The following is a 115343-nucleotide window of genomic DNA, read 5'->3' as shown; positions in this document are numbered from 1 at the left end:
TGATAAGCTCAAGAAAAAAGAGAAGCTGATGCGTCTGCGTGAGCATGAGAAGCTCGAAAACGTGCTCGGCGGCATTCGCGACATGCCTGACACACCGGGTGCGCTCTTTATTGTCGACGTGAAGCGCGAAGACATTGCGGTCAAGGAAGCCGTTAAACTCGGTATCCCGATCATTGCGATGGTCGATACCAACGGCGAGCCGTCAGACATCGACTATCCGATTCCCGCGAACGACGACGCATTGAGCTCGATTGAGCTCATTACGTCCACCATCACACAGGCCATTCAGGAAGGCCTCGACGAGCGCGAGATGAAGAAAAAAGCGAAATCCAAATAGAACGCTTCCTGATGCACCACGGGCCGAGTCGCTTTCAAACGATTCGGCCCGTTCTGCATCCCCGACCATCTGTACACAAGACGACTGATTTCCCCGACTCTATGAGTATCTCTGCACAAGACGTAAAAGAGCTTCGCGATGCCACAGGTGTTGGCATGATGGACTGCAAAAAAGCCCTGGAAGAGGCCGACGGCGACTTCGACAAGGCCGTGGAGTTGCTTCGCAAGAAAGGACAGAAAGTGGCTGCTAAGCGGGCCGACCGCGAAGCAGAAGAAGGCCTGGTTGTAACCTCGATTTCCGAGGATGCAAGCATAGGCGCTATCATTGAAGTTAACTGCGAAACGGACTTTGTGGCTCGGAACGACGATTTTCAGTCGTTTGCCGACCGCGTTGCCAACGTGGTGCTCGACGAACAGCCCGGCGATCTTGAGTCGCTGCACGCCCTCAATTACAATGGTGAGCGAACCGTGAAAGAAGAACTGGTCCGCCTTACCGGACGGATCGGTGAGAAGCTTGCTATCCGTCGCTTTGATGTACTTGAGACTGAAGAAGGCGACGTGGTATCGTACATCCACCCCGGATCGAAACTGGGCGTGCTTGTTGTGCTTACTGGAGAAGATGAGCAAGCACAGCTCGACGTGGCCATGCAGATTGCAGCGCTCAACCCGGTAGCCGTTTCGCGCGATGAGGTGCCCGAATCGGTACAAGAAAAAGAAAAAGAGATTGCTCGCGATGCTGCTATCAGTGAGGGCAAGCCCGAGCATATCATCGACAATATCGTGGAAGGGAAGCTGAACCGCTACTTCCAGGATAACGTGCTGCTTGAGCAGGACTTTGTGAAAGACGCTTCGACCTCGGTACAAGAAATGCTCGACGAGGCCGGCGTTGAGATCAAAACGTTCGTACGGTACGCACTGGGAAACTAACGCCCGATGCAGGCTCCGCAGAATCCGAACGGGGCGCCTGCTGTTGGTTGCGCGAGCCACTGCGTCATGCCTTTCTCTCAACCCCTGAAAACTTTCCGGTTTCCACTATGCCTACCGGCTCTTCGTACACGCGTGTCTTGCTTAAGCTGAGCGGTGAGGCGCTGCTTGGCACCGAGCGCGACTTCGGGATCGATGAAACGGTGATCCGCAACTACGCACAGGAGATAAAGAGCGCGGTGGAACTGGGCGCTGAAATTGCGATCGTTATCGGCGGAGGAAATATCTTTCGGGGCGTGCAGAACGCCATGAAGGGCATGACGCGGGCCCATGCCGACTATATGGGTATGCTGGCCACGATGATTAACGGCATGGCGCTCCAGGATGCGCTGGAGCAGGCCGGGCTACAGACCCGGCTGCAGTCCAGTATTAAGATGGAAGAGATAGCCGAGCCGTTTATTCGGCGCCGGGCCATCCGCCATCTCGAAAAGGGACGCGTCGTGATCTTTGGGGCGGGCACAGGCAATCCCTACTTCACGACCGATACAGCGGCTGCGCTGCGCGGACTGGAGATCGACGCCGAGATGATTCTGAAGGGAACGCGCGTAAACGGTGTGTTTACTGCAGACCCTGAAAAAAATGACGATGCCAAACGGTTTGTGCGTATCCATGGCGATGAGATGATCCGCCGTAGCCTCCAGGTAATGGATATGACAGCGCTCACGCTGTGCCGCGAGTCCTCAATGCCCCTGCACATATTCGACATGGGAATGGCCGGCAATCTGAACCGCGTGCTCCAGGGTGAAAACGTCGGGACACAGGTGCACTGGAACGAGGAAGCCGAAGCGCCTTACGTAGCAGAGGAGGCGTAGCACGCGTACATGCGCTGCTGCCTCCCACACAAACAGTTTTTCCATAACGGGTTGATTTAGTTATGTCTGACGATCCCATCCAAGATAAGCTGGACAGTGCTGACGACCAGATGCAGGAAACGGTCAAGTACCTGCGCAGTGAACTGAATACAATTCGGGCCGGACGGGCTACCCCTGCGATGCTCGAAGGGGTGAAAGTCGACTACTACGGTAGCCAAACGCCGCTCAACCAGGTCGCCAGCGTAAGTGCGCCCCAGGCCGACCTGCTCGTTGTTCAGCCGTTTGATCGCAATGCGATCGACGACATTGAGCGAGGCATTATGATGGCGAACTTGGGATTGAACCCCTCGAACGACGGCTCAAACATCCGGATTCCAGTCCCTCCGCTTTCTGAGGAACGCCGTCGCGAACTGGCTACGACTGCGCGTGAGCGTGCAGAAGAAGCCAAGATTTCTATCCGGAATATTCGCCGCGAAACGAAGGATGCGATTCAGCGCACCGTAAAAAAAGAGAATCTCTCTGAGGATGTCCGCTATGGCGCTGAGGAAGAGCTTCAAGAGATCACGGACAACTACGTCGGACGCATCGACACGCTCACGGAACGGAAAGCAGATGAAATCATGGAAGTGTAAGTAACATGAGCGGATGCATGTGCTTATTACAGACACTGTAATGGTTCTGTGGCAACGCAATATAGCCAGGCAAAGTCGCCGCTGCGCACAACAAGTTAGGCCACAAGCTATAGCTATCAGAATTTGTGGCTACCAGCTACAGCTAAAAAAAGCGCCTTGTGTCGCGATGGCTGCGAGTCGCGCCACTGCGAGATACGTAACGTAACATGATTACACGGAGGGGTGCCCGAGCGGTCGAAGGGGCTCGCCTGGAAAGCGAGTGTACCGTTTACGCGGTACCGGGGGTTCGAATCCCTCCCTCTCCGCATCCATCACGACAAGAGCATAGACAGCCGGGCTGCTGCACATAAGCAGTCCGGCTTTTGCGTACCGTGAACAATCCCCGGCTATGCACGGGCCATTTTCTCCTCCACACAGATGGTTTCAGGGCGCTTATGATTCATAGCATGACCGGCTTTGGCCGTGGACAAGCCAGTGGGCCTGACGCAGCAGTTACCGTAGAAGTGCGCTCTGTAAACAAGCGCCACCTTGACGTATCGGTGCGGGGGCCACGCGGGCTCAGCGAACACGAGCTGGCCATCAAGGAGGCTATCAAAGGACAATTTGACCGAGGGCAGTTCCGGGTCTCAGTCGACGTACGCGGTCAATCGTCGTCCATTCTGCCCGTTGGTCCCGAGAAAGCCCGGTCCATTGCCGAAGCGCTACGTGCGCTGCGTGAGGCCGCAGACATTCAGGCACCCGTTACGCTTGACCATGTGCTCGACGTTGCACACCGCTTCCTTGACGATCCGAAAGAATCTGCAGCACCGACAATCTCTGACGAGGTCTGGGCCGATGTGCAGGCGGCGCTTCAGGATGCGCTCGGCCGTCTCGGGGCTATGCGTGCCGATGAAGGAGCTGCTCTCCATGAAGACATGACCAAGCGTCTTGATGCGCTTGCATCGTTGTTAGAAACAGTTGAGGAGCGCGCACCGGTACGGGTCGACGAAGCGCAGTCGCTTCTGCGGGCACGGCTGAGCGACCTCATGAACGACGATCGCCTCGATCGGGATCGCCTCGCTACCGAAATAGCTGTGCTGGCGGACAAACTCGACGTGCATGAGGAGTGCGTGCGCCTGCAGTCACACATCCGGCAGTTTCGAGAGGCACTTAACGACGACGAACCAGCCGGGCGGCGGCTCAAGTTCATCATGCAGGAGATGCTGCGTGAGGTGAACACCATCGGTGCAAAAGCCAATGACGCCACGATCTCGGAGCATGCCGTTCAGATGAAAGAGATCATCGAACAGCTACGCGAACAGATTCGCAACGTAGAGTAGCTTCCGCATCCCTCGAACGTTAATACCGTCTTACCCTGTATGCCGAAACGTGCCATTATCGTGCTCACCGCCCCGAGCGGAGCCGGAAAAACGACGATCGCACACCGCGTACTCCGAGCACACGACACATTACGCTTTTCGGTGTCGGCCACCACGCGCGAAGCCCGTCCGAACGAGACAGACGGCGAAGACTACCACTTCATGTCAGCTACTGCGTTTCAGGATCAGATCGAAGCCGGAAAGCTGCTGGAGTATGAAGAAGTCTACCCCGGTCAGTTCTACGGTACGTTGAAGAAAGAAGTCGACCGCTCCTCGCCCGACGCTCCTGTGCTGCTTGATGTCGACGTGCGCGGCGCGGCGAACGTCAAAGAGATCTATGGGGATGAAGCGCTCGTCATTTTCATCGCGCCCCCATCGTTCGAAATCCTTACGCAGCGCCTTACCGGACGGGGTACCGAAGACAACGCCGCCGTGCAGAGCCGCCTGCAGCGGGCGCGCATGGAGATGACACGCTCCGATGACTTCGATGCAATTGTTGTAAACGATGACCTCGATACAGCAGTCAAAGAAACTTTAACGCATATCAATCGGTTTCTTTCAAGCTAAAGCACAGGGCGCGTGCACAACAGCTGTGTTGCGGCTGCTTAGCGCTTGAAACCCTGTGGTCTCTGTGTACTGTCTCTTTTGGTTCTCACGACCCCTATGGCTATCGAAACTGTCGACATCGACGAACTGGCTTCGCGCACCGGTAACATCTACGAAGCGGTGGCAATCATGGCAAAACGAGCCCGCCAGATTTCGTCGGACCAGCGGGCAGAGCTCGACGAGAAACTGCAATACTTCGAAGGGTTCGGACCCGAGATGGAGGACGCACGCATGCAGGAAGAGCAGGAAGAGATCTCCGTTGAGTACGAGCTCAAGCCCGAGCCGACTGAGATGGCAATCGATGACTTCCTGAGCGATAAGCTCTACTTCCGTAAGCCGGAGTAACAACACTCACCTGTCTCCCTTTCGCGTTTACGCACGGCCAACTCGCGCTATGTCTTCTCTCACTCAACTCGACGGACGGCACATTGTCCTGGGAGTGACGGGCAGCATTGCAGCGTATAAGGCCGCCCCGCTGGTGCGCCTGTACAAAAAAGCGGGTGCAGAGGTGCGCGTGCTCATGACGAAGAGCGCGGAGCAGTTCATTCCAGCGCTTACGCTGGGCACGCTCTCTGACCATACCGTGCATGCGGAGATCTTTCCGGAGCACGATCCCGACAGCTGGACGGCTCACGTTTCGCTTGGGCTCTGGGCCGATCTCTTCGTGATTGCCCCGGCTACAGCACAAACCGTTGCTAAGCTGGCGCATGGCTTCAGCGATAACATGCTCACCGCCACCGCACTGTCGGCACGGTGCCCCATTCTTGTGTGTCCGGCTATGGATCTGGATATGTACCAGCATCCGGCTACGCAAGCCAATTTTGAGCGCCTCCGTTCGTTTGGATACGATGTGATGCCAGCCGATTACGGGGCGTTGGCCAGCGGACTGGAAGGGCAGGGCCGTTTGCCTGAACCTGAAGCTATTGCGGCACGCACGGCGGCCCGCATCAGTGAGATCGACGCTGATACGTCAGCGCAAAGTGCCCTGAGTCAGAAAGAGGGCGACGATACACCGTCTGGAACGACGAGACCGTTCTACGGAAAGCATGTGCTGGTAACGGCAGGGCCCACCGAAGAGCCAATCGACCCGGTGCGCATGCTTACGAATCCGTCAACCGGAACCATGGGGTTTGCCCTCGCTGAAGCGGTCGCTGCGCAAGGAGCCACCGTCACCCTCGTAAGCGGCCCCACCCATCTCGATACCCCCCTCGGCGTAACCCGTGTTGATGTGCGCACGGCTGCAGCGATGAACGAAGCCGTGCAGGCGCGCCGCGACACGGCTGACGTGGTATTCATGGCTGCCGCGGTTGCCGACTACACGCCTGCGTATCCGTCGGATAGCAAGAAGAAAAAGACGGAAGGGACGCAGACGCTTACGTTGAAGCGCACGCCCGACATCCTTAAGACACTGGGCGAGCACAAGCGCGATGGCCAAGTGCTTGTGGGGTTTGCGCTTGAAACGGACGACGCGCGTGCTAACGCACACGACAAGCGCACCCGAAAAAATCTTGATTGGATCGTGCTGAATAAAGCCACCGACCCGGGTAGCGGATTCGGCACGGGAACCAACGCCTGTACGCTATTCGGTCCCAACGGATACGAATCGCAGATTGCCACAGCCCCGAAGCGCGATGTTGCTGTATCCATTGTCGCGCAGGTTGCTCGTCACACTCCTGCGTTTCAACCTGCTCCTACGCCATGACCCCCGATGCTCTTCAGACGTTGCGTGAGGCCCTGCGGCACGAACGCAGGCTCTTCGGCCGCTTCGTCCCTCTCCCCGATGCACCCGATGCTGCTATGCCCAACTACGACCTGTTCGGAAACGCTGTCGACCCGGCCGAAGACCCCTCGCGTCCGCCCACCGAACGCATTACCGCACTGATTCCCGACACGCCACCGTACGACGAGCTGGCCGGGCTCGATACGCTCAGCGAGGTCGAAACCTTCGCCGCCAACCACGTACTCATCGAACTCGATGAGACGCGCGAAAATCCTGTCTTTGGGGTGGGCGACCCCGAGGCTGACCTTGTTGTTATCGGCGAAGCCCCCGGGCGCGACGAAGACAAAGAAGGGGAGCCGTTTGTTGGACGGTCTGGACAGCTCCTCGATAAGATTCTGGAAGCCATCAACTTTTCGCGGCAAGACATTTACATCACAAACATCCTGAAGAGCCGTCCGCCCCGCAATCGCGACCCGGAGGCGGAGGAGGTGGAGGCGCATATCCCCATTCTGTATAAACAGATCGCCCTCATCCAGCCCAAAATTATGCTGTGTGTCGGAAAGGTTGCCGCTAACACGCTGCTCGACCGTCGCTCCTCGCTGTCGTCGCTGCGTGGAGACGAGCACGATTTCTACGGGATTCCTGTGATGGCTACGTATCACCCGGCTGCACTGCTACGCAATCCAAACTGGAAGCGCCCGACCTGGGAAGACGTGCAGCTGCTTCGGACACGCTACGACGAACTCACGTCGTAAGCAACCGGCATCTGCAGCGCCTCGCTTCATGGCAGGTGTGGCAGGCCTAAATGTACAAGTGTGAACTTACACGCTTGGCTTCTCGTTTGGCCATTGCTCGTTTCTGTTCTTGCGGATGCGGTATGCTCCGCCCTAACGCGGCATGCATGCCGCGCATAGCCTACGTTGCATCAGCCTATGGCCCCCTCCTCCGACAACCCACGCTTCAACATCGACCCCGACGATTCGGGACAGCCCTCATATCCCCTTGACAAGATGCGTGGTCGCAACCGGTCGCGCAGCCGCTCTCAGGCCGATGAGGTGCATAAAAAGTCCGGACGCGTACCTCCACAAGCTACCGATGTCGAAAAGTCGGTGCTCGGCGCTATGATGCTTGAGCGGGAGGCCATTCCCAAAGCCATCCAGGTGATCTCAGCCGATGCGTTCTACAGCGGTAAGCACGAGAAAATCTACCAGGCCATTGAGAGCCTGTTTGAGCGCGGAAACCCGGTTGATCTGGTAACGCTTACGAACGAGCTTAAGCGCAACGGAAAGCTTGAAGAGGTAGGGGGAAGCTACTACCTCTCGGAGCTCACCACGGAGGTGGCCTCGGCAGCCAACGTGGAGTACCACGCTCGCATCATCGCGGAGAAGTCGCTTCTGCGTAAGATGATCGAGACGATGACGACCGTCGTAGGCGAGGCCTATGAGCCCGGCGCCGATGCCTTTGAGTTGCTCGACGAAGCGGAGAGCAAAATTTTCCAGATCTCAGATAACCAGCTACGCAAGGCCGCCTCGCCGATTAACGAGGTCGTGAAAGATACACTGGAGCAACTGGAGTCCATCCACGGGCAGGAAGGAGGGATTACGGGCGTGCCCAGCGGCTTCCGCAAGCTCGATGACCTGACCAGTGGCTGGCAGCCGTCGGATCTGATTATTATCGCGGCGAGGCCCTCCATGGGGAAAACGGCGTTCTCGCTGGCGTGCGGACTCAACGCAGCGACGCATCCGGAGCGACCGGCCAGTGTGGCGATTTTCTCGCTGGAGATGGGGGCGAAGCAGTTGGCACAGCGGCTGCTTACCTCTGAGGCCCGCGTAGATGCACAACGCGCCCGTACCGGACGCATGAAAGACGAGGACTGGCAAAACCTGGCGCGCGCTGCCGGCAAGCTCTCCGATGCCAGCCTCTTTATTGACGATACACCCGGACTCAGCGTGCTTGAGCTACGGGCCAAGTGCCGCCGGCTGAAGGCAGAGCACGATCTTGACATGGTCATCGTCGACTATCTGCAGCTGATGCAGGCGTCTGCCTCCAAGCGAACCCAGAACCGGGAGCAAGAGATTGCTCACATCTCGCGTTCGCTGAAGGGGCTGGCTAAAGAGCTCGATGTGCCTGTGCTGGCGCTCTCGCAGCTTAACCGTGGCGTAGAAACCCGCGGCGGCGACAAGCGCCCCCAGTTGTCTGACTTGAGAGAATCGGGGAGTATTGAGCAAGACGCTGACGTCGTTGCCTTCATCTACCGGGCAGAGCGCTACGGCATCACCGTCGACGATCAGGGCAATTCCACTGAGGGACTTGCCGAGATCATCATCGGAAAGCAGCGTAACGGTCCGATTGGTACGGTTGAACTGGCGTTTGTAGATCGCTACGCCCGATTCGAGAACCTCACCACCCGTTACAGTGATGACGATGGCTTCAGCGATGGTGGGGGTGATAGCCTGCCGCCATTCGACGGAGGCGGCGGAGCTGCTATTCCAGAGCCCCCTCCCGGCAGCGACGATGCTCCTTTCTAATCCCCCTATGGATGCAGATTACAGCACGGGTGTGTTCGTTGTAGTACTACGTGCTTGCAGGATCCGCATCCGCATGCTGCACGGCAAGTAAATACTTCTCGGCAAAGTAGTTCGGGTGGGCAGCGGCGTCATGTAGCAGCGCGTGCAGCGAAATTTGTTGGATGCGGACGCAGTTGTCGTGGCGCTGAAGAGCAGCAATTTCATCCGATAGATCGCCGCCCTTCAAGGTGATGAGCCCCGGCGGCCAGTCAGCGTCGCCCGGTTCAGACGACAGGTCAGCCACCGCGTGCGTGTGCCACTGCCACAGATCAACCAACGGAGCAGTAGCACGCGAGACCGAGTAGTGTGCGGTATCCGGCCAGTTTTCGGCGCGTCCGGCCCACGCAAACAGATTGTCGAGGCCCAGCCTGCGGGCCATGCTGCGCACCGCTCGCATCTTCTTGCCGACCGAATCGGCCGCGATCACCTCGGTTTCAGGGTAGGCAATCGCCAGCGGAATGGCTGGGAGGCCGCCGCCACTGCCCCAGTCTACAATGCGCGCTCCCGCCGGAAAGCTGCGCACTCGAAGCGAGAGCGCATGCACGATATGCCGCTCGGTGATGGCATCGATTGTGTCGGGCGAGATGAGGTTTAGCGTCTCGTTGTAGCGGCGCAGCAGGTCTTCGTACGTCTCAAGCTGCGCGCGCTGGTCGCCGGTCAGGTTGTGGTATGGGTCGAATGCGTCCGTGGTGGGCATGACGTTATGCGAGGGTGGGGGCATGGGTCATGAACGAAAGGAAAGTAAACAGGAGGAGCACATGGCCTACGATCCACAACGACACAATCGCCAGTCCATGCGGTTGCCCGATTACGATTATGGGCAACCCGGGGCGTATTTCGTGACGATATGCACAAACCGTCACAAACGCCTTTTTGGTTATGTGGATGACCATGCGATGCATGTAAACCAAAACGGACGTGTTGTACGCGAGGAATGGCATCGAACGGCCGATATTCGCGATAACGTGTCGTTGGATGCATTTGTCGTGATGCCCAACCACATGCATGGTATTGTTCAAATCACATTCCGTAGGGGCACGGCGCGCCGTGCCCCTACTACCACGCATGATGATCGTCAATTCGGAAAACCTGTGCCGGGTTCGCTACTTACCATCATCCGTGCATTCAAATCGGCTGTGACCCGGCGCATTAATCGGATCCACAACACACCGGGGGCTACCGTATGGCAACGCGGATATTACGACCATGTGGTACGCAACGAACACGACTTGGAACGCATCCGCCGGTATATTCGCGAGAACCCGGCGCGCTGGCATGAGGATCGGTACTATCGTTAAGACGCCTCCACCGTCACATCCTCGGGCACGCCGTCGCCGGAGGGCAGGCTGCGGTCTTTGGGCAGCGGCTCGATGCCTTGCTGCTTGAGCAGCACCATGAGCACCGAGATGTCGGAGGCGCGCACGCCGCTCACGCGCGAGGCCTGGCCCAGGTTGTCGGGCTCGACCTTGCTGAGCTTCTCGCGCGCCTCAATCGAAATCGTATCGAGCGCGTGGTAGTCGAAATCATCCGGGATGGGCCAACGCTCCTTCTCCTCCATCTCTTCGACCATCTGCTGCTGCCGGTCGAGGTAGCCCTCGTACTTCAGGTTGATCTCTACAAGACGAGGCGCGCTTAGCATTCCTGGCGCTTCCGTGACAAGCTCGTCCCAAAGCCCCGCATGGCGAATCATAGCCTCCGTATCCACCTGTGGACGCTTACAGATCTGCAAGATCGGACCTGCCTGGTCGATGGGCGTGGTGCCGACCGATTCGAGGTAGTCGTTCACCTGTTCGGGCTGTACGCTGGTGGATTCGAGGGCCAGGCGCGTTTCGCTGATGGCGCGCTCTTTGGCCTGCATGCGCTCGTACCGCTCGTTGGAGGCGAGGCCGAGGCGGTAACCGAGTTCAGTGAGCCGCAAATCCGCATTGTCTTGCCGCAGTAGGATGCGATGCTCGGCGCGCGAGGTAAACATGCGGTACGGCTCGTCGGTGCCTTTTGCGACGAGGTCGTCGATGAGCACCCCGATGTACGCCTCCGACCGCTTCAGCACAATCGGGTCGTGTCCGTTCAGTGTATGCACGGCGTTGATGCCCGCCATGAGGCCCTGCGCTGCCGCTTCTTCGTAGCCGGTGGTGCCGTTGATCTGCCCGGCAAAGAAGAGCCCGTCGACGTACTTCGTCTCCAGGCTGTACTGGATCTGGTAGGGCGGGAAGAAGTCGTACTCGATCGCGTAGCCCGGACGCAGCATGTGCGCGTTCTCCATGCCGGGAATGGTGCGCAGTGCCTCGAACTGCACGTCTTCGGGCAGGCTTGTCGAGAAGCCGTTCACGTAGACCTCGTGGGTGTTGTAGCCTTCGGGCTCGATAAATATCTGGTGACTGCTCTTCTCGGCAAAGCGGTCGATTTTGTCTTCGATGGAGGGACAGTAGCGCGGCCCCTTCGCCTCGATGCGTCCGGTGAACATGGGGCTGCGGTCGAAGCCGGTGCGCAAGAGGTCGTGGGTGTTGGGCGTGGTTTCGGTGAGCCAGCAGCTGAGCTGCTCATCGACGGAAGGTAGTGCGTCGGTCATGAACGAGAACGCGGTGGCATCCGGATCGCCGGGCTGCTCCTGCATTACGCTGTAGTCGAGCGAGCGCCCGTCTACGCGGGGTGGGGTGCCGGTTTTGAGGCGTCCGCTCTCGAAGCCAAGCTCATGCAGGCTGCCGGTAATGCCGCGCGAGGCCCGCTCGCCCATGCGTCCGCCCCCAAAGTTGGTTTCGCCTACGTGAATCACGCCGTTGGCAAAGGTCCCGGTCGTCAGCACCACGCGGGGCGCGTAGAACGTCTTACCAAGGCTGGTCGTGACACCCTCAATGCGCGTGCCGTCGTCGGTCGTGGCTAGGTCGACGACCTGGTCGGCGCGCATGTAGAGATTGTCGATGGATTCGAGCTCCTCGCGCACCGCGTCGGCGTAGGCTTCTCGTCCGCACTGCGCCCGTGGCCCCCACACGGCCGGACCCTTGCTGGTGTTGAGCATCCGGAACTGGAGGCCCGCACGATCGGTGACGCGGCCCATGAGTCCGCCCATCGCATCGATCTCGCGGGCAATGTGCCCCTTGCCAATGCCACCGATGGCCGGGTTGCACGACATCTGCCCGATGGTGTCGAGCTTCAGTGTGATGAGCAGCGTGCGTGCGCCCATGTTGGCGGCAGCGGCAGCGGCTTCGGAGCCGGCATGGCCGCCGCCCACGACGATAACATCGTAATTGAAGTAGTCCTGCATAACTGGAGGGTTTGAGCAATCTGCTACAACGAGATAGTAAAAAGAAACGACGGCACCCGGTGGGAAGATTCGAGGAGGCTATCTGCATCGTAAAACGAGCCCGTACTCTCACTATTGCAGCGCCAGACCTTATCGGCTCCGGCTTTGGAATAGCGTGCGCGATGGGTCTCTATTTCAGATGCAGTGCTGGTTAGCGAGAGCACCCTAATACAAGACCTCAGGGCCATTACGTTACTCCACAGCCGGGCATAGCGCCTGCATAGCACAGTGGTGTCGTCGTACCTGAAGAGCTGCCTGTCTACCTGCTATGCCTCATCCGTTTCGCATCGCCATAGCATTTTTCGTAGTGGTCTTCTGGCTTGGGGCTTGTACGTCTACGTCAACCCACACGGGCAGCACCCGCGCTGCGATCTCGAGCTCGTACGATGCTGCCTTTTACGCAGCGCTTGACGTATTCAACACGCACAGCCTTACGCCCGAGGTGGTCGACTATGAATCCGGGCGCATCGTGGCGCGCGGGGCTGCGCGATTCGGTTACGCGCCCTACCGGGTTGTGCAGGCAGAAGCACACCTCGAACCGGCTTTCGGAGACAGGGTGGGACTGCGTCTGTTGTTTACCTTTCAGGGGCAGGCGGCTGAGCGTCCACGTCTCGTGCCGCGTCGGAAGGACCGGTCGCGCGTGCTGGATTACACGGCGGAGGGACTTGACCGCTCACGTCAGGCTTCCTATGCATATGGGTACTATGTGGATGCGATACGGGATCGCGCGCACGAACTGAATTCGTATAATGAGGATAGCCATGGCAGGTGACAGCGCGGGCTGTGGAAGGCGAAACGCCTGAGATCGGTAGAAACCCACTCCCAACGAGAGCGGTTTACGTAACGTATACTCTTTCTATTGCTGCATTCTGCTGTCATGCCCCGCTCGGTCTATCTCGACTACAACGCTACGACGCCCGTTGACGACGCCGTCTTCGCGCGGATGAAGCCCTACTTCACGACCCATTACGGCAATGCCGCAAGCGGGCACTCGCACGGATGGCGCGCTGAAGGCGCTGTCGATGTAGCGCGCGAGCAGGTGGCAGGACTGCTACGGGCTGATCCAGAGCGCCTTGTCTTTACCAGTGGAGCAACGGAAGCGCTGAATATGGCGATCAAGGGCATTGCGCAGCGCAGCTCGGTCGATACGCCGCACATTGTGACGGTAGCTACCGAGCACAAGGCCGTGCTCGAATCGTGCCATGCGCTGGAGCAGCAGGGCATCGCGCGCGTCACCTACTGCCCGGTAGACGCGGAAGGCCGCCTCGATCCCGGCACGCTGGCTGACGCCCTCACCGACGACACCGTGCTCGTGGCCGTGATGCACGCAAACAACGAAACGGGCGTGCTGCACCCTGTCGCCGACTGCTATGACATCGTGCGCAGCCACCGCGCGCTGTTCTTGACCGACGCCACGCAGGCCCTGGGCAAACTTCCGGTGGATGTGCAGCACGCCGACTTGCTCGTTGGCTCAGCGCACAAGCTGTACGGCCCCAAAGGCATTGGCGTGCTCTACCGGCGAGCCGGCGTGCAGTGTCTGCGCTTCATCGACGGTGGCGGACAGGAGCGGGGGCTGCGCGGCGGTACGCTAAACGTGCCTGCGGTGGTTGGATTCGGAGCCGCTGCCGAACTTGCATCAGCGCGTCAGCCGGAGGATGCGGAGCGCTGGCACGCGCTGCAGGCGACCTTCGAATCTGCCCTACAAACGCGTTTCCCAGACATCCGTATTAATGGGGGTAAAGCGGAGCGGCTGCCGCAGACCACGAACATCACGCTTCCCGGCACCAACGCTGAACGACTGGTACAGGCGCTGCGCACGGTATCATGCGCGACGGGTAGCGCGTGTGCCAGCACCGACCCCAGGCCGAGCCATGTGCTGCGCGCTATGGGCCGCTCACCAGCCGAGGCTCACGCCTCGCTCCGGTTCAGTGCCGGACGCGATACCACGGAAGATGACCTTCTTCACACGGTAGATGCGCTGGAGCAGGCGCTTCCTTTGGCGCGGGCCTCCCAACCTGTCCGTGCATAGATCTGATTCTCTGCTGATTCTCGTTCTCAACCCCCTCTAAGTACGATGGATGAACTGACAGGCAACATCACAAATCGCGTTTCAGAAAGCGAGATCGCTGTCTATAACCTGGCCGACCTGTGGGACGATGCCCCAGTCGCTGAACTGGATATCGAGCCGTTTTTGGTGCAGGGGCTGATGCTTAAAGAAGAGCCTTTTCGTGAGGATGTGAAGGCGTACGATTTTACACAGCACGAGGGCCAGCACGTGGCGATTCATTGCTCCACCGATGCCATTGTGCCCACGTGGGGGTACATGCTGCTGGCCTCGAAACTGGAAGGCATTGCCCGCTCGGTAGCGTTTGGCACCGAAGATGACCTGGTTCGCGACTACTACATCCGTGCGCTGGAGGCAGAAGACTGGAGCCCGTACGCGGATAGGCCGGTCGTCATTAAGGGATGCGGGGGCGATACCGTGCCCGACGTGGCGTACCTGATTGCCACGCAGAAGCTGCAAGGCGTAGCGCGCAAGCTGATGTACGGCGAGCCGTGCTCCTCGGTGCCGCTCTGGCGGCGTTCTCAGCCGAAGAAGAAGTCGGCGGGCGCTGCGAAAGCAGTATCGGCCAACTTGCCCACGCCAGGCAAGTAACGGGAGACCATTCAGCGAGCGACGGGCTATCGTGAGGCTACAGCGGGTCCGCGCGCATCGACGCGTTTCAGAAAGGCACGCAATGCCGCATTGAACGCATCGGGGCGTTCGACAGGGAGCGCATGCCGCGCATCCGCAATAACCATGAGCTGCCCTTCGGGAATGCGTGCCGCGTGGCGCTTTTTGACGGATGCGGGCGTGTAGTCGTTGTCGGCTGCGCAGACCAGCACAGGGCGGCGTATCTGAGACAGGCGCGACTCGACGCCCCATCCCACGAGTCCGTCGATGGAAGCGAGGTAGGCTTGTTGGTCGTTGGCGGCCCATCGTTCGATAAACTGCTTGCGGAGGTCGTTCTGGTGGGGCTTGATGAAGAGATTGTGAGCTAAAATCTGCCCGACGCGTCGCATGCCAAGGACCTGTACGGCCCCGCGGCGGGACCAGTAGAAGGCGTAGTCAGCAGGGGTTTGCAGGTTGACAGCCGGCACGCTGTTCACGACCGTACCACTGCGCAGCAGCTCAGGTGCGTGGGTGAGCAGCTCGTACGTAACCATGCCGCCCATAGAGAGGCCGACCAGGTGCACCGGAGGAAGAGCCAGTTTACGTATCCATACGGCCACGTCGCGCGCCATCTGCGCAATGCTGTAGGGGCCGGCGGGCTTGCTGGTCTGGCCGTGCCCGCGCAGATCGCAGGTTAGCACGCGGTAGTCGGCATTGAATGCTTCGGTCTGTGCGAACCAGTCGCGTCCGCTGGAGCCGAGGCCATGCACAAAAACCAGCGGCGGCGCATCGCGCTCGTTGTCGGTGTAGTGGAGCGCAATGTCATCGACGGCGAGTGTAGGCATGGAAGGGGCGACTCGGATCTGAAAGTGAGCTTGTGCAGCAGATGCTCGGTTGGGAACGGCGGTTTCGCTGCTGGGGAAACCAGGGGGGCTCGCATCAGGGCTGTGCCTGTAGGCGTTTTATCTGCTGTAGCCGTTGTAGATGCGTCTGCGCATAGGCCTGTCGGATACTCGGGCCCGGCTGCGGACCGTCCATCGTATCGAGGATGTCAATGCCTGCGTTGATGAGCGAGTCGGCGCGGGCGTACTGGTTTTGATGGGCTGCTATCATGCCGTAGTGTACGTTGGCGAGTCCACGCTCCAGCGAGGTGTCGGGGTGAATGCGCTGCACCGACCGAAACGCTGCTTCGGCGTTTGGAGCGGCATTGGGCGTAGGCTGCACCATGCGCTGCGCATACGCAAGGTCGAGCCGGGTACGTACAACGAAAGAGTGCTCGGCATGCAGGATATCTTCGAAAATGTGCAGGGCCTCTTCGAACGCATCACGCGCTTCTGTGAAGCGCTCGCGGTACAGGTGAAGCATGCCCTGCTCACGGAGCGTCATGGCGGTGCCGGTCTGGGGCGTATCGTGAATGCGGAGGCGCAGCGTCAGCGCTTCCTTGAAGAGAGCATCGGCATCGGCAAAGGCTCCCTGGTCGCGCACGGCCATGGCCAGGTTGTTCAGGGTGAGAGCGACGGTCTCGTGGTCATCTCCGAAGAGCATGCGGCGCATCTGCAGGGCCTCGCGCAGCAATGGTTCGGCTTTTTGAAAGCGCCCCTGATTCATGTAAAGGGCCCCAAGGCTGTTCAGGCTTACAGCTATCTGTGGGTGAGGCTCGTCGAGCACGTTGCGCTGTCCGTGAAGGGCCTGCTTGTACATTGTTTCGGCGTCGGCATAGGCGCCCTGGTTGTGCAGCGTGATGCCAAGCCGTTTCTGGCTCTGCAGCGTCTGGGGGTGATTGGGGCCGAGCGCAGCGCTCCGTACATCTACATTGTCGCGATGCAGCGCTTCGGCCTGTTCGTACTGGCCTTGCCGCCGCAGCACGTATGCAAGCCGGTGCTGTGCCCGAGTCCGGTCGAGGACATGGGCTTCCCCGTGCTGGCTCCAGATCGAAATAGACGTGCGCAGGGCGGTCTCAGCCTCTTCAAATGCATCGGTCGCAGCGAGCAAGGCGCCCATCTGCTTCAGGCCCTCGCCTCGACTCGGGTGATTCGGGGGCAGATGCTCTTGTTGGAGTGCAAGCGCCCGTTCGATAAGTGGACGCGCCGTGTCGTAAGCCCCTACACGCCGGTAGACGCGCCCAAGGGCAAGGCGCATCTGTGCTTCAACCTCGGGCTGGCCCTGCATGTGTTCAATACGTGAGAGGCCATGGTCGAGCAGGTCTTGCGGGGCGATGGTGCCGCCACGTGCTTCAGCGGGATCGCCCATCTCGATCAGGTCGACCATAAACGCTGTAACGGCTTCTGCGGTCTCGGCATGGCGCTGGGCCGTATCGCGCTCGTTTGACAGGCGATACACATGGAATAGACTTGAAGCCGCGAAGAGAAAAACGCCGACAATCGTTGCCAGCACAGACGCTTTGTTGCGCTCTACGAACTTGCGCGTTCGGTAGCCTATCGTTGAGGGCTTGGCCTGTACTGGCTGGTCGTTGAGGTAACGTTCCAGATCGGCGGCGAGGGCCTGGGCCGAGTGATACCGGCGTTCAGGTTCTTTGCGGAGCGCTTTAAGGACAACTGTATCGAGGTCGCCCGTAAGCTGTTGGCCCGGGCACGAGATGGCCGGTTCGGAGCCGGTCTGAGGGTGCTCACGCGCAGCTGTTGAGGGGGGCGGGGGCGACGTTTCGAGGATGGCCTGCTGCAGCTCAGACGCCGTTCCACGAAAGGGATGGGTACCTGTGAGGATGTGATAAGCGAGTACGCCCAGCTGATAGATGTCGGTAGCGGTGGTTACTGCATCGCCCGTGATCTGTTCGGGCGCTGCATAGCCCGGCGTCATCGGACGTTCGCCGGTGCGCGTTAGTGCGTTAGATGCATCGTGTTGCTCGGGCTGTAACAGCTTAGCGATCCCGAAGTCAAGCAGCTTTACCACGCCTGTCTCGGTCACCAGAATATTTTCCGGTTTCAGGTCGCGATGCACCACCAGGTTCTGGTGTGCGTGCTGCAGCGCGCCACACATCGTGTGTAGCAGCAGCAGGCGCTCATTGAGCGAACACGCGTGCGTGGCGCAGTATGTGGTAAGGGGGACGCCATCCACGTACTCCATCACGAGATAGGGCTGCCCGGTTGCGGTGACGCCGCCATCGAGCAGCTGCGCGATGTTGGGGTGGTTTAGGCGCGCCAGAATTTGCCGCTCTGCCTGAAAGCGCGCAATCCGGTGTTCGGTTTCGAAATGACGGGGGAGCAGCTTAACAGCTACGTGCTGCTCGTAGTGTCCATCGGCACGCTCAGCGCGGTATACCACGCTCATCCCGCCCGTGCCAATGCGTTCAATAAGCCGGTACGGCCCTACCTGAGATCCGTCATACGCATCCAGGTCGACTTCATCTTCGACCAGGGTTACCGAAGCGGCTGCTGCCCCCTGATCCAGAAAGTCCAGAGAGGCCTCGCTGGCCTCCAGCATGCTTTCGACCTCTTCGCGAAGGGTCGGGTCGTCGCAAGCTGTCTCCAGAAAAGCAGTGCGTTCCTGGACAGGCCGCTGCAGCGCCTGGTCCAGCAGCGACATGACTCGTGTCCACTGCTCCGTACACATGAGCGTCTGGATATCTGCGAAAGCGTAGGCCCGTCTTCGACTGCCCTGAGGCTCCTGCTACGATTGTTGCGGTGGCGTTCCAGTGGAAGCCAGCAAGAGACGCGCAGCTACATGGTTACATACAGTGAGACACAGGGATACTGCAAGTATAGGGCTCAAGGGGGCAGCTGTCAACCGTAAAAGAAGCAGGCTTTCATAGCGTTTAGAGGCTATCGTGTGGGGGCTGGAGGTGGGATAACTACGCACGCTGGCTACTTGCTTCGAGCCAGAAATTCCTGAAGGTGCTCCTGAAAGGCATCAGGCCGTTCGATCATAAGCAGGTGCCCGGCATCCTCCACGAGGTGCACGGTGGCATCTGGCAGGGCCTCTTCCGCGCGCTGGGCGATGGCGGCGGTATCCCATTGTGGATTCAGGTACGGATTGGGTATGAGGCGGTCGCCAGTGCCGTAGAGCACAAGCACAGGCATTTGCACGGTGCCAAGGCGGTCGTACACAGGCTCGTCGACCATGCCCGCAACCGAAGCCGAATTGGCACGCGCGTACGCCTCAAAATCATCGCGTTCGGACAGGGCGTTGCGCTGTTCGATGAGCCAGGTGTAGTCGTCGGACCAGCTTGCGAAGTTGGATGCCGTGTTCTGTCGGATGGCCGCATCGTTGGCTCCGGCAATGGCCTCAGGAGTCATCATTTGGCGTAGTCCGGCTGCTTGTTCGTCGGTGAACGTCTCGATGCCTGCCGGAGACACAAGCACGAGGCGTTCGATCGTTTCAGGCGCTTCCAGTGCGAGCGTGAGGCCAACCTGTCCGCCCATGGAGACGCCCACGTACGTGATGGGCGCGAGGCCGAGCGCATCCACAAACCCGCGCACGGTTTCTGCAAAATCTGTCATGCGGCCCGATACGTTGTGCTTACTCGACACCCCGAATCCGGGCAGGTCGAGCGCCAGCACGCGGTGCTCTGCCGAGAGTGGATCGATGTGGTCGCGCCAGAGCGAGAGGTTCGATCCGAGTCCGTGCACCAGCAGCACGGGGTAGCCGTCGCCGCCAGTGTCAATGTATGCCAGCGTGTCGTCTTCAACGACAACCGTTTCGAGCGAGGCATCGGGGTAGTGCGGGAGCGGGTCTATATCCGTTGATTGGGCGGTTACAGGCATGCAAATCAGGGCGCTCAGGGCAAAAACAAGGGAGGCAAGTCGCATCATCAGAGGGAAATAGGTGATGGTGGGGTAGGTGACTTTTCGAGTCAAGAGGCCGTCGCCGAAAACTGTTCGCGCAGCGCGCTCTTCTGGATTTTGCCGCTGTGGCCTTTGGGAAGCGTATCGCAGACCTTGATGTACTGCGGCACTTTGTAGCGCGCCAGGTGCGTCTCACAGTGTGTGCGCAGCGCCTCGGTATCCAACTGCGTACCCGATACGAACGCCACGCCGACCTCGCCCCATGTGTCGTCGGGCACGCCCACGACGGCGGCTTCTGCCACCCCATTGTGCTCATGCAGCACAGCTTCGATTTCGGCGGGATATACGTTCTCGCCTCCGCTAATGTACATCTCTTTCTTACGCCCGACAACGAAAAAGTAGCCTTCGTCGTCCATTTCGACCAGGTCGCCAGTGTGGAACCAGCCATCGGCATCGATGGCGTCGGCAGTGGCGTCTTCGTCCTGCCAGTAGCCGGGCGTCACGACCGGACCGCGCATGAGCAGTTCGCCGGGTGTGTTTGGCGGCACCTCTGCGCCGCCGCCGTCTACGACCTTCGTGTCGATGTAGAAATTGGGGAAGCCGATGGAGCCGATCTTGCGGAGGGCGTCGCGGGCGGGGAGCGAGAAGCAGTTCACGCCGACCTCGGTCATGCCAAAGCCCTGCCGGATGGGCACGCCCTTCTCCTGCCAGGTGCGGATGAGCGGTTCGGGCATGGCCTCGCCACCTACGATGGCGTAGCGCACCGTATCGAGCGTGACCTGGTCGAAGACGGGGCTGTCGGACATCAGTTTGAGCATGGTGGGTACGCCCCAGAGGATCGTGAACTCCCCGGTGTCGCAGTCGCGCAGCAGCGTGTCGGCGTTGAAATCAGGATACAGGTAGGTGGTCGCACCGTGCAACAGGAAGGGTGTAAGCAGCACATTCCAGCCGCCGGTGTGGTAAAACGGGGCGGCGTTGAATGAACGGTCGGCGCTCGTTAGGTCCAGTCGCATTTCGGTGTTTACAGCGTTCCAGAACAGCATGCCATGCGAGATGACCGCCCCCTTCGGGCGTCCGGTGGTGCCGGAGGTGTAGAGAATCATCAGCGGATCATCGAGCGTGGGGCGACCATTTGGAAGACCGGCTTTTTCGGGTGCGTTCTGGATGTGCGTGTCCACCGCCTGAAGGGAAAGGAGGTGGGCATCGGTGTCGAGCGTCTGCGCCGTATCGGAATAGTCGTCGGCTACAAACAACACCGAGGGTGCGCTATCGTCAACGAGGTGCTGCAGCTCTGAGGCTGTAAGTCGGTAGTTGAGCGGGACCAGGATGAATCCGGCTTTCTGAGCAGCGACGAATAGCTGTACGTGTTCGACGCTGTTTTCAGCGAGGATGCCAATCCGGTCGCCTGGTTTGAGGTCGTATTCGGCCCGGAGTTGATGCGCCAGCTTTTCGCCCTGCTCGTGCAGGTCGGCATAGGTGTAGACGCGTCCAGTGGGAGCCCACACGAGCGCAGGGGCGTTGGGCGTGTAGCGCGCGTGGCGTTCCGTCCAGTCGGTGCGAATCATGGGTAGACAGGTTTGGCTGTTCGTTGGAGGCGTTTGTTGGGGCATATCGGCGATGTGCCCGTACGGGGCGTTATGCATCGGCGTCAGCTTCGGTCGCAGGCGCTTCTGTTGTATCGGGCAGAGCGGGCTGGCCCCAGATCCAGTAGCCTACGAGGGCGACGGCGGTGCTGGACAGCAAGGCAAAGGTAGCGGGGACTGCCGGGTTGTTTGCGTACATGGTGATCTCGCCGTAGTAGACCCCGAAGTGGACGACCAGCGCGGTGATGGCTGATACGAGCACTACGGTTTTCGGCATGCCCCGGGCAAAGATGCCGAACAGGATGGGCACGAAGGTCGCCGAGAAAAGGGCGTAGACCCCGTTTTGCCCTAAGATGGCGACGGAAAGTTCGGGATTGGTGATCTGGCCATAGGAGATGAAGGCAATCACCGGTGCGAGAGCCAGCAGGAAGTAGCGGCTGTAGCGTACGCCGCGCTCTTCGATTTCCTCTTTCGTGAGCTTGCCCGAGCGGCTTGCCAGTACGCGGTAGACGTCGTTCGAGAAAATGGTGGAGAGCGCGACGAGCAGCCCCTCCATGGTCGAGAACCCGGCGGCCACGAGTCCGATGAGAATGATCGACCGTACAAACGGCCCAAAGACCTCGACAATGTACGTGGGCACCACGTCGTCGGGCATCATGGTGCCGGCTTCGGGCATGAGGATACGCGCGTAGAGGCCGATCAGGATCACAGCAAAGAACAGAATCAGCACGATGATGCCGGTGGCGAGGTACTTGTTCACATCGCGGGCATTCTTCAGGTAGAGCGCCTTCGACATCACGTGCGGCTGATTCACGATAGCGATTCCGATCAGGAAGTTGCAGAACACGACCTCAAAGTAGTCGCGGAAGAGCAGGCTTTCCGGATTGGTCGGCTGGGCGAGCAACGGATCAACCTCTGCGAGACGTCCGAAGAAGCCGCTGATACCGTCGATAAAGTAGGGGGCGCCAGACCCGATCAGCAGAATGGCAACCACGATCATGATGATGGCCTGTGCCGAGTTGGTGAGCGTGTGCGCGCTGGCTCCGCCCGACATGATGTAGATGAGCGGGAAGATGATGACGAATGCCATGGCAAGGAATACGTCCACGCCGAGTACGTTGGCAAGCACCCGCGAGAGGCCTACGGTGATGAGCACCAGGAACGCGATCTGTAGGAGGCTGGCGACGGCAAAGAAGAGCGTGAGGCGCTGATCTTTGAAGCGGTCGCCAATCCACTGTGGCACGGTGAGCGCCGTAACCTCATCGCCCACGGTGCGAAACGCCTTCGAGAAGACGATAAGCCCCAGAAATACCCCGAGCGGCATTGCCACCGCGTAGCCCAGCACGCCCGACACCCCGTACAAGTAGATAAGTCCCGGATTGATGATAAACGTGGCGGCGCTGGTCAGATTCGCAGCGAGCGACATCCCCACGAAAACGGGGCTTACGGTGCGGCTTCCGACAGAAAACGAGGCAAACCCGCTCATCTTCTTGATACCGACGAACGCAGCGATGCTTACGAGCACCAGATACACGATAAAGAAGATCCACGCGAAGCCGGTTTCGCCGAATGCGGAGATGTCCATGGTAAAGGCAGTCGGTCAATGCATAGTAATGAAGGCAGTAGAGACGCATCACCGATGCATCTCTACTGTTAGCATGTCAACCGTAGTTGAACTATTTGCTATGGGGTTCGCGGTTACGTGGCACAAGATCCCGGATCCTCGGATCGACGACCGAGGCAGCCGGGGGCCGGGACGACTGATTGTCGGATGTTGGTTTCAGCAAGGCATGATAAAGGGAGACCCCGCCGGTAGGCGCAATACTACAGTACGGCCAACCCATCACCCCCACTCCAACGCCATCCCCGCAATGGAGGCGCCGCCGCCCGAGGCGATTAGAAAGACGAGATCGCCTTCCGAGAGCAGGTCCTTCGCGTCGGCATCGGCCAGGGCCATGGCGATGCAGGCATTACCCGTGTAGCCGAAGCGATCCATCACATTATGTGCTTTCTCCGCGGGTAGCCCCAGCCGGTCGAGCGTTTCCTGGATGCTGGCGATATTGATCTGCGTAAAGAAGTAACGGTCGACATCAGCAGGTGTCACATCGAGATCGTTGGCAAGCATGCGCACCAGGGCCGTCCACTGGTTGGGGTTGAACCCGTCGGGGAATTTCTTGCGGAACTCCAGCTTTTGCACGCGCCCATTCGGTTCGGTGACGGGCCGGTCGCTTCCGCCGGTGTAAATGCCCATATAGCCGTGGTACTCGCCCTTTGTGTCGAGGCGTGCCGTGCGAATCCCCCCAGATCCTTCGCGGCGCTCCAGCACGGCTGCCCCGGCACCGTCGGCAAAGAGGGAGGCAGTGTTTTTCTGGTCGTAGTCAATAAACCGGCTCATTAGGTAGGCGCCAATAACGAGCACGCGCTGGTATTGCGCGTCGGACTCCATGAACTTGCGTGCCGTGTCGAGCGCCGTCACGAAGCCTGCACAGGCCGTGTTTACGTCGAACGTGGCGGCATTGCGCGCGTCGAGCTTATCTTGCACCACAGCCGACGTAGCGGGCGAGAGGAAGTCCGGCGTGTCGGTCGAGAGCACAATCAGGTCGATATCCGAGGCAGCGCATCCGGCCTGTTCGAGGGCTTGCTTTGCCGCCTGCACAGCGAGGTCGGAGGTCGACTGATCATCGGTAGCGTACCGGCGCTCCTTAATGTTGCGGTGGGTACGCAGGAAGCCATCGACGTCTTCCCCGTAGAGGTCGTTAAAGTACTGATTTGAAACGACATGGTCAGGGGCATAGAGTCCCGTTCCGATGATGTGTGCAGCGTGTGGCATGAGGGTGCGTGCGAGTTCAGAGTGATACGACCAGAATAAAGAAACAGGTACAGAGGGATGCGGAGCGTATGCCGCCTACATGACCAGTCCGCCATCCACGCTGAGCACCGCGCCGGTGATGAAGGACGCGTCGTCGGAGGCAAGGAAGGTGTACGCATTGGCAATGTCTTCCGCAGTCCCCAGGCGTCCGAGTGGGGTCTTCTCCTTGAGGCTGTTGAGCACCTTGTCGGGCACCGTGTCGACCATGGGCGTTTCGATGAAGCCCGGTGCCACGGCATTGACGGTGATGCCATCGCGGCCAAACTCACGGGCCCAGGTGCGGGTCATGCCAATCACGCCCGACTTGCTGGCCACGTAGTTCGTCTGCCCGAAATTGCCGTACAGCCCCACAATCGACGCCGCATTGAGCACGCGCGCATGCTCGCTGGCCGACAGGTGCGGATAGGCTGCCTGTGTGCAATGGAAGACGCCCTCCAGGTTGACCTCGATCACCGACCGAAAGTCATCCGGATCCATCTTTTTGAGGGTCGCATCGCGGGTGATACCGGCATTGTTTACGAGGATGTCGAGCGTGCCGAACGCTTCAACGGTCGATTCCATCATCGCATCGACGGAGGATCGGTCGGCGACGTTGCATTCCACAAACAGCGCCGTGCCGTCCGCTTCGGTGATGGCATCGACTGTATCGGCGCCCGCGTCGGCATTCACATCGGCCACAATAACTTGGGCGCCCTCACGGGCAAAGCGAAGCGCGGTGGCGCGTCCAATGCCCTGGCTTCCGCCAGTTACGATAGCGGTGCGCCCAGATAAACGATTGGATTGAGACATATTGATGGTATTGGATTCGAGAAGACACATTGTTATGACGTAGTGGGGACACGGCGCTCCGTGTCCCCACAAGACAGGTTACCAAGCGGCCTAAGAACCTGTCTTGATTTCTTAATTTGGGCTCCGAGCGGCGGCGCTGGACTGGGGCCGAAGGTCATGCCCCTGGTGCAAATTGCCCCCGATGTCGGCCCGTAGCCCCGGCTACGAACCGCCATCGGGGTCCAATTTTCGCCTCAGCGGCGCTCGCTCTCGCCTGCAAACCAAAACCCAAACAGGCTCTAAAACCGGAGTCCGTTAAACCGATAGGTTGCGCCGACCCAGATGAGGCGGTCGCGCACCGGACTGCCCAGCACGTCGATGCCTTCATTGTCGAACAGGTTTGACACACTGAGCTGCAGGTTAACGCCGGCTTGCGGAATGCTGTAGTTAACGCTCAAGTCAGCAACGAAGCGAGAGGGGACCTCGCCGTCGTCAAACATGAGTTCGCTATTCCAGTAGCCGGCCCGGAAGACGTATGAAGACTGCCAGCGTCCACTCAGCGTGATGGAATAGTTGTCGAGCCCAACGTTACGCATGGTAGCGGAGCCTTTCAGCTTGAGGTCGGGCACGTTGAGGTCGAGGGTAGACCCGGCGTCGCCCGAATCGAAGTCGGCGAGGTCGATCCATGTTACGTTCCCCGACAGGCTAAGCTGCTCGCTGGCCATATAGTCGAGCCCCAGTTCGACACCGCGTACGGTAGCTTCTCCGAAGTTAAAGTACGTAGAGAGCGTGCCATCGAGACCTGTGCCTCCCGCGATGGTATTTCCGTCTGCATCCGTTGCAATTGTGCCTGAGGGGGTACCCGTTAGGATGCCCAGCGGATCTGCAACGTTTGAGAGGGGGCTAATGAAGTCATTGTACCAGGAGTTGTAGGCGACGGCATCCACAAAGAGCCGATTGCCCAGCACGCCTTTGTATCCGATCTCGATCGAGTTCACCTCCTCAGGCGAGAGCGGATCAACCGTACCTACAGCGTCTCCGGTTGCCTGGTCGCGAATCGTGTATCCATTGATGTTGCCCTGAAAGATGGGGGCACCAAGGACAGAGATCAACAGATTGCTTTCGAGAACGGTTGGGCTTTTGAAGGCCCGGTTATAGCCGATGCGTACGTTGTTGTCGGGCGCTACAGTGTACACGAGTGCGGCTTTCGGACTGAACTGCGTGCCGTAGTTGCTATGGTCGTCGAGGCGGGCCGCTGCGTTCAGGCGCAGGCGCTCATCCATCATGTAGTAGTCGAACTGTGCATATCCGCCGACTTCGGTTGCACTGATGTCTTGGCCCTCACCGTCGGCCAGGAAAGTGCCTTCAGAATCCGGGTTGTACTGGCGTAGCTGAAAGCCCGTTGCAAATTCCAGGTTGCCGACACTGTTGGAGTACTGCAGCTCGCTGTCGAGCAGCTCTCCTTTATCAGTAAAGCGGTTATCCTCACGCAGTGCAGGCAGGTCGACGTCAGAGATGCTGTTAATGCCGTTATCGGGATCAGCAAGGAGACCTGCAGCGGCAGCTGCTACACCATTGATCTGGTATGTATTGCCTGCGTCGTTAGCTGTGCGTGTGAACTGCGCGTACCAATTGCTGCTGCTGAGCTGCAGGTTCTGGTAGTTGACCTGCCAGCCGTCAATGCGGTTGCGTCCGTTGTTCGTAAGTCCCAGATTGTCGTTCTCGGAGAACCCGAAACTACCTTCGAGCATCCAGTCGCCTGCGAACTGGTAGTAGAGGCTTGCCTCTGTGCTGATTGATTCGACATCATAATTGTCGAGCAGGTCAGCTTCGAAGAGCCCGCTATAGTAGTGTGGTTGCACTTCGCCGGCAGCTACATCAGGAGCCGGGCGCCGCTCCGGGCGGAAGTCGCTGGCCGTCAGGTACTGTCCGGTTACCTTCCAGCCAAAGCGATTGCTAAAGATACCTGCCGCACGCAGGTTCACGTCGAACAAGTCGTTGTTACCACCTCGCATGTCGAGTGCAATTCCCGATTCATCCCACGGGTTTTTGGTAATGACATTGACCACGCCGGTGTGCGCGTTGGGGCCGTAGAGCGCAGAAGCGGGACCTACGATGACTTCAATGCTCCGTACATCAAGCTGCGAGGTGGGCAGGAAGTTACCCTGTGGAAGACCTGTACCAGGCAGTTGGGCCACGCGGCCGTCGGTCATCGACAGCATACGGGTGTTGAAGTGATTGTTGAATCCGCGCGCAGAAATACCCTGCCCGTTGATGCCGACATCGACAAAGTCAATTCCTTTAAGGTTCGAGAGCGCTGAAAGGAACGTGCCGCCACCCGCTTGCTGAAGCTGGTCGGCTGAGATAGCCTGAATGTTAACGGGGGAGTCGAGCACCTTTTCGGCACGCCGCGAGCCTGTTACGACGACCTCATCGCCCAGAAAGGTACGTGGCTGCAGGGCGAAATTGCGTGTTGTAGCTGCGCCTGACTCGATCTCTACCTCGAAGGTGGCTGTGTCGTAGCCTACGAACGATACGCGTACGGCATAGGCCCCTTCGGGAATGCCTTCGATGCGGTATGTGCCGGTGGCTCCTGTGCTGGCTCCATACGAGGTGCCTTCAAGTACTACGTTTGCGCCGGGCAGCGCATCTTCGGTTTCGGCATCAATCACCTCGCCTGCCAGGGTACCCTGGGCATGCGTTGTTGTTAGCCCTGTGAGGCCACCGAAGAGGAGAGCAATCCCTAACACGGTCCATAACTGTTTCATATCAGTCACCATATCTCTGAGCATTCACGTAACGGAAGGTCGTTTATATCTATACCTTTTCTATCGTTTGGAATATTCCAAACGTTTAAGTTGAGAGTAGGAAGCGCTTCCGAAAATGTCAAGACCTGTTTAAAGAATTTGTAGAGCGTCTGGTCAAGAAGGCCGGTGACGAGCCATATGTAAGCTTTGCACATGCAGTTCAGGAGACGCACCAGCCTCTAATTGTTAATTTTTAATTTATAAACGTTGTTGTAGGGCTGCCACGCAGATGTTAAGCGATAATGGACAACCGCGTAAGCGCTTTCAAGAATCTTAGTAGATATTGAAGGGTTTATCAAAACGGCGCAATCTTGTGTAAGCATCAAGCTAAACCACAGATGCGCCATTAGACTGCTCGCCTGTACGTCCCATATGCAGAGTAGAGTTTGGCAAGAGCGTGCGAGCACGCTTTCGTCTATGCCGAGTTAGTTGTCCTGCAACGGTTCTTCGCGCCCTTCTCCTGAGACTCAACTTTTCACTATGAACCGACTGATATCTTTTGCAGCAGTACTCGTGCTTGCCATGCTGTTCACCGTCCCGGTAGCTACAGCGCAGATCCAGGAGCGCGTGAGCGACCTTACCGGGGTGCAGCGTGTCGTAAGCGACGACCTGCGTGACGTGTCTGTGCAGAACTATGAAGGCGACGACATGGCATACAAGGTTGAGTATGCTTACGACCCCAACACAGACTCTGCCACCTGGCAGCTCGTATTCTACGGGTTCTCTGCGCGTCCGACAGACATGTCAGCTGCCGACCGCGTGCTCGTCTGGATTGATGGCCAGCGCGTGCAGTCGCAAGATGCAGAGAGCCGGATGCGCCGCATGGATGATACGGTCCTTGAAATGCAGAATGCAACGTTCAGTCCATCTATATTTGAGCGCATCGCGCAAGCTGAAACGGTTGAACTGACCATCGGCTCTGCCGAGTTTGCACTTTCCTACAACCAGCGTACTGACATGCGTGCCGCGCTACAATCAGCGCGACAGATGGAGCAGCAAGCGGCTGAGCAGCGCCGGGCCAATAATAATGGAAGTTAAGCAGCACCTGTCGAGGTTTTTGGTACCTGGAAGTACGCTTCTTTGCGCCTCACAAGCCTCACAAGCCTCACAAGCACACAACAAGACACACAGCAAGAAACGCCCTCAGAGCCTGTTTGGGTTTTGGTTTGCAGGCGAGAGCGAGCGCCGCTGAAGCGAAAATTGGACCCCGATGGAGATTCGTAGCCGGGGCTACGGGTCGACATCGGGGGCAATTTGCACCAGGGGCATGACCTTCGGCCCCAGTCCAGCGCCGCCGCTCGGAGCCCAAATTAAGAAATCAAAACAGGTTCTCAGAGGTGATTTTCTGAGGGCGTTTCGTATTTGCACACGCACGATAGGAAGACGTGCAGTGTATGTCATGTGGAGAGAGGCAGCGCGGAAGCAGCCTTGCCTTATACAGTAGAATACTGTTCGCGCACTCGCTGCAGCCCCTCCTGAGATCCGATAATAACAAGGGTATCTCCTTCATGTACGGGAGTGTCCCCACCGGGAGTTGTCATTTCGCCTTCGTGGTAGACGTACGAGACAAGACACCCTTCAGGAAGCTCCAGCTCTTTCACGATAGTGTTGTGCGGCGCTTCGATCTCCACTACGAGTTCGTTGCGGAAGAGCAGCTGGCGGAGTGTTTCTTCATCACCGGCTTCGCGCCACGCCTCGACAAATCCTTCTTCCTCTGACTTATCGGCCATGGCTGCCATAATGCGCAAGTGTTGACGTGGACGGTCGTCGGGGCCGACCATAAAGAAGACGGCATACACCGGATTCTCGGCATTGGGCGTGTTCAGTCCATGAGGTGCATGGCCCATCACAAGTTTGAAGTCGTCAACCGAACTGAGGCGCATATGAGGAAGCGAAATGCCCTGATCATCGGGCGTCCAGCTTATATCGGTACGTTCTTCGAAGGCCTTACGCAAGACATCCTCGCCAACAGACTCTTGCAGTTCGTCCATATGCGTAAAGGCCTCGTCGAGAAAGTCATCCCAGGTGTCTGATGGATCGAGCTGTAAGATGTGCGCATCCCATACGATCTCGTTGTAAGGGTCGTCGGAGCGGAGCCCCTTTTCTTTCATGATCTGGCGTAGATCCTGATCGAGCTGCTTGGCAGGTCCACCCAGGCGTTTCAGGATAGTACGAAACGCACCCGAACGCGACACGCGATCGCTGGCGTAATAGATGTACCAAACGATACCGAGAATAGCCAGTCCACCCGAAAAGAGCACAGATAGCAAGCCCATCTCCGGAATAATAATCAGCACGCCCCCGATGCCGACCAGCTGAATCCAGGGGTAGAAGGGAGAGCGGAAGTCGGGGTCGTACGATTCAAGCCGGCTCTCACGCATCACGATAACAGCCAGGTTGATAAACCCAAGCACAATGAGCTGAAATGCACTTGCGAGTTTTGCAACAGCCTCGGTATCGAACCCAACGATGAAAAAGATCATCAACGCAGATGTGAGCAAGATGGCAGGCACGGGCGTTCCGTGTTTACCAATCTGCGTGAACCGGTCGGGCATAAGGCGGTCGCGCGCCATCGCGAGAAAGTCGCGCGATGCAGAGAGCAGCCCTGCATTCCCCGTAGAAGCAAATGCAGCCACCGCGGCCACCACAACGAGTCCGGTACCCAGCGCGCCGGGCATCCAGTCGAGAAAAACGGCGCCTGCTGAAGCGATCGGTGTGAGATCGGCATAGAGCGTGTCGGCTTCGAGCACGGCCACGAGCACGTACACCCCCAGTACGTACACCAGGGTGGTTACGCCAAGCGCCAGGAGCATGCCCAGCGGAATGTTGCGTTCCGGCTGCTTTACCTCCTCAGAGACGCTCGCGATCTTAGTAAGACCGGCATACGAAACGTAGACCAGTCCAATTGTGCCCAGGAGCGATTCGAATCCGAACGGCATAAAGGGCGTGAACTTTTCGCCTGTCGTTTCGGTGATGCCCAGGCGCTGCACTTCAAGGAGCCCAAACGTTGTAAAACCAACGAGCACGACAAGCAGCACAGCTACGAGAAACACCTGAAGCGAGCTGGTCTCTTTGGCGCCGAATATGTTAAGCAGTGTAAACAAGACCACCAGTCCCACTGCTGTAGGCACCATCGGCAAGTCGATGAAGAGCGTAAGGTAAGCGCCCATCCCGATTAGGGCGAAAGAGCTTTTCAGCGTGAGAGCTAGCCAGGTACCGAGTCCTCCAATCGTGCCAACAATAGGTCCCATGCTGCGATCGAGGATATAATACGTACCCCCAGCCTTTGGCATCGCAGTTGACAGTTCGGCCTGGCTTAGTAGCGCCGGAAGTACGAGCACCGAAGCTAAAAAGTAGGCAAGCACTACCGAGGGTCCTGCCTCGGCAGCGGCGATGCCTGGCAGCAGGAAAAACCCGGAGCTAATCATAGCTCCAGCACTAATCGCAAACACATCTTTAAGGCCCAGTGTCTTTGCGAGCTTCTCGTTGCTGGAAGAAGAGGCCATAAATACAGATGTTTAGAAAAATGTATACGGCATAAAGTAGACACGGTACCCAAGCAAAACGGTGCACCGAGTCCGCCACTTGAGACGAGCATTGGACCCGGCTCAGGAGGCATTAGACTGAATACGTCGGTTCATTACGAGCGGAGGCTGGGCATATTCCCCTTTCAGGTGAAAGGGTAGTAAACTACGAGGAAGAGAAGTGCGAACCTGTCGTAAATCGTGAGCAGCCAGCAGGCCAATGCACCGGCCCTTACGCAGTAAGCAAAGCGGCGCAGATAAGCAGATAAGTAACAGACCGCAGAACGCAAAAAGTCCAAAAGCAGGAACACACTGCTTGCTTTTTATATACATACGAATAAACACTCAGTGTGTATATTCGGGTGTACCCTATGATTCGTCTGAACGATGTAGCTCACCGGTACGATGAGAAAACCGTCGTCGCGCTGCCAGACCTGCAGGTTGCTCAGGGCGAGCATCAGCTTGTGCTCGGGCTTTCAGGAAGCGGAAAATCGACGTTGCTGCACATCGTAGCAGGTGTGCTTACACCAACCGCAGGAACGGTTGTGGTTTCCGGTCGCGATATGCACACGTTGCAGGGGGCCGCACTTGACCGATTCAGAGGGCAACACATCGGCATCGTATTCCAGCAGCTTCACCTGTTGGATACGCTCACGATCGTTCAAAATCTGCTGATGGCGCCCTACATGGCCGGACTTCCACAGGATCGGCGTCGTGCGCTCGCCCTGTTAGAGCAAGTCGACCTGGTAGAAAAAGCAGATGCATACCCGCATACCCTGAGTGCCGGACAGAAGCAGCGTGCGGCCATTGCACGGGCCGTCATGAACAACCCGGATGTGCTCTTGGCCGACGAGCCGACCGCCAGTTTGGATGACGAGCGTGCCGGACAGGTGCTCGACCTGCTCCAATCTCAGGCGAAGGCTCACAACGCAACCTTACTTATCGCTACGCACGATGCACGCGTGAAGGAGCGTTTTTCCAGCACATACACATTGAGCGCTTCTCTGGCGACTCCGTAACCGAATAGTCCGTATGAACGCTTTCTCGCTCAGTCTGTCGTACTGGAAGCGCCGCCCGCTCTCCACGGCACTCAACGTACTGCTGCTGGCGCTGGGCATCGCATCCATCGTCGTGCTTGTGCTCTTTGGCGATCAGGTGCAGAAAAATCTTGAGCGCGATGCACAGGGCATTGATGCAGTCGTCGGTGCTACAGGAAGTCCGCTGCAACTGGTGCTTTCATCGGTCTACCATCTCGATGCACCCACTGGCAATATCTCGATAGCCTCGGCCCGTTCAATACAATCGCACCCGGCCGTGGCATCGACCATCCCGCTGGCTCTGGGCGACAGCTATCGGGGCTATCGCATCGTGGGCACAGAGCGTGCCTATGCGGAACTGTACAACGCTACGCTCGCCTCCGGTGGCTGGTGGGACGCCACCTACACCGTAACGGTAGGACACCGCGTTGCGCAGCGCGAGGGGCTTGCGGTGGGAGATACCATATTCAGTACGCATGGCATAGGGGATGCGACCGCACATGCCCATGACGATGCTCCGCTCACGGTATCGGGTATCATAGCGCCCACTGGAACGGTTATCGACCGGCTCGTGCTTACCAGCGTCGAGACCGTGTGGGCCGTGCACGACGATCATGGTCATGGAGGCGATGGAGATGAGCACAGCAGGCACGGAGCAGGCCATGACCACGAGGCCTCCGATGACCACAGCCATAGCCAGAACGGCCATGATCACGAGCGCAGTGCCGGGCATCGTGCTGATCAGGATGCATCCCCATCGGGCGCGGCCGAAAGACCGCTGCAGGCAGCACCTCCGCCGGGTGTGCAGTCCGATGTATTTGACCTCGATCGTGAGTATACCGCTCTGCTCGTGCAGTATCGTTCCCCTATAGCGGCTGCTACATTCCCACGGTTTGTAAACAACCAAACCGACCTTCAGGCTGCCGCGCCTGCCTTTGAAACGGCACGTCTTACGAACCTGCTTGGCATCGGACTCGATATGCTACGGGCGTTTGGGATCTTGCTCATCGTTGTAGCTGCTCTCAGTATATTCATTGCGCTCTATAACGCCATGAAAGAGCGCCGATACGATCTGGCCGTGCTGCGTACACTGGGCGCCTCGCGTGGCACACTGGTTCAGTTTGTCTTGTTCGAAGGGATGCTCTTTGCCGGAGCCGGACTCCTGGTAGGACTGGGACTCGGACATGCAGCAACAGACGTGCTGGCGTCTACTATTCAACAAGCCAATCAGGTAGGCATAACGGGCTGGCTCTGGGTGTCGGAAGAATGGGGACTTGTAGCCCTCGCACTGGGAGTCGGGCTCGTTACGGCGCTTATACCAGCATACCAGGCCTATCAGACTGATATTGCCGACACGCTGGCTCGCGCCTGAACAACATCCGGTACCGTCATTCCTCTATGAACCGCGTTAACTGCTATGATACCTATGAAGCTATACAGCACAATACTGACTCTCTTCGTGCTCGGGGGAGTACTTGCCGTTCCTCCACAGGTAGCGGCACAGCAGGTTATCTCGTGGGAGACGCTGGCGGAAGTTGACTACGAACAGGTTGAACGCCAGTGGATTCTAAACTTTTCTGATGACGTCAAAGCACTCGATGGCGACGCCGTACGCATCGAAGGGTTCATCATGCCTATCGAAGTGGGCGGCGGGCAGCGAACATTTCTGTTGACGCGCAATCCTTCACAGGGCTGCTTCTTCTGCGACAACGAAGGCCCCGAGTCAATGATTGAGGTACGTGCTGAGCACGATACAGACTTCACCTACGACGCAGTAGCTGTGCAGGGAACGATGCACGTCCTGCAGAACGACGAGATGGGGCTCTACTACCGCATTACAGAAGCGCACGTCCAGAAGTAGCATGCTTCCCTACATTGTGCAGCCTACCAGATTATAGCCTGCCACCGTCCCTTGCGAGACCGGTCTGCTCCCGGTCTGCTGCGTAAAGAAGGTTCTTGCAGAAGGGTTCATGCGCCTGGGTCAACGCGGTACACATATCGTGTGTATGAGTGGGCCGTGACTTAGCACGAGATATGTAACGACAAAACACAGAGCAGCATGACACGATGGATCCCCATACTCTTACTGGCCAGTACAGCGTGGCTGCTATCGGCCTGTGGAGATGCTGAGCCCACCTCGTCGCAGACTAACACGCCTCAGTACATGGTTACGCTGCCCGCCTTCGAGTTCATCGTGCAGCCTGTGGTTGAGGGGCGTGCAACCACAACAGCAATCCTTTCGTCCGGAGATTCACCGCACACCTTCGACCCGCGTCCGTCTACGGTGCGAGCAGCCGGGCAGAGCAGCGCGCTCCTGTATGGAGCTGCCGATCTCGACGAGTGGGCCGCGCAGTTGGGTGCGCCGCGTCATGTTGCTCTTATCGATCTGCTCCCTGAAAGCTACCGGCGTACCTTTCCGGTCGACCCGATCCACATGGATGAGCGCACGGCAGTCGGAGATACGCACGACCACCGCCCGGGCGATCTCGACCCGCACTTCTGGCTCGATCCGCTCGCGGTAGAGGCGCTGTTGCCCGCGCTCACCGATACGCTCTGTTCCGTAGATGCAGGAGGATGCGACACATATCGTGCTAACGCATCCATTTTCGCCGACTCGTTGCAGGCGCTCCATCAAGAGATCGACTCGCTGCTTGCGCCAGTGCGTAGCCGGGCGTTTCTCACATCTCAACCGTTCCTGCACTACTTTGCTACGCGCTACAACCTGGAGCTTGCAGCAGTGGTAGAGCGTAGCCCGGCGCACGAGCCATCGGCGCGCCGCATTCATGCGCTTATCGAGCATGCTCGCGATGTGGAGGCACATGCTATGATTACGCAGCTTCAGCTTCCGGCCACGTCATCGCGTTCGGTGATTGAGGGCGCACGTCTTAAAACAGCCGGACTCGACCCCGTCGGGGGGGGCGATGAACGCCTGACCTATGCAGCCCTCATGCGATACAACGCCTACACGCTTCGCGATGTGCTCGCAGAATAGGAAGCCCTGATGTTTTTTGGCGTAGGCATGCTTTGAAGAAAAAGTACTGCTGCAGAAGATCGTTTACGAGCGTAGCGAAGCGTTGGCATCCTCCCGAAACTGCAAGTCAGCCAGGCGTTGGTAGAGGCCGGGTGTGTTCCGTAGTTCGTCGTGGGTGCCGTCTTGCACCAGGCGGCCCTCGTCGAGCACGAGAATGCGGTCGGCATTCTGCACCGTAGCCAGGCGGTGGGCAATGATGAACGTGGTGCGACCCTCCATAAGCCGCTCCAGGGCATCTTGCACTTCCGCCTCCGATTCGGCATCAAGCGCGGAGGTGGCTTCGTCGAGCAGAAGGATGCGAGCGTCGCGCAGAAGCGCGCGTGCAATGGCAACGCGTTGCCGCTGTCCGCCGCTAAGCTTTACGCCGCGTTCGCCGACCTCGGCATCGTATCCGCCCTCAAGATCGGTAATGAACCCGTGGGCGTTGGCGGCGCGGGCGGCATCCTCGATAGCGGCATCGGAGGCGCTGAGCGCGCCGTAACGGATGTTTTCGCGAATGGTCGCGTTAAAGAGATGGACGTCTTGCGATACCAGTGCAAGCTGCTCGCGCAGGCTGCTGCGCGTCACGGAGCGAATGTCGGCCGCATCCACCCGAATACAGCCCGATTGTGGATCGTAGAAGCGCGGAATGAGGCTCATAAGCGTAGTTTTACCGGCCCCGCTGGGCCCCACAAGCGCTACGGTCTGCCCGGCAGGCACCGTGAACGAGAGGTCGTGCAGCACCGGTGTGCCCGGGTCATACGCAAAGGTTACGGATTCGAACGAGACGCGCCCTTCAATCGGAGGCAGAGCGGGAAGAGACGGGTCATCGGCGTCGGTTGCGGGCTCATCGAGCAGTTGGAAGATGCGCTCGGAGGCGCCTGCTGCGCTATTGAGCGTGCTGTAGAGGCGGGAGAGCCCACCTACGCTGCGGGCGATGTTGAAGGCGTAGAAGATGAACGCGACCAGATCACCGGTGGTGAGGCGTCCGGCCAGTACCTCGGTACCGCCGTACCAGAAGATTGCAACCAGTGCGCCAAAAAAGAGAAAGCTGACGCTTGCAGAGAAGAGCGCAGAGGCCCACACCTTGCGGTGGGCCGTGTTGAAGAGCTGCTCGACGGCTGTATGGTAGCGCTCGGTTTCGTAGCTGCTGCGCGCAAAGCTCTTTACGGTGCGCATTCCGGCGATAGACTCCTCGGCGATCGCGGTGGTGTCGGCCAGTTCGTCTTGAATCGTGCGAGCCAGACGGCGAATCCAGCGCCCAAAGGCAATAGCCGCGGCGGTTACGACAGGAACGACCACAAAGATAATAAGGCTGAGGCGCCAGTTAAGAATAACCATGAGCGCCACCGAGCCTACCAGCGAAAGCACCTGGGTGAAAGACTCCGAGAGCGCCTGTGTTACGGCGTCGCGCACCGAGCTCACATCGTTGGTGAGGCGCGAGGTGAGGTCGCCAGTGCGGCGGTTCGCAAAAAACTGAAGGTCTTGCCGATGCAGGTGTGCGTAGAGCCGCTTGCGAAGATCCGTAACAACGCGCTCGCCCGTCCACTCCAGCCCGTATGATCCCAGAAAGCTGAAGAGCGCCTGCAGTACAAAGAGAACCACCAGACCCAGCGTGAGCCGGTCGAGCAGGGCGCGGTCGGCGGTTTCGAAGACCGCGTTTAGCAGCTCGCGCAGTCCGAGGGGAACGACCAGCGCAACCAGCGCTCCGAGCGAGGTTGCAACGATCGCGGCGACCAGACGCCAGCGGTACGGCGCTGCGATGCTCAGGATACGTCTTAAGGTTGCCCATAGCTTGGCAGGCAACGCAGTGGTATCGGACGAAGGAGGTTCAGGTGGAGAAGCCTGAGACGAGGAAGACATGTGTGCAGAAATCAGGACGTAGGCAACAGACAGCAGGTAGCAAGCATATGTAACAAATGCGAATCAGGGGTTGAGCGCGAGGATGAGCATGGCAGCAGTAAGCCGTCCGAAGACATGAACAAGCAAACCGGAGTAGGAGCGCACCTTTGAGGCTTGTTGAATACCTGTCTTCTCATTGATCCAGTTGAACAAGGATTCGATCGGCTGACGCAAGCGGTTTATGGCCTTCGAAAAGAGTTTGTCCGCCGCTGCGAGCTGCTTCTGGCCTTTTTTCTTCTTGACCGGAGTGACCAGCGTGAGGTCCTGATCGTTCGCTACCTGTTTTTTGAGGGACTCGTCGCAATAGGCCTTATCACCGCAGAGGGTGCCCCCCTTAATCACGGGCAGCACACGACGAAGCGCCCGCAGATCATGTTCACGGGCTGAGGTCACGCCAATGTGGCAAGGCAATGGGAGGGTGCCTTTTCTCCGCTTTGCGACAACGTGGAGCTTCACGCCGTAGTAGAAAAGGTCCTTGGGCGAACAGTAGCCGGTGTCTGGAATGTGACCGGAGGCCACTTTCGCCTTCGATGCACGCGGGCCTTGCGCCATGATGATTGGCATCGAGTCAACAACGCGAAACAGGTTTTCCCGTACCTCTATCGGTGCATTCTCTATCGGTGCATTCTCTATCGGTGCATTCTCTATCGGTGCATTCTCTATTGGATTGCTCATTGACTCAATGCGTGTTAGTGCGTTCTCGATAAGCACGGGAAACACCGCCTCCAGCCGGTTGAGCCGCCGATTATAGCTTTGATAGGACGGTAGGTCGGGGAACCAATCTGCAAAGTGCTGCTGGGCGTACCGGTGTATTTCGCTGATGGTTGTTCGCTTATTGACAAGGCCAAACAGGTAAATGGTCAGTACTTCTTCGTCAGTAAAAACCGGCTTGTCGTTGTTACTCTGTCGTTGCGTAGCACCTGCAAGGCGGCCTCGGTAGTGATGGCAAACGAACAGATAGATCCAAATGAGCGTATGCTGAATGTCCATGTCGCCAAGGGCTACTTGTATGGGAAGGTGTTGGTCCATCTCCCTTCAAGCCGTCTGCGGCGACATGGTTTTTTCTACCCCTGATTGGCATAACAACATGCCAGGTTGTCGTATTCAAAAAAACCTGGATAGATGCACTGTGCAGCCATTCAAAAGTAACGTTGCTTTTGCCGCGCGACTTTATTGCATTTCGTGCTTAACATGCAACCAGAAACGTAGCTTGCGATTTTGCTTCAACTGGTACTATTCTTTCTTATGTATGATATATGCACTGTCCGATTGGTGTCCGGTAGTACGCTGCGCAACAGTGTGTTGGCATAGCAGCATGTGGCCATTCTTATCGGCGGTGCACGCCCCCTTCTTATGAACGACGAATCTACCGACATATCACGAGCGGCACAAGAGGACACCGCCGGGCGCCCCGATGCCCCTGAGCGTCTCAATGCGCTGCAGCGGTACTACATTCTGGATACACCGCCCGAAGAAGCATTTGATCATATCACCGATCTGGCCGCGCACGTGCTCGACATGCCAATGGCGGTTGTCAACTTTATTGATGCGGAACGGCAGTGGTTTAAGTCGTGCGTGGGAATCGAAGACATTCGGGAAACGCCGCTTGATCAGGCGCTCTGCAATATCACGATCCGAACGCCTGGACTGCTTGTCGTTGGGGATACGCTCGAAGATAAGCGCTTTATCGGGAATCCGTTCGTGGCAGGCCCGCCGCATCTGCGCTTCTACATGGGCATGCCGCTTACGTCTCCCGACGGCTACCGGGTAGGTACGCTCTGCGTAATGGACACGGAGCCGCGTACGGTGTCGGAGCAAGACCGTGCTACAATGCGGAAGCTGGCAGGGGTAGTCATGGATGAACTCGAGATGCGTGCGACCGAGAGCCAGCGCGCATACAGAGAGCTTCAGAACCGGGAAAAGCGGCTACGCGACCTCGCTAACAGTGTGCCGGGTGTCGTCTTCCGTGTGCGCGCAATACCTGCAAGCGGTGCTCCGCGTACAAAGATGGAGATTCGGGGAGAGTTTATCAGCGGATATGCGCAGCAGCTTCTCGGGTATCCGGTAGAGGAGCATGATCCGGCCGACGCATTCAGATGGTTTATAAAGCGGGTGCCTGCCGCACACCGACAGGACTTCCGCGACTCGATTGCCGAGGCGGTCGATGCTGGGGCGCGGTGGGAGCACGAAATCCCCTTCGTCCGGCCCGATGGCACGAGAATTTGGATTCGAGCAGCCTCAACGCCCGATCCGAATGCGACCCGATCAGGTGAATTAGTTTACAATGGGGTGCTGCTCGATAACACGATCCAGAAAAGGGCGGAGGCGCAGCTTCGTCGGGCTAAAGACGAGGCCGAAGAGATGAGCCGCCTGAAGTCGTCGTTCCTGACCAACATGGGGCACGAGGTGCGCACACCGCTATCCTCAATTATCGGATTTGCCGAGGTGCTCAACGATATGGATCTGAAGGGCCCTGCGCGCCGGTTCAGCCGGCTTATGCATCGTTCCAGCAAGCGGCTCCTCGACACGCTCGACGCTGTGCTCTATCTGTCGCAGCTTGAGGCGGGTTCGGTAGAGATGCAGCCTGCACCGCTAAGCGCGTCCGCCACGCTGTACGACGTGGCTTCATCGTTTCAGGCACGGGCCAAAGAGAAAGACCTATCGTTCGAGGTCGACCTGCCTGATTCAACTGCCGAATCGGTATTCGACCGGGATGCGTTTGAGCGTGTGCTCTCCTGCGTTATTGACAACGCCGTCAAGTTCACCTCTGAAGCAGGACAGGTGTCGGTACGCATGCAGGCCGAGCCGGAGACGATCGTCGTCACAGTCGCTGACACCGGCGTAGGCATCGACGCCGCATTTTTTCCGCATCTGTTTACTGCATTCAAGCAGTCCTCTACAGGGAATCGGCGCGCTTACGAGGGCAGCGGACTGGGGCTTACGATTGCCCAGCAGCTCTTAAAGCTGATGCAGGGGAGTATGGTTGTGCGCACTACGCCTGGAGAAGGCACCACGTTTACAGTGCGGGTGCCGCGCTACGTTGAAAAAACAGGTTCTGCCGGTCAAGACCCGTTTCTATTATAAGTATCTGTAAGCATCGGTAGACTTAGCGCAGCACGCGTTACCGATGCCGCTCCTTCCAGTCGAGGTACAGCGCGCGGCTGCACATGAACGATGTCTTGGCGGTGGCTTTGGTGAACCAGTAGTTTACACCTGCGCCCACGGCGGCCCCCGCCAGCGGAATGAGTTGGCCCAGCTTGCGGCGGATGAGCGCCTTCGCAATCTCGCGCGGTACGTGGCGATTCTGCTCGTGGAACGACCCGGTGCGGCGCCCGCTGTACGGGTGGTCGTGCACCAGGGCGGCGGCAGCTACGCTGGACTCACGAAGCGCATCGCCACGGGCGGCGCGGCTGCCCGAGGCTGCTGCGGTAAAGATGGCCAGCACGAGCGGACGGTACGCAGCGTCCTCCATGGGGAAGCCGTAACACGCGCTGATCGTCTGAATCACGCGGAAGTTGATCGTAAATAGTAGCGGAATGTCGGCGACGAGCAGCGCGGCGCCGCCGAGCCCGGTACCGCCGCCCTCCAGCGCGGCAATGAGTGCATTCTGTTGCATGCGTGTCTGAGCGAGCTCGTCGAGGACTTCCAGCGGCTCGTGGCGCAGATCTTCTACGGCGTCGATGTCGAGTCCTTGTTTGTGCGCATCCGAGCGCACGGTGTCGAGTATGCCGGTGCGTGCCGACATGTCGCTGAGCTGCGAGAGGGCTTCGGAGGTGACGTCTTCGGCGCGGTCGAGCATCTCGCCCGATACGGTGCGCTCTACCATCCAGTCAACAGGCTGCATAGCCCAGTTGATGAGCTGCGAGACGGGCGAGCCCATGCTCTGCGCCCAGGTATCAATATCGCGGCGGGCAGCACGTTCGTCGGCGGTAAGACGCATAGACACAAGGCAGGTTGGCTATGGGGATGCGAAAGGTAAGCGCAACGTCGCCTACTGTACGCATCCCCCAAACGCAAAGTTACGACGCGCAGCTATGCCACCGGCGCGGCAGGCGATTCGGCTTCTTTGGGGGCATGCTCCGAATCCAGAATGAGGCGAGCGTGGCGCTTGTACGTGAAGTAGTTGTAGATCCAGTCCATGAACACGCTGGCGCGGTTGCGGAAGCCGACCAGCTTGGCGATGTGGATGACGACCCACATGAGCCAGGCAATGATGCCCTTGAACTTGAGTCCGCCCGCGAGTTCGGCCACGGCAGCGTTACGCCCAATAGTCGCCATCTGTCCGTAGTCGCTGTACGAGAAGGCGGTTCGGCTGCGGCCCTGCACATCTTCGCGGATCTGCTTGGCGGCGTGCTCGCCCGACTGAATGGCAACCTGCGCGAGCTGTGGCAGCCAGTCGCTGTTTGCGTCGCGCTCCATAGCGGCCATGTCGCCCACCACGAACACATTGTCGTGGGTAGGCAGCGCCAGCGTATCGGAGACGACGACCTGTCCGGTGCGCGTTTGCTCGGCTCCGAGCAGGTCAGCCAATGGACTGGCCTGCACGCCGGCGGCCCAGATCAGGGTGTGCGTGGGGATGTGCGAGCCATCGGCCAGGGTGACGGTGTCGGCGCCGACCTGTTCGACGGTGGTGCCGGTCCGCACATCTACGCCGCGGTTTTCAAGGGTGCGGCGCGTGTAGTCTTGCAGCGAGTCGTCGTACCCCTGCAGCAGGGCGTCTTGCATCTCCAGAAGGATGACGCGGGCGTGTTCGCGGACGTCGAAGTCGGGATAGTCGCGATCGAGCGTGTCGAAAAGCTCCACAAGCGCGCCCGACATTTCGACGCCGGTGGGTCCGCCGCCTACGAGTACGAAGTTGAGCATCCCGTCGGGAATAGTGTCGGGGGATTCGAGGCGCAGGCGGTCGTAGCGCTCAAACTGACGCAGCGTGTGGTGGCGCAGGCTGACGGCATCGGTCACGTTCTTCAGCGGGAAAGCGTGCTCCTGGGCACCTGCTACGCCAAAGTAGTTGACCTCGGCCCCGCCCGCCACGATCAGGTAGTCGTAGGTGATGAAGCCGTTATCGAGCTCAATGCGCTGGCCCTGTGTGTCGATGTCGGTGACGGTACCCATCCGGAAGCGGATGTTGTCGTCGTTGCGGAAGATGTCGCGCACGTTGTGGGCAATGTCATCCGGCTCCAGCCCCGCCATAGCCACCTCGTAGAGGAGCGGCTGAAACTTGTGATAGTTGTTGCGATCCACAATTGTGACCTCAACAGGCGAGCGGCGCAGCGCCTTTGCGGCCTCCAGCCCACCAAATCCCGCGCCGATGATAACAACATGGGGCGGCGCACCGCCGGGCGAGGCCTCGGGCAGCGAGCCGTTACGAGATGAACGAGTGGACGGCGATCCGGCAGAGGACGCTCCGTTGGCAGGCATATTCATAACGGAAGAAGGTATCATATTACATGCAAAGGCGCACGTGTTGGGGCTTAACGCCTGCACGGCTGGAATGTGCGTGGTCTGGATGCGCTACCAGGGGAAATGAGTAGCGAAGGAACAGCAACGTTACGGCATGGGCGGTTGTGTCTTCAAGGAATCGTAACAATTTACTGTTCATGTCTTCTTGACTCTGTGTCCCCCCCCTCTATAATAGAAATGCACATAATTACTCATTAACACTATAATCGTCATGAAAAAATCTTTTTTGTCATTGCTTATCTTATCATTGACTGTCATTGTTCTGACTGGGTTTTCTAGCGACTACAGCAGTGACGCGTCTTCTGTATACTCTTGCTCTGAGGCAAATGCCGTTACTGCGGCAACGCAAACATCTAGCGACGAATGCACGGTCACTGACACAATCCATGGAAACAGAGCTTTCGGAATGTGCTTTGGCACTGGGGAGTGCCGCACGAGATCGATCACAGGTCCCTGCGATGTTGTCCTTGAAGAGATGTAGAGGACAAGGCAAACAGTGCTTTCTATCTTCACCAACTCAGCCCTTGTCCAATTATGGGCAAGGGCTGAGTTGGTGAATCCAAAAGGGCAAGTATGATAACTTTAAAACCAGTATTAATAGCAATTTTTGTTTTGTGCTGCGGGTCAGTTTACGGCCAATCCAATGGCTCATTGAGCACGTGGGAGCATATTGCGACCTACGATGGGTTCATCGCTCCGGACAAAATCAGACTTTCCGCTTCCGACAATGCCCCCGAGTCGGCTTTGTTGCTCGACCATCAGGCATTGGACCAGATGGTCGCCAAGCTACGGCTCGATGACAAATCCATCGTTGGCCAGGCTATCCGTTCGGGAGAAGGCCCCGGTGAGTTGTCGGGGCGTGGACTGGGAATAAGTCAATTTTCCAATGGAGGGGTACTTATGTGGGATGGAGGCGAGCGCAACGCCCACGTGTATGATGACCAGTTACAATTTGAGGGGCAGGTGCGGGGGATAGAACATACATCACGGGGACGAACGCTACTTGTCAACGACTCTACCATGGCTGTAATCGTGCACACGCCAGGGCCAGCACTTATCAACCTGTATCGTTTACACCGTGAGCCCGGGTCAATACACATCGAGAATGAACCCGTGACCTCTATCCAAACAACCGATGATGCGCTACTTGCGGACAGTGAATTGGAGGAAAACATTATGCTGCGCCAGGGGGCACATCGTCGTGTTGGAGACCAACTCTTTCTTGCCCTCAATTACTCGTCTATTGTGTTGTGCATATCAGAAGACGGCTTAGAGTGGGCCACTGCAGATCCTGTAAACCACAGCTTACCCGTTTATGATTTTCGAGATGATGGGTGGGTGGTGGCTCCTGCCGCCGAAGATTTTCCGCAAGGTGCGTTAGATATAGCAGCAGACGAATCGTATCTGTATGTTCTGTATTCAGGGCAACAAGCCGAGCGCCCTGGCGGACTGTTCTCACGATTTACCACTGGAGACATCGAAGCAGAGGTTGAACGCGTGCGCCACTCAGATCGTCTTTTCGCATTCGAGCGTGATTCTGGAACGTACGTCACCGAGGCCACGCTTCCCCTACGAGCGAAGGCCTTAGACGTAAACAACGGACACATTGGGCTGCTCACAGATGAACGCGATAGCCCAACCATTGAGATCTACCGTAAGCCGGGCCAGTGGAGTATTGAGGAGTAAAGAGCAAGAGAAGGGCAATGTTGATCAATTTTAAGCGCTAACTGCACGTGACAATGTGTTGTGATTTCCAGCGAGATCAATCTCTTCGCATTTTGGCATATACGATCGACGGCGAGCCGTACGGCGATTACGTTTATGATGACATCCAACGTCCCGATGAGTTTTACATTCGGGCCATGGACGTAGACGACGAGGGCATCTATCTCGGCTTAGAGGACGACATCCCGAAGGTGCTCGTGTTTGCGCATCCGGATGGGCAGTAACCCATATTCCGAAATCTGACCTTAAATGATGAGGTAGTGGATAGAAGGTTAGTGATCGCTGCAGACCTCATCCGCAGGTCATCCTGACCCCCGACCGCCGTCGGGGGAAGGATCCCAACGCCGGCCTCGCACGCTTGAAATCGTGCCCCGCACCGGAGCACCGTGCCCCCCGAAGCAGGTGCTCTGTCCGCGTGACCTGAGATGCTTCACTGCGTTCAGCATGACGGATAGCGGCAACATAGGCTCCTTCTGTATGCATCGTATCACTTAGCATCTGACTACTACCAATGATGACAATGCCTAAGCGTCTGAGGACACGTACCGCATCACTGATTGCATTCGTAGGAGAAGCCGGAGCCGTGCTCGTGGCTGGAGGCGTTCTGCTGTGGGTGCTCCAACTCGACGACCCCGAACCGTGGCGCGTAGCCGCGGCTACTGCCGGGTTTGTGGTCTTTGCTATGCTGTTTGCTGTGTCCAAAGTCGCCGGGCGCGCCACAGATCGTAGAACGGAAGCGTAATAAGAGGCGCGTTTGCTCATGCCTCACCCATTCCGCAGCCGCTCATACGTTTTCTCCAGGTTCACGATGGGCTCCGGGTAGTCGGCGCCGATGACGCAGTTGTATTCTTTCTGCTCTTCGTGGGACATGGTGTGCGGCTCGTGGACGTAATGGTCGGGCACGTCCGCCAACTCGGGCAGCCAGTGGCGCACGTAGTCGCCGTCCGAGTCGTAGCGCTTGGCCTGCTTTACGATGTTGAAGTAGCGGTTGCGCGGGTCGTTGCCCACGCCGCTGTTGTAGGCCCAGTTGCCCCAGTTGCTCGTTACGTCATAATCGACCAGCTGTGCCTCGAAGTACGCCGCGCCGCGTCGCCAGTCGATGTTCAGGCTCTTGGCGAGCATGCTGGCCACGTTCTGGCGGCCTCGGTTGGACATGAAGCCGGTCTGGTTCAGTTCGCGCATGTTCGCATCCACAAAGGGAATGCCGGTGGTGCCGCTGGCCCATGCCTCAAACGAGGGCTCATGCTCGGTCCAGTCTACCTGCACATTCATGGGGCCGGATTGGTGGAAGAGGCGGTCGCCGTACTTCCATCCGATAAACGCAAAGAAGTCGCGCCAGATGAGCTCGAAGATCATCCAGTACGTCGACTTGTTGCTGGTGCGCTCGCGCTCGTAGCGCTTTACCTCGTCGAATATGTAGCGGGGGGAGACGCAGCCGTGGGCCAGCCACGCCGAGAACTTCGACGAATAGTCGGCGCCCAGCAGGCCGTTGCGGGTCTTCTTGTAGCGCTTCAGGTGGTCGCCGCGCCAGATGTATTCGTCGACGCGGTCGAGGGCGCGCGTTTCGCCGCCTTTGAACGGAAGCACGCTGCGCTCGTCGGGCACGCCGTCGTGGTCGAAGCCGAGATCGCTGAGCGCGGGAATGCGTCCGGCGTCGAGTCCGTCGGGCAGCGGGGGTACGGAGTCGGGCGTGGGGTACTGCTCGCGGATGGAGCTCTGCTTTTCGAGCTTCTTGCGCGTGGGGGTGAAGACATCCGGCAGCGCCTCGGGATCGGGAAACGGCAGGTCGTCGATGTGATAGAGTGTCTGGCCCCAGAAAAAGGCCATCTCGGCATCGGTTGGCTCCAGCGCTTCAATGACGGCATCCTCCACATCGCGCTCTTCGGTGCCCAACTGCTCGTAGCACGTCACCTCGGCAACATCGTGCTGCTCAACCAACTGGGGAATTACCTCTTCGGGATGGCCCTCACGCACGACCAGGCTGCTACCTCTTGCCTCCAGCGAACTGCGCAAGTCGTGCAGGCTTTCCAGCAGAAAGCGGGCGCGGAACGGACCGGTTTTCGGGAGGTCCCACCATACCGTATCGAAATGGCGCGGATCCACGCAGTAGAGCGGGATGATGGGGCGATCCTCAGAGAGCGCGTAGGAGAGCGGTTCGTGGTCGTGCAGGCGCAGGTCGTTGCGAAACCAGACGAGAAGCGGTTGAGCCATGAGCGTTAGCAGTTAGTCAGTAGAGGATTTGGCCCACGGCACCTCATCGCGGTTCTTATTGCGGCGGCAACGCTCGCTGCAGTACTTCACGTTCTCCCAGTCGTTTTCCCACTTCTTCCGCCACTCGAACGGACGGTTGCATACCGGGCAGATTTTGGTGGGGAGGTTGGAAGATCCGCGGCGTCCCATGAGATGGTGGGCAAAGGTAGTGGTAAGCAATTGTATAATACCTGCACGACGTTCGCCCGATCTGCGTGCCCGAGAGATGCTATATCTTACGAAGCTATCACGATGCTATGATCTTTTGCAGATGAGAAAAGGGAGCGGAGGGTCCGCTATACGGTAGCAGCTAGACGCTGCATGACGCATCTGCCGTTAGCCGGTAGAAGGGAAGCGGGACCGGGAGCCTGTGACCGACGCGGCGATCTGATGGCCCCGTTGGAGTGGTTCATGCTGCTTAGAAGGCACAAGATTGCCACGTCGCTGGCGCTCCTCGCAATGACATACTCGAAGATTCTCATGTGGGCCTACTTAATTTGGGCTCCGAGTGGCTTCAATGAGCTGCGAATTGCTCCCGATATACTGGCGGCAGTCGGGCTTTCGCCCTCGTATCGGCCCGTAGCCTCGGCTACGAATCTCCATCGGGGTCGAATTTTCGCCGCATTGCTGACCGCTCTCGCCTGTAAACCAAAACCCAAACAGGCTCTGGAAGTCTGAGTGGTGGGTGCGGGCTCGCAGGTAACGAAGTAACGAGCCTGTTCTTCACTGTTGTGAGAGCCTGCGCGTGTGAGAGCCTGCGCGAGGTAGACATGCTGCAGGCGATTGCTATCCGTTGTTCTTTTTCCGTCTCTCCTCTTCCTCCATGGCCCGCTCAAACATGCTTTTGCCCCCACTTTCATGGATTACGGTTTCTTCCGGCGCGCTGCTCTTCGATTGCTGAGTGGGTTCGGGTTCTGGGGAGGCGAGGCGAAGCTGGTCAAACGCTTCATCATGGATGTCGTAGAGCATGTCGAGCCAGTTGCGTACGAGCTGTTCGGCTTGCGCAGGATCCATCTCTTCCAGACGAAACTGAATCCCCTCGGTTTTAAACCCCCGATGCCGTACGCCCATGATTGTACCATCGGGCGTGCGGGCAGACACTTCCAACGCAACCGGAAACTCGTTATCAGACAGCACCGGGGCGGGACTGCTCGATACTTCGAGCGGGGTGCCGATGTTGTGAAAGATGGTAAGCTCGTCGTGCTGTACGGTACCGGTCGCATCGCTATCGGCATGTCTCGTAATTGACGCTCCGAAGGCAGCGCCAATGGCGCGATGTCCGAGCCCGACGCCAAGAATAGGCACCACCGAGGCAAACGACTTGATCGCTGGTACGGCGATGCCAGCGTCTTCCGGAGCACCCGCCCCCTCTGAGAAAACAAGTCCGCTGGGGCGCAACTCGCGGATCGCCTCAAGCGTGATATCGGTACTTGCTTCAACTTGAACCGGAGCCCCACCAATGCGAAGCGCATTGGCCAGCACATTAATGGCCGGGTCTTCGTTGTCAATGATCAGAATCATAAGTCGAATGTCGAAGCTTGTTGAAAGAGCGTGTAGATACGAGCCGAGACGTCACATGGTATGAAACAAGCGCGCAAAGCTATCAACAGAGCAATCATCGGTCTCCCGCGTAAAACAGATCCTGCTCTGACCGTAAAGGCACAAAATGCAACGGTATGGTACTTTATACTTCCTATATAAAGACGTGTTTGGACAATACCAAAAAAACATTGACGGCTTTTGATGGGTAGCGCGCTGCGCTTTTCCCGCTATGCTGTGTAATCGTATCCATACACTCCTCAGGGCCTATGAATGCTGCGATTCAGCACCGTCACACTTGGATTGAAACGGATGCTGGAACCGATGCGTCGGTCCGGCTTCATGTGGTGGAGGCCGGTCCTCCCGATGGGCAACCGGTAATTTTGTTGCACGGCTTCCCTGAGTTCTGGTACGGGTGGCACCGGCAGATCCCCGCGCTGGTGCGTGCCGGACGTCGCGTTGTCGTACCTGATCAGCGGGGCTATCACTGGAGCAGTAAGCCCCGGGGTATAGACGCCTACCGTATTCAGCGACTGGCGCGCGACGTGGAGGCGCTCATCGATTATACCGGGCATACGCGTGCAGATGTTGTTGGGCACGACTGGGGGGCGATGGTCGCCTGGGCGCTGGCTGCATCTGCGCCCCACCGGGTGCGCCGCCTTGGCATTTTGAACGTTCCCCACCCACATGTTATGGTGGATACGCTGCGTACGCGCCCGGCTCAGCGCGTGCGTAGCCTCTACGCTGCATTCTTCCAGCTCCCGCACCTGCCCGAGTGGCTACTGGGCCGATGCGAAGGGGCAGGACTCGCGCTCATGATGCGGATGAGCAGCAAGGCAGACACGTTCTCGGAAGCCGACTGGCAGCGCTACCGTGTAGCATGGCGCCAGCCCGGCGCCCTCCGTGGTATGCTCAACTGGTACCGCGCGGCCGCACAGACCAATGCGTTTGCTCAGATTCCTACAGTGCCCATCGAGCCGCCTACGCTGGTGCTCTGGGGGAAGCAAGACGTAGCCCTATGTGCTGAGATGGCAGCTGCTAGCGTGGCTCGATGCACAAACGGCCGCCTCGTGACGTTCCACGATGCAACCCACTGGGTGCAGCACGATATGCCGGAGCAGGTGAACCGCGAACTCATCGCGTTCCTGGGATCCTGACACCAGATCTGCCGGCGGGGCTGGACTTGCCAAGAGCGTTTGCCGGGCTGGTCGACAGTACTACCCCAGCTCGCCTTCTGATGCCAGCTTCTGGAGCGTATCGGTATGCAGCCGGTGCCCACCGTCGAAAGTGTACGAGGTGGATGCTATATCGTGCTCGTGGAGGCGACGTGCAAGCGCCTCACGCTCACTCATCTCGATGTACGGATCATCTGTGCCAAGCACGAGCGAGATGTCGAGTTGGCGAAAAACATCGTCATGGGCTGCAAGATCAACGTCGGGAGGCATGCCGCCCGACCACAGGGTAAGCCGGTCGACCGATGCAGGCGTGTGCGCGGCCCAGCGGCAGGCCGTGGCAGCGCCTTGCGAAAAGCCCAGCACATGGGTGTGCTGCGGACCGCCGTTGCTGCAAAGGGAGGCGTAGAGCCGATTCAGGTAGGCGAGGTAGTCGCGGATTTCGTCAAGGCGCTCAGCGCTGGTCATCCATGAGGCGCCAACAGGGCCCTGCATTCCTTTCGTGTAGAAACGCGAGAGGCCTTCGGGCGCCACCACACAGACCGCATCCTCCTGAATAGCCTGAAACGGCTTGATGAAGTCAGCCGCCCGCTGTCCGTATCCATGAAGCACAACCCAGAGCGTGCGGGCTGCAGCGGGGGTACCGTACTGCACGTAATGCGCCGTGCGAGGCGTGCAGATGGTATGTGAGCTGGGCGTACTCATCGGGAGAAGGGCATCTACTCGCGAGGCGTGGGAGCGGGAGTCTGCAGCGCTACGTCGAGGTGCGAAAGCGCTGCGTCTGAGCTATCGGCTACACATACAAGGTCATCGTGCGGAGTGCGCGAAAAATGCTGCGAGTAGAGCTCCTCGAAAAAGCCGAGCAGCGAATCGTAGAATCCATTGTGATTTACGATGATAACCGGACGCTCGTGATAGGCCAGCTGACGCAGCGTAAGCACTTCAAGAAACTCCTCAAGCGTTCCGAATCCGCCCGGCAGCACCACAAAAGCGTCGGCGCGCAGGTACATGATGCGCTTGCGCTCGCTCATCGTCTCCGTGACGATCAGTTCGTCGGCTGTGTCGCTTGCAACGCCTTCAATAGATTGGAGCTTCTCAGGAATAACGCCCACGACTGAGCTGCCACGATTGCGCACCGTGCGTGCCACCACGCCCATGAGTCCAGACGTGCCGCCCCCGTAGATCAGCGTATGATTCCGTTCAGCGAGTCCGGCACCCAGGGTACGGGCTACCGGGGTAAACCCGCTGTTAATCTGAGAGCTCGACGAGCAGTATACGCAGATGTTGGCCATGGTATGCGGGGGAGACGGCGTAAAGAAAAGAGTGGTAGAGGCAGGCACACGGAGATCAGCGAGCAGACGACCCCGCTATTCGCCGGGTGATGCCCAGGTATTGCGAAGCGGCTCTTCCAGATCCGTCAGGCCGGCACGTCGCCCGATTTCGAGCGCGTGCTCCGGGTCTTCGTCAAGGAGCAGGTGGGCACGTGCCGCAAACAGCGACCCTACGCGGTTGCCGCTGCTGCAATGCATGAGGATGGGGCGGTTACCGGTATCCTCAAGAATGCGACTCAGCGCTTCCGCATTCTCACGAGTCACGTCTTCCTCGCCCGCAACGGGGATGTGCACGTACGTCATGCCAAGCTCCTCAACCAGTGCCTGTTCATCAAAGTCGTCGAACTCCTCATCAGGGCGCAGATTCACAACCGTCTGAAAGCCGAGATCATTTGCGGCACGCAGGTGGGCCTCCGTCGGCTGGCCGCCAATCACAATGTCGTCGAACGGCATGATGCCATCGGGGAGGTCTGAGAGTCCTTCAGGGGGCGACTGGGCCACCTCAGAGGGGGGGAGCGCATCGGTGTCGGAGGGCGCGCCTGATTCGGGGGCAGGCTCTTCGGCTCCGCATCCGGCAAAAAGAAGTGCCAGGGTTACACCCAAGAGGAATACGTAGGAAGGTAACGTACGCATGATGTACGCAGGTTAAGATATAGAACAGAAGTACGCCAACGTCCTATGTTAGCTGAAAGCACAGCGTTCCCTATGCAGGGCCTCGTAAGAGACGCCTACGCAGGGGCCCTGCAGACACGCTTTCCAAAGAAAAGCTTCGAGGTGGAACGGTTAGGGGTACGATGAAAGAGGCATCGCGTGAGCAGCCAGCGACGCACCGTGCTCGGTGCATGCAAAAGCGCCGTTGCGACGCGTAAGCGTGCCGCGCTCACGCATGTATTCGAGTACCGCGTTTGTTTTTCGGGCTGACCACCCGAATCGCTCGTACAGGCGTTCCGAGGCGGCTTCAGGTGTTAGTGGACGGGTCTGTGGGTGGCAGAGGTAGGCTGCCAGCATCTGTTCGGCGAAGCGCGCTGTATTGGTGCGCTGCTGCATCCGTTGGGCAACGAGGCCGCGCTCGGGGGCAAACAGAAGTGCCAGGCCAAATAGCAGACCGGCAACGGTGGCCATAGAGCCCGCAATGGAAGCGTCGAGCCAGGCAGCTGCAGCGTACCCGATAAGTGCATTGGCTACGCCCAGTGCAGCGCTTAGCCCGATCATCACATCGAGCCGATCGGTGAGCAGGTAGGCCGTTGCGGGCGGACCCACCATGAGCGCGACCACGAGAATGGCCCCAACGGCGTCAAACGCACTTACGGCAGTGACTGAGACCATGCCCATCAGCGCGTAGTGCAGTACGCTTGGCATAAAGCCCAGCGCAGCGGCCAGCACCGGGTCGAAGGTCGCCAGCTTCAGTTCTTTGTAGAAGGCAAACAGGAAAGCCGCGTTCAGCAGCAGTACGGTACCCATAACCCAGAGCGCACGGGGCCCCAGATCTGCTCCAAATAGCTCAAGCCGGTTGAACGGAGCAAAAGCCAGTTCGCCAAGAAGCACCGCGTCCAGGTCGAGATGTACGTCGCCAGCGTACCGCGCGATCAGAATAACCCCGATGCTAAAGAGAATCGGAAATACGATCCCGATAGCGGCGTCTTCCCGGACCAGTCCGGTGCGTTCGATACTCTCGACCAGCGCCACCGTCAGCAGACCTGTTAGCGCCGCCCCGACCAACAGCAGCGGCGATCCGAGCGACTCGGTTAAGAAGAAGCCAACGACAATGCCCGGCAAGATCGCGTGGGTAATCGCATCGCTCATCATGGCCATGCGGCGTAGTACCAGAAACGCACCGGGCAGCGCACAGGCTACCGCAGTAACAGCTGCGACCAGTTGCACCTCTACCTGCGGACTCATAGATCTGTTGGGTCTGTAGCTACGTTCTGCGTACGGGCATTTTGGTCAGGGGGATGCGAAGACGTCTCCGCTTGCGAGAATTGGCGTTGCCAGATCCGCCAGAGCACGCCGCGCTGCGGGGCCAGCAGCAGCGACGCGATAACAACAGCACCCATACAGAGCACAATTGTGGGGCCGGTAGGCACGTTGCGCACCGATGCACTGATGAGCGCGCCGGTGACCCCTGTTGCCGCGCCGATGCCCGCAGCAAGAGCGATCATTATACCGAGCCGGTCGGTCCACTGGCGTGCGGCGGCAGCAGGGGCAATGAGCACAGCGCTCATCAGCACTACCCCCACAGTTTGTAGGCCGATTACAATTGCGACAACGAGTAGCGTTGTGAGCAAACCGTTGAGCATGCGCACAGGTAATCCAACGCTTCGCGCAAAGGCGGTGTCGAACGAAAGTAGTTTGAGCTCCTTCCAGAAGAGCAGCATAACGATGAGTGCGGTGCCACCCAGAGCCGCCATCACGTACACATCGTACATCACCAGTGCGGCGGCCTGCCCGAAGAGAAACGCATCCAGTCCAGCCTGAGAGGCGCCGGCGTGGCGCTGTAGATAAGTGAGCAGGACCAGCCCGAGTCCAAAAAACGACGCAAGCATAAGCGCCAGTGCGCTATCATACGGAACGCGCGTATTGCGGGCCGTGCCATCAACAAACAGGGCTGCGCACAGACCGGTGGCTGCTGCGCCAAGCATCAGCACAAGCGGATCCATCCGGCTGGTGAGCAAGAACGCGCCGGCGATACCCGGCAGCGCAGCGTGGGCGACTGCATCCCCAATGAGGCTCTGGCCTCGAAGGACGGCGTAGCTTCCAAGACTGCCCCCCACAATGCCCAACAGTGCTGCGCCGAGTGCAACAGTGCGGAGCGTGTAATCTGAAAAGAGGGCATGCAGCAAGTCCATACCAGACATGGGTATAGGTGAGCGCGAAAGGCGAGACGGCTATGACGAGACGGCTATGCAGGCATGCGACCCGAATATGTCTTCCGGATATTGTCATCCGTAAATACGGTTTCTACCGGACCGTTTGCAATGGCCCGTACATTCAGAAGCAGTACCTGGTCGAAATACTCACGCACGGTGCTCAGGTCATGATGCACGACGAGAACGGTGCGCCCCTGGTCGCGCAGGTGGCGGAGCAGGTCAATGATGGCATGCTCTGTTGTAGCATCCACGCCCTGGAGCGGTTCATCCATAAGGTAGAGGTCGGCTTCTTGCACAAGCGCACGCGCCAGGAACACGCGCTGCTGCTGTCCCCCTGAGAGCTGACTGATCTGGCGATCGGCATAATCGAGCATGCCGACCTGGTCGAGCGCGTTACGGGCTTTTTCCTTCTCAGCGGCGCCCGGACGCCGAAACCACCCAAGCTGGCCATACAGTCCCATCAGAACCACATCGAGCGCGTTTGTCGGGAAGTCCCAGTCTACGCTGCCACGCTGGGGCACATAGCCCACGCGATTGTGGGTGGCGGCATACGCATCCCCTAATACCCGAACGCGCCCCGATGCTACGGGAACGAGGTCGAGCACCGCTTTGAGCAGGGTTGTCTTTCCGGCTCCGTTGGGTCCTACGATGCCGAGAATTGTGCCGCTCGGAACGGTGAGGTCGATGTCCCAGAGCACGGGTTCGTCATGGTACGCCACGGTCAGCCCACGGATGTCAAGAGCCGGTTCAGCATCGGCAGCCATAAGATAAGTCGGGGTTATGGGTAGATGCAGGCAGGAGCAGCGTATGATGCGCATGACACACCAGCATGATGGTACACACGTTAGCGTGTTGCCATGGGCTCGCTGCCTACGACAGACTCTGCACGTTCAGAGAGCCCCGACACGATTGTCTCCATGTTATGGCGCACGGCTCCTTCGTAAGAGCCCGTGGGGGTGCCTGCGTCGCCGAGTGCATCACCGTAGAGGGCATCGCTGATGTTAACGGCAAACCCACGTGCACGAACGGCCTCTTGCACAGCGCGCAGTCCGCGCTCTGAGACAGAGGTTTCAGCAAACAGGGTGGGAATGCGGCGATCGGCCACAAATTGTGCGAGTGCCTGCACATCGGCTGTGCCGGCTTCGCTGGCGGTCGAGATGCCCTGTAGCCCGCGCACGTCGAGGTCGTAAGCGCGCCCCATATAGCGGAACGCATCGTGCGAGGTGATAAGCACGCGCCGTTCTTCTGGAATCTGCGCAATCTGGTCGCGTGCATAGGTGTCGAGTTCATCCAGACGTTCTGCATACTCGGCAGCACGTCGCTGGTACGTGTCTGCGTGGTCGGGGTCGAGATCGGCCAGGCGTTTTCCTACGTGCAGGGCTGCTTTGCGCCAGAGCGAGACATCGAACCACACGTGGGGGTCGTACGAACTGGCGAACTCGGCAGATGGGATGAGCAGGCTATCGGGTACAGCGGCTTCGGCCAGGGCGGTGGTCGCTACGCCTCGCTGACTCATTTCTGGAAAGAGATCGGTCATGCGGCCTTCCAGGTGCAGTCCGTTATATAGCACCCAGTCGGCCTGTGCCATACGCTGGATATCGCCCTCGCTGGCGTTGTACTGGTGGGGGTCGATGCCGGGCCCCATGAGCGTGGTAAGAGCTACCTCATCTCCGCCAATCTCGCGAACCAGGTCGCCAACTACATTTGTGGTAGCCACAACGCGCAGGCGGTCGTCTGCCTCGGTCGCTGAGGAGCAGCCCACGGCGGATATTAGAAGCAGCCCTGTAAGCAACAGGACACCAGATGCAGCAGCATACGTGCGTATCCAATAGGTCATGGCATGGTGACGTGTGTAGAGAAGCGGAGATTCATGCACGATCAGAAATATTTAGCCGCGCCTAAAAGTTCCGAGTCGCAGCAGAGCAGATGAAGAGATGGCTGCTTTGTTGCGCTGTGGTGCAGCTCATGTGCAGCCGCAGTATGATCCGTGCAGAAACTGGTCAGCGTCTCTGCGCAGCGCCGTCTGCGCGGTGGCAAAAAGCCGAAGAGACGTGCGATGCTATGTAATCGATGGTACGGTAATCAGGATCACGAAGCAATGGGTGTTACGAGGCATTGGGTTTCACGAACACCTTGTTGGCTACAGGATGGCCAAGCAGCGTTTCGTTGCCATCGATTTTGATCACCATGAGTCCTTCTACCGGACGGGTTTCAATGACCTTGACGGTTCGTCCGGGTAGCAGTCCACGCTGCTCCAACAGGGAGAGTACCTCAGCATCGTCATCGGCTACGTGGTCGATGGTTACAGCATCCCCTTCGCCTGCGTCGGCGAGGGTACGGGTAGAGAGCACGTCTACGGTACCGTCGCGCGTGGGGATGGGGTGGCCATGCGGGTCGCGTGTCGGATGGCCCAGCATCTCTTCAATGCGATCCTCGAACGTTTCTGAGATATGGTGTTCGAGGCGCTCGGCCTCGTGGTGGATCGTATCCCAGTCGAGCCCCATCACCTCTTTGAAGTAGAGCTCCAGCAGGCGGTGGTGGCGAATCACCTCAAGGGCGATGGCGCGTCCGGGCTCGGTCAGTGTGGCACCGGCATAGGCTTCGTATGATATGAACCCCAGATCGTCGAGCCGGCGCACCATATTGGAGGCGGAGGCAGGAGCCACCTCCATCGCCTCCGCTATTGCCCCCGAGGAGACAGGAGGCCCCCCGGTACCTGTTTCCAGCTTATAGATGGTCTTGAGGTAGTCCTCGATAGAGGGGGTAGGCATGAGATTCAGCAAGCAGTCCGACAAAAGCGGTATGCGAAGAATCATTACGCACCGTACGAACAGAAGTTACGATACCTCTGCCGGGGTATGGCGGGGGAGCGAAGCAGCAGGGCGAGGTTTTTAGGCAGCGTATGAAAACGCTCCGTGCGCTGCGCGCTGTTGGGCAGCATGTCTCATCATCGTTGGGTTCCATCGATGTAGGCAAGCTACAGTTGCTTCAACTGCTTTGCTGGGAGCGGCTCCCGGTCGACGCTCGCCTGCACGGCTTACTTCTCAGATACTACTAATGCAGTGTCACACGTCAATCTTAGAGGGCGTATCCGGTTGATCTACAACCCAAGCCCCCCAACTTTGTCGTTGCGAGCGGCAGCAACGCAATCCCGTGGGTTGCCGTTAGGAAACGGGGCTGCCGTGGTGGAACGCACAAGATTGCCACGTCAGTCGCTTCCGCTTCCTTCTCGCGATGACAATTTCGGACGGTAACATTCAGGGGGGACACACTGGTGCAACGGGTAAAGCGCAGGTAGACGAAGCAGAACCGAGAGCACGACAGCAAGACGACCTGTAGCGTGGGTAATAAGAGAGACTGAACATCATATGAGAAGTTAATATATGCGAAGCCGGGTTCTTTTTCTGAGTGCGAGGGTGTTCTCACCTGGATCGAAAGGCAGCAGTAGCAAATGCTGATTTTATGCGAGAGTGGGGCTTGTCCCTTCGATCAAAAATTGAAATGGGGAGATATCCACCTGTTAAAAATAAAACAGACTTGTACCTTATGCGGCGGGTGGCAGTCCGGTTACATCTTACACGACCGCCCCGTTACAGCCATGAAGAGAGGGCAGACGTCGTGTGAAAGAGCGGCGATTCGGAGATGAACCTTGCCCGAAAGAAAAAGGAAGCGCTTTTTCCGCGTAACATTGCGTGCGAGGCGTTCGTCATAAAGGGCGAAGATAGGATGCGCGCCCTATCGGATGCGCCGCAGTTGCTCCGGAGAGCTGCGTGCGGCGCCACTGAATCTGCCAGGTACGTATAGGCAATTTAGTGGCGGACAGAATACAAATCGATTGTCCGCTAAACAGACATATTTACTTAGTAATGTATAACACACCAAAACCACACGATAAAAAGTTTCTCGTTGGCAACTTCATGAGCAGCTACATGCCGCTCGCCCGTCCTCCAGCGCGAAACCTGGATCGTATTGCACTAACTTCAGGAGAGTTGGCCGGACGCTTGCACAAGCGCACGGCTCGACGGGTATCCCGTGAGAGGGGATACAATCTATTTCGCCTCGTTGGATCGGTCGTTGTGATCACAATAATGGCACTTAGCCTCTATGCGGGCATCACTGCGCCAGATATAGAAGACGAGTCGATGCAAGCAGGAACGCCTGCAGAGATTACGGTACCCTCGGTTGAACGAGGACCGGCTGCATCGACTGCGATTCCTGGACTGTTCCAGTAGGCATATGAGGCGTTCTGTTATCCCTCATGGGTTCGCCTGCAATCGTTTCTTACAACGACAGCAAAAACGGCAGATGTGCTCCGCTACGTTGCGGGGGCATCTGCCGTTTTCTTTGTGGACCTGTAGGTCCTGCAGGAAGAGTAGCAAAGTGAACGTGCACTGCCGACTGAGCGGGCTGTACGTTACGTGCTGGTAGACACATGCTTGTCAGAGCATGCGAGTGCCCTGAAATGGCCCACCAGTCAGCGCCGCGCTTAATTCACCGGGCTCCAGTCCATTCAGGAGGAGCGATTCGATGCCGTCATCGGCGAGCGTACACGCAGTGCGCAGGCGGTGAGCCATGCCGCCGGTTACGTCGGTCCCGTCAGGGGCACGCATTGAACGAGCCATGGTACGGGCCCTCTCGCAAGACAGCGTGCTAATCGTGTTGCCCTGTGCATCATACACGCCGTGGGTATTCCCGCACCAGAGCACGCGGTTGGTGGTGTGCTCGTGCTCACGAAGCGCCGAAATGAGGCTCCGAAAAACAGTTTCAGTCGAGCAGATGGCTATATCCTTGTGCGTATCGAGTGTAATGTCGCCGTATGTGACAGGCAGGGCTCCCATAGAGAGCGCCCGGGCAACAGGGGCTGCATTAAACGAGTTTGGGGTGCCCTTCTCTGATACATAGGCACTCGACGGGGCAAACGTGAATGCCGGGAGCCCGGCCTCGCGGAGGGCCAACACAACGTGGCGGTGCAAATCTGATACTGCATGCTGGATGCGACTGAGCGCTTCTTCAGGCGCAGGATGAGGCCCCTCCGAGTCGAGTCCTGCCTCGTGAGCGGCCACATGCCCAAACGAACCGCTACCGTGTCCGAGCACAAGCCGTCCGCGCCACGCAGGCCAGTGCTGCACTAACTCGCGAGCAAGCCGCGTGAGTACACTGGTGCGCACCGCATAGCGTCCCGTCTTTTCGGTGATGAGGCTTCCTCCCCACTTGACAAAGGTGACAGACGGCATAAGCAGTTAAATATGCGATCAGAAGGGTGGTACTGGAGCAGGTCGCGGCTGGTGTGCATCCTTCAAAGAGCGTAGCGCGCGACGAACGGCTCGTACGGCGACGCAGCGGCGCGTTGACTACAGCGAACGTACCACAGCGAACGCGGTGCTTCACGTAGAAACCATCCGTCTCTGAGGTGCAGATGGCATGCTCTCCTGATGAGCATCAGGTAGAGTCCAACAAGACGTATCTTAAAAGAGCGGTTCGACATCGCTGGTGGGGCCGGGGCCAATACCATCTCGGATGACAAGATGTACAGCGTCGAGCGCGTCGAGGCGTGCTGCTACCTGGGGTTCATCGTCTGCGGGGCAGATGACGTGCACGTTCGCCCCGGCGTCCATCGTCGCGTACGCTGAGAGTCCGTCAGCACGCATATCACGCACGACTTCGAGCACGGCTATGGTTCCGGGCGACCAGTAGTAGATTGGGGGGGTAGATGACATCGTGATAAGGTGCAACTCGATCCCCTCTGTTTCAATGATAGGACCGAGCCGGTCAAAGTCGCGGGCTGCAATGCTTTCGCGACCTGCTTCCATTCGGTCGTCGAGGTGCAACAGGCGCTGCTCGTAAAAGGGACTACTGGGGGCGCGCTGATGCCCTTCACGAGAAGGAACCTTCTTGGGGGTAGTTTCGACGACGGCAATGACGTCGCGCAGGTCCCAGTGGGTGTGCGGCTCAATCTGTTCAGCGGCATGGTTGTCGCCGTGAGGCCACGTTACGTATCCCCCAAACACCGACCGTGCTGCCGATCCGGACCCGCTTCGGCGGGCGAGCACCGAACGTTCTTCTCCGCTGGGATTTGCATCGAGAGCGCGCAGCGTAGCCAGTGTAAGCGCAGCAAACCCCGAAGCCGACGACCCGAGTCCGGCTGCTGCCGGAAAGCTGTTTTGCGTGGCGACTCTAAAGGTGCCAGAGCGCCCGGACCAGGTACGAATCCGATCGAGCTGTGCGCGAACGGGATCGGCAAAAGCGGTGCTGGCGGGCGCGAGCGTACCATCGGGACTCGCTTTGAGAACAGTATCAGGCTCTGTAGCGCCCTTGGTGAACTCTACAGTAGTCCGCGAGGCGCACTTCTGCAGGGTCATCGACAGGGACGGCGCCTGGGGAATAGCCTGATCAATGTCTTTTACCCCCCAGTATTTCACGAAGGCAATGTTAGAGGGGGCTTCAACGGTTGCTTTAGCCATGCACATGTAAGGGATCGATGGAATGTGCGCCCGATACACAGAGGGGCACGTCGAATTCAGAAAAGCTGGACAGGTCGTTCCAGATGTCGGTTTCGGGATCGGGGTGATACGCGATGAGCGACCCGGCACTGGGATCGGTGAGCGCGCCGGCCCCCGATATTTTGGCTGCGCCGCCCCGGGCTTCGATGGCACGGATGTGCGTGCGCACGGCAGGAGGCACGACCCCTATCGCTTCGAGACAGGCCTCGCTCTCGCGAATCGTATCAACAAGATCGGCGGGTGCAACCTCCGAAGCTGAGAGCATATCTCGCAGCGTCCGCGTTGCGGTCTCCATGCGGTTGAGCAAGGCTTCGAACGCGGCCGGGTCGTTTGCGCGCTGTGCCCGCACCGCGTCGACGACCGTACCGGTCGACTCGTTGGGCGAGCCTGTGTGGAAGACGCGCATGTCAGAGAGCACAGGGGCTCGGGCAGCCACCGGATGCCACGTGAGCGTCCCTTCTTCGGATTCGGCCCAAAGCAGTCCTCCTCGCAGAATGGTGGCCGGGTCTACGCCTGAGGGGGTGCCGTGCTGGCGCCGTTCAATGTTCAGTGCCACATCGAAGAGGGCATCGGGGCTCAACGACACATCATGAGCTTTCAGGAAAGCCTGTGCGATGGCGATACCAAGCGCTGCAGAGCTTCCGAACCCGGCCCCAATCGGCTGGTCTGATTTAACCGTGAGCGTAAGCGGATGCGGAGCCGTGTGGGCGCGCCGAGCGGCCTCGCCCAGAGCGATCTTGATCAGATGGGTGGGCTCGTTGCTTCGCAGGCGGGCAAACGTTTCAGCTGTTGGGTTTGCAGCGTACTCCTCCCAGCGGGCTCGTACCGCATCGGTATAGGCCTGGATGGCGGACCACGAGGTCACCTCGCTGTGTCCCCACCCCGAGATGCGCAGTTCCACCCCGCTCTTGGGACGGGGGCGTACCGTTGCATGCATCCACAGGCCCAGCGAGGCGACAAGGGCGGGCCGCTGGTACACGACCGCGTGCTCTCCCATCAAGATTAGCTTTGCAGGAGCGCGTACGGTGGTTGCGTGCATGAGCGCGGCCAGGAAAGAAGACGTGAGCGAGAGCGGATGCGCGGCAGGATACGGTTACGCAGTGTCGGCATGACCGTTGGAGGGCGGCGTGGGCCGCCCCAGTTCGTTATGGGCACTGGCCAGGTGGTGCGAGCTGAGCGCTCCCATCAGAGAGAGCTCGCCAGCAAGGACCGTTGCGCCGAGCAACTCAGCTACCTGCATAGCCGCTGCTCCTGGCTGGTCGGGGTTGAGCGACACCCCCATGAGCGAGAGGGCATCAGACTGCGTCTGCAGGGTGGTACCGCCACCTATGGCGCCAAGGGGCACATCCGGCATGAATATAGAGATATAGACGCCTCCATCGCCACGCGCTTCTATGCAGGTTGTACCGAGAGCCCCTTCCACAACCTGGGCGATGTCTTGTCCGGTAGCAACGAAAAACGCAGCCACCATGTTGGCGTAGTGAGCGTTCATGCCCATAGAGCCCGCAGCAGTGGAGCCCAGCATGTTTTTGCGATACTGCACCTCAACGAGGTCGTCGGCATTGGTCTTGAGGTAGCGTTCCAGCACCTCTTTGTCGAGTTCTACCTCCGCAAAGATTCGCTTTCCGCGCCCCTCCTGCACGTTCACGGCAGAAGGCTTCTTATCCACACAGTAGTTGCCCGAGAGCGACACGAACGACACTCCGGTTTCCGGGACGATCAGGTCTTGGATAACGCGGTTGCATGCCAGGGTGGCCATATTCATGCCCATGGCATCGCCGGTCGCAAAGCGGAACCGCAGAAAGACGGTAGAGCCCATCATGAACGGACGAATGTCTTTCATCTTCAGATAGCGGCTTGTCGCCTCTATCTGAGTACGGATCTCTTCTTCATTCTCTTCAACCCAGGCGACGAACGACTTCGACTCGCGGATGCCTGACGTGCGAAAGACCGGGGCACGTGTCATGCCTACGTCTTCGACACGTACGACGGCACCCCCAGCGGCGCGCAGCGTTGCACAGCCCCGGTTAACGCTGGCGATGAGAGCGCCTTCTGTAGTTGCCAGCGGCACATAGCGGTCGTCGTCAATGTAATCGCCACGTACCGGAACGGGACCCACCGCACCCATGGGCACCTGGGCAACGCCGATCAAGTTCTCGCAATTGCTGTTTGATACGGCTTCCGCGTCAAACGAGTAGTGGGCAAGCCCGCTCGTCGTTGTCCCAGCAGCCTGCTCCAGCGCTTCACGTCGAATGGAGGCCGCCTCGCGTGCAGAGAGGGTTTTGGGAAGCTTGTGAAGTGAAAGCTCACCTGTTGCCAGCGCCTGAACGAGTTCATCGCGCTGTACATCAGCAGGCTTTTCCAGAGGAGTACGCACAGAAGAAGCTGTGCCGTTGGTGGGGCTACCGCTATCCATTGCCCTACAGGTATTTGGATTCAAAGGACTCTCATTACCACGTCTATTCATCAGAGATGTTTACATACCGTCAATAATCAGTGGATCGTACACAAAAGCGAGTGGGGATTAAGTAGCGGCCGACAGATGCGATTACCAGGAGAACGCAGAGGAAGCATACAGGCAGGCAGCAGAAAGATAATGTACCGTACTACAGAAGCATTACTGTACAAGCATTGCTCATAGGTACATGGTAAGTGCATTGTTCAGGAGGGCGCGTGATTTTAGAAGGCGGTCGCGTAACACCCTTGTTATACCTTGTTTGGCGTGTAAACCTTGAGGAGCATGGCTACTCAGCATCGCAGACATCTCTGAAGAGGTTCAAAAGGGGGGCGCAAAAGCGCATGTGTGCTATGCTACCGGTTGGTAGGTTTCGTATTGTAATAGCATAACGCACGTACATGGCATATCCACACAGAGTAGAAGGGGGTAATGGGAAGCTATTGCTACACTTTTGCAGAAGCGTGCTTTCTCGAAGGCAGTAACGAGCACGCATGTATGCGTATGGTGGGCTCATAACGATAGGAGTGCGACAGTCAAGGTGCAAATGGGTAGCGGCGCGGACTTCCACCCGGACGTTCGACTGAGCCGCATGCCGCCGCATGCCTCCGCATGCAAAGCACTGGCAAATAGCGGGTGACAGGTAGATCAGGGTGTGTTTGGTACGGACCGCCACGCGACGCGCCTCGTACCTCAGGATGTTTGTATGGGCACCCGCGCTATTCGGTAACGCCGCAGGTGGCCGGTTCTATCGTTTACATGTTCACTACAGCAATATCCGTGCGTCTGTGGTCCTATAACAACGCGGTCTTAGCAGCGTGTACGCTTGCTTTCTTTGCCACGATGGCAGCGCGCCTCGCAATTAGTCCGGTGGTACCCACGATCAGTTCCGAGTTCGGGGTCTCAAACGGTGCAATCGGGGCAGCACTCACCGGCATGTGGTTAGCCTATGCACTCTCGCAATTTCCGAGTGGGTTATTGGGAGACCGAATTGGGGAACGGGCTGTGATCATAATTGCGATCGTTGGGACGGCCGTGACGAGTGCGCTTCTTGCACTGTCTCCGGGATACGCACTTTTCTTTCTCGGGGCGATCGCACTCGGGATTATGGCAGGATTGCACTACAGCGTTGCCACGTCGCTCCTAACACGTACATTTCGGAAAACCGGGATGGCGATCGGAATCCACTCGGCAGGGGCTCCGCTGGCAGGCATTGTAACCCCTATAGCGGTAGGTAGCATCGGAGCTGTTCTGGGATGGCGATACGCGGTCGCCTTTGGTGCATTCGTTGCCGTGCCTACAGCTATTTTCTTCTATGCATTGGTGCGTCCTACTCCGCCGGCGCGCCCTGATACGGCTATTACTGACCGGCTTAAGATCGGTCCGATCTTTAAGCTATTGGCGCGCCCCCCGATCCTGCTTACTGGATTGCTTGCACTGGTCGGGGCGTTCGTTTGGCAGGCAACCGCTTCGTTCCTCCCTACGTTTCTTGTTGAGTATCACAGCTACTCTGAACCCCAGGCCGGCATCCTCTTCTCAATTTACTTCGTGGTGCAAGGCATCGGACAACCCGGTATCGGACGCCTATCCGATTGGATCGGTCGTTACCCTGCAGCAATTCTGGCTACCCTTGTCGGTGTTGTAAGCTACGCGCTTTTCGTGTGGGCAAGCAGTGCAATATTGCTCACGATGGCTACAATGATGGCCGGTGTTGCCATGAGTTGGGGCGCGGCTCTGTTGCCCAAGTTTATGGACCACCTAAGTGCAGAAGAGCGTGGTGCCGGTTTTGGACTTATCCGGACAAGCTACATGGTGCTGGGGGCTACGGGGAGCGTGGCGACCGGCATGATTGCCGACTTCTTTGGGTGGGGGGCTGCCTTCCTGTTGTTGGCGGTGCTACTTGCCGGGATGTCGGTCGTTATGATACTGGCACTCAGGTACGTACCAAGTATCGGTGTGCGTGCATTTCCTGAATGATCGCGCATGTCTGAAGACACGCATGACTAAAAAAGAGGGCTCAGCTTTTGACCCTGCACAAAATCGAATAATGGAAATTAATCTGGTATCAGAGGTGCCTCATCACTAATTGAGCCAATATCTTACCATTCACATTTTCTTTACTTCGTTGTTGGCCAGCAGGGTTGCCATTCATGCATGCTTTATATTATTGTGATCTCATCCTTTTAGAATCTGTTTTGATATGCCGTTAGAGGCGGCTGAGGGCCAATCGTAGCGACGCGAGCCGGACCATGGCGGCACTCGTCTCGGCCAGGCGCTCGTACTCCTTCGCAAGTCGCCGCCAGCCCCCCAACCAGCCGAGTGTTCGTTCGACAATCCAGCGCTTCGGCTCGACGGAGAAGCCCGGCTCTTCGGAGTCGGATTCGGTGATCTCAAGCCGAAGCCCAAGCGCTTCCTCAAGGTCGTCTTCGAGATCGCCGCGGTAGGCCTTGTCAGCGAAGACCGCTTCAAGACGTTCGCTTCGCTGTTCAGCCCGTTCAATGAGCTTGAAGGCGTGCTGGCTTTCGTGCTCATTGGCGGCGTGAATGCCGACGGCCCACGTCCAGCCCTGCGTGTCCGTGAGTATGTGCCGTTTGCGCCCTTTGACTTTTTTATTGCCGTCAAAGCCGCACAGACCGCCTGAGCGGGTGATCGAAACCGATTGGCAGTCAATAATTACCACGCTGGGCTCGGGTTCGCGCCCGGCTTCTCGCCGTGCGCCTCGCCGGGCTATGCTGAGCAGACGTGCGATTACGCCGCGCTGTTTCCACGTTCGGAAGTAGTAGTACACCGTCTGCCACGGCGCAAATCCACCAGGCAACATTCGCCACTGACATCCCGTTTTGACCACGTAGAAAATCGCATCCAGAATGTCGCGGCGCAGGTCATGTTGGCGGTGGCGCGAGGTATTGAGAACCGCTTTAATGTTGTGCCATTGGGAGTCCGTCAAATCGGAGCTATAGTCTTTGCGCATAGCTTCGGTGTCGCTTTCGGTGAAACGTCTGTTCACCACCGAAAACGAGGCGGACTCCCGTTCGTTTTCACTCGCGACGTGTGAAATCAAAACAGGTTCTTAAGCGTATACCGTTTTGAGTAGTGCGAATGGTATCCTGTTCGTGCAGCTCATGCCGTGATGCCTTGATCGGGGTACATATTGCCTTGACGGTAAAATTTACCTGAGTTGATTGCGTCCGGTTTGAGTCAAGGCAATGTGGTCAAGACGTTGTTGTCTTAACCTGATCACCGCTAAAAGGCTTGCTGCCTACTGTGCAATAAGGTTAAGAGCCTGTTTGATCTCTTAATTTGGGCTGCGAGCGGCTTCAATAGGCTGCAAATTGCCCCCGATATTGGCTCGTAGCCCCGGCTACCAACCTCTGTCGAGGTCCAATTTTCGCCGCATTGCTGCTCGCTCTCGCCTGCAAACTACCCCCAAAAACAGGCTCTAAGTGTGTTGCCTGTCGCCGTGCGTTAGCTGCGGCGAATGCCACAATAGGTATCTGCTCCGCAAAGCACCTTCCCAGCAATAACAATACTACTATGGGTTATTGGAACAATACCTCTTCTCTCCCGGCTGTACCAGTCAGAAGACGTTTCCTGTCGGCGGTCCGACATACGCATTCTCTATTTGCGAGTAGTGCCAACCGTGCTATCCTGTTGGCGATAGCGTGCTTGTTTTTGGTGGCAAGTGCACATGGGCAAGAGCTCAATCACAACGCGCCTGAAAGCGCGCTGAACGAGGGAGTCATTCATATCAAAGTGGATGAGGCGGCCAAGCCGCAGGTTGCGCTCTCTCAGGCTGATGGTGTTGTGCAGATGGGCGTTGCGTCGATCGACCAGCTGAATGCAGCCTACGGGGCCCAGCGAATCGAGCGTATCTTCCGCACTGATCCCCGACACGCAGCGCGCCACGCCAGCTGGGGGCTCGACCGATGGTACCGGGTCTATTTCCGCGAAGGAACGGATATTCGGTCTGCCGTTCGATCGTACCATAGTGATGCAAACGTTGAGCTTTCCGAGTTTTCGCTCCGCAAAGAGCGAACGGCTTCTTTGGTAGAGACAGCAGATCGCGCACAGGCCCTCGGCGAGCGCCTCGTTGCGCCTCCAGAAACGCAAAATGATGAGTTTGTACCCGACGACCCACTATACGGCGACCAGTGGCACTTCAATAATACAGGGCAGACAGGAGGCACGCCCGGGGCCGATATTAGCTTGCCTGCAGCCCATGCCGTGCAAACGGGAAGCTCCGATGTCATCGTTCAGGTAATTGACTCCGGAATAGAGCTTAATCATCCGGATATACAAAATAATCTATGGATCAATCCCTGTGAACAGGAAGATGGCGCTGACACGTGTGGTAACGGGTATGTCGACGATATATATGGTTACAACTTTGCTGATAATACATCGAACCCGGAAATTGTAAATCCGGCGTCCGAGAGCAACTCGCACGGCCTTCACGTTTCGGGCACCATCGCAGCTACTAACAACAATGGCGAAGGCGTTGCCAGCGTCGCAGGCGGCGATGGGAATCCCGGAAGCGGTGTCCGCATCATGACAGGACTTACGTTTGGTAGCAGCGTGAGCGGGTTTGCTGAAGCACTCGTCTACGGGGCTGATAATGGCGCTGTCATATCAAACAACAGCTGGGGATATACAACACCGGGTGTCTTTGAACAGGCCGTGCTCGACGCCATCGACTATTTTATCGCTGAAGCTGGTGGACCTGGAGCGCCGATGAGCGGAGGGCTTGTAGTTGTTGCAGCTGGTAACTCCAATAGTTCAGCCGATTGGTACCCAGGCTTCTATCCGCCGGCTATGGCTGTATCAGCGACCGACCATAACGACGGAAAGTCGTCGTTTTCAAATTTCGGTGACTGGATTGAGATTGCAGGACCCAGTGGCGAAGCCTTCTCGCATCCTGTCATCAGCACGACTCATACGAGCCTTGGAACCGGATACGGAGGAGACGTCTGGGCAGGTACGTCCATGGCCGCGCCGCATGTTGCAGGCGTTGCCGCCCTGATCGCGTCTGAGTTCCCCGGCCAAACCGCACAGCAGGTGCGCACGCGCCTGGTCGGCACGGCCGATGCAACCAATGCCACCCAGCCCATCGGACCGCGCGTCAACGCGTTCCGGGCACTCACTGCCGATGATACACCACCGGCGGCGATCACCGACCTTGTTATCCTCGATCAATCCAACACGATACCCGGAGCGGTCGTCGATTTGCAGTGGACGGCAACGGGCGACGCGGGGAGTGAGGGCACAGCGGCCTCATATGATCTCCGGTTTAGCACCGATGGCCCCATTGAAACAGAAGACGATTTTGCCGCCGCCACTCCAGTCCAGAATCTCCCCACGCCACAAGAAGCAGGGACTGTAGAGACATTCTCGGCAGAGGGGCTTCCGTTTGATGCGGAGGTGTACTTTTCGATCAAAGCAATTGACGTGCTGGGGAGCGCCTCAGATCTGTCCAACTCCCCGAGCGCAACTACGGGCCCTGGACCGGTGATCGGCGTTACGCCCGACAATGTAGAAGCGGTTGTTGACCGCGGCACGACAGAAGAACGCACCCTTACAGTGAGCAACGACGGCGAGGGCGTGCTTGAGTACAGCGTATTTGCTGCTATAGATGGCGGAGACGTTGCCCCAAGAATGGTAGCAGCGCCCTCTGACAGCCGTCCGGCCGTATCCCCAGTCGCACGCGCCGAAGTTGCGCGTCTCAACCAGGGCGCGTCTCTGGGCACAAGATCTCCGGTGCCGTTTTTGGCCAGCGACTTTGTTTACCAGCTCGATAAAGGAACGAGCGAGAATTCAATTGGCATTGAAAGCGGAGGGGACATCATGTGGATGAATGCCTTCCAGGTCCTTGAAGGAGCTGAGACGATCACGTCGATCGCGTCAGCATGGGGAGTTAGTGAAGGCGAAGGCGTCTCCGAAGGCCGTCCGGCCGAATTCCTGATCTACGACGACCCTACAAACAATGGAGACCCCAGCGACGCTGTGCTGCTTGCACGGGTCGATACCGAAACACAACTGCCGCATACCGACGAACTTACAGTAGAAGCTATCACGCCAACGTCAGTGAGCGGCGTCTTCTTCATTGCAGCGCTCTACGAAGGCGGAGCCGAGGACTTCCCGGCCCCTATCGACGAGGCGAATCCGCAAGGAGCATCTTGGGTCGTGGGTAACGTTACGCCGAACACCTTTGACGCTGAAAACCTTACCGCAAACGAGATTCCACCCGCTAATCTAATCGACGTCGGGCTCCCAGGAAACTGGCTACTGCGTGCTGACGGAACAGACAACATTGTGGCGTTCAGTCCAAGTGAGGGGCTGGTAGGATCCGGCGAGAGCGAAGACGTAACAGTTACGATCAACGCAGAAGAGATCCCGCCCGGGCAGTATGAGGGCGTAATTCGTTTTGTGAACAACGACCCGGAAAATAGTCCGCTCGACGTTCCCTACGATATTACAGTAGACGGTGGCCCGCCACAGATTGTAGTTGCTCCTCGACTGCTCGAATACGAACCGCAGATCGTTGGTGCGTCGTCCTCGCTGTCATTTACCGTATTGAACGAAGGGGGCGAGCCGCTTGTCGTGGATAATGTAACGTCCGATTCTGAGGACTTTGCGCCGCTGTCGACAAGTGTCGACTCACTGGGCTTCGGAGAGAGTGCAACCATTGCTGTCGCGTTCTCGCCAACCACGACGGGCGTTCGGGTTGGAACGATTGCTATTGAAAGCAACGCGGCGAACCAGTCTGTTATCGAGATTGCGGTTGTCGGTGAAGGATTGCCGGCCCCCGAGATTGCTGCTGATCCTGAATCGTTCGATGTCACCGTTCCAATTGGGTCTACCGTTGAAGATACATTGCGCATCAGCAACGTAGGAGCCGGAGACCTCGACTTCCAGGTCGAAATTGGTACGGGAACATCCGGGGTTAGCCCGTCTGAAGTGGCGTTTCCTTTTAAAGGAGAGCGTGCTGCATTGGCCGGCGAATCCGTTCAGGTAGAGCGCCCGATTGGGAGCCATACAGGTGATGCCTCGGCGTTTCCCGCTCCCACGCAAGCCAGCGATTTTGTCTACCAGCTCGATGATGGCTCAACAGAGAACGCAGTCGGGGCTGGTGGGGGCGATATCGCCTGGCTGAACGCCTTCCAGGTTGTAAATGGCATCACCGAGATTACAGAGATTGCCTCCGTGTTTGGGTCGACTGGAGCTGAAGAAAGTCTTCCAGAGGGAGTAACCGTCGAGTTCTTACTCTATGACGATCCAACAAACAACGGAGACCCCAGCGACGCGGTCTTACTGCAGCGCGTCGAGGCGACCAGTGAGAACCCGGATACAGACCAGTTTCAGGTAGTCTCGTTCGAGCCGACAACGGTTGAAGGCTCATTCTTTGTAGGGGTAGTGTATCGCGATTACGAAGACGGACAATTCCCTGCCCCACTTGACGAAAGCAGCCCATCCCAGGGAGCGTCGTGGATTGTTGCAGGGGGCGACGTGAACGTGGAAGATCTGTCTGATAATGAGTTGGGACCCGGAGTTATTGATAGCTTCGGAATACCTGGCAACTGGCTCTTACGGGCCGATGGCGTAGCGGGGCAAGTTACGCCACTGCCTCCTGAGGCTGTTACGGTAACGCCTTCTGATGGAAATGTGGCTCCTGGCGAAGAGCAAGAGCTGATCATCACGTTCAGTGGCGAAAACGTGCCGGCCGGAGAGTATGGCGGCAACATACGCATCCTCAATAATGACCCGCTAAACTCGCCCTTTGAGATCCCGGTTAGCCTGCTGGTTGATGCCGGGCCCCCTTCGATTACGCTGACGCCCGACCCGCTCGCCTTTGACGATGTCGTACTGGGAAGTGCGCGTACACTGACGTTTGAAGTCGGTAACGAAGGAGAAGGGAGCAACGATGAGGACGACGAGAACGGAACCGAAAGCGCGAATCCGCTCTTCGTCGAGGCCATTACCTCCGACAGCGCAGACTTTGAGGTTCTTACAACGTCGATCCCCTTCGTCGTTCGTGATGGCGAAACGGTGGAAGTCACGGTGCAGTTTGCGCCGACAGCAATCGGCTCGCGCACCGGCTCGCTGACCATAGAGAGTAACGACCTGGATAGCCCGGCAACGCTTGCTCTTGAAGGCGAAGCGCTTGAGACACCGCAGCTTGAACTGAGCCCGGAGGTTGTATCAAGCACGCAGCAGCCCAACGAGCAGGTCAACGTTCCTCTCACGCTTGCGAACAACGGTATGCCCGGCAGTACGCTGGAGTACAGCTTCCCGGCCTTTGCGGCCCAGGAGCTGCTGAACCGGCCAGGGGTGCAGCGTAACAATACGTCGAGTATTGCACCGAACCGCGACTTCGAGAAAGGACAAGAAGACCCCCATGCAGGCGAAGGACATCCGGTCTTGCTTGGTGCAGGAGGGCCCGACGAATTTGGCTACCTCTGGATTGACAGCAATGAGCCCGGCGGACCCGCCTTTCAGTGGTTTGACATCACGGAGCTCGGCGATGAGATCCAACTGAGCGATGACTTCGGTCCAGCACCATCTGTCGAGGTTGATCTCCCATTCGAGTTCGTCTTCTACGGCGAACTGAAAGAGAGCGTACGTGTCGATAACAACGGGTTCTTGTTCTTCGATGGGCCTGCAGGAAACTACTTCATCAACCAGGAAATCCCCAACCCAGCGCCTCCCAATGGAATTGTAGCGCCGTACTGGGATGACCTCAATCCGAGTGCGGGAGGCACCGTCCACACGTATCACGACAGCGAAAACGACCGCTTCGTCGTACAGTACACGGACGTGCCTGATTTCTTCGGCCTCGGCACTTACACGTTCCAGATTTTTCTGCAGCGTAACGGAGCAATTCGCTTCCAGTATCTTGACATGGGCGTGTTTGCCCTGGCTGGTTTCGGAACGGTTGGCATTGAAAGCCCGGACGGGACCGACGGAGTGCAGATTGCTTTCAATACCGAGTACATTGAAAACAATCTTGCCGTTGAGATTGCACCGCCCAGCTTCATCACTGCTGTTGAGCCGGCTTTTGGATCACTGTTGCAAGGGGAAAGTGAAACGGTTCAGGTCACATTCGACTCTGAAGGACTGGGTCCATTCGTGTACGAGGATGAGATTGGCCTCTCAACCAATGCCCCGCGTACTTCATTTGGATTCGTACCTGCAGTGCTCTCAGTGGTTGGCGAGAACGGTCCGACGATTGCGAATGCACCGGCCGACCAGCAATTTACGCTCGGAGGCAGTGCGCCGTTTGAAATAGATGTGGCTGACGTCTTCGATAATCCGCTCGCGGATGAGGAAGAGCTCACCGTCGAGGTGGAGGTTGCGGACGCGCGTGTGGTAGAGGCCACGCTGAGCGAGACAAACCTGCTCACGGTTACGCCGCTCAGCGCCGGTGCGTCGACGGTCTCTATTACAGCAGCAAACTCAGATGGAGAAGCCCGGGCTACGTTCCTGGCTACAGTCGGTCAGCTCGCTGTAAACGTAGAGCGTGACTTCGGCGGTCAGGCTGCCGATGCAACCAACTATCGCCTCGTTGCCTTGCCAGGCGTTATAAGCTTGCCAATGAATGACGTTGTCGCAGGCGAGGCAGGCCTGGACTGGCAGGCCTTCCGGGACGAGGGCGACGGCTCACTGGTCCAGTTCGATGGATCAGAGACCTTCAACTTTGAGGCAGGACGCGGCTTCTGGCTTACCGGACAGCAGGCGTGGCAGTACGCAGGAGAGCATGCAGCTGTAGAGCTTGATCGCCCCGATCGCCGCGTTGCTATTCCGCTCGAAGAGGGGTGGAATATCATCTCAAACCCCATGAGCGTTGACCTTGACCTGGTCGATGACATCGAAGGGCTCAATGGAACGAATCTACAACCGTTCTGGGCATACAATGGGGCATTCGGCGAGCCGGATAGCACCTTCGCTTCTGCCCTTGGCGGAGAAGCGTACTACTTCCTGAACGACGCCGGCCTGGACGAATTGGTCTTGCAGCCGGCTGAAGATCTGCCCGTACCTCCAGCCGCTACAGCAGCACAGGAGGGTCCAGCTACTGATCCGCTTCTGCGTATCGCGGCCCATCTGTCAGGGTACCCCGACGTGTTCTCTGCCGTGCGTGTGGGCGTGACTGAAGCCAATGCTGTTGCTTCACCGCTTGTCGGGCCGCCCAGTAGCCTTGAAGTGGTAAGTCTTCGCATCAACTCGGATGATGCATCCCTGATGCGTGAACAACGCATGCTTATGGGCGACGGAGAAACGTTCGACCTTGACCTGCGCACTCAGCTTGATGAGGCGGTGACGCTGCATATAAGCGATCTTGACGCGCTGAACGGACAAGCGGCAGCCCTGCTGCATCCCGAAGCAGGTACGACATACGACCTCAGTCTGGAGCAGACGGTCACGATAGAGCCCACAGGCGATATGACCACGCTTCAGGTAGCAATCGGTACGCAAGCCTACGTAGACGGTGAGGTAGCACAGGTGCTGCCTGTTGAAGTTACGATGCTGGCCTATCCCAATCCTGTGCAAGATCAAGCCACTGTACGCTACACGCTCAAGGAAGCTGAAGATGTACGCCTTGAGGTGTACGACATACTTGGTCGACGCGTAGCAACGCTTGCTGAAGGTCAGCAAGAAGCCGGCGTGCATGAGGTGCAGTTCAATGCCAATGGCTTAGCCAGCGGCGTGTACTTCGGACGCCTGCGTGTTGGAGGCCAGACCCTGACGCAGAAAATCACGGTTGTGCGATAGCACACGTTGCTGCCTCGCCCCTGTTGGAAGACGACCCAACGGGGGCGGTAGGCACGCAATATATACCGTATCATCCGTTTCTCATCGCACCGACTCAACGCCTATCGTCATGAACAGTAAACCCGATATGAACCCTTTTATTGCTTCTGAACATAGCCTGAAGGCGTCTCCAACGCAGGCAGCCATGCGGGGTAGCCTGATCACCGGACTGCTTCTGCTGTTCCTGCTTATTGGCAGCACTGGATGCTCAGATTCCCCTGTAGACGGCAATCCCAACCCCGAACCGATTCCAGTGCCAGAGGTGGATGCACCTGCTGCTCCATCGGCTCTTACGGCTGACTCGCGCAACGCTCAGGTCGCTTTGAGCTGGGACGCCGTTGAAGGGGCAGAAGCGTATTTCGTATATCGAGGCACAAGCCCGCTCGACGCCTTGCCCGACTCACCGCTATCTGACCGTGTTTCGGGCCCGTCCTTTACCGACAACGGCGTATCAAATGGCACAACGTACTACTACCGTGTTACAGCCGTTGCAGGAGCAAGCGCAGAAAGCGGCCCCTCCGAAGAAGCTGCCGTTACTCCATTTGCAGCGCCTCCCGGAACGCCTGGTGACTAAGCACAGCGCGCTGTTCCATGGCAAGTTATCCGACGTCACGCAGCCCGCTAAGATTTTTTAGACGCTGCATAAGACATGGCCTTCTGCTTCCGACCGGAGGCAGAAGGCCATGTTTTGTTTAAGCGGTGTAGGTGTGCGAGGAGATTTTTGTATCTGGTAATAGCACCTGCCCCAGGCACTCGCAGCACGTTTTAAGGAACGTAATTTGCCCGGTCAGGATACCACCTGTGTTATATACCAATAGCATTCCCGTCGCCAGGCATGTGGAAGCGTTACCGTTCCGTCCTCCAATTTCTATTCAAAGGACTTGCCATCTATGGGATATGGTACGTCGTATACGATCTCTACCTGCTTCCTGATGGGCGCCTGGATGAGTGGCTCTCGGTCAATGTGGCACACGTAAGTGCTGCAATCATAAGCGGGATTGGATACGAGGCCGTTGCCGACTACCGTTCGGTGCTGATGGCCGGCGTGCCCGGTGTGAAAATTATCAACGGTTGCAACGGACTCACTACGATCGGGCTCTTCATTGGCTTTGTGATCGCGTTTCCGGGCTCATGGAAGCACCGTGCCTGGTTCATCCCAGCAGGTATCCTGGCGATCTACATGGCTAATGTTTTCCGTGTCATCGTTATGCTTGGGCTGCAACTCTACTGGCCTGCAGCGTTCGACCCCATGCACTCATTCGGGATGACAACCTTCTTCTACGTCGTGGTATTTGGGCTGTGGATGGCCTGGGCTCATCTGAATGAGGATAACGCATCGACCCCTGAGCAGCAAGACACCTCTACCCCTTCTGCCCAAGCCCCCGCGCTCTCGTCGTAGGTTCTTATGGACCGTCCTTCTTTCGTCGGAGCCGCGCAGGCTGTTGCTGTGCGGAGCTTGCTGATCGTGCTGCTCTTTGTCGGGTATTGGACTGCCTGGCGTCCTGCACGAACGGTCGTGCTGAACCAAGTGGCTGTTCCCGTGCTCCAATGGAGTGCCGAGCGCGAAAGCGATGTGCAGGCGAGCGCCGGACCGGCACGTCTAACGCTGCCGAGCGGACAGGAACGCGGGCTCCCAGCCCCTGCCGGTGTCCCATTTCTACTGCCAGCCCTCTTCCTTGTCGCAGCCTTTCCCCGAAAGCCCTACTGGTTTCTCTTCTGGGTCGGACACTGCGCGCTGTTTTTTCTGATCGTTGCCTTATGGAGTGGGGCCCTTATGATGTGGCCGGGAGCCGAGGCGGTAGCCGGGTTCATGCAGACATATGGCGTTGACCTTTACAGCATCGGCGTTCCCGTTGCGCTGTGGGTGTGGGAGCGTCGCCGTAGCAGCAGAAAATAGCGATTACGACCGACCTCCATTTGACTTACTTCCTTTGAACCCCGACAGGCTACGCTCCGAAAGCAGGTTCACGTCGTAGGTCCGGATGCGGCCCGACGCTTCGGTAAACCGCTGCTGTGCAGCCTGTATCATGCGATGCATGAGCCTGTCAAACGGCACGCCACTCGGCTCCCACAGATAAAACGAGAACGATCCCGGAATGGTGTTGATCTCGTTGAAGTACACGGCACCCGTGTTGCGATCCATCATAAAGTCGATACGGGCCACCCCGGCACATTCAAATAACTGGAAAATGCGCACCGCCTGCTCCTGTATAGCAGCAGTCCGCCCGCTATCTAACTCCGCAGGTATGATCCGGTCGAGCGACGCCATCCCTTCAGGGCCCCGTGCCTTCGTGCCTGACGAGCCGGCATCGTCTTCACGCATGTACTTGTCCTGGAAGGAGAGCACGTCCTCTTCAGCTGACGGAACGGGCTCCTCCAGCACGCTCGCTTCGGCTTCAGCTGGTGTGCCAAGCACCGAACAGTTGATCTCACGTAGCGCCGTTACAGCCTCCTCTACAATTACCTTACTGTCGTATCGGAATGCGTCCTCAATAGCGGCGTCAAGCTCCGTCCGTGTGTCAGCGCGATCAATACCAATTGAAGAGCCGCAGCGTGCGGGCTTCACGATGAGCGGGAGCCCCAGCGTATCCATGCACCGGTCAAGCTGCTCGTCTTCGTGGTGGGCCCATTCACTTTCGCGGAGCGCCACGAAGTCAACAACCGGGATGTCATGTAGACGACAGAGCTCTTTTGAGAGCACCTTGTCTATTCCAATTGCTGATCCGACCACACCGCTCCCGGTGTACGGCACCCCCATCGCCTCGCACAGGCCCTGAATGCTTCCATCCTCGCCGGGGCCCCCGTGCAGGCCAAGGAGCATAACGTCGATTGTTGCACGCAGTGGCGTATGCCGCATGCGCTCCCAGCGCGACTCGGCAGGTACCTCTACGATGCGCAGGGTGCCATGGCGGTTAGGATGCAGGGCTACGGGAGTGGCTTGGGCGCGCAACCTGTCCAGGTCGCGATAGGTTTCTACGTCGAGCAGCGCGTCTCCGGTATACCAGGTTCCATCTTTCGCGATATAGAGCGGGATAGGGTGATAGCGACTGCGATCGAGAGCCGCTGCAGCCTGAAGAGCCGATATGATCGATACCTCATGCTCGGGGGCAACCCCGCCCAGTACAACACCGACGGTACATGTGGAAGTGCTCACGGCAGAACGTAGCTATTAGGTGGGGGCGTATTGGTGGATGCGAGAAGTCGACGTACAGGTCAGCCCGGTATGTATCAGGTGGGTCGCACGTCAAGTACAATCCAATTGTTCTGGATCCAGTTGTACACAACAACAGCATTTCCTATGTTGCACTGTTCTCGTTCTGCATCCCATAAAACATGACACCGTGCGGCTGGCTGTGCTCTCCGACATTCATGCGAACCTGCAAGCGCTTCAGGCAGCGCTTCGCGTTGCGGAGCAGGCTGAGATCGACGCGATATACTGCTTGGGAGACATCGTGGGGTATAATGCCGACCCGGGCCCTTGTATTGATCTCGTACGCAAACACTGCGACATCGTCGTACAAGGCAATCATGATCGTGCCGTTGCAACAGGCGAAGGGGTCGAAACCCTGCCCCCTAACGCACAGGCAGCAGCCTCGTACCAACGGTCTCTGCTAACAGAGGAGCAGCTTTCGTTTTTGAAAGAGCTGCCTCTGCTTGAGGTTGTCGGTGACTGTACATTGGTGCATGCCTCCCCTGATGCGCCAAGCGCATGGAAACGCCTCTCCGCCTACCGGGATATCCGTGCGCAGTTCGACCATTTTGACACCCCGTTCTGCTTCACCGGGCATACGCACGTTCCGGCGGTTATTGCAAACACACTCGGGGTGTTTGAGGTGCGGGCGGGCCACCGGTACCTGATCAACGTAGGAAGCGTAGGGCAGCCGCGCGACCATACGCCCAAGGGAAGCATTGTGCTGTTCGATACCGAAAAGCCCTACCATCGCTGCCTTCGATTTGCCTACGATGTCGAAGGAGCCGCCGAACGAATCAAGGAAGCAGGACTGCCCGAACGGCTGGCGAAGCGAATCCACCAGGGACAATAGGTCTTTGAAGAGCAAAGACCGCACGCGCCCGCATTCGTAAACAGCCCGGTGAGCAGGGCGCGCAATCCCATTACTGATCTTTTTCTCGCATCGACAGTACACACTACGTATCCCTACTGTGTGTACATAATCAAGCTATGAAACGACTTAATTTTACGCTCGACGAAGAAGCCGTTACGCTGCTAAACGAGCTGGCTGCAACGTACTATGGCGGGAATAAGTCGCGTACGGTGCGGGCCGCTCTTGAGAGCCTGGCCACCCACACCGGCCACGACGGATGGGTGATCTCCGGGTATACGCCGACCCAGCTCGACCATGAGGCCGCGTGCCATACGTGCGGCACAACCTACGACGAAGGCGATATCCTACTGCGCCCGGTGTTTGAACGGGGAGCCAGTCCGCAGGCGCTTACGTCGATCCCGGCAGAGGAGTGGCTCGACTGTCCACAATGTGCAGAAGACCGAACGGTGTAACAGACTACAGACTCCGTGTGCAGGTGCCGTGCTGATCTCCAGGCCAGGCGTTGCACTTGCCCGGCTCGATGTGTATCGTTCACTGTAGTCCGTCTTCCTACGTATCGACTTCCATTCCGGCTGCTATGCCCACCCCCCGTGTCGGATGCGCTGCCTTCCCAACCGATCTCCCGTTTGCACGTCAGGTAGCTACAACCCGCGACTGGCCCTGCATACAGGCTGATGTCACGCGTTTTCCGGACGGCGAGATCGATGTGCAGTGGCCCGCCCCCCTGCCCCAAACGGTCGTACTGGTAACGTCGCTCGTGTCCACCCACGACCAGTCGGTGCATGACCAAATCATGCAGCTCGTATTCGGGCTCCACCAGCTCAAGGAAGCCGGGGTAGCGCGCTGCATTGGGCTGGTACCTTATCTCGGATACACGCGCAGCGACACAAAAGCCGCCCCGACAAATTTGCTTGGGCTCAAAGCAGTTGCCCGGCACCTCACGTACGCGGGGTTAGACGCGCTGCTCACCGTTGATGCGCACACGCCCGCTGCACTTCATAACGCGTTTAGCGGACCGACATGGTCGATGAACCCGGTATCGGTCATGGCCGAACAGGCAGATCGCAAACTACCGGAAGAAGCAAAGGTCGCCGTCTGTGCTCCAGATGCAGGCGCATGGAAGCGCGCCCAGGCATGGGCCCAGGCGCTCGCTACCCCGCAGCGTGGCCCCGTAGAACTGGCACTTGTGCACAAGCAGCGTATCCGTCCTGATACCGTTACCCAGAACGCTTTTATGGGAGACGTAACCGGTCGCACGGTGCTTGTTGTTGATGACATGATCAGCACCGGCGGCACCATGGCCCAGGCCGTGCAAACATGCTACGATGCCGGTGCACAATCTGTGTGGGCCGCTGTCACGCACGGACTTCTGTTAGACAACGCCCCCACACGGCTTCACACGGCCGGTCTTGAGCGGCTATTTATCGCGAACACAATCCCCGCAGATCGAGTGACAGGCACACCGATTCACAGCTGCACGCATGCCGTGGATGTGGCGCCACACTGCGCGCGAGATCTTACGGCGGTCATGACGAGAGAAGCCTTTGCTCGATCCTCGCCGCTATAGCGTCTCGCCGCGGGGTCATTACAGCCGGTCACGGCAAGAGGAAACCGGCGCCTGGTAGTTGCCTCTGTTTAGCGAAAGATCACAGCGCATCCGCATAACAGTGGAACCGGCACCCGCTCTCCTCGTTTTGCGGAAATAGACATACATAACGGGGCTATAGCTCAGTTGGTAGAGCGCTGCAATCGCACTGCAGAGGTCAGCGGTTCGAATCCGCTTAGCTCCACTGCCCCCGACCCTCGCCCGAGCCTCGTGCCCGAGCGGGGGTTTTTATATGACATGCAGGCCTCATGCTGCTACACAGCCAAAACATAGAGCCAAAACACAGGCTAACACACAATAGACAAGATACAGGAGGGAAAGCGGTGCGTGGCCGCTACATCAACGCGCATCACGGGATACGTGAGGCCCGATGCCTGCAGCATAGTCGAACCTCTATCTGTAGGAGATTCGTGTCCGGTGCCGTTGTACGGAGAACAGCCTGTATCACGAATCTCGCAGCGGGCCTTTTTAGGAGTACACCCAGAAAACACGTACAGCCGAGTCCGCATAGAGTGGACTCGGCTGCACGAGAGTGATCCTATCTGTCCGCTATGCGGCAGAACAAGGATGGTTAGAACGTTTCAAGATACCGATCCAACTCCCATCCTGATACCGAAGCAAGGTACTCCGTATACTCTACGGTCTTTGCTTCGATAAACTTCTCGCTTACATGAGAGCCGAGCGCTTCAAGAATGACATCGTCTTCCTTCAGTGCATTCACAGCCTGCCCCAGCGTGCTGGGCAGCGTTTCAATACCGCGCTCAACGCGGTCGGCCTCCGTAAAGTCATAGATGTTTTCGCGTACGGGTCCGGGGGCCTCCAGCTCCCGTTCGATGCCGTCGAGTCCAGCATGTATCATCACGGCGAGCGCCAGGTAAGGGTTGCACGACGGATCGGGCGAACGCAGTTCGATGCGCGAAGCTGCAGGAACGCGCGCAGCAGGTTTGCGGACCAGCGCTGAGCGGTTTACATCGCTCCATGCAATGTAAATAGGCGCTTCGTAGCCCGGCACAAGGCGCTTATACGAGTTCACGGTTGGGTTGCAGATGGCCGTGAGAGCAGGGGCATGCTCCAGAATACCGCCCAGGAACTGGTAGGCCTGCGTGCTCAGGTTGAACTCATCATCGTCGTCATGGAACAGGTTCGTGCCGTCTTTGAAGACCGAGAGGTGCGTGTGCATCCCCGATCCGTTGATGCCAGCAATGGGCTTCGGCATGAACGTAGCGTGCGTGCCATGCAGTCCGGCTACCGCACGCACTACAGCGCGGAACGTCGCGATGTTGTCGGCAGTGGTCAGTGCATCGTCGTACTTAAAGTCGATCTCATGCTGCCCGCGAGCCACCTCGTGGTGGCTGGCTTCGACCTCAAAGCCCATCTCTTGCAGCATGTAGATGATTTCGGCACGGATCTCCTGGGCCATGTCTTTCGGACCCAGGTCAAAGTAGCCGCCTGCGTCGTGTGTCTTTGTTGTAGCGCGCCCTTCCTCGTCTTGCTCAAAGATGAAAAACTCCGGTTCGGGCCCTGCATTGATTTCGAAGCCGTGGGCTCCGGCACGCTCAATAGCGCGATGCAACACAAACCGCGGGTCTCCAGCAAAGGGCTCGCCCGTAGACGTATTCATAACGTCGCAGATAAGCCGTGCTGATACCGTACCATCGGAGCGTCGGCTGCGCCAGGGCAGCAACGCAAACGTACTGGGATCGGGCTCCAGGCGCATGTCCGATTCTTGGATGCGCACAAATCCCTCGATTGAGGAGCCGTCAAAGTAGATCCCTTCGCTGAACGCTTTTTCCGCCTGGCCTGCCGGAATCGATACGTTCTTGACCGTGCCGAGAATGTCCGTGAACTGCAAGCGCAGGAAGTCAACGTTCTCCTCCTCAATACGCGTTAAGATGTCTGCTTTGGTCATCGTGCTTGTGTAGGGTAGTCGTGAGAAAACGAATGGGAAGAGGCAAGATGTTATCCCTCATGTTATGCCTCCTCGGTAGGGGCAAATACTTCGATCGGGCGTGTGGGCACGGTGCGCGTCTCCTTAAAAGTGCTGAGCACGATGCTCGTGGATGTGCCTGACACCCCCGGAAGGGCCTGAATACGTGACAGAAAGCGCTCCAGCGAGGTCGTGTTTTCAGTACGAATCTTAAGCACGTGCGACCCTTCGCCGGTGATAGAGTGCACTTCCAATACCTCGGTCATGGCTGTCGCTTCATCCACAAACTGAGGATAGTGCTCGGAGCCGTCTACCCCGACACGGATGAACGCGGTGATGTCAAACCGAAGACGCTTAGCATCGAGCACCGCATGATACCCCTGAATGATGCCGTGGGCCTCAAGCTTGCGCATCCGCTCGCTCACCGCCGATACCGACAGCCCGACCTCTTCAGAGATTACGTTGCGCTGGATGCGACCATCCTCCTGCAACAGCGCAAGAATCTGCGCATCAATCTCGTCAAGCGTATGGCTCATTTTTGCCCGGTTGCTTAATTATTTTTGGTCACAAGGACATTGTACGCCATTATTTTTGGCTTGTCAAGTATTAACCGAAAAAATATTCTATAAAGGAAATGGTAGCGCTTCCAGTATACTGCAGCCGACTTTCTTGAACAGTGACCTCCGAAAATAACCCTCTCGCACAAGATACCTCTGGCACTGCTGGTTCAGGGTCTGCTCGTTCCTTGACAGCTCAACCCCTTTAGGTTGTGGCGCGACCAGAGCAGATACCAGAACATAGAAAGCCCCCGAGCGAGCCGACACGGACACTCGGGGGCAAAAGTGCGACAAACTGGAAAACAGATTCTGAAAAACAGACGCTGCCCTGTCCGGTCACACGGTAAAGGACGCGGCGAACAACGTGATGACGAAACAGGACCTCGGCAGCCTATCTACTCGGCACAGGCGAGCCCCTGATCTCTGATCGCCTGTATGGAAGCGTCAGCCAGCCCGTCAACGCGCGTTAGATCATCAAGACGAGAGAAGGGGCGCGCATCTGCAATGCCCTGAGCGGTAGCCGGGCCTACGTTTGTAATGCGGACGAGCTCGTCTGGCGCTGCGGCGTTTATGTTGATGCACCGCGCGGCGATGAGCGCATCCACATCGACGGTGGGCTCTACGTCGAAGGTACCGTCAGGACGTGCGCTGATGCGAATGGTGCCGTGGGTGTCGGTGCGATACACCTCGGCCCCCACGCTATCATACAACAGCATCGCCTCGTCGTGCGGATGCCCGTAGCGGTTGTCTCCCCCAATGCCCGCCAGCACGACCTGTGGACGCAGCTGCTCGATGGCTTCACGTACATCGCCGTTGCGGCTGGCGTGGTGACTGGCCTTGTGCACCTGTACATCAGGAAACAGATCAGGGTGGTTGGCAAAAAGCCACGCAAACTGATCATGCTCAGCATCTCCATAAAAGGAAGCCTTGAACGTTCCATACGTCAGGAGCAGCCCCACGCTGTTGTCGTTGAGTCCGAGATCCTCGTCGTTGGGAGGCGGAACGATCTCAAGTTCCACCGGGCCAAACTCGATGGTCTGGCGATCCGGATCCAGCAGTTGCGAGCCAGCCGCCTCAATGGCGTCGAGATAGCGCTCGTAGGTGCGTGTGGTATGGGCTATTCCGCTGTCGATGACGAAGCGCGGCTGGTAGGCCTCGATGACATCGGGCAGCCCGCCGATGTGGTCTTCGTGCGGATGCGAGGCAATGATCATATCGATCTGCCCGATCTCAAGAGCACGAAGCTGACTCAACACATCAGCCCGCCGCGGGCCGCCATCATAGAGAACAGTCTGACCCTCGGGGCTGTGCATCAAGACCGCGTCCCCCTGGCCCACGTCAAGCATAGTGATCTGCAGCGGCGTTGCCGAAGAAGTGGCGTCGCCAGAGGCGGCATCGCCATCGGTTACTTCGGGCTCAGGAGATGCGTCTGCCGTTTCATCGGAGGGCCCCGACGCCTCACAGCCTACCCCGAAGACAAGAAGGGCGACAGCAAGAAGGATAGAAGAGAAAAAAGAGCGAGGCATCATAGCGAGATAGGGCCGTCAGGTTTGGAAGAAGATAGCTTGTTACGACGCGCTTGCAGGGTATCGCGTCGGCTCTCGGTGGCGTCGGTATCGCGCGTGAAGGTGACCGTGCTCGACTGCGCTCCGGCCTCGAGGTCGGCGTGCACTACGTCGCCCTCCGATGCTTCGGAGGGGAGCCAGGCAGTGGGTACGTCGAGCATTGTGCCATCCGGCATTTCAAGCACGGCCCAGTCGCCGTCCTCAATGCGATCAATAATGTAACGGGCAGAAGACATAGCGTGTGTGCTGTTAGCTGGATTTGACGTGAACAATGCTCATGGAAGTAACACAAGCAGAGGTACGGAGGCGGGTATACTCGGTTCACTGCGAGGGCAAGAGCGATGGAAACCGCGGGCGAGAAGGAGGTCGTGCTGCCCGGATGAAATCAACGGCTCACCGGGGCCTCAGACTTGACATTACCGCTTTTTTCAGTACCTTGATTAAATGTGGGGAAAAGTGGGGGACTTTCCCATATAGTCCAATGTAGTCCAAAAGTGCTCGCATCCCTCTGATTTGTGGATACGTTTTAAAAGCAGGACACGTTGCTGCGCCGCGCCTAACGAGCTTCATCTGGATGGTATTTAAGGGACAGGCTGAGCATACCATTGACAGTAAAGGGCGGGTTGCTATTCCAGCAAAGATGCGCAAGGTGCTCGGCGACGCAGCGCAGTCCCCATTCACGATCACGCGAGGATTCGAGCAGTGTGTTGTGCTTTACCCTGCAAAGCGCTGGCAAGCGATTGAAGACGAGATCGCTGCACTCAATATGTACAACCGGGCCACACGCGACTTCGTACGCATCATTATGATGTGGGCCGAAGACGCTTCGCTCGATGCACAGGGCCGCGTGCGGCTGCCGGGCTCGCTTGTTGACTTCAGCAACCTGCAAGACACAGCCCGCATCATTGGCGCATTCGACCACATTGAAATCTGGAATCCTGAACGTTTCCAGTCGTACCTTACCCAGCAGCCCAGCAACTACGAAACGCTGGCAGAACGCGTGATGGGCATGTAGGGCATGGGCCTCTGCCTCCACTACGTTTCGCTGCTATAACGACCGCCTTCTTTTACCATGGCCAACGCGTCTCCGAACGGTTCTGACACCCCCTCTTCAGCCTATGCAACCGCATACCACGCGCCCGTGATGGCGTCCGAAGTATGCGACAGCCTCATTACGGATGCGTCGGGCACCTACGTAGACGCTACAGCCGGTGGCGGCGGACATACCGAAGCCCTGCTCGACGCGCTCGCGCCAGACGGGCAGGTTCTTGCCGTTGACCAAGACCCCGAAGCGCTCGGAGCCGTACAAGACCGGCTTGCAGAGGCAGTGGAAGCAGGGCGCCTGCGTCTGATACGCGGAAACTTTCGCGATCTGCCTGCGCTGCTTCGAGAGGCCGGTATAGACACAGTGAGCGGACTGCTTCTCGACCTGGGCGTATCGTCCCATCAGATTGATGAGCCCGAGCGCGGGTTCAGCTTCCAGGCCGACGGGCCGCTCGACATGCGTATGGATCCGGAGTGTCGGCTTACGGCTTACGCCATCGTGAACGAATGGCCCCATGGCGATTTGGCACGGGTACTGGGGCGCTATGGGGAAGAACGCTACGCAGGGCCCATAGCTCGTGCAATTGTCGAAGCACGCCCGCTCAACACCACGGGGGAACTTGCCGAGGCCATTCGCAACGAGGTGCCGGGGCATGTGGTAACAAAAACGTTGGCACGCGTCTTTCAGGGACTGCGCATTGCAGTGAACGGCGAGCTGGAAGCGCTCGAAGCAGTGCTCGAAACCAGCCCTGACATACTGCCTGCCGGACGGCGTATTGCGGTGCTTAGTTATCATTCGCTGGAAGACCGCCGCGTAAAGCGCTTCCTGCGCGATGGCAACTTTGAGGGTACTGTGCAGCGTGATATCTACGGCACGCGCATTGCACCGTTTGCACCCATCGACGCATCGCCACAGACAGCCTCTACGGCGGAAGTGGAGAAGAACCCGCGTGCACGGAGCGCGCGGCTGCGCATCGCTGAACGGCGTGCCGACGACGCAGCAGGCCCCCCTGTGCCGTAATAACTGCATTGTGCACAAAACCGTACACCACGAACCGATATGGCTTTTTCGCGCCCTCCACGTGCGTCCAGCCCCGCCTCGTCGTCGCGCCGTTCCCCGGCACGCACGTCAGGGACCTCTGGGGCGCACGGCCAGCAGTCTCCGAATGGAAAGTCCTCAGCACGCGTATCCAAGAGTGGATGGAAGCGGCACGGCACGGCATTGCCAAGCTGGACCGACCTTGAGCATACAAATGCGCGCCGCTACGCCCCGCAGTCTGGCGAGGCTTTCCTGGAGCAGGTACCCACGTGGAAGTTTGCTCTTGCCGTCATCATCCTTGCTGCGTCGTTTACCGGGTACGTGTGGCACGTGAACGCGACCCAGCAGCTTCTGGCCGACGTGCAGCAGGCCGAAGCCGAGAATCAGTCGCTGCATATCCAGTACAACTACTTGCAAGGCGAGCGCGCCCGGCAAACGGGGCCGTCCGTTATCTACGAACGGGCCCGTGCGCTCGGGCTTGAAGAGACGGTCGCCTTTGGACCAAGCATTCCCCGGGAGGCACTCTCAGACCGCTAAACCGTTTTTCTCCTTCTTACACTGCAGTTGCCGTGAACGCCCGCGACGCAATCCAATTACGGATGTACATCGTCCTGGTCTTGCTGGGGCTTATTCCGCTGCTTGTGGCTGCTCGTATCGGACTCATTCACCTTATTGAGGGGGATGAGCTGCGTGCCCGGGGCGAGCAGCAAGCACATTCTGAGCAGGTCATTCCAGCCATGCGTGGTGCCATTCTGGATCGGCAGGGCAACGCGCTCGCCATCAACACCGCTACCTACGACATTGCGCTCGACCCGACGGTAGACGGATTCGCCGGAGTGGCCGAACGATTCTACGAGGCGCTGGCCTCAGTGACAGACCGGTCTGCAACATACTACCGCAACCGGGTGCGCTCGCGTACAAGTCCGCAGTACGTTCTGCTGCGTCGCGGGCTCGATGAGTCGCAGCGCAGCGTGATCGAGGAGTGGAGCGTGCCGGGGCTCATCGTGACGCCACGCTTTGCCCGCACATACAACCATGGCACCAGCGCCGCGCACGTTCTGGGGCACACCGGGAGCGATGGTGCAGGACTGGCCGGCTTAGAGCTGCAGTACGACGAGTACCTGACCGGGACGCCGGGGCGACGGGCCGTGCAGCGCGACCGTCGCGGACAGATCAAAGCACTGGTGGGGGGGCGCGAGGTGGCTCCGCAGCAAGGCCAGAGCCTGGTGCTTACCATCGATCGCATGTGGCAGGTAGCACTCGAAGACGAGCTGGCGCGTGGTGTGCGCGAGCAGGGCGCCTCGTGGGGCACCGCCATCGCAATGGATCCGCGCACTGGAGCAATTTTGGCGATGGCAAACGTGCCTACTTACAATCCCAATCGGGCTTCTGCGTTTTCGGATGCGCAGCGCCGCAACCGCGCGATCACGGATCGCTTCGAGCCCGGGTCGACCTTTAAGTTTGTGACGGCGGCAGCGGCGCTGGAGCAAGGCCACGTAACGCTGCAAGACACTATTGATACTGGTGACGGGTGGGCAGTTTACTCCGGCTATACCATGCGCGACATAAGCGCATACGGCGCAATCCCCTTTCGGGAAGTGCTGGCCAAGTCGAGTAACGTAGGCACCGCCGAGGTAGCAAGCCGCATCCAGCCGGGTACGCTCTACCAGTATGCCCGCAACTTTGGATTTAGCCAACCGACCTGGATTGATCTTCCGGGAGAGGTGAGCGGTGTATTGCGGCGCCCTTCAGAGTGGAGCCGAACAACACCTACGTCCATGAGCATTGGCTATGAGGTAGCAGTAACTCCTATTCAGTTACTTTCAGCCTACAGTGCACTGAGCAACGGCGGTGTGCTGGTAAAACCGCACGTGGTTGCCGAGCGGCGTGATTACAGGGGCAACACGCTGTGGAAGGCCGAGTCCGACACCATACGACGGGTCGTAGAACCGGAAACGGCAGCACTGCTTATCGAAGCGCTGCAAGACGTCGTCGAAGAGGGCACTGCTACCGCTGCTCGTATCGAAACCGTTCCCATTGCTGGAAAGACAGGAACTGCCCTTGCTGCGCAGGGCGGACAGTACACCCGAAATCAGACCCGAGCGTCGTTTGTCGGCTCTTTTCCGGCCGATGATCCTGAAGTCGCGCTGCTTGTTCTTATTGGGGCACCACAGCAGGGCATGTATGGCGGAGACGTGGCTGCTCCCATCTTCAATCGAATTATGCGCCGCTGGCTAACGACCCTTCCGGGGACCTCCGCACGCCTGATGCAGGCGGCCACGCTTCCGGAAGACACGACCGCCACGCCTCCCCCCGTACAACCCGCCACGCTTTCGGTTGACGACCCTTCGACGATGCCTGACTTCCGGGGCATCGGTATGCGAACGGCGCTCCACTGGCTGGAGGCGCAGGGGGTAGACGTTACGCTACGCGGTACAGGCGTCGTAGCACGGCAGTCTATCGAGCCCGGAGGGGCGCTCCCCGATGCAGTAACGCTCATTAGCGAGTAACGAATATGGGACTCTCGGAATCCGACATTAGATCGACCGTCCCGCCGTCATCGCGCACCGTGCGTTTTGATGCGCTCCTCGACCGGCTTCGTGCTGCCGAGGTGGTCACCGATGTAGTGCATGGCGAGCAGGTAGACGCAGATGCTACGTGCTCACTGGCGCAGGTGGCCGACGATAGCCGTAAGGTGCGCGAGGGAGCATGCTTTGTAGCGGTCTCCGGAAATGCTGCTGACGGGCACGCTTACATCGAGATGGCCATCAATCATGGCGCCCAGGTTGTAGTCGCTGAGCGGCTGCCCGAGAGCCCCGCCACCCAGTATCCTGAAGTTCGATTTGTGCAGGTGTCTAACGCGCGAATCGCGCTGGGGCATAGCGCTGCGGCCTACTACGAAGACCCTGCGCGCGAGCTGCGTATGATCGGTATCACCGGAACCAACGGCAAGACAACAACAGCATATCTTACGTACAACGGCTTGCAAGATGTTGGAGAAACCCCCGGACTAATCAGCACAGTAGAGGTGCGAACGCGTACGCTTGCTGTGAATGCAGCCCTCACAACGCCGGGCCCGCTCGAACTGCAGCGCACGCTCCGCCGCATGGTCGATGATGGATGCACGGCCTGCGTCATGGAAGTCTCCTCGCACGCACTCGACCAGTATCGCACCACGCCCATCGCATACGACGTAGCGCTCTTTACCAATCTGAGCACCGACCATATCGACTATCACGGCACCTCCGCGGCCTATCAGGCAACGAAGAAGCGCCTCTTCGATGGCCTGCCCGCAGGCGCAACGGCGATCTATAACCGTGACGACGATGCGGGGCCTGCTATGGTGGCCGACACGGCAGCTGCGATCCGGTCGTACGGTACGCACCCAGACGCCGATATTGCGATGCGCCGCGTCGACGCGCAAGCCCGAGGGCTCTCCATGCGGTTGGACGGCCGCGACGCTACCTTTCAGGTAACCGGACGCTTCAACGCGTACAACCTGGCCGCTGCGTATGGTGCACTGCGGGCCTGCGGCGCCGACGCCGATGCGGCGTGCCGTGCGCTCGAATCAGCACCTCCCGTACCCGGGCGCTTCGAACGCCTTGACCTTAAGGCTGGACCTACCGTCATTGTCGATTATGCGCACACCCCGCATGCCCTGGAGTCCATCCTGCAGACGCTTCGGCCTCTCGTGCCAGACACCGGTGCGCTGTGGTGCGTGTTCGGGTGCGGGGGCGACCGCGACACGGGCAAACGCCGCCTTATGGGCGGCATGGCCGAGACGCTGGCCGACCGTGTGATCGTGACAAACGACAACCCGCGCACCGAAGACCCCTACGCTATTCTGAACGATATCCGGCGCGGCATGAGCCGTCCGGCTGATGCCTGGTGGATTCCTGATCGCGCCGCCGCGATCGAAGAAGCCGCGCGCCGCACGTCCCCGTACGACGTAGTACTCATTGCGGGCAAAGGGCACGAAACGTATCAGATTATCGGCGACGAGCGCCACGCCTTCGACGACCGGGTTGTGGCACGACGCCACTTTGAGGCCTATCACACTTCTGGGCAGCCTGATTTATTCGATTAATCCTGTTTCTGGTCTGGCATCCCGCCCCTCTTCACACCGTACCCCACCGACTGTTCTTAGCCACCTTAATGCATGCTCTACGAACTCCTGAGCCTAATTGAGCGCACGCTCGATCCGCCGGGCTTTCAAGTCTTTCAGTTTATTACTGTACGTGCCTCGCTGGCTGCGCTCACAGCGCTCGTGATTGCGCTGTTCGCAGGGCGTCGTATCATTGTTTGGCTTGAGCGACAGCAGCTCGGCGAGCGCGTTCGCACCGGCGATGCCTCGGGCACGGTAGACCACACCCACAAAGCGGGAACGCCCACCATGGGCGGTCTAATTATCTTACTGGCTCTGCTGGGCAGCGTGCTGCTCTGGGGCGATCTGCGACAGCCATATGTATGGCTGGCCCTGGTCGCCACCGCTTGGATGGGTGCCGTAGGATTTGCCGATGACTACATCAAAACGGTGCTTAAACAGAAAGACGGACTGCCCGCACGGTACAAGGTGTTTGGCCAGGTGGGTATCGGCGTAGTCGTTGGCGCTGTGTTGTACTTCACCCCGGCCTTTGCCGAGTACAACAGTCTCACGTACCTCCCCTTCATAAAAGACTATTCGCTCGACTATTACTTCTTCCGCGACTGGGTAACAACGAGCATTGATCTCGGCTGGCTGGTATACATTCCGGTTGTCGTGTTTATCATGAGCGCCGTTTCCAATGCCGTAAACCTTACCGATGGACTTGACGGACTCGCGGCCGGCGTAACGGCGTTTGTGTCGCTCGGGCTCATGGCGCTGGTGTACGTGTCGGGAAACGTCAACCTGGCCACGTTTCTGAACGTGATGCACCTGCCCGGCACCGGCGAGCTTACGGTGTTTTGCGCCGCAATGGCTGCAGCATGCTTCGGGTTCCTGTGGTACAACGGCTATCCAGCTTCGGTATTTATGGGGGATACGGGCGCGCTTGCACTCGGTGCGGCGGTAGGTGCCGTTACGCTTATGGTGCGAAAAGAGCTGCTGCTTCCCCTGCTGGGTATTGTGTACTTTGCGGAAGCGTTATCCGTAATCATCCAGACCGGGTACTTCAAGTATACACGCCGCAAAACCGGCACCGGGAAGCGTGTCTTTCGGATGGCTCCGCTGCATCACCACTACGAAACACAGGGCACGCACGAAGCCAAAATCGTAACCCGATTCTGGATCATCACAGCGCTTACCGTTATCGCTGCCCTGCTTACGCTTCGCATCCGCTAACCGGATTGCCTGTCGGATTGCCTGTAACGTACCCGCGTCTCGTCTCGAACGCGAGGGCCCCAACCCAACAGGCTGCAAAGCCCGGCATCTCCCTATATTTTCAGACCCTGATTAATCGCCTTCCTCCACGTGCTTCGACCTATGGCTCCTTCCTTAATTGTCGGCAATCGCATCACCATTGTGGGAGGCGCTCGTAGCGGGCAAGCTGCTGTGCGTCTTCTGGGGGATGCGGGCGCCCAGCTCTTTCTGACAGAACAGGGGCCTCCCAACGACGCGGTGCTCGACGCCTTGCAGCAGTACGATGCAGCGTACGAGTTTAACGGACACAGCGACCTGGCCCTTGACGCCGACATTATGGTGCTGAGTCCCGGCGTGCCCTCTACTGCTCCACTGGTGCAGCGGGCCAAAGAGTGGGGCATACGGGTGGTGTCAGAGATCGAGATGGCATCTTGGTTCTGCGACGCTCCGATCGTGGCGATAACCGGGACCAATGGCAAAACGACCACGACCGAGCTAACAGGACATGTGCTACGCAGCGCGTTCAGCGATGATACTGAACGACGCGTTATCGTAGCCGGTAACATCGGCATTCCGTTTAGCGACCACGCCGCCGAGGCGCGCGCGAATGACATTGTGGTGCTCGAAGTGTCGAGCTTCCAGCTTGATCACGTAGACGCGTTCCAGCCACGCGTGAGCGTGCTCCTGAACATTACCCCCGACCATCTTGATCGCTACGGGAACGACGTAGACGCCTACGCGGCAAGCAAGGCACGTATCATGGCGCAGCAGAAAGCCGGTGATACGCTCGTATACAACGCTGACGATAAACGCGTAGCTGCTGCTGTAAATCGGGCGCATCCAGACAGCGCCGCAGCGCGCCCGAACGTATATGGATTTAGCCAGCAGGCCCCTCCCCAACAGGGGCTCTACGTGAGCGATGAGCAGCTCTGGCTGCGCCGGGATGGTGCCACAGATACCTCGCTTTTTGAAACAGCACACATTGCACTCCGTGGTCGCCACAACCGCTACAACGCCATGGCTGCGACGCTTGTCGCTATCGCACTCGGCGTGCCTATAGATGCAACGCGACGTGCGCTGCAGTCTTTTGAAGGGGTGCCGCATCGCCTGGAGGCCGTGCGCACGCATCGTGACGTGCTCTACGTGAACGACTCAAAGGCCACCAACGTGGAAGCCGTATGGTATGCCCTGGAAAGTTTTCAGCGTCCGGTCGTACTCATTGCCGGCGGGCGCGACAAAGGAAATGACTATGCGCCCCTCAAACCACTCGTTCGTGTCGGTGTGCGCACTGTAATCGCGCTGGGCGAAAGCGCTGACACCGTCATGCGTGAGCTTGGTCCGCAGGCTGAGGCATGCGTATACGCAACGTCGATGCGTGATGCTGTTAAACAAGCGCAGCGCCTGGCTCAGCCTGGCGACGCTGTGCTGCTTAGCCCAGCCTGTTCCTCGTTCGACATGTACGCGAACTACGAAGAACGCGGCGATGTTTTTCGGCGCCTGGTTCAGGCCTTGTAACGCGCTGTGTTGCGCACCCTGCATAGCAAAGCTACTGCCTGTAAAGTTAGAGTTAGTACGTCAGCCCCAATCCCGCTTTAACGATCCGCTCGCACCGTCGTGAAAAGACTTTTCCGCGTCCTTGCTGCCCGATTCCAGAGTCTGCCGCCGGCCGATAAGTACGTCACCTGGGTGGTGCTTGTGCTGGCTGCGTTTGGGGTGGTCGCTGTGTACAGCTCAATCACGTTCTTTGCCGAAATGCGGTCTGGTGGTAACACCGAGCTCTTTCTGGTTAGGCACCTCACGCGTGTCGTGCTTGCACTGAGCGCCATGTTCGTTGTAAGCATGATCGACTATCGGATCCTGGCACGCTACAGCCGCATCGGGCTGCTGGGCGCTCTTGGGCTACTCTTCACCGTGAAGGTTATGGGGGCGTTCTCAGAAGGGCCTGCACGCTGGCTCACCCTGGGCGGGTTTGGGTTCCAGCCGTCGGACATAGCGCGTGTCGCGCTCGTGCTCTACGTTGGCGTGCTACTGACGCAGAAGCAAGAATACATCAAAAGCTTCAGCCGCTCCTTTCTACCCGTTCTGGTATGGGTGGGGATCACGGTGGTGCTGGTTGGACTCGAAGATCTGTCTACCTCAGCCGTAATGGTCATGGCTGTCGTTGTGATGTGCTTTATTGCACGCGTTAGTACCATGCAGATCGGTGTACTGGCCATGCTGGGGCTGCTTCTGGGGGTAGGGCTGATTCTGGCAGAACCCCACCGGGCAGCGCGTGTCGAGTCCTTCATTGGCACCAACATGTTCGCATCTACCGATGCCGAATACGTGCTCGACCGGCAGGGCGAAGGCTACCAGGCCGATCAGGCCCGCATCGCTTTTGCGATGGGCGGACTTACAGGAGTGGGGCCAGGGAAAAGCGTACAGCGCGATTTTCTGCCGACCCCCTACAACGACTTCATCTTTGCCATCATTGCTGAGGAGTACGGACTGCTCGGCGCCCTGGCCCTGCTGGGCGCATTTTGCTTGCTGCTCTTCCGAGGCTTTCTGCGTATTGCCCGTGACGCGCCTGACCCCCTTGGCGCGTTCCTGGCAACGGGGTTCACCACGCTCATCGCGCTCTACGGATTTATCCATGCTGGCGTGTCGTGCGGCCTCCTTCCCGTTACTGGACTGCCCATGCCGTTTGTATCATACGGGGGCACTTCTATGATCGCCAACGGAATCATGGTAGGTATCTTACTGAACATCTCGCGACAGACGAACGCATCCAAAGAAAACACATGAGTACACGTCCGCCCCACATTCTGCTGGCAGGAGGAGGCACCGGTGGACATGTCTACCCCGCTATCGCGATTGCTGATGCCATCCGGCACGAGCATCCTGATGCCGTGGTCGTGTTTGCCGGTACGCGCCACCGGCTCGAAGCGCGTGCTGTGCCTAAAGCAGGCTATGCCTTGCACCCCATTACCGTAAGCGGATTTCAGCGCGCGTGGACATGGGATAATCTCGCGTTCCCCGTTAAACTTGTGCGCGGCGTGGTGCAGAGCTGGCGGCTCGTCGGGGCCATACAACCCGACGTGGTTGTGGGTACGGGGGGATACGTGGCCGGGCCTGTTGGACTGGCTGCCTGGATGCGTGGTGTACCTCTGGTTATTCAAGAGCAGAACGCGTATGTAGGCGTCACGAATCGCTTGCTAAGCTCGATGGCTGCGTCGATCCACGTGGCCTTTCCGGAAGCGGCCAGGCAGCTGCCTGAGCAACGTACACATCAGAGTGGCAACCCCGTACGCGAGCGGCTGCTCTCGGTCGATGCTTCGGCTGTGCGACGCCAGTATGATCTCGATGCTGCAGCAACGGTCTTGCTTGTAACAGGCGGCTCGCTGGGGAGTGCAGCGCTCAACGAGGCGGTGCGCCAGCATCACCGGGATCTGCTACAGGCGTTTCCAAACTTGCATCTGTGGTGGCAGACAGGGAGCCGCTACTACGAAACGCTCGACCGGCAGGTAGACTCACATCCGCGCTTGCGGCTGATGGAATACATTGACCGTATGGACCACGCCTATGCGGCTGCCGACCTGGCACTCTGCCGCGCCGGAGCCCTTACGTGCAGCGAGCTGCTGGCTACGGGAACGCCCTCGGTCCTGGTTCCGTCGCCCAATGTCGTAGCTGATCATCAGACAAAGAATGCGAAGAGCCTGCGCGACGCCGGGGCCGCGAAAGTGCTTGCCGAATCCGACCTGCACGATCGGCTCTTTGATGCACTCCATGCGCTACTGAGCACCCCGGACACCCGAACCGCGATGGCACGTGCTGCTCGGGCGCAGGCCCAGCCCCATGCAGCCCGCACCATTGCTCAAGACGTGCTTCGCCTTGCATCGTCCCCTTCCACTCATACCTCCGCCTCTTCATGAGTACATCGCGACGACGACAGCCCGCTCTGGGGCGCATTCGAAAAGTCCACATGGTCGGCATTGGCGGCATTGGCATGAGCTCCATTGCCGAGGTGCTCCTGAACCGGGGGTACCGGGTGAGCGGGTCAGACCTGAAAACCAGTGACGTGACCGACCACCTTGCGTCGCTGGGAGCCACTATCTACCAAGGGCACGATGCCACACAGGTGGGCGATGCCGACGTGGTGGTCTACTCGTCGGCAATCAACCCCGATGCGAATCCCGAAACACAGGCCGCCGACGAGCGGCGCATCTCGCTCATCCCGCGCGCCGAGATGCTTGGTGAGCTCATGCGCATGAAGTTTGGCGTGGGCATCGCCGGCACGCATGGCAAAACAACCACAACTTCTATGGTCGGCCTGGTTACTACGGAAGGCGACTTCGACCCGACCATCATCGTGGGCGGAAAGGTCGCGGTGTTCGGGTCGAACGCCGTCGCCGGAGAGGGCGATATTATCGTGATTGAGGCCGATGAGTATGACCGCACGTTCCTCCGCCTCACGCCTTCGCTGGCTGTTATTACGAGCATCGAGGAGGACCACCTCGATATCTACGAAGACCTCGACGACATCAAGCAGGCCTTCGTGCAGTACGCCAACAGCGTGCCCTTCTTTGGCGCTGCGATTGTCTGTCTCGACGACCCAAACGTACAGTCTATTGTAGGCCGCATTGAGCGGCGTGTGCTCACATACGGCACCACGCGGCAAGCGCAGATTCGTGCCGAAAGCGTTGCGTACGACGGACTGGAGACGCGCTTCACGGTGATGCATGGCACTGATGAGCTGGGCACGATTCGCCTGTCGGTGCCCGGGCGTTACAACATCCGCAACGCCCTGGCTGCAGTAGCTGTTGGATACGAACTTGACATCCCGTTTGCGGACATCCGAGACGGGCTCGCACGCTTTTCAGGGGTACAGCGGCGCTTTGAAAAAGTTGGCGAGGCAGCAGGCGTGACGGTCATCGACGATTATGCGCATCATCCTACCGCACTGAAAGGTACGCTGCAAGCGGCCAGTGAGGGCTTTCCCGACCGCCGTCTGGTTGCCGTTTTCCAGCCCCACCTGTACTCGCGCACCCGCGACATGCTCGATGACTTTGCGCGTTCGTTTTTCAACGCCGACCTGCTCGTCATCACCGACGTATATGGAGCCCGCGAAGCACCGATTGACGGCGTGAGTGGCCGGGTGCTGTCCGAGCGGGCTCGTGACTTTGGGCACCAGTCGGTACAGTGGGCGGCGGCGCTCGACGAACTCCCTGGGCGCCTTCTTGAGGTGACACGCTCGGGCGACGTGGTGCTTATGCTCGGTGCGGGAGACATCTGGCGGGCCAGCCGCAAATTTGTGACGGCGCTCGAAGAACGGGCGTCGGAAGAGGCAAACGTTGGAGGGGCAACCCATGAAGAGCAAGAGTCTACCGCAGCTGAAGCCCCCGACGCGTCGTCATGAACCTACCAGACTGGCTACGTATTGAGTCTCGCTCAGGCCCGTCGTTCATCGCCTCGCTGGTTGTGGCAGTGTGCGTATGTGCAGTGATTGTCGTGCTCGGGTGGCGCTGGTACGCCGGCGGCACCGTGCAGTCCATGTCGGTATCAGGAGCCACCGTGCTGACTGCGGATTCAGTGCGGGCGCTGGCCCATCTGCGCAGCGGGATGTCGCTGCGCGAGGTTGACCCCGAACGCACAACGGCTCGTCTAACACGCCACCCCTGGATTGCCGATGCACAGGTTCGCACGCATCCATTTCGTAACCACGTAGCGGTAGCGCTAGACGAGCGCACCCCGGTGGGCCGCTGGGTGGACGCGGAGGGGCGCCCTCAGTTCTATCTGGATGCACACGGATACGCCCTCCCGCTCCGTAACGATAGTGTCTTCGACGTACCCCTGGTGTACGACGACTCCATTTCGTATCATCAGCATGAGCCTGTTGCGCGACCGGAACTACGACAGGCGCTTCGTGCCATTGCCGGATCTGGAACGACCTACGACATAATTTCCGGCATCGAGATAGGGCCCGATCATGCGGTGCAGCTGTACGTTACGCATCCGCAAGGCCATGCGATGACAGTCCGGCTCGGAAAGCAGGGGTACCCAGAAAAACTTCGACGCCTCGAAGCGTTTCATACGCATGTGATCCAGCAGACTGCAGATCCGGTACGCACGATCGACCTTCGCTTTCGGGGGCAAGTGATCACCCGGCCATGACCAGTGAGTCATGGTCAGTAAGAGCACCGAATAACGCAACACATGTACGTTTCTTTCGCACCACGCATTTACACATACCATGGATGGACAGATCGTAGTGGGGGTCGATATTGGCACGACAAAAGTGTGCGCCGTAGTGGCCGCTGAAGACGAGCTTGGCGAGGTCAATATCTTAGGCATGGGCATGGCGGCCTCAGATGGGCTTAATCGTGGCGTCGTAGTCAACATCGACCGTACCGTAAACGCGGTGCGCAAAGCCATCGAGGAGGCCGAGCGAGCGGCAGGCGTGGAGGTGCACCACGTAATTGTGGGAATTGCAGGCGATCACGTACAAAGCTTCCAAAGCCATGGCGTTGTCACTATTCGCTCTGGCGAGATTACCGAGCACGACGTGCAGCGGCTACTCGAAGACACGATGCAGGTAGCGATGCCAGCCGACCGTGAGATCCTCCACGTGATCCCGCAAGAGTTCGTTGTGGACGGGCAAGATGGCGTGGCCGACCCGGTCGGGATGAGCGGCGTGCGCCTGCAGGCGAACGTTCACATCATCACCGGGCTTGTTTCGGCAGCAAAGAACATCTACCGGTGTATTGAAAAAGCTGGATTTGAGGTGGCAGACATCGTGCTCGAACCCCTCGCCTCCTCGTTTGCAGTGCTCCACGAAGACGAGAAAGAAGTTGGGGTAGCACTTATCGACATCGGGGGCGGGACCACCGATATTGCAGTATTTGAAGACAACACCATCCGCCACACGGCTGTAATCGCTGTTGCAGGTAACAAAGTCACCGATGATATTCGCAAAGGCGTGAGCGTAATGCGCGACCAGGCCGAGCAGCTAAAGCGCCAGTTTGGCACTGCGCTCGTCGACTTTGCAGATCCGAGCGAGCAGATTGAGATTCCGGGTATTGCGGGACGTCCCGAGAAGACGATCGGGCGTGATACGCTGGCTCAGGTTATTCAGCCTCGCATGGAAGAGCTGCTGGAAATTGCTGCGATTGAGATTAAGCGGAGCGGCTATGGCCGGCACCTGGGCGTTGGATGCGTGCTTACGGGAGGCGGGTCGCTGATTCCCGGCACGGCCGATCTGGCTGCTGAAGTGCTGGGCATGGAAGCACGCATCGGACGTCCGATGGGACTTGGTGGGGGACTCGTTGAGGAGGTGACCGATCCGAAGTTTTCCACGGGTGTGGGGCTGGTGCTCTACGGGATGCGGCCCGAAATCATCGGAGGCCCTACGCTGAGCGAAGACGTGGAAGCGCGAAGCAGTGCCAATGGTAAGACCGAAGGGCAGACGCTGATGGATCGCTTGGCAGCCCGCATGAAAGCGTGGTTTGACGAGCTCTAAGTAACTTCTCCAAGATTAAAAAACACGTCGCAGGGTCCGATAGCCTGTATTCGCACCGGAGAAGGCGTCGGGGCCCATGCTTGAGAACAGCAAAGGGTGCACGGGACTTTTGACGGACGTAAGCAAACGAGTCACACGTCGCTATTCCCCAAATGTGTAAAGATAGCCCAACAATATATTTTGAATAATTTGTGAACATACCAGCTCGGCATGCATAGACATCGCTCAATAATTTGGAAGCAACCGTTCTTCTCGTTACAATAGGTGTAGCATTTACACCAATTCTTAGTCATGGCTCTAAGAGCCTGTCTAGGTTTTGGCTTGTATGCGAGAGCGAGCAGCCCATTGAAGCCGCCTGCAGCGCCCCGGTCGCAGGGAGGAAATACCCCTGGGATGCTCAAATTAATAAATTAAATAGGCTATTAAAGTGCAGCGTAACACGTTGCGATACTCATTATGGCGTCTGGGCTAAGAAATTGAAGGACCGACGTTTCCTGCGGTATATTTTATCAGCCCCGCGTGTCTTACCGGTGCTTCAATGCTATACCTATCAAAGCGGATGCACAGCATCTACACCAAAAACGACTTATCAATAGCACCATAAGAGCACGTGCTCTGCGCAGCACACAGAGAAGATGTATGGAGATGCGCTGTTGAAAGAAATGATGGAAGAAATGATATTTACGCATTTACATAGGCGTTGAACATATTTCTTGCACTGTCATAGATTAACAACGAGTGTACCGTATGCACGAAACTGCTCATTTCGTGAGGGGCACTTGCGTTTGTATTTGTATCCAACCTGGAGGGACCCATGGATAATGATTTTGGATCACGATTCTCGTTTGACGACGCAGCCAACGAAGAAGCAAAAATCTGTGTAGTCGGTGTTGGAGGGGGCGGAGGGAACGCCATCAACAACATGATTGAGAAAGGCATTCGCGGTGGAGTCGAGTTTATCGCAATCAACACGGACTCACAGGCGCTTGCCGAAAATAAAGCCTCTCACAAGGTACAGGCGGGCCGTACGCTGACCAAAGGGCTCGGTGCTGGTGCGCGCCCTACAATCGGCGCCGAAGCTGTTGAGGAGAATAGCCATGAGATCGAGCAGGCGCTCGAAGGATATGACATGGTGTTCATCACAGCCGGCATGGGAGGCGGTACCGGAACGGGGGGAGCCCCGGTGGTAGCCTCCATCGCTCGAAGTATGGATATACTCACGGTTGCCGTGGTTACAAAGCCATTTGCATGCGAGGGCGGGCGCCGGATGAAAACAGCTGAAGAAGGGATTGAGCTGCTGCGTGAGAACGTCGATACGCTTATCATTATCCCGAATGAGCGCCTCCTCGATATCGTCGATGATAACACAAGCCTGATCGAGTCTTTCGCAAAAGCAGATGAGGTCCTTTACAACGCTACGCGCGGGATCAGTGACCTGATCACCGTACATGGCCTGATCAACCTGGACTTTGCTGACGTAAAGACGACAATGAAGGACGGCGGCACGGCCCTGATGGGATCCGCTATGGCTTCAGGAAGCGATCGTGCAGAGAAGGCTGCCATCAAAGCGATCAGCAGTCCGCTGCTTAACGGCTTAACGGTTGCTGGTGCAAGCAATGTGCTTGTGAACATCACATCCAGCACGTCGCTTGGGCTGCGCGAAACGACGAAGGCAACCAGTGTCATTCAGAACGAAGCCGGCGAAGATGTCGAAGTCATTCTGGGCACTGTGATTGATGACGATATGGGCGAAGATATGCGCATCACTGTCATTGCCACGGGGTTTGGCCAAGACGATAACACAATGGATAACTCTGGGCATGGAAAGAAAAACGCTCAGGAGCAATCTTCGCAGAGTGGTGTGCGTCGCACCGTTCCACTTGATGGCGAAGACTCGTCGTATCGCTACAAAGGGGAAGATAACCTGCGCACTCTCGACACGCCGGCCTACGAGCGCCGCAGTGCACCGGGGAGTGACAGCGACGCGGCGAGCTCCTCTTCTGAGAATAGCCAGCAGAAGAAAAACCAATCGGGCGGACAGCGGGACAGTAGCCCACGTATCCGACGCTTGCGTGCCGACGACGATGCGGACGAACGTAAAGATCGGAGTGAACGCATCCGCAAAGATGACACAGATACCCCCGCATTTCTCCGAAAGATGATGGATTAGGAGGAATTCGATGCCGTCTCCTACCCGATTTCGGGGCCCTCCAGCCCCACCACGACCCCCGTTTGCTGCTGATTAAAGGAGCATCGCAGGGCCCGGCTAACGATTGAGCACCGTTCGCCTGTCGTGGATTGCGTATACGGAGGTAGTATACTTCCGCTTGCGCACAGATAAAACGCCACGCTTCCAACTATGTGGGAGCGTGGCGTTTCTGTATGAGAGCCTTTTTGGGTTTCTTAATTTGGGCTGTGAGCGGCTTCAATAGGCTGGGGCCGAAGGTTATACCCCTGGTGTAAGTCACTTCCGATATACTTGCGTCAGTCGGGCTGCGCCCTCGTGCCGGCCCGTAGCCCCGGCTACGAACCTCCATCGGGGGCCAATTTTCGCCGCATTTCTGCTCGCTCTCGCCTGCAAACCAAAACCCGAACAGACTCTGAGACTCCCCAAACAGTTGCTTAGAGGGGTCTATCTGCCTGCTGTTCGTGCAGAGGATTCAGACGTTATAGACGTTCAAAAGACAAGGTACATAAGGGCACCGAAGAACGTGCCGAGACCGATGAGAACCAGCCCAATCGCGCGGACGCGAAGCGCAGTAATAAGTGCTTTGTTCGACGTGGTTCGGTCGGCCAACTCCATCGCGCTGTACACAAATGCGGATCCGACAAAAACCATGATGGACGCAAATCCAAGCATGGTATCGACCGTGAACAGCATTACTGTAATAAACAGCATAGAGACGCCGATCAGTACGGCGAAAGCAGCACTGGGACTAAAGTAGCGAGCAACACTCATTTTTCTTTCTCTACGGAGACTGTTTTCATAGCGTCGCCCTCTTCCATAGCGTCGACGACATCTTGGCCCTCTTCGACGATACCGAAGACCGTATGTTTACCATCTAAGTGGCTCTGAGCAGCTCGCGTTATAAAAAATTGGCTACCGTTCGTATTGGGGCCTGCATTCGCCATAGAAATAACCCCGAGTTCGTGTTTGAGCGGATTATCCTGGACCTCGTCGTCAAACGTGTAGCCAGGCCCTCCGCGTCCAGTGCCTTCAGGGTCTCCTCCTTGAATCATAAATCCATCGATCACGCGATGAAACGACAGACCATCATAGAAACCCTGTTCTGCTAAAAACACGAAGTTGTTGACCGTTACGGGCGCATGCTCAGGGTAGAGCGTGAGCACAATCGTGCCTTTAGAGGTATCGATTTCGACCCGGTAAGTCGCCTCCGTGTCAATCGTGAGGTCAGGCGGTGTGCTCCATGTGAGATCTTCGCTCATAAAAGCAGATCAATTTAGTTGATAAACAGACAAAGTTGAGTAATAGCACCCCGCTTTTCCCCTTGGTGTTTCGTTGGGATGCCTTCGCGGTCTTGGCAGACACAGAGCCATGTTCTAACTTTAAGAGCCTGTTTTGATTTCTTAATTTGGGCTACGAGCAGCTCCGATGGGCTGGGGCCGAAGGGCATGCCCTTGGTGCAAACTGTCCTCAATCTACGGTGTCAGTCGGGCTTCGCCCTCGTGTCGTCGCGTAGCCTCGCTACAAACCTCGATCGAAGTCCAATTTTCGCCTCAGCGGCGCTCGCTCTCGCCGGCAAACCCAAACAGGTTCTAAAGGCATGTGCGGGAAACCTCACAAACAGAACCGGACAAGCATGCTCACCCGTACATGCTTGTCCGGCAACGGAGACCCTCGTAGTCGGGTACCGAAATTATGAAGTGGAGTTGTTGTGGGCCTTATTGCATTTGAATGAGAGATAACGCACATGCCAGAGCATACCAGAAAGCCTGTAAGCCCCAGCAGCTTCGTTGTGACGGTACAACTGGAATCTGAGTCGTAGGGTGGGGGCGGCACCTTGTGGAAAGGTGCATATAATGTCACACACGGGCGCAACAGTGGGCGAGTGTAGCCCAATGCGCCGGATAGGTTACAGCCTGCTCGTAGAGCGAGGCGCAGAGTGTTGTGAGACCGCTGAAAAAGAATCAGGTGGCAGAAGCAACAGAGGGAGACTCAGTAAGACGTTTTAGCCACCCCAGCATAATTTCGTTGAATGTCTGCGGATGCTCAATCATTGGAGCATGGCCACATTTGTCGATGAAGTGAAGCTCTGCATTGGGCATCCGATCACGAAACTCTTCCCCCACATCAGGAGGAGTGATCACGTCGTTATTCCCCCATACGAGAAGGGTTGGCATATCCAACTGGCCAAGCTGGTCTGTCACGATCTCTTTATCTGCCGAGCGAGCAATTTTGATAAGGCGGAGTGCGCGCGGGCGATCGCTGACCAGTTCCAGCATTTCATCGATGAGTTCGTCGGTAGCATGAACCGGGTCGTAAAACGTAAGCTCGGTACGTTCTCGGATAAACTCTCGGTCGTAGCGACGCATTGTGGACGTGCCGAGATGGGCTTCATAGATTCCAGAGGATCCGGATAGGACCATAGCTGCAACGCGTTCCGGATGATCGAGGGCATACAGCAGTGCAATGTGTCCCCCAAGCGAGTTGCCTACCAAGACGGTCTGATCAAGACCGATATGCTGCATGAAGTCATGCATGTACGAAGCAAGGCCCGGCACACTCGTTTTGCGGAGCGGCAGATCATACACGGGCATCACCGGTGTGATGACGCGGTAGCCTTGGTGGGCCAGGTCCTCAATCGTGTGTGTCCAGTTGCTAAGGTCGCCCAGCATGCCATGTAGCAGCACAATAGGCGGATGCGATGCATCTTTGGGGCCCTCATCAAGATAAGTGAAATCGTCAGTGTGTTGGACGACATAGGGCGTATCATGCATGAGGGCGAAACGACATTAGATTATAGAGTACATCGTGGTGGTTCGAGGCTCGCAGCGCTTCTTTAGCGCGGTAAGCAATACAAGCAGCAACAGGGCAACCGTTCAGGTAATACCCATACAGGCGATATCGTAGCGCATGAGAAGGTCACGTGCTCTGGGAAGAGCCCATCTCATACTGTATGAAACAAATACCTTACGATAAAAACTATGAGGGGACAAGTAAGTTTTCGCAACGCTATGCCTTCTGTACATAAGCACCACGCAAACATACTGCCACTGCTACAAAGGGTTGAAGAGGCTTTGCTTGCGAAGCGCTTACCACGTTGGTTGATTCAGTTACGTGGGTGTGGGTGTCCTCCGCATCATACGCCCGTCTCGGTGCTACGTCACCTGAGAGCGGTTCCCAGTAGATAATACCGGCAGCACCGCAAAGCAAGAATAAAACAGGAAAGTGCACAGAGTTATCGGAAAGCATCTGCTTCGCGTGCGTTCCGACGTGTCTTGTTATGACGATATAGTCACTTCATGCATACTGAATCGTTCCCAAACAATTGTTATTCATTGCGCTGCGTTTTAGTCTCCATTGTTTCAGGGCTGTTTCAGACGTTATAGGGGGCGTTCGGGGGCAAGCGGGGGCTGTCAGTGTTTGAATCTCAACCAAGTGCTCATGCGCAACGCGCTGTTTACGCTTGCAAGAAACGTGAGAAGTGAGTACAATGCAGTATGGCTACAATGTTTGCTGAAGCGCACGCGCTGTATGATCTGACCTGATGATCTCCACCTGTACGGCTGTCGTACAATTTGGGCCTCGTAGCATCAGGTCGGTGAATAAAGTAGATACACTGCACGTTATCACCTGCGCAAAGTTAAGATCGCAAAGCTAAGGCAAACTACGAGCCTAAATGCAAGCAGTCTCTGCGGCAAAGCCGCAAATCAAGACCGCTTTTTTCTTGTGTTCATCCTGACTGTACCCGAGGATGTCATGTCCGATAAAAAGACGACCCGCATACCGTTTTGGAGCGTACTGATCAGCGGAGCCATTGGCTTTGGGCTGGGAATGCTGTTTGCGCCTCAGCGCGGACCGAATGCCCGCCGTCGTATCGCATACCAGCTCGATCAATTTGCATCTCAGACGGGGTCGTACGTTCGCGGTCTTGCTTCGCCCTCCAGCAGGAGCAGTGAAGCTCGGCGGACGCGCGACGCACTCGTTGCAGATGCCCAGGCGCGTGCCAATAACATTCGAAATGACATCGATTCGCTTTTAGACGAACTCAAGAAACAGCAGCAAGATCGTTCCTCTTCATGAGAGAGAACTGTGCTGGACTGAGCATGTGGCGTTGTACCATGCGCTGATGGTGCGCCACAGGTGCGTTACACGCTATGGTCTTATGCAATGCTGGTCGTGCTAAAAAGCACGCACCAGCTCGTTCTGCGGAGCAGAGCACATATTGCGTGAGGTGCAACAGATTGAGAAGCGTGTGCCCTGTGTAGCGTTGTAGGCCCTCTCTAACTTGACACAGGATGCGTAGTATCTGCTATGCGCAATGCGCCGCGTCTTGTACAGTGTGCGTTCACCCTTTTTTATCCCGTGTTGTAACCCTACATGCCCAACCTTACTGTTCTGCTGGCTCCTTCTGACCAAAAACAGCCCGGTGGCAATCCGTTTGCACCGGATATGTTCGATTACCGGACGTCGGGAACGTTCAATTACTTCGATGCACTCAATCCCGAGCGGCGGTCGTTGATCGACACGCTGCAGGACGTCATTGGTGAACATGACACCGATGCCCTTGCCGATATCTTCGGTCTCGAAGGGGCGATGCTCGACGAGGCTATCCGGGTGAACACCGAAATCTACGATGCGCCGCTCATGTCTGCGCTCGACCGGTACAGCCCCGGAATTATGTATGCCGCGATGGATTTCGCGAACCTGCCAACGGGAGCACAGCGGCGTCTGCTGGAAAACGGGATTATCATCTCTGGGTTGTTTGGATTGCTGCGTCCAGATGACCTCATTCCTAACTATCAGCTTGGCATTACCGACGACGTACCGGATTTAGGAAAACCGGTTGACTATTGGCGTGAAACCATTAGCCCGGTGCTCAACGACTATATCGAAGGACGTTTCGTGTGGGATCTCCTCCCCGAAGCGCATCGGAATGCATGGGAAGATACGCACAGCTACGAAGCGCGTGCGGTCGTGCACTTCGAAGAAAAAACAGGAGGTGCGTACGAACCAGTACCTTCTGAAGAGGAAGATATCCAGCGGGGGCAATTCGTGAACTATGTAGTGCGCGAAACCGCAGAGGAAATCGAAGATCTGGAAGAGTGGGAAGACCACCCCGACGGATTCGCGCTTGCCAAACGAGCGTCTGAGTATGACGATGAAACGCGTACCTGGCATGTGTACATGCGCCGGTAGCTTTTCAACAGCATGAGGCACGTGGCAAAAGCCTGTCGTGCCTCATCTCCACTATCTGCCATGAGTCAGCACTAAGGTCAGCTATGCAACGTCCGGTCTGTATTGGTATTGCCGGCGGTTCGGGGTCGGGTAAGACAACGGTGCTCAAACGCATTGTGAAGGCGATCGGCTCCGACCGTATTGCAATTCTTGACCACGATGCATACTATCGCGACCTCAGTCATCTGGACCCAGAAGAGCGCAGCTCCTTCAACTTTGACCATCCTGATGCGCTCGAAACCGAGCTCATGCGCGCTCACCTGGACACACTTCTGAACGGAAACGTCGTCGAGAAGCCCGTTTACGACTTCAAACGCCACTGTCGCGTTGATGAGACAACCACTGTTAAGCCACGCCCGGTCGTAATCGTTGAGGGCATTCTGGTGCTGGCCGAACCAAGTCTCGAATCCAGCATGGATATCAAGATATACGTTGATACTGCCGACGATGTACGTCTCATGCGGCGCATACGACGTGATCTGGAAGAGCGAGGGCGCACTATCAAGGAGGTCCTCTCACAATACGAAAGTACGGTGCGTCCCATGCATCTGGAATTTGTTGAGCCGTCAAAGCGCAAAGCCGACGTAATCATCCCACGAGGCGGCAAGAACCATGTAGCAATCCATATGGTGCTTGCACGGATACGCGACTTGCTTCAGAAGGCGCAAGGGGCATATTCGTAATGGTGACACCAGTTGTGCGTGCCGTCAACCTGCCCAACCTGAGAGTACATAAGGTAGGTAGATGTGGAATACAGGTGTGAGCATGCCGTTTCTGCCCGTCGTTTAACCATTGCGAATCAGTGCACTACCTGGCATCCTGTTGTCATGCTGACGTCCCGGTTATCCAAGAGTACCCTGGTGGCCTCCTAAAACATACTGAACAATGTCAGGAAAAGTATAGTGAGGTGTAACAGGAAGCGCTTACTATTCAAGTTTCCAATGTCTAACTACGTAGTGTGCGAGGACGAACTACGCGATAAAATTACGTAGTACAATGATATGCCCAATGCAGACGGTGTCTCAAAAATAAGCGACTTGTCCGATAGTGCGCAACTCGCGAAGAGTTTTTAGATACTGCAAAGTTGAAGGTGCGTATCTTCACTGGAGTGTTTCTTCTCAAAAAAAACCGGCGGGCGTCATGCTTCGCAGCATGATAACTTCTGCTTCCCCATCCATAAAACCCGCTCCCTGCGTGTTGACGCTTACGCGCGTTAACGTTTGTAAACTAAAGCAGGTGGACGAACTGATTTGCTGGTCGAGGAGAAATAGCGTACCAGATTCAAAAAGGGAACCCGGCATACGTACCATTGCTTTTATCCGCGCTCTTTACATAAGTACTCTTTCTCATCATGTATACCAATATGCCGATCTTCATGCACCGGCTCCTCGTGCTGCCGGGCTTAATACTCATCGTTATTAGCATGGGGCTTCTTGGATGCGACTCAAGCACCGACCCAGGTCCAGACCCAGGCGATTTTGAAGGGACATACGTCTTCGAAGAGTTCATCTTTGAGATTCCAGGTACAGCTGTTCGAGACCTGGACTTCCTCGAGGATGTGCTTGTCGTCTCCGACAATACACCACGCATGGAGTTCTTTGGGCGGAATGCGAGTGTCGACATTGTGTACCAGTTCGAAGATGGGCGCTCGCGCGTTGCGGGGGTATACAGTGTGAGCGGAGGAAATCAGGTACGGCTTGACTTCAGCGGAGCAAGCGAAAGCGATCTGCAAGAGCTGTTGCTTCCAGCCACGTTCAGCTTCGATGTGAGCAGTGGTGCCGTGCGTCTTGAGGCTGAGTTGGAGCGTACCAACGTCAATCTTGCTCAGCTGTATCCCGAGTTTTACGAGGGGCTGTCACCAGTAGAGCGCGGAATCCTTAAGATGCGTTTGCGACGGGTGTCCGAAAACCCGGCTGCGTTCGGGTATGATGAGTAACGGTCATCCCTGATTTTTATGCCGACTCTTTTCCATCATTCTCGCATCGCTATGACCTACTGTTTGCCGTCTCACACTCAAGGTGCCCCGACGCACCGCCTCCCCCTTCACGCATTGGTGCTGCTTGCCATATTTGGGCTGTACAGCATGCTAAGCATACCGTTGGCCGCTCAGCAAGCGCCTGTTCAGGCCCCAACATCAGATCGTAATATTGGGTACACCCTATCTCCTAAAGTCGAGTGGTTTCAAGGAGAAAACAACTCGGGTTTGCAGCGCGATCTGCTCTTTGGGGGAGAGGCCGGTATCAACCTGGGCCGCTACCTCGAACTCAGCGGAGAAGCACTCTACGGACCTAACTTCCGGACCGACTTCAGTCAGTTTGATGCGCTGGTTCCGCCAAACCGAGACGTGGAGGTGCTACGATATGGCGCGCGCGTCCGTACCAACCTTCGCACCGACGGCGTTATTCCCTTCCTCAGTTTCGGCACAGGGGTCTTTCAGGTAACTCCCGATGGCGCTGATGCATCACGGACGATCTATTCCAGCGCCGAAGCTGGCATTACATATGCTTTCGCAGGCCGCTATCGTGTTTCGTTTGGTGGCGAGCTCCTTGGCTATCGCAACAATCCAGGCACAGCGTTCCTGCCAGGAGACAACGTCTTCACCGGAGAGTCGCGTGTCGTCAACCCCTCATTGAATGCCAGCGTGGCTCTTTTTCTGGGCGGACGTCCCCTTGACGAAGAAACCGCTATCGATGAGTCGTTTCGGCAGCAGTTCGATCGCGGACTTAGTGGACTCCGGTGGTCGGTAGATCCGTTTGTTTCACGCATGGAGTGGAACGAGGCTTTGGGCATGCCCAAAGATCAGAACATGCGTGGCGTAAATGCAGGATTTGAAGTAGGGTCTACACTCAGCCTGCATGGTTTCTATGCACGAGGAGCGGTTGGGGATGACCTTTTTGACGATGTGACTGGTGACTTTGAACGGGCCCAGATGTACGGAGGTGAAGTTCGCGCGCGTCTGCTCCCCCAACGTGGAGGAGCAACACCTCCTATCTCGCCCTTTATTGTTATTGGAGGCGGATATTTTGAGGTCCTCTCCAACTACAGCGACGATCTGCCGGAAAACCTTTCAGCCCCTGCCGATCGGTTCTTTGCAACGACGGGGCTGGGCGTCGAAATTCCGCTGGGAGATACGTTCTCCCTGACAGGATCGGCCCGGTCGGTCTTTATGGAGTCGCAAAACCCTACAGGGACAGCCGATACCGAAATCTATGGCAGCCTGATGTATTCGCTGGGCGTATCGTTTGGAATCGGGGGGCGCGACCGGGCACGGCCGGCTCGGCAAGCCCAGGAGCGCTTAACCGAGCAGCAGCGTCTGGAGGCGCGTCTCGACTCGATCGAGGCTGCACAGGCGTCCGTATCTCCAGAGCAGCAAGATCTGGAAGCACGCATAAATCAGCTCGAGGAACGTGCGCGAGCGCTACAGGAAGGAGAACCCGTTCTCGCAGAACCCGCTCCGGCAGAAGAACGCCGATCGAATATTTCCGGACAGACCATAACGGTACCGGTGCCTGAAGTGGGATCGCTTTACATCCGCTTCGGAGAGGGCGAGCCTGAAATACGTCGTATGGACCGCGAGGAGGAGCGCCGTCCCGATATTGCTGGACGCATGGATGAGGAGGCCATCCGCGATGCTGTACGTGAGGCACTCGGCAACCGCGCCGAAGACCGCGACCGCCCGCTTACCGACGAAGACGTTGAGCAGACCGTGCAGCGCACGCTGCGCCGGCTCCTCGACGAAGACCGTGCTCGCGACGATCGCACTCGCGACATGCGTGACACGCGCACCGACGACGCGCGCGTTGATGCGCTTCAGTCAGAAATCGATGAGCTGCGTCGCGAGCTCCGCCGCGAACGGGGCGAAGATGTTCGCCGCCCCCCCGAGCGCACTGACCTCGAACCGACCATTCCAGGACGCCCGTTCTACAGTTCGTTCTTCGGGCGCCCGCTCACCAACATCGTGCCGGTGACCGGCTTTCGGGCGGGGCAAGGACCTACGCAGTATCAGATTGGGCTGCGTGGCGACTACCGTCGTTCGCCATCGTCTAACTTCCGCTTCCTGCCTGAAGTGGCTATCGGGACAAGTCCGAGTACCACATCAGTTGGTATTCTTGGAAACGTAGCATATACGCTGGCCGAAGGGGTTGTACAGGAGCAAACCGGCTTGCCCCTCTCCCCATATGTTGGTGGCGGGGTTGGTCTGGTGAGTGCACGGGCACTACGCCTCAGTTTTGCTACCAACCTCTTTTTTGGCGCAGAGTACCCGCTCGGACGCGGAGCAGCATTTGCGGAGTACAGCACGCTCAACACCTTCAGCGTGAGCCGCTTCATGATCGGATATCGTATCCCGTTGTAGCTTCGCGTACGTTCTATCGGTTGAACGCATACGCCCCGCTTTCTTCATGAAGGCGGGGCGTTTGTTTGTAAGTACGTCCATACACGAGCGCGACGGACCGGTCACCTGTGACTCAGGCTTTAACTTTCAAAAACAGCGCTGAGGGCCTCTTGTGAGGCCCCGGGTTCGGTCCCCGAATGACATTCAAAGAGCGTTGGGCAGTTGAAATCCCAGGTGAGCACGTAGGCGTCGTGTGGGTCGAGATTGCTGATATGATTGATGTGCATATTCAAAAAGCGCTTCACGGCAGCAGCGGGCCGACCATCCTGGTTTTCTCGAAGCGACCAGTCAGCATGCTCAATCATGAAAGCAATCGAGAGGACACGGCCTACAGTTGTGGCAAATCGATGCGCTCCCGCCTCCAACGTTTCGCCGCCGTCGTCTCGGGCGTTTTTGAGCCAATCATTGGCATCTTTAAATGCCATTACCGCGCCCTTCATCGGACCGATGAGCGTTTCCACCGAGCACCCGATGAGTGTTTCTTTCAAGTCGCGCCGCAGCACCCCAAATTGCTGTTTATGCTCCAGTGTATGAAGAAAGTTGAGCGCCAGATCGTGCGTGGTGCCGTACGCAACGGCGCGGTCGTGCACTGGGGCGAGTACAGCATGCAATCCGTTAGAGGCGCGCCCGGCGCTCTGTCCCCACACCTGGAGGGCTGCACGTGCGATCTCAGCGCCCTGCATCATAGCATGGTGCTTTGCGAGAAGGGCCATCAGTTGAAGTGAGGGCGCGCTGGATTCATCGCCTTTCTCCGTATCATCGAGCAAGCGAACACTGCGGTAGGTCAGGTTAAAGGCAGATTCGTAGCGTGCCTGCATGTCGGCGAGGGTCTCTTGAATGAGTGCGCTATAGGCCAGCTCCTTATCCTGGACGCGCCATGTTTTAGCGGCGCCACGGGCCAACGCGAGTACGCGGCGCATGTGGCTGACGGAAAGCACCGCATCCCAGATATGCTGAAGAAACGGAGCCGGCCCTGCGCGCTCCACCCCTGACTGTAGGTGTTCTGCAGGGACGCTGTCAAGACGTAGTGTTGCGGAGGGGGCGGCAGGATGTATGGCTGAATACACCGGCGCGTGAATATGCACACCGCTGGTTGCAGCGGGCTGATCCAGCAAGAATAAGTGGCGGGTCCCCGATTCGTCTTGGGCCAAAACCAGCACTGCATCCGGGTAGGTGGATGCACGGGCATACGTGCGGCCGTGCAGGCGCCATCTTCCTTCGCTATGCGTCGCTCGAATTGGAGTGTTGGGAGCGGAGAGCGAATGGCTGCGACCCCAAATACCGCACAGGGCAGATGTATCGGGGTCGCGGCTGGTGAGCCGGGGAACAAGCCGCTCCAAGTGGGCGGCTGAGCCCGTTCGCATAAGGGTGTGCACAGCTACATCAGTCGTCGCAATAAGCGGAGCCAGACCAGGCGCCTCAGGAGCCAGCAGATGCACCAAGGCCATCTGCACGAGTCGGCTATGGGCAGCATCGGGACGCGCCTGCGAGCGGTGGATGATGCCATGCTGCGTAAATGCACGGCGGCTCGGCCCCCAGTGGGGGGGAGCCGGAGCTACACGCTGAGGTTGGCCCCACGCGTCTTCAGGAGAAGGCCTGGGCGGTGACTTCTCATGGTAGGGCTGTTCATGGTGGGATTGTGCTACGTAACGCTGTTGTTGGCGGCTGCCTTCGTTGTGGAGCGCGTCGCGTGCGTCCTGGTAGCGTGAAGGTGGTAAGCGATGGGCGAGCATGCCGCGCAAGACCCGATCGGCTTCAAACTGGTTTTGGAGGTTGGGGGCCGTGATGGTAGAGGCGTCCATACAGAGGTCGAGAGCATAATGAGCAGTAGCGTATGCATCCCTCGCATGGATATGCGCTGTGCCGATGCGCTGTGCCCGGGAACGTGGACCGCGCTGCCTGCATGTCGCGTGGTGCTGCTCTATCCCGCTGTCTTGGGCTTTTATGTGGAGCTACTTAGTAGAGCTAAGTAGACCCAAGAAAGAACCTTTCGAGTATGTCATTGCGAGGAGCGTTAGCGACGCGGCGCTGTGAGCGCAGCGAGGAAGTGCTCTTGGAGTGCAATCTTGTGCTTTATAAGCAGGGTAAAACCTTTGCAAGGAACGCATGAGATCGCCGCGTCGGTCGTAAGCTCCCTCCTCGCGATGACAAGGTGTAAATGTATTTTCGGCGACCTACTTAGTAGAGCTACACAATGCGATCAGGCTCTGGCTCGATTTCGGGGCCGCCGTATCCAAAAATGCGCTTAACCCAGCGTGTAACACGGGCAGATTGTTTTTGAGCGTACCATTGGTCTGCTACGCGGCGAGCCGCCAATCCATACGAAGGGTACGGATGTATAGTGTCGGAGAGGGCGCGCAGCGTTACGCCGTTGCGCATTGCCAGCGCAAACTCACTGATGAGCTCACCTGCCCGCGCGCCAAGCACGCTGGTTCCCAGAATCTTGCCGTTCCATTCTTTGGCGTAGACCTTGATTTCGCCCAGTGTATCGCCATCGGTGATAGCCCGGTCGACTTTTGAATAGGGGAAGCGATATGTTTTGAACGAGGTGCCGCTGGATTCGAGCTCGGCCTCGGTAGCGCCTACGTGAGCCAGCTCCGGATCGGTGTACGTGACCCATGGCACGTGGTCCGTATCAAAGCTTGCAGGCACCTTAAGGAGCGCCTTCGTCATCGCCGTCTTGGCCATGTGCTCGCTCATGTGGGTGAACTGGTAGCGCCCGGTAACGTCGCCCACAGCCAGAACGTGCGATCGGTTGGTCTGCCCGGAGTCATTGACCGGAATGCCCTTTTTCGTGTAGGTGATGCCTGCAGCGTCGAGGCCGATGTGTTCAACGTTGGGCTGGCGGCCTGCGGCGACAAGCAACTCATCGGCTACTACTGTGTGGCTGGTATCGTTCTGTTCGGCCTGGATGCGAATGCGTCCGTCGTCGGTCTGCGATACGTGATCGGCCCGTGCATTGAGCAGGAAGCGAACGCCCTCTTCCGCCAGCCGCTTTCTGAGCATTTCGGTAAGCTCAGGATGGTCGTTACGTAGGATGCGGTCGCCCATCTCGATGACGGTAACGTCGGAGCCCAGTCGGGCAAAGGCCTGCGCCATTTCGATGCCGATGGGTCCTGCTCCAACGATGGCCAGATGGTCGGGCTGCTCGTTGAGGTCGAAGAGCGAGTGATTGGTCAGATACGGAACATCGTCCAGCCCGTCGATAGGCGGCACGAGGGCACGTCCACCCGTAGCGATCACGATTCGGTCGCCTCGCACATGCCGCGTGCTCGCGCCATCGTCGATCGCTACGGTATGGTCATCTACAAAGCGCGCAGTGCCGTGGGCGACTTCGATGCCCATCTCCTCAAAGATCTCGGGCGCGTCTGCGTCCTCGTACACCTCTTGCCGTAGCGTTCTTAAACGCCCCATGACACGCGAAAAGTTAACGGCGCTGTCCGATACGTCAACGCCATATGCATCCGCTTGTGCAACAGTGTGGGCGACCTCGGCACTTTTCAGGAGCGCTTTGCTGGGGATGCAGCCGTACCAGGTGCAGTCGCCGCCGAGCTTGGCTTTTTCGATCATCAGCGTTTTGGCACCGATGTTAGTGGCCACCCCGGCAGCGGTGAGGCCGCCCGCGCCGCCGCCGATAACCACGACATCGAAGTCGTCATCGGGATCAATGTCGACGCCAGCGGCAGGCGGAGCCTCGGCCTGTGCGCGAACCTTGTTTACGGTGGCGACGGCGCCGTATGCCACCAGCGCCACGGCAAAGAAGTAGACCCAGAGCGGCAGGTTCTCGCCGGCCCAGAAGAGGTAGATGTAGGCAGAGAGCATAAAGAAAGAGGCTGCAAGCGTTGGAGGCACTGTGGAAGCGCCTCGTCGTAGGTTGCGAATCAGCCAGGCTATCGACATCCAGAAGAAAGGGATAGCCCCCAGGTAAATGCTTCCAAAAATGACAGGGTCCACGCCGTAGGCGCTCCCCAGTCCCATGAACCAATCCACGAATGTGCTCCAGAAGTCCATCATTACACGTACCCGTTTAATTGCTGAATGCGTAAAGCATGCGGAGCCTTATTTGGTCGGACGCAGCTTACACGGCTACCTCCATGCGATAGGTGCCGATCCGCTGCAGACTGTTACAAGCGCGTACAAGCGCGTGGCTGCACGCACATCAGGGCAAATACGCAGGGGCGACCGGGCAGGGTAGCAAGATGCTGATGGGTACAGTTCGACCCGAGGCCGGAGCAGGTCAAAAGAGATGAAGCGGAAACGCGCCGTTCTGTGCTGCCAGGAGCCAGCTACGGGTTCTAACGGAGGCTACGAAGTGACTCGTGCAGGCCGGTACGCGGGTGTTTTGTGACGAGGGGGAGAGGCGGACTCGTTCCGGGTCTCTTGTTGGGAGGGGGGAGCGTCAGGAAGAGATGAGGAGATCGCGTTGACCCGTTTGGAGGCGCGCGTCGTGGCGCGCACTTTTCGTACGGTAGCAATACCGCCATATACAATACACGCGCCCACAAGCAGGTAAAGCCAGATTGGCAGATTCTCGCCTGCCCAGAACAGGTAGGCGTACGCCATCACCATAAAGAAGCTGGCCGATAGCGCCGGCAAAGTCACCGACGTACCCTTGCGCGCGTTGCGAACGATCCAGGCGACCGATCCCCAGAAAAATGGAATCGTAGCCACGTAAATGCTTCCGAAGATTATGGGATCGACGCCGTACGAGTCGCCAAGTCCCATAAACCAGTCAGAAGCGAGCATCCAGAGGTCAACCATATAGGCGAGCGCGTACACAGACATGTGGGGCATCCGTGCGTACGCTCCGTTTGTGAGAAGAACTCCTCGTTCGCACGAACACCACATCACCTATAGGGTGTTCCGGATTCTCCGCTCGATGCTTTGTATTCCGTTACATTGTGTGCGGATATGTCCCATATGCTTTTGGTCTCATCTCTTATTCATGAAAGGGGCATACATAACGTGCGATGACGCGCTCCTTCCGAGGCGCGCGTCAGAACATGATGCGAGCATATGCGAGCGAAATACGGGCTTCGGTGAGACATGCGTTCACTCAGAGCCTGGAGACCATGCAACGGCGCGAGGTGCTTTCGTGTTAACAGACCTGCATTCCTGTTATCCACCCTGTTTCATAACGACATATTGAACGTATGACCGTATCGCTTCAACGAATCAACGACGCTATCCAGTTTGAAGGTACAAATGCAACAGGCAACCGGCTTACAATCGCATCTAAGGGCGAGCAAGAGGGGGTGAGCCCGATGGAGATGACGGCGATGGCCATTGGTGGGTGCAGCAGCATCGACATCCTCATGATTCTGGAGAAGCAGAAGCAGCAGGTTGACGATTTTGCGGTTCAGGTGGATGCGGAGCGCGCCGAGGATCCGCCGCGCGTGTTCACAGACGTGCAGATCCACTACACCCTGACCGGCGATGCACAGGCGGACAAGGTGCGCCGTGCTATCGACTTGAGTCTCGAAACGTACTGTTCTGTTTCTAAGATGGTTGACAAGACGGCGACGATAACGTACTCGTTTACCCTGAACGGCGAGACATATGAGGGAACCGTGCAAGAAGAG

94 protein-coding genes and 2 tRNA genes (2 of these 96 cut by a window edge) are annotated in these 115343 nt (G+C 57.9%); 54 read left to right on the top strand and 42 right to left on the bottom strand.

All coding sequences use genetic code 11. The features are described 5' to 3' along the window. The 11 genes from rpsB to dnaB form a co-directional block, all read left to right on the top strand. Positions 1–337, top strand: the end of a protein-coding gene (gene rpsB, locus ACZ48V_RS01790; RefSeq protein ID WP_464541044.1) for a 30S ribosomal protein S2. Its footprint begins 617 nt before the window's first position; only the last 337 of its 954 coding nucleotides appear in the window; its start codon lies beyond the left edge, outside the window; the stop codon is at positions 335–337. A gap of 101 nt (positions 338–438) precedes the next feature. Next, positions 439–1263, top strand: a complete 825-nt coding sequence (gene tsf / locus ACZ48V_RS01785) for a translation elongation factor Ts (RefSeq protein ID WP_464541042.1) — start codon at positions 439–441, stop codon at positions 1261–1263. Between the two features lie 107 nt (positions 1264–1370). Further along, on the top strand, positions 1371–2132 hold the full coding sequence (pyrH, locus tag ACZ48V_RS01780) for a UMP kinase (protein ID WP_464541040.1): 762 nt from the start codon (positions 1371–1373) through the stop codon (positions 2130–2132). Between the two features lie 62 nt (positions 2133–2194). Beyond that, positions 2195–2764: a ribosome recycling factor gene (gene frr / locus ACZ48V_RS01775; protein ID WP_464541038.1), complete on the top strand. Its 570-nt coding sequence runs from the start codon at positions 2195–2197 to the stop codon at positions 2762–2764. Positions 2765–2980: 216 nt separating this feature from the next. Next, positions 2981–3069 (top strand) — tRNA-Ser (locus ACZ48V_RS01770). A 129-nt stretch (positions 3070–3198) separates the two neighbouring features. Next, on the top strand, positions 3199–4083 hold the full coding sequence (locus ACZ48V_RS01765; protein ID WP_464541036.1) for a YicC/YloC family endoribonuclease: 885 nt from the start codon (positions 3199–3201) through the stop codon (positions 4081–4083). A gap of 39 nt (positions 4084–4122) precedes the next feature. After that, the gene (gene gmk / locus ACZ48V_RS01760; protein ID WP_464541034.1) at positions 4123–4689 is read left to right on the top strand and encodes a guanylate kinase; all 567 of its coding nucleotides are present in this window, start codon (positions 4123–4125) and stop codon (positions 4687–4689) included. 96 nt (positions 4690–4785) lie between these two features. Next, on the top strand, positions 4786–5073 hold the full coding sequence (locus tag ACZ48V_RS01755; protein WP_353562643.1) for a DNA-directed RNA polymerase subunit omega: 288 nt from the start codon (positions 4786–4788) through the stop codon (positions 5071–5073). Between the two features lie 49 nt (positions 5074–5122). Further along, positions 5123–6430 carry a bifunctional phosphopantothenoylcysteine decarboxylase/phosphopantothenate synthase gene (locus ACZ48V_RS01750; protein WP_464541032.1) on the top strand — a complete coding sequence of 436 codons (1308 nt, stop codon included), beginning with the start codon at positions 5123–5125 and terminating at the stop codon, positions 6428–6430. Continuing rightward, complete coding sequence (locus ACZ48V_RS01745) at positions 6427–7203, top strand: uracil-DNA glycosylase (RefSeq protein WP_464541030.1); 777 nt, start codon at positions 6427–6429, stop codon at positions 7201–7203. The genes ACZ48V_RS01750 and ACZ48V_RS01745 overlap by 4 nt, the downstream gene beginning before the upstream one ends. 177 nt (positions 7204–7380) lie before the next feature. Further along, the gene (gene dnaB, locus ACZ48V_RS01740) at positions 7381–8976 is read left to right on the top strand and encodes a replicative DNA helicase (RefSeq protein ID WP_464541028.1); all 1596 of its coding nucleotides are present in this window, start codon (positions 7381–7383) and stop codon (positions 8974–8976) included. A 46-nt stretch (positions 8977–9022) separates the two neighbouring features. Here the strand turns inward: dnaB and ACZ48V_RS01735 are convergent, their stop codons facing one another. Further along, positions 9023–9712, bottom strand: a complete 690-nt coding sequence (locus ACZ48V_RS01735) for a 16S rRNA (guanine(527)-N(7))-methyltransferase RsmG (protein ID WP_464541026.1) — start codon at positions 9710–9712, stop codon at positions 9023–9025. Between the two features lie 184 nt (positions 9713–9896). Here ACZ48V_RS01735 and ACZ48V_RS01730 point away from each other — a divergent pair, with 184 nt between their 5' ends. Then, positions 9897–10313, top strand: a complete 417-nt coding sequence (locus ACZ48V_RS01730) for a transposase (protein ID WP_464541024.1) — start codon at positions 9897–9899, stop codon at positions 10311–10313. Here the strand turns inward: ACZ48V_RS01730 and mnmG are convergent. Continuing rightward, positions 10310–12277 carry a tRNA uridine-5-carboxymethylaminomethyl(34) synthesis enzyme MnmG gene (gene mnmG / locus ACZ48V_RS01725; protein WP_464541022.1) on the bottom strand — a complete coding sequence of 656 codons (1968 nt, stop codon included), beginning with the start codon at positions 12275–12277 and terminating at the stop codon, positions 10310–10312. The genes ACZ48V_RS01730 and mnmG overlap by 4 nt on opposite strands. A gap of 307 nt (positions 12278–12584) precedes the next feature. Here mnmG and ACZ48V_RS01720 point away from each other — a divergent pair, with 307 nt between their 5' ends. The 3 genes from ACZ48V_RS01720 (at position 12585) to ACZ48V_RS01710 (ending at position 14972) form a co-directional block, all read left to right on the top strand. Continuing rightward, on the top strand, positions 12585–13088 hold the full coding sequence (locus ACZ48V_RS01720) for a hypothetical protein (RefSeq protein WP_464541020.1): 504 nt from the start codon (positions 12585–12587) through the stop codon (positions 13086–13088). 105 nt (positions 13089–13193) lie between these two features. Further along, positions 13194–14345, top strand: a complete 1152-nt coding sequence (locus ACZ48V_RS01715) for a cysteine desulfurase family protein (RefSeq protein WP_464541018.1) — start codon at positions 13194–13196, stop codon at positions 14343–14345. Between the two features lie 45 nt (positions 14346–14390). Further along, entirely contained in the window at positions 14391–14972 is a 582-nt protein-coding gene (locus ACZ48V_RS01710) for a DUF2480 family protein (RefSeq protein WP_464541016.1), read from the top strand. A 26-nt stretch (positions 14973–14998) separates the two neighbouring features. Here ACZ48V_RS01710 and ACZ48V_RS01705 read toward each other — a convergent pair whose 3' ends face one another. From ACZ48V_RS01705 to ACZ48V_RS01670, 8 genes are all read right to left on the bottom strand, one after another. Continuing rightward, on the bottom strand, positions 14999–15814 hold the full coding sequence (locus tag ACZ48V_RS01705; RefSeq protein WP_464541014.1) for an alpha/beta fold hydrolase: 816 nt from the start codon (positions 15812–15814) through the stop codon (positions 14999–15001). A gap of 94 nt (positions 15815–15908) precedes the next feature. Next, positions 15909–18512 (bottom strand): serine/threonine protein kinase, encoded by a 2604-nt coding sequence (locus ACZ48V_RS01700; protein WP_464541012.1) that lies wholly within the window; start codon positions 18510–18512, stop codon positions 15909–15911. Between the two features lie 278 nt (positions 18513–18790). Further along, the gene (locus ACZ48V_RS01695; protein WP_464541010.1) at positions 18791–19690 is read right to left on the bottom strand and encodes an alpha/beta fold hydrolase; all 900 of its coding nucleotides are present in this window, start codon (positions 19688–19690) and stop codon (positions 18791–18793) included. Between the two features lie 89 nt (positions 19691–19779). Further along, a complete protein-coding gene (locus tag ACZ48V_RS01690) occupies positions 19780–21276 on the bottom strand; it encodes an acyl-CoA synthetase (protein WP_464541008.1) in 1497 nt (498 codons plus the stop codon). A 70-nt stretch (positions 21277–21346) separates the two neighbouring features. Next, positions 21347–22879 (bottom strand): sodium:solute symporter family transporter, encoded by a 1533-nt coding sequence (locus ACZ48V_RS01685; protein WP_464541006.1) that lies wholly within the window; start codon positions 22877–22879, stop codon positions 21347–21349. A 258-nt stretch (positions 22880–23137) separates the two neighbouring features. Continuing rightward, positions 23138–24124: a 3-oxoacyl-ACP synthase III family protein gene (locus tag ACZ48V_RS01680; protein WP_464541004.1), complete on the bottom strand. Its 987-nt coding sequence runs from the start codon at positions 24122–24124 to the stop codon at positions 23138–23140. A 75-nt stretch (positions 24125–24199) separates the two neighbouring features. Next, complete coding sequence (gene fabG, locus ACZ48V_RS01675) at positions 24200–24952, bottom strand: 3-oxoacyl-ACP reductase FabG (RefSeq protein ID WP_464541002.1); 753 nt, start codon at positions 24950–24952, stop codon at positions 24200–24202. A 278-nt stretch (positions 24953–25230) separates the two neighbouring features. Then, a complete protein-coding gene (locus ACZ48V_RS01670) occupies positions 25231–27699 on the bottom strand; it encodes a TonB-dependent receptor (protein WP_464541000.1) in 2469 nt (822 codons plus the stop codon). Positions 27700–28218: 519 nt separating this feature from the next. Here ACZ48V_RS01670 and ACZ48V_RS01665 point away from each other — a divergent pair. Further along, the gene (locus ACZ48V_RS01665) at positions 28219–28776 is read left to right on the top strand and encodes a hypothetical protein (RefSeq protein ID WP_464540998.1); all 558 of its coding nucleotides are present in this window, start codon (positions 28219–28221) and stop codon (positions 28774–28776) included. A gap of 395 nt (positions 28777–29171) precedes the next feature. On the opposite strand, the gene ACZ48V_RS01660 is transcribed toward ACZ48V_RS01665, so the two are convergent. After that, positions 29172–31244 (bottom strand): amino acid permease, encoded by a 2073-nt coding sequence (locus ACZ48V_RS01660; protein ID WP_464540996.1) that lies wholly within the window; start codon positions 31242–31244, stop codon positions 29172–29174. Positions 31245–31633: 389 nt separating this feature from the next. Here ACZ48V_RS01660 and ACZ48V_RS01655 point away from each other — a divergent pair, with 389 nt between their 5' ends. The 4 genes from ACZ48V_RS01655 to ACZ48V_RS01640 all read left to right on the top strand — a co-directional run bounded on the left by ACZ48V_RS01655 (position 31634) and on the right by ACZ48V_RS01640 (position 35291). Beyond that, positions 31634–32281, top strand: a complete 648-nt coding sequence (locus ACZ48V_RS01655) for an ABC transporter ATP-binding protein (RefSeq protein ID WP_464540994.1) — start codon at positions 31634–31636, stop codon at positions 32279–32281. A 13-nt stretch (positions 32282–32294) separates the two neighbouring features. Further along, entirely contained in the window at positions 32295–33671 is a 1377-nt protein-coding gene (locus ACZ48V_RS01650) for an ABC transporter permease (protein WP_464540992.1), read from the top strand. A 54-nt stretch (positions 33672–33725) separates the two neighbouring features. After that, complete coding sequence (locus tag ACZ48V_RS01645) at positions 33726–34160, top strand: DUF3299 domain-containing protein (protein ID WP_464540990.1); 435 nt, start codon at positions 33726–33728, stop codon at positions 34158–34160. A 198-nt stretch (positions 34161–34358) separates the two neighbouring features. Next, positions 34359–35291, top strand: a complete 933-nt coding sequence (locus ACZ48V_RS01640) for a metal ABC transporter substrate-binding protein (RefSeq protein WP_464540988.1) — start codon at positions 34359–34361, stop codon at positions 35289–35291. 63 nt (positions 35292–35354) lie between these two features. Here the strand turns inward: ACZ48V_RS01640 and ACZ48V_RS01635 are convergent, their stop codons facing one another. Together ACZ48V_RS01635 and ACZ48V_RS01630 are read right to left on the bottom strand one after the other, a co-directional pair. Further along, positions 35355–37172, bottom strand: a complete 1818-nt coding sequence (locus ACZ48V_RS01635; RefSeq protein WP_464540986.1) for an ABC transporter ATP-binding protein — start codon at positions 37170–37172, stop codon at positions 35355–35357. A gap of 63 nt (positions 37173–37235) precedes the next feature. Then, positions 37236–38201, bottom strand: coding sequence for a transposase (locus ACZ48V_RS01630; protein ID WP_464543157.1), 966 nt, complete (start codon positions 38199–38201; stop codon positions 37236–37238). A 363-nt stretch (positions 38202–38564) separates the two neighbouring features. On the opposite strand from ACZ48V_RS01630, the gene ACZ48V_RS01625 reads away from it, so the two are divergent. Beyond that, positions 38565–40295: a GAF domain-containing sensor histidine kinase gene (locus ACZ48V_RS01625; RefSeq protein WP_464540984.1), complete on the top strand. Its 1731-nt coding sequence runs from the start codon at positions 38565–38567 to the stop codon at positions 40293–40295. Positions 40296–40332: 37 nt separating this feature from the next. On the opposite strand, the gene ACZ48V_RS01620 is transcribed toward ACZ48V_RS01625, so the two are convergent. Next, entirely contained in the window at positions 40333–41151 is an 819-nt protein-coding gene (locus ACZ48V_RS01620; RefSeq protein WP_464540982.1) for an EcsC family protein, read from the bottom strand. A 92-nt stretch (positions 41152–41243) separates the two neighbouring features. Further along, entirely contained in the window at positions 41244–42635 is a 1392-nt protein-coding gene (locus ACZ48V_RS01615) for an NAD(P)/FAD-dependent oxidoreductase (protein ID WP_464540980.1), read from the bottom strand. A 687-nt stretch (positions 42636–43322) separates the two neighbouring features. Between ACZ48V_RS01615 and ACZ48V_RS01610 the strand changes: the two genes are divergently transcribed. The 3 genes from ACZ48V_RS01610 to ACZ48V_RS01600 all read left to right on the top strand — a co-directional run bounded on the left by ACZ48V_RS01610 (position 43323) and on the right by ACZ48V_RS01600 (position 45138). Continuing rightward, positions 43323–44357 (top strand): hypothetical protein, encoded by a 1035-nt coding sequence (locus ACZ48V_RS01610; protein ID WP_464540978.1) that lies wholly within the window; start codon positions 43323–43325, stop codon positions 44355–44357. A 92-nt stretch (positions 44358–44449) separates the two neighbouring features. Then, the gene (locus ACZ48V_RS01605; protein WP_464540976.1) at positions 44450–44620 is read left to right on the top strand and encodes a hypothetical protein; all 171 of its coding nucleotides are present in this window, start codon (positions 44450–44452) and stop codon (positions 44618–44620) included. 296 nt (positions 44621–44916) lie between these two features. Next, on the top strand, positions 44917–45138 hold the full coding sequence (locus ACZ48V_RS01600) for a hypothetical protein (RefSeq protein WP_464540974.1): 222 nt from the start codon (positions 44917–44919) through the stop codon (positions 45136–45138). Positions 45139–45161: 23 nt separating this feature from the next. On the opposite strand, the gene ACZ48V_RS01595 is transcribed toward ACZ48V_RS01600, so the two are convergent. From ACZ48V_RS01595 to ACZ48V_RS01585, 3 genes are all read right to left on the bottom strand, one after another. Next, entirely contained in the window at positions 45162–46607 is a 1446-nt protein-coding gene (locus tag ACZ48V_RS01595) for a DASH family cryptochrome (protein WP_464540972.1), read from the bottom strand. A 12-nt stretch (positions 46608–46619) separates the two neighbouring features. After that, on the bottom strand, positions 46620–46796 hold the full coding sequence (locus tag ACZ48V_RS01590) for a DUF2256 domain-containing protein (RefSeq protein WP_464540970.1): 177 nt from the start codon (positions 46794–46796) through the stop codon (positions 46620–46622). A 636-nt stretch (positions 46797–47432) separates the two neighbouring features. Further along, entirely contained in the window at positions 47433–48167 is a 735-nt protein-coding gene (locus ACZ48V_RS01585; protein ID WP_464540968.1) for a glutamine amidotransferase-related protein, read from the bottom strand. A 287-nt stretch (positions 48168–48454) separates the two neighbouring features. Here ACZ48V_RS01585 and ACZ48V_RS01580 point away from each other — a divergent pair, with 287 nt between their 5' ends. Next, entirely contained in the window at positions 48455–49342 is an 888-nt protein-coding gene (locus ACZ48V_RS01580; RefSeq protein WP_464540966.1) for an alpha/beta fold hydrolase, read from the top strand. 60 nt (positions 49343–49402) lie between these two features. Here the strand turns inward: ACZ48V_RS01580 and ACZ48V_RS01575 are convergent, their stop codons facing one another. From ACZ48V_RS01575 to ACZ48V_RS01540, 8 genes are all read right to left on the bottom strand, one after another. Beyond that, positions 49403–50062, bottom strand: coding sequence for an alpha/beta hydrolase (locus tag ACZ48V_RS01575; protein WP_464540964.1), 660 nt, complete (start codon positions 50060–50062; stop codon positions 49403–49405). Between the two features lie 14 nt (positions 50063–50076). Beyond that, a complete protein-coding gene (locus ACZ48V_RS01570) occupies positions 50077–50697 on the bottom strand; it encodes an LOG family protein (protein ID WP_464540962.1) in 621 nt (206 codons plus the stop codon). Positions 50698–50724: 27 nt separating this feature from the next. After that, positions 50725–51321 carry a protein tyrosine phosphatase family protein gene (locus ACZ48V_RS01565; protein WP_464540960.1) on the bottom strand — a complete coding sequence of 199 codons (597 nt, stop codon included), beginning with the start codon at positions 51319–51321 and terminating at the stop codon, positions 50725–50727. Positions 51322–51471: 150 nt separating this feature from the next. Next, positions 51472–52587 carry a metal ABC transporter permease gene (locus tag ACZ48V_RS01560; protein WP_464540958.1) on the bottom strand — a complete coding sequence of 372 codons (1116 nt, stop codon included), beginning with the start codon at positions 52585–52587 and terminating at the stop codon, positions 51472–51474. Continuing rightward, a complete protein-coding gene (locus ACZ48V_RS01555; RefSeq protein ID WP_464540956.1) occupies positions 52584–53543 on the bottom strand; it encodes a metal ABC transporter permease in 960 nt (319 codons plus the stop codon). Before ACZ48V_RS01555 ends, ACZ48V_RS01560 begins: the two co-directional genes overlap by 4 nt. Before the next feature lie 44 nt (positions 53544–53587). After that, positions 53588–54319, bottom strand: a complete 732-nt coding sequence (locus ACZ48V_RS01550) for a metal ABC transporter ATP-binding protein (RefSeq protein ID WP_464540954.1) — start codon at positions 54317–54319, stop codon at positions 53588–53590. Between the two features lie 80 nt (positions 54320–54399). Then, complete coding sequence (locus tag ACZ48V_RS01545) at positions 54400–55392, bottom strand: metal ABC transporter solute-binding protein, Zn/Mn family (RefSeq protein ID WP_464540952.1); 993 nt, start codon at positions 55390–55392, stop codon at positions 54400–54402. Between the two features lie 268 nt (positions 55393–55660). Continuing rightward, positions 55661–56326 (bottom strand): metal-dependent transcriptional regulator, encoded by a 666-nt coding sequence (locus ACZ48V_RS01540; protein WP_464540950.1) that lies wholly within the window; start codon positions 56324–56326, stop codon positions 55661–55663. Positions 56327–57484: 1158 nt separating this feature from the next. Here ACZ48V_RS01540 and ACZ48V_RS01535 point away from each other — a divergent pair. Continuing rightward, the gene (locus ACZ48V_RS01535) at positions 57485–57787 is read left to right on the top strand and encodes a hypothetical protein (protein WP_464540948.1); all 303 of its coding nucleotides are present in this window, start codon (positions 57485–57487) and stop codon (positions 57785–57787) included. Positions 57788–57994: 207 nt separating this feature from the next. Here ACZ48V_RS01535 and ACZ48V_RS01530 read toward each other — a convergent pair whose 3' ends face one another. From ACZ48V_RS01530 to hmgA, 4 genes are all read right to left on the bottom strand, one after another. Further along, positions 57995–58789, bottom strand: coding sequence for an isopentenyl phosphate kinase (locus tag ACZ48V_RS01530; protein WP_464540946.1), 795 nt, complete (start codon positions 58787–58789; stop codon positions 57995–57997). Between the two features lie 231 nt (positions 58790–59020). Continuing rightward, positions 59021–60016 carry a diphosphomevalonate decarboxylase gene (gene mvaD / locus ACZ48V_RS01525; protein ID WP_464540944.1) on the bottom strand — a complete coding sequence of 332 codons (996 nt, stop codon included), beginning with the start codon at positions 60014–60016 and terminating at the stop codon, positions 59021–59023. Next, a complete protein-coding gene (locus ACZ48V_RS01520; RefSeq protein ID WP_464540942.1) occupies positions 60009–61094 on the bottom strand; it encodes a mevalonate kinase family protein in 1086 nt (361 codons plus the stop codon). The genes mvaD and ACZ48V_RS01520 overlap by 8 nt, the downstream gene beginning before the upstream one ends. A 54-nt stretch (positions 61095–61148) precedes the next feature. Then, entirely contained in the window at positions 61149–62432 is a 1284-nt protein-coding gene (gene hmgA, locus ACZ48V_RS01515) for a hydroxymethylglutaryl-CoA reductase (NADPH) (RefSeq protein WP_464540940.1), read from the bottom strand. 858 nt (positions 62433–63290) lie between these two features. Between hmgA and ACZ48V_RS01510 the strand changes: the two genes are divergently transcribed. Continuing rightward, complete coding sequence (locus ACZ48V_RS01510) at positions 63291–64487, top strand: MFS transporter (protein ID WP_464540938.1); 1197 nt, start codon at positions 63291–63293, stop codon at positions 64485–64487. 229 nt (positions 64488–64716) lie between these two features. On the opposite strand, the gene ACZ48V_RS01505 is transcribed toward ACZ48V_RS01510, so the two are convergent. Further along, entirely contained in the window at positions 64717–65571 is an 855-nt protein-coding gene (locus tag ACZ48V_RS01505; protein WP_464538143.1) for an IS5 family transposase, read from the bottom strand. Between the two features lie 614 nt (positions 65572–66185). Between ACZ48V_RS01505 and ACZ48V_RS01500 the strand changes: the two genes are divergently transcribed. The 4 genes from ACZ48V_RS01500 (at position 66186) to ACZ48V_RS01485 (ending at position 75210) form a co-directional block, all read left to right on the top strand. Next, a complete protein-coding gene (locus tag ACZ48V_RS01500) occupies positions 66186–73274 on the top strand; it encodes a S8 family serine peptidase (RefSeq protein ID WP_464540936.1) in 7089 nt (2362 codons plus the stop codon). Positions 73275–73383: 109 nt separating this feature from the next. Beyond that, complete coding sequence (locus ACZ48V_RS01495; RefSeq protein ID WP_464540934.1) at positions 73384–73887, top strand: hypothetical protein; 504 nt, start codon at positions 73384–73386, stop codon at positions 73885–73887. A 261-nt stretch (positions 73888–74148) separates the two neighbouring features. Beyond that, positions 74149–74712 (top strand): exosortase X, encoded by a 564-nt coding sequence (gene xrtX / locus ACZ48V_RS01490; protein WP_464540932.1) that lies wholly within the window; start codon positions 74149–74151, stop codon positions 74710–74712. Between the two features lie 6 nt (positions 74713–74718). Continuing rightward, positions 74719–75210 carry a hypothetical protein gene (locus tag ACZ48V_RS01485; RefSeq protein ID WP_464540930.1) on the top strand — a complete coding sequence of 164 codons (492 nt, stop codon included), beginning with the start codon at positions 74719–74721 and terminating at the stop codon, positions 75208–75210. Between the two features lie 3 nt (positions 75211–75213). Here ACZ48V_RS01485 and ACZ48V_RS01480 read toward each other — a convergent pair whose 3' ends face one another. After that, positions 75214–76467, bottom strand: coding sequence for a D-alanine--D-alanine ligase family protein (locus tag ACZ48V_RS01480; RefSeq protein WP_464540928.1), 1254 nt, complete (start codon positions 76465–76467; stop codon positions 75214–75216). A gap of 199 nt (positions 76468–76666) precedes the next feature. Between ACZ48V_RS01480 and ACZ48V_RS01475 the strand changes: the two genes are divergently transcribed. From ACZ48V_RS01475 to ACZ48V_RS01460, 4 genes are all read left to right on the top strand, one after another. Next, positions 76667–77356, top strand: a complete 690-nt coding sequence (locus tag ACZ48V_RS01475) for a metallophosphoesterase family protein (RefSeq protein ID WP_464540926.1) — start codon at positions 76667–76669, stop codon at positions 77354–77356. A gap of 137 nt (positions 77357–77493) precedes the next feature. Next, positions 77494–77829, top strand: a complete 336-nt coding sequence (locus ACZ48V_RS01470; RefSeq protein WP_464540924.1) for a hypothetical protein — start codon at positions 77494–77496, stop codon at positions 77827–77829. Positions 77830–77954: 125 nt separating this feature from the next. Next, positions 77955–78944, top strand: a complete 990-nt coding sequence (locus ACZ48V_RS01465; RefSeq protein WP_464540922.1) for a ribose-phosphate diphosphokinase — start codon at positions 77955–77957, stop codon at positions 78942–78944. Between the two features lie 150 nt (positions 78945–79094). Next, a tRNA-Ala gene (locus ACZ48V_RS01460) sits at positions 79095–79167 on the top strand. Between the two features lie 387 nt (positions 79168–79554). On the opposite strand, the gene glnA is transcribed toward ACZ48V_RS01460, so the two are convergent. The 4 genes from glnA to ACZ48V_RS01440 all read right to left on the bottom strand — a co-directional run bounded on the left by glnA (position 79555) and on the right by ACZ48V_RS01440 (position 83268). After that, complete coding sequence (gene glnA / locus ACZ48V_RS01455; RefSeq protein WP_464540920.1) at positions 79555–80892, bottom strand: type I glutamate--ammonia ligase; 1338 nt, start codon at positions 80890–80892, stop codon at positions 79555–79557. A 62-nt stretch (positions 80893–80954) separates the two neighbouring features. Beyond that, a complete protein-coding gene (locus ACZ48V_RS01450; RefSeq protein WP_464540918.1) occupies positions 80955–81446 on the bottom strand; it encodes an Lrp/AsnC family transcriptional regulator in 492 nt (163 codons plus the stop codon). 416 nt (positions 81447–81862) lie between these two features. Further along, positions 81863–82996, bottom strand: a complete 1134-nt coding sequence (locus ACZ48V_RS01445) for an MBL fold metallo-hydrolase (protein WP_464540917.1) — start codon at positions 82994–82996, stop codon at positions 81863–81865. Next, on the bottom strand, positions 82993–83268 hold the full coding sequence (locus ACZ48V_RS01440; RefSeq protein ID WP_464540915.1) for a DUF3006 domain-containing protein: 276 nt from the start codon (positions 83266–83268) through the stop codon (positions 82993–82995). Before ACZ48V_RS01440 ends, ACZ48V_RS01445 begins: the two co-directional genes overlap by 4 nt. Positions 83269–83606: 338 nt before the next feature. Here ACZ48V_RS01440 and mraZ point away from each other — a divergent pair, with 338 nt between their 5' ends. The 13 genes from mraZ (at position 83607) to ftsZ (ending at position 100118) form a co-directional block, all read left to right on the top strand. Further along, positions 83607–84047, top strand: coding sequence for a division/cell wall cluster transcriptional repressor MraZ (gene mraZ, locus ACZ48V_RS01435; protein ID WP_464540914.1), 441 nt, complete (start codon positions 83607–83609; stop codon positions 84045–84047). A 57-nt stretch (positions 84048–84104) separates the two neighbouring features. Next, on the top strand, positions 84105–85097 hold the full coding sequence (gene rsmH / locus ACZ48V_RS01430; protein WP_464540913.1) for a 16S rRNA (cytosine(1402)-N(4))-methyltransferase RsmH: 993 nt from the start codon (positions 84105–84107) through the stop codon (positions 85095–85097). Positions 85098–85136: 39 nt separating this feature from the next. Continuing rightward, on the top strand, positions 85137–85652 hold the full coding sequence (locus ACZ48V_RS01425; protein ID WP_464540911.1) for a hypothetical protein: 516 nt from the start codon (positions 85137–85139) through the stop codon (positions 85650–85652). A gap of 62 nt (positions 85653–85714) precedes the next feature. Next, complete coding sequence (locus ACZ48V_RS01420) at positions 85715–87625, top strand: penicillin-binding protein (protein WP_464540910.1); 1911 nt, start codon at positions 85715–85717, stop codon at positions 87623–87625. Between the two features lie 5 nt (positions 87626–87630). Further along, entirely contained in the window at positions 87631–89202 is a 1572-nt protein-coding gene (locus tag ACZ48V_RS01415; RefSeq protein WP_464540908.1) for a UDP-N-acetylmuramoyl-L-alanyl-D-glutamate--2,6-diaminopimelate ligase, read from the top strand. Positions 89203–89274: 72 nt separating this feature from the next. Then, entirely contained in the window at positions 89275–90435 is a 1161-nt protein-coding gene (gene mraY / locus ACZ48V_RS01410; protein ID WP_464540906.1) for a phospho-N-acetylmuramoyl-pentapeptide-transferase, read from the top strand. 141 nt (positions 90436–90576) lie between these two features. Next, on the top strand, positions 90577–91968 hold the full coding sequence (gene murD / locus ACZ48V_RS01405) for a UDP-N-acetylmuramoyl-L-alanine--D-glutamate ligase (RefSeq protein ID WP_464540904.1): 1392 nt from the start codon (positions 90577–90579) through the stop codon (positions 91966–91968). Between the two features lie 99 nt (positions 91969–92067). Next, positions 92068–93237: an FtsW/RodA/SpoVE family cell cycle protein gene (locus ACZ48V_RS01400; RefSeq protein WP_464540902.1), complete on the top strand. Its 1170-nt coding sequence runs from the start codon at positions 92068–92070 to the stop codon at positions 93235–93237. Next, positions 93234–94364, top strand: a complete 1131-nt coding sequence (gene murG, locus ACZ48V_RS01395; RefSeq protein ID WP_464540900.1) for an undecaprenyldiphospho-muramoylpentapeptide beta-N-acetylglucosaminyltransferase — start codon at positions 93234–93236, stop codon at positions 94362–94364. The genes ACZ48V_RS01400 and murG overlap by 4 nt, the downstream gene beginning before the upstream one ends. Further along, positions 94361–95848 (top strand): UDP-N-acetylmuramate--L-alanine ligase, encoded by a 1488-nt coding sequence (gene murC / locus ACZ48V_RS01390; RefSeq protein WP_464540898.1) that lies wholly within the window; start codon positions 94361–94363, stop codon positions 95846–95848. The genes murG and murC overlap by 4 nt, the downstream gene beginning before the upstream one ends. Further along, complete coding sequence (locus ACZ48V_RS01385) at positions 95845–96603, top strand: cell division protein FtsQ/DivIB (RefSeq protein WP_464540897.1); 759 nt, start codon at positions 95845–95847, stop codon at positions 96601–96603. Before murC ends, ACZ48V_RS01385 begins: the two co-directional genes overlap by 4 nt. 79 nt (positions 96604–96682) lie before the next feature. Beyond that, entirely contained in the window at positions 96683–97948 is a 1266-nt protein-coding gene (gene ftsA, locus ACZ48V_RS01380; RefSeq protein WP_464540895.1) for a cell division protein FtsA, read from the top strand. Between the two features lie 814 nt (positions 97949–98762). Then, positions 98763–100118, top strand: coding sequence for a cell division protein FtsZ (ftsZ, locus tag ACZ48V_RS01375; protein WP_464540894.1), 1356 nt, complete (start codon positions 98763–98765; stop codon positions 100116–100118). A gap of 507 nt (positions 100119–100625) precedes the next feature. On the opposite strand, the gene ACZ48V_RS01370 is transcribed toward ftsZ, so the two are convergent. The 3 genes from ACZ48V_RS01370 to ACZ48V_RS01360 all read right to left on the bottom strand — a co-directional run bounded on the left by ACZ48V_RS01370 (position 100626) and on the right by ACZ48V_RS01360 (position 102907). After that, positions 100626–100907, bottom strand: coding sequence for a hypothetical protein (locus ACZ48V_RS01370; protein WP_464540892.1), 282 nt, complete (start codon positions 100905–100907; stop codon positions 100626–100628). Next, the gene (locus ACZ48V_RS01365) at positions 100904–101395 is read right to left on the bottom strand and encodes a peptidylprolyl isomerase (RefSeq protein WP_464540891.1); all 492 of its coding nucleotides are present in this window, start codon (positions 101393–101395) and stop codon (positions 100904–100906) included. The genes ACZ48V_RS01370 and ACZ48V_RS01365 overlap by 4 nt, the downstream gene beginning before the upstream one ends. Before the next feature lie 702 nt (positions 101396–102097). After that, positions 102098–102907, bottom strand: a complete 810-nt coding sequence (locus ACZ48V_RS01360) for an alpha/beta fold hydrolase (RefSeq protein WP_464540889.1) — start codon at positions 102905–102907, stop codon at positions 102098–102100. A 982-nt stretch (positions 102908–103889) separates the two neighbouring features. Here ACZ48V_RS01360 and ACZ48V_RS01355 point away from each other — a divergent pair. The 5 genes from ACZ48V_RS01355 (at position 103890) to ACZ48V_RS01335 (ending at position 109722) form a co-directional block, all read left to right on the top strand. After that, a complete protein-coding gene (locus ACZ48V_RS01355; RefSeq protein ID WP_353562193.1) occupies positions 103890–104213 on the top strand; it encodes a YtxH domain-containing protein in 324 nt (107 codons plus the stop codon). A gap of 297 nt (positions 104214–104510) precedes the next feature. Beyond that, entirely contained in the window at positions 104511–105329 is an 819-nt protein-coding gene (gene yaaA / locus ACZ48V_RS01350; protein ID WP_464540887.1) for a peroxide stress protein YaaA, read from the top strand. 83 nt (positions 105330–105412) lie between these two features. After that, entirely contained in the window at positions 105413–106051 is a 639-nt protein-coding gene (gene udk, locus ACZ48V_RS01345) for a uridine kinase (RefSeq protein ID WP_464540886.1), read from the top strand. Between the two features lie 668 nt (positions 106052–106719). After that, positions 106720–107304, top strand: coding sequence for a hypothetical protein (locus ACZ48V_RS01340; RefSeq protein ID WP_464540884.1), 585 nt, complete (start codon positions 106720–106722; stop codon positions 107302–107304). Positions 107305–107451: 147 nt separating this feature from the next. Beyond that, complete coding sequence (locus ACZ48V_RS01335; protein WP_464540883.1) at positions 107452–109722, top strand: hypothetical protein; 2271 nt, start codon at positions 107452–107454, stop codon at positions 109720–109722. 119 nt (positions 109723–109841) lie between these two features. Here the strand turns inward: ACZ48V_RS01335 and ACZ48V_RS01330 are convergent, their stop codons facing one another. The 3 genes from ACZ48V_RS01330 to ACZ48V_RS01320 form a co-directional block, all read right to left on the bottom strand. Further along, the gene (locus ACZ48V_RS01330; RefSeq protein WP_464540881.1) at positions 109842–111563 is read right to left on the bottom strand and encodes an acyl-CoA dehydrogenase family protein; all 1722 of its coding nucleotides are present in this window, start codon (positions 111561–111563) and stop codon (positions 109842–109844) included. 385 nt (positions 111564–111948) lie between these two features. Then, positions 111949–113775, bottom strand: coding sequence for a dihydrolipoyl dehydrogenase family protein (locus ACZ48V_RS01325; protein WP_464540880.1), 1827 nt, complete (start codon positions 113773–113775; stop codon positions 111949–111951). A gap of 291 nt (positions 113776–114066) precedes the next feature. Next, complete coding sequence (locus ACZ48V_RS01320) at positions 114067–114555, bottom strand: hypothetical protein (RefSeq protein ID WP_464540878.1); 489 nt, start codon at positions 114553–114555, stop codon at positions 114067–114069. Between the two features lie 359 nt (positions 114556–114914). On the opposite strand from ACZ48V_RS01320, the gene ACZ48V_RS01315 reads away from it, so the two are divergent. Beyond that, a protein-coding gene (locus ACZ48V_RS01315; RefSeq protein ID WP_464540877.1) for an OsmC family protein crosses the window boundary here: on the top strand, positions 114915–115343 show its 5' portion. 3 nt of this gene lie beyond the right edge of the window; only the first 429 of its 432 coding nucleotides appear in the window; its start codon is at positions 114915–114917; its stop codon lies off the right edge, out of view.

It is taken from the genome of Longimonas haloalkaliphila (assembly GCF_055379825.1).
Note: the sequence above shows the minus strand (reverse complement) of the source record. Positions and strands in the feature narration are given on the sequence as shown.

Bases quoted from the DNA above. Each gene is read 5' to 3' on its own strand.
- ACZ48V_RS01600 (WP_464540974.1), top strand. From the start codon at position 44,917: ATGCCTAAGCGTCTGAGGACACGTACCGCATCACTGATTGCATTCGTA.
- ACZ48V_RS01580 (WP_464540966.1), top strand. From the start codon at position 48,455: ATGAATGCTGCGATTCAGCACCGTCACACTTGGATTGAAACGGATGCT.
- xrtX (WP_464540932.1), top strand. From the start codon at position 74,149: ATGTGGAAGCGTTACCGTTCCGTCCTCCAATTTCTATTCAAAGGACTT.
- ACZ48V_RS01325 (WP_464540880.1), bottom strand. From the start codon at position 113,775: ATGATGGACTTCTGGAGCACATTCGTGGATTGGTTCATGGGACTGGGG.
- ACZ48V_RS01625 (WP_464540984.1), top strand. From the start codon at position 38,565: ATGAACGACGAATCTACCGACATATCACGAGCGGCACAAGAGGACACC.
- ACZ48V_RS01370 (WP_464540892.1), bottom strand. From the start codon at position 100,907: ATGAGTGTTGCTCGCTACTTTAGTCCCAGTGCTGCTTTCGCCGTACTG.
- ACZ48V_RS01485 (WP_464540930.1), top strand. From the start codon at position 74,719: ATGGACCGTCCTTCTTTCGTCGGAGCCGCGCAGGCTGTTGCTGTGCGG.
- mraY (WP_464540906.1), top strand. From the start codon at position 89,275: ATGCTCTACGAACTCCTGAGCCTAATTGAGCGCACGCTCGATCCGCCG.
- tsf (WP_464541042.1), top strand. From the start codon at position 439: ATGAGTATCTCTGCACAAGACGTAAAAGAGCTTCGCGATGCCACAGGT.
- ACZ48V_RS01535 (WP_464540948.1), top strand. From the start codon at position 57,485: ATGCCGCTCGCCCGTCCTCCAGCGCGAAACCTGGATCGTATTGCACTA.
- ACZ48V_RS01720 (WP_464541020.1), top strand. From the start codon at position 12,585: ATGCCTCATCCGTTTCGCATCGCCATAGCATTTTTCGTAGTGGTCTTC.
- ACZ48V_RS01620 (WP_464540982.1), bottom strand. From the start codon at position 41,151: ATGCGTCTTACCGCCGACGAACGTGCTGCCCGCCGCGATATTGATACC.
- ACZ48V_RS01710 (WP_464541016.1), top strand. From the start codon at position 14,391: ATGGATGAACTGACAGGCAACATCACAAATCGCGTTTCAGAAAGCGAG.
- ACZ48V_RS01555 (WP_464540956.1), bottom strand. From the start codon at position 53,543: ATGTCTGGTATGGACTTGCTGCATGCCCTCTTTTCAGATTACACGCTC.
- ACZ48V_RS01680 (WP_464541004.1), bottom strand. From the start codon at position 24,124: ATGCCACACGCTGCACACATCATCGGAACGGGACTCTATGCCCCTGAC.
- mnmG (WP_464541022.1), bottom strand. From the start codon at position 12,277: ATGCAGGACTACTTCAATTACGATGTTATCGTCGTGGGCGGCGGCCAT.
- ACZ48V_RS01695 (WP_464541010.1), bottom strand. From the start codon at position 19,690: ATGCCTGTAACCGCCCAATCAACGGATATAGACCCGCTCCCGCACTAC.
- ACZ48V_RS01450 (WP_464540918.1), bottom strand. From the start codon at position 81,446: ATGAGCCATACGCTTGACGAGATTGATGCGCAGATTCTTGCGCTGTTG.
- ACZ48V_RS01560 (WP_464540958.1), bottom strand. From the start codon at position 52,587: ATGAGTCCGCAGGTAGAGGTGCAACTGGTCGCAGCTGTTACTGCGGTA.
- ACZ48V_RS01745 (WP_464541030.1), top strand. From the start codon at position 6,427: ATGACCCCCGATGCTCTTCAGACGTTGCGTGAGGCCCTGCGGCACGAA.
- ACZ48V_RS01660 (WP_464540996.1), bottom strand. From the start codon at position 31,244: ATGGCCTCTTCTTCCAGCAACGAGAAGCTCGCAAAGACACTGGGCCTT.
- ACZ48V_RS01635 (WP_464540986.1), bottom strand. From the start codon at position 37,172: ATGTCTTCCTCGTCTCAGGCTTCTCCACCTGAACCTCCTTCGTCCGAT.
- ACZ48V_RS01470 (WP_464540924.1), top strand. From the start codon at position 77,494: ATGAAACGACTTAATTTTACGCTCGACGAAGAAGCCGTTACGCTGCTA.
- yaaA (WP_464540887.1), top strand. From the start codon at position 104,511: ATGCCCAACCTTACTGTTCTGCTGGCTCCTTCTGACCAAAAACAGCCC.
- pyrH (WP_464541040.1), top strand. From the start codon at position 1,371: ATGCCTACCGGCTCTTCGTACACGCGTGTCTTGCTTAAGCTGAGCGGT.
- ACZ48V_RS01705 (WP_464541014.1), bottom strand. From the start codon at position 15,814: ATGCCTACACTCGCCGTCGATGACATTGCGCTCCACTACACCGACAAC.
- ACZ48V_RS01495 (WP_464540934.1), top strand. From the start codon at position 73,384: ATGAACAGTAAACCCGATATGAACCCTTTTATTGCTTCTGAACATAGC.
- fabG (WP_464541002.1), bottom strand. From the start codon at position 24,952: ATGTCTCAATCCAATCGTTTATCTGGGCGCACCGCTATCGTAACTGGC.
- ACZ48V_RS01355 (WP_353562193.1), top strand. From the start codon at position 103,890: ATGTCCGATAAAAAGACGACCCGCATACCGTTTTGGAGCGTACTGATC.
- ACZ48V_RS01565 (WP_464540960.1), bottom strand. From the start codon at position 51,321: ATGCGTACGTTACCTTCCTACGTATTCCTCTTGGGTGTAACCCTGGCA.
- ACZ48V_RS01575 (WP_464540964.1), bottom strand. From the start codon at position 50,062: ATGAGTACGCCCAGCTCACATACCATCTGCACGCCTCGCACGGCGCAT.
- ACZ48V_RS01545 (WP_464540952.1), bottom strand. From the start codon at position 55,392: ATGACCTATTGGATACGCACGTATGCTGCTGCATCTGGTGTCCTGTTG.
- ACZ48V_RS01550 (WP_464540954.1), bottom strand. From the start codon at position 54,319: ATGGCTGCCGATGCTGAACCGGCTCTTGACATCCGTGGGCTGACCGTG.
- murC (WP_464540898.1), top strand. From the start codon at position 94,361: ATGAGTACATCGCGACGACGACAGCCCGCTCTGGGGCGCATTCGAAAA.
- ACZ48V_RS01640 (WP_464540988.1), top strand. From the start codon at position 34,359: ATGACACGATGGATCCCCATACTCTTACTGGCCAGTACAGCGTGGCTG.
- gmk (WP_464541034.1), top strand. From the start codon at position 4,123: ATGCCGAAACGTGCCATTATCGTGCTCACCGCCCCGAGCGGAGCCGGA.
- ACZ48V_RS01595 (WP_464540972.1), bottom strand. From the start codon at position 46,607: ATGGCTCAACCGCTTCTCGTCTGGTTTCGCAACGACCTGCGCCTGCAC.
- ACZ48V_RS01655 (WP_464540994.1), top strand. From the start codon at position 31,634: ATGATTCGTCTGAACGATGTAGCTCACCGGTACGATGAGAAAACCGTC.
- ACZ48V_RS01690 (WP_464541008.1), bottom strand. From the start codon at position 21,276: ATGATTCGCACCGACTGGACGGAACGCCACGCGCGCTACACGCCCAAC.
- ACZ48V_RS01330 (WP_464540881.1), bottom strand. From the start codon at position 111,563: ATGGACGCCTCTACCATCACGGCCCCCAACCTCCAAAACCAGTTTGAA.
- ACZ48V_RS01665 (WP_464540998.1), top strand. From the start codon at position 28,219: ATGAACCGACTGATATCTTTTGCAGCAGTACTCGTGCTTGCCATGCTG.
- frr (WP_464541038.1), top strand. From the start codon at position 2,195: ATGTCTGACGATCCCATCCAAGATAAGCTGGACAGTGCTGACGACCAG.
- ACZ48V_RS01645 (WP_464540990.1), top strand. From the start codon at position 33,726: ATGAAGCTATACAGCACAATACTGACTCTCTTCGTGCTCGGGGGAGTA.
- ACZ48V_RS01365 (WP_464540891.1), bottom strand. From the start codon at position 101,395: ATGAGCGAAGATCTCACATGGAGCACACCGCCTGACCTCACGATTGAC.
- ACZ48V_RS01445 (WP_464540917.1), bottom strand. From the start codon at position 82,996: ATGATGCCTCGCTCTTTTTTCTCTTCTATCCTTCTTGCTGTCGCCCTT.
- ACZ48V_RS01340 (WP_464540884.1), top strand. From the start codon at position 106,720: ATGTATACCAATATGCCGATCTTCATGCACCGGCTCCTCGTGCTGCCG.
- ACZ48V_RS01630 (WP_464543157.1), bottom strand. From the start codon at position 38,201: ATGGACATTCAGCATACGCTCATTTGGATCTATCTGTTCGTTTGCCAT.
- mraZ (WP_464540914.1), top strand. From the start codon at position 83,607: ATGGTATTTAAGGGACAGGCTGAGCATACCATTGACAGTAAAGGGCGG.
- dnaB (WP_464541028.1), top strand. From the start codon at position 7,381: ATGGCCCCCTCCTCCGACAACCCACGCTTCAACATCGACCCCGACGAT.
- mvaD (WP_464540944.1), bottom strand. From the start codon at position 60,016: ATGGCTAAAGCAACCGTTGAAGCCCCCTCTAACATTGCCTTCGTGAAA.
- ACZ48V_RS01420 (WP_464540910.1), top strand. From the start codon at position 85,715: ATGTACATCGTCCTGGTCTTGCTGGGGCTTATTCCGCTGCTTGTGGCT.
- ACZ48V_RS01425 (WP_464540911.1), top strand. From the start codon at position 85,137: ATGGCTTTTTCGCGCCCTCCACGTGCGTCCAGCCCCGCCTCGTCGTCG.
- glnA (WP_464540920.1), bottom strand. From the start codon at position 80,892: ATGACCAAAGCAGACATCTTAACGCGTATTGAGGAGGAGAACGTTGAC.
- ACZ48V_RS01670 (WP_464541000.1), bottom strand. From the start codon at position 27,699: ATGAAACAGTTATGGACCGTGTTAGGGATTGCTCTCCTCTTCGGTGGC.
- ACZ48V_RS01715 (WP_464541018.1), top strand. From the start codon at position 13,194: ATGCCCCGCTCGGTCTATCTCGACTACAACGCTACGACGCCCGTTGAC.
- ACZ48V_RS01440 (WP_464540915.1), bottom strand. From the start codon at position 83,268: ATGTCTTCTGCCCGTTACATTATTGATCGCATTGAGGACGGCGACTGG.
- ACZ48V_RS01320 (WP_464540878.1), bottom strand. From the start codon at position 114,555: ATGCCCCACATGTCTGTGTACGCGCTCGCCTATATGGTTGACCTCTGG.
- ftsZ (WP_464540894.1), top strand. From the start codon at position 98,763: ATGGATAATGATTTTGGATCACGATTCTCGTTTGACGACGCAGCCAAC.
- ACZ48V_RS01615 (WP_464540980.1), bottom strand. From the start codon at position 42,635: ATGAATATGCCTGCCAACGGAGCGTCCTCTGCCGGATCGCCGTCCACT.
- ACZ48V_RS01750 (WP_464541032.1), top strand. From the start codon at position 5,123: ATGTCTTCTCTCACTCAACTCGACGGACGGCACATTGTCCTGGGAGTG.
- ACZ48V_RS01415 (WP_464540908.1), top strand. From the start codon at position 87,631: ATGGGACTCTCGGAATCCGACATTAGATCGACCGTCCCGCCGTCATCG.
- ACZ48V_RS01590 (WP_464540970.1), bottom strand. From the start codon at position 46,796: ATGGGACGCCGCGGATCTTCCAACCTCCCCACCAAAATCTGCCCGGTA.
- murG (WP_464540900.1), top strand. From the start codon at position 93,234: ATGAGTACACGTCCGCCCCACATTCTGCTGGCAGGAGGAGGCACCGGT.
- ACZ48V_RS01360 (WP_464540889.1), bottom strand. From the start codon at position 102,907: ATGCATGATACGCCCTATGTCGTCCAACACACTGACGATTTCACTTAT.
- ftsA (WP_464540895.1), top strand. From the start codon at position 96,683: ATGGATGGACAGATCGTAGTGGGGGTCGATATTGGCACGACAAAAGTG.
- ACZ48V_RS01530 (WP_464540946.1), bottom strand. From the start codon at position 58,789: ATGCCGTCTGTCACCTTTGTCAAGTGGGGAGGAAGCCTCATCACCGAA.
- ACZ48V_RS01540 (WP_464540950.1), bottom strand. From the start codon at position 56,326: ATGCCTACCCCCTCTATCGAGGACTACCTCAAGACCATCTATAAGCTG.
- ACZ48V_RS01765 (WP_464541036.1), top strand. From the start codon at position 3,199: ATGATTCATAGCATGACCGGCTTTGGCCGTGGACAAGCCAGTGGGCCT.
- ACZ48V_RS01585 (WP_464540968.1), bottom strand. From the start codon at position 48,167: ATGATTCTGATCATTGACAACGAAGACCCGGCCATTAATGTGCTGGCC.
- ACZ48V_RS01385 (WP_464540897.1), top strand. From the start codon at position 95,845: ATGAACCTACCAGACTGGCTACGTATTGAGTCTCGCTCAGGCCCGTCG.
- ACZ48V_RS01735 (WP_464541026.1), bottom strand. From the start codon at position 9,712: ATGCCCACCACGGACGCATTCGACCCATACCACAACCTGACCGGCGAC.
- ACZ48V_RS01465 (WP_464540922.1), top strand. From the start codon at position 77,955: ATGCCCACCCCCCGTGTCGGATGCGCTGCCTTCCCAACCGATCTCCCG.
- ACZ48V_RS01335 (WP_464540883.1), top strand. From the start codon at position 107,452: ATGCTAAGCATACCGTTGGCCGCTCAGCAAGCGCCTGTTCAGGCCCCA.
- murD (WP_464540904.1), top strand. From the start codon at position 90,577: ATGGCTCCTTCCTTAATTGTCGGCAATCGCATCACCATTGTGGGAGGC.
- udk (WP_464540886.1), top strand. From the start codon at position 105,413: ATGCAACGTCCGGTCTGTATTGGTATTGCCGGCGGTTCGGGGTCGGGT.
- ACZ48V_RS01700 (WP_464541012.1), bottom strand. From the start codon at position 18,512: ATGTCGCTGCTGGACCAGGCGCTGCAGCGGCCTGTCCAGGAACGCACT.
- ACZ48V_RS01755 (WP_353562643.1), top strand. From the start codon at position 4,786: ATGGCTATCGAAACTGTCGACATCGACGAACTGGCTTCGCGCACCGGT.
- ACZ48V_RS01520 (WP_464540942.1), bottom strand. From the start codon at position 61,094: ATGCACGCAACCACCGTACGCGCTCCTGCAAAGCTAATCTTGATGGGA.
- ACZ48V_RS01650 (WP_464540992.1), top strand. From the start codon at position 32,295: ATGAACGCTTTCTCGCTCAGTCTGTCGTACTGGAAGCGCCGCCCGCTC.
- rsmH (WP_464540913.1), top strand. From the start codon at position 84,105: ATGGCCAACGCGTCTCCGAACGGTTCTGACACCCCCTCTTCAGCCTAT.
- ACZ48V_RS01685 (WP_464541006.1), bottom strand. From the start codon at position 22,879: ATGGACATCTCCGCATTCGGCGAAACCGGCTTCGCGTGGATCTTCTTT.